The sequence below is a fragment of the Microbacterium sp. M28 genome (genome assembly GCF_025836995.1).
Taxonomy (GTDB): Bacteria; Actinomycetota; Actinomycetes; order Actinomycetales; family Microbacteriaceae; genus Microbacterium.
In genome coordinates this window covers 2488890-2602597 of record NZ_CP107546.1, presented here as the reverse complement: position 1 = coordinate 2602597, position 113708 = coordinate 2488890, and the positions used below count along the sequence as shown (strand labels likewise).

Genomic DNA, 113708 nt, shown 5'->3' with positions numbered 1-113708 from the left:
CGCGCAGTCGGGGGCGCAGGGTCGGGGCGGCGGTGGCCGCAGGTGCGGCGGTCAGGCTGGTCATGCGGACTCCTTCGGGGATGCGGCGCCGACCAGTGCGTCGGAGCCGGAGCGGGAGGTGGTTCCCGTGAGGGCGAGGAAGACGTCGTCGAGCGTCGGACGGCGCAGGGTCACGGTGCCCTCGGCGCCCTGCTCGTCGAGCTGATCGAGGGCGCGGCGCAGGCCGGGCAGCGTGCCGTCCGTGGCGATCTCGCGGAGGAGTTCGCCGTGCGCGTCGTGCACTTCGACCGTGTCGCCGCCGACTCGCGACTTCAGTTGATCGGCGGTGCCGAGGGCGGCGATGCGGCCGTCGTGCAGCACCGCGATCCGGTCGGCCAGCTGATCGGCCTCCTCGAGGTACTGCGTGGTGAGGAACACGGTGGTCCCGGCATCCGCCATCGCGCGGATGATGTCCCACAGATCGCGACGGCTGCGGGTGTCGAGTCCCGTGGTCGGCTCGTCGAGGAAGAGGATCTCCGGCGTGACGACGAAGCTCAGCGCGAGGTCGAGCCGGCGGCGCATGCCGCCGGAGTAGGTCCGCACAGCGCGCGACGCGGCATCGGCCAGGCCGAACCGTTCGAGGAGTTCGACGCACCGGCGACGGGCCGCCGCGCGGCCCAGGCCCGAAAGCCTGGCGAACATGACGACGTTCTCGGTGGCCGTGAGCGCGTCGTCGACGGCCGCGGATTGCCCGGTGAGGCTGATCCGCTGCTGGACGGCCACCGGATGGGCGCGGACGTCGAACCCGCCGACGGCCACGCGACCGGAGTCCGGCTTCGTCAGGGTCGTGAGGATGTTGATCGCGGTGGTCTTGCCGGCGCCGTTGGGTCCCAGCAGGGCGAACACCTCGCCGCGCGTGACGGACAAGTCGATGCCGTCGAGGACGACGTGATCGCCGAAGCGCTTGTGCAGCCCTTCGACCTCGATCGCGAGTGCGGTCATGATCGTGATTCCTTTCTGTGCAGTACGTAAACTGTGTATGCCCGATACAACTGTGTATGACCATAACACACGGTTTAGCGAATAAACAGAAGTAGGATGGCGGGATGACGGACGAGGAACTGCCAGAGCTCCCTCGCGGCATCGCGCTCGCCTGGGGCGTCGCAGCGAATCCGCAGCGCGGACCGAAGCGCGAGATGAGCGTCGAGCGGATCGTGGAGACCGCGGTCGAGCTCGCGGACGCCGAGGGGATCGGAGCCGTCTCGATGGCAGCCGTGGCCGCGAAGCTCGGGTTCACGCCGATGTCGCTCTATCGCTACGTGAGCGCGAAGGACGACCTTCTGCTGCTCATGCAGGAGGAGGCGACCGGTGTCCCGCCGGAGGATGTCCGAGAACATGAGGGTTGGCGTGACAGGCTCCGCGCCCTGTTCGAGGCGCAGGTGCTCATCTATCTGCGCCACCCCTGGATCCTGTCGCTGCCGATCACCGGATCCCCGATCACGCCGAACAGCTCCGCATGGATCGAGGCGGGGCTCGAGGCGCTCGCCGACACGCCCCTCAGCGAGACGGAGCGGCTGGCGGTCGCTCTCGCCATGACCGGCCAGGCTCGGTGGTACGGCATGGTCATCGCCGGATACTCGGAGCAGGCGCGCAGCACGGGTCTCACGCCGGACGAGGTCACGGCCCGCGAGGCGGCGCTGTTCGACCGGGTGATCGCGGCCGAGGAGTACCCGCATCTGCGCCGTGCGATCGATGCCGGCGTGTTCATGGACGAGCGCGATCCGTTCCGGTTCGCGACCGAACGCCTGCTGGACGGCATCGGGATGTACATCGACGGACTCGCGGGCGGGCGAGAGGCGGCGCCGGCACAGGAGTGGCTCGGCATCGACCCCGCCGAGATCGCGGGCGACAAGCGGTATCGCGAGGCGCAGAAGGCGGTGCGGGAAGCGGAGAAGGCGCTTCGGGCCGCGCGCAAGCAGGAGCGTCAGGCGCTGAAGGATGCCCACGAGCGCATGACCAGGAACTGACCGCCACAGCAGTCCCACCGGTCACAACTGCCACGCGGGTTTACACGCGTGACACCTTCGCCCTAGAGTGTGCTTCAGCAGAAAGGGGTACAGGGGATGCCCGAAGTTCCAGACGTTCGCTTCCTGACGGTCGCCGAGGTCGCCGAGATCATGCGCGTGTCGAAGATGACCGTGTACCGGCTCGTGCACGCCGGCGAGCTGCCGGCGATCCGATTCGGCCGCAGTTATCGCGTACCCGAGTCAGCCGTCGCCGACGCTCTGCGCCGTCCGATCGCCGACGCGGGCTGATCCACCGCCTTGTGATCAGCGCGGGCCCAACCGTTTGCTAGACTGATCCGAGGCATTTTTCCGTGCCCGTACCCGGGTGTCCCGAATTGTGCGACATCCAGCCCCTGACGTAGTGAGGTTTCCGTGGGTTCTGTCATCAAGAAGCGCCGCAAGCGCATGGCGAAGAAGAAGCACCGCAAGCTGCTTCGCAAGACTCGCCACCAGCGCCGCAACAAGAAGTAAGCGGCCCAGACACGAGCGCCCCCGACTGCTCCTCGAGCGAGTCGACAGGGGGCGCTTTGTGTCTCTCCCGTGAGCCGTGAGCCCTGATCTCCGCGATCCCGCCAGTGAGGATGCAATGAAGTCGATCACAGTCGCCGAACTCGCCGCGCGTGCGAACACGCCGCTCATCGACGTCCGCGAACGCGATGAGTTCGCCCGCGGTCATGTCCCCGGTGCCGTGAACATCCCGATGTCCGAGATCGGGAGCCGTCTCGACGAGCTGCCCGGCGAGGCGTTCGACGTCATCTGCCAGGTCGGCGGGCGTTCGGCACGCGTGGTCGAGGCGCTCGAGGCGCGCGGATACGACGTCACCAACATCGACGGCGGCACGGGGGAGTGGATCGCGCAGGGCCGCGAGATCGAGACGCCGGCCGCGTGACCGCGCTCACCCTCATCGGCAAGCCCGACTGTCACCTGTGCGACGTCGCACGCGAGGTCGTCGATGCCGTCATCGCGGAGCTCCCCGAGGAGACGGCGGAGCGCATCGAGATCACCGAAGCCTCGATCAACGACGACCCCGCTCTGTACGAGTTGTGGTGGGAGAAGATCCCGGTGATCCTCATCGACGGAGAACTGCACGCGCACTGGCGGGTATCGCCGGACCGGCTGCGCGAGAGACTGGAGAACGCATGACCATCCGCCACGTCGTCGCCTGGAAGCTCGCGAGCGAGGATGCCGAGGAGCGCGCAGCGCAGGCCGCGGAGGTCGCGCGCCGGTTGAACGCCCTCGACGGCGCCGTGCCGGAGCTCCTGTCGATCTCGGCCGGGGCGAACAGCCTCTACCCCGATGCGAACTGGGACGTCACGCTGGTCGCGGACTTCGCGGATGCCGCAGCCCTCGAGGCGTATCAGGTCCACCCTGCCCACGAAGAGGCCGCCGGTTACATCCGCTCGGTCGTCTCCGGTCGTGTCGCGGTCGACTTCGAGGTCTGATCGTGGCACCCGGTGCCGCATTCGCTGAAACCGAAACGTAACCTCGGCCCGGCGATTGACCGAGGTCTTCGCGGCCACGACGTGTTTAGATGTGTTCACCCACCCGTCAGCGGGCGTCATCGCCCCGTCACTCAGGAGCGATCATGATCCGTCGTCGCACCATCTTCGCTGGAGCCGCTTTCGCGGCTTCCGTCCTCGTCCTCACCGGTTGCTCCGGAGGCGGCGAGCCCGAACAGCCCGCGTCCGAGGGCGGCGCGGATTACGGCCTGGTCGCCCCCGGCACGCTCACGGTGTGCTCGGACGTGCCCTACCCGCCGTTCGAGGTTGAGGATGCGGACGCCGAGAGCGGCTACTCCGGCTTCGACATCGACCTGCTCGGAGCGATCGCCGAGAAGCTCGACCTGTCGCTCGCCGTGCAGGACGTGAACTTCGACGCTCTGCAGTCCGGCACGACGCTGGTCGCCGGACAGTGCGACATCGGCGCATCCGCGATGACGATCACCGAAGAGCGCAAGGCCAACATCGACTTCTCCGACCCGTACTACGACTCGCTGCAGTCGCTGCTGGTCCGCGCCGATTCCGGCATCGAGTCGATCGACGACCTCGCGGGCAAGAATGTCGGTGTTCAGCAGGGCACCACGGGCGAGAGCTACGCGACCGAGAACGCACCTGAGGCCCAGCTGGTGCAGTTCCCGTCGGACGGCGAACTGTGGCCCGCGATCCAGGCCGGCCAGATCGACGCGATCCTCCAGGACCTGCCCGTGAACGTCGAGCACGAGCGCGCCGACGACGCTTACACGATCGTCGAGGAGTACGAGACCGACGAGTCCTACGGCTTCGCCTTCGCCAAGGGTGAGAAGGACGAGCTGCGTGAGGCGGTCAACACCGCGCTCCAGGAGATGCGCGACGACGGCACCTACCAGGAGATCTACGACTCGTACTTCTCCGCGAACTGAGCGTCGCGAAGCGCATACACGAACAGGCGAGGACTCAGGCGATGGCGTTGAGGCGCACCACCCGAAGCAGGCTCTACCGCATCTCGATGTACGTGATCTTCATCGCGCTGGTGGTGTGGGTCGCGCTCGCGACGGACTGGGCGACGTTCAGCCGGCAGTTCCTCAACCCGGCCGTCGCGGCCGAGATGTTCCCCGAGATCATCACGATCGCGCTGAAGAACACGATTTTGTTCACGCTGATCTCCTTCGCGGGCGGACTGATCCTCGGCGTCGTGCTGGCGCTGCTGAAACTGTCGAGCATCGGTCCGTTCCGCTGGTTCGCCACAGCATGGATCGAACTGTTCCGAGGCCTTCCCGCACTGCTGACGATCTTCGCGTTCGCCTTCATGATCCCGATCGCGCTCAAGGTGCAGTTCCCCGGCGGTGCCGTCGGCGCGGGCCTCATGGGACTCATCTTCGTCGCCTCCGCGTACATGGCCGAAGTCATCCGCGCGGGCATCCAGGCCGTGCCCAAGGGGCAGACCGAAGCGGCGAGGTCGCTCGGCATGTCGCCGTTGAAGACCACGTTCTGGGTCGTGCTTCCGCAAGGTTTCCGCATCATCATCCCGCCGCTCACCAACGAGTTCGTGCTGCTTCTGAAGGACACCTCGCTCATGTTCATCGCGGGGTCGACGATCTTCACCAAGGAGCTGACCTCGTTCTCCCGGGACGCACTGTCCTCCACGGCGAACGGCACGCCGTTGGTCATGGCGGCGATGCTCTACCTGCTCGTGACGATCCCGTTGACCCGGGTGGTCGCGTGGCTCGAACGACGAATGGCGAAACAGCGATGAGCACTGACCTGATCGACATCCACGCTCCGGCGATCGAGATCCGGGGCCTCGTGAAGACCTTCGGGGACAACGAGGTGCTCAAGGGCATCGACCTGACCGTGACCGCCGGCGAGGTCGTCTGCGTGATCGGCCCGTCCGGTTCGGGCAAGTCGACCCTGCTGCGGTCGGTGAACGTGCTCGAGGAACCGACCGACGGCAGCATCCTCATCGAGGGCATCGACATCACCGACCCTGAGACCGACATCGATCGGGTCCGCACGCGCATCGGCATGGTGTTCCAGAGCTTCAACCTCTTCCCCCACCTGAGCGTGCTCGGCAACCTCACGCTGGCTCAGCGTCGCGTGCTCAAGCGCCCGAAGGCAGATGCCGAGAAGATCGGCCGCGAGATGCTCGATCGTGTCGGGCTGGCGGAGAAGGCCGACGCGTACCCTGGGCATCTCTCCGGCGGCCAGCAGCAGCGCGTCGCGATCGCGCGGGCGCTGTGCATGAACCCGGACATGATGCTGTTCGACGAGCCGACGTCGGCGCTGGATCCCGAGCTCGTCGGCGAGGTGCTGCAGGTCATGCGGTCGCTCGCCGACGACGGCATGACGATGCTCGTCGTGACCCACGAGATGGGCTTCGCGCGCGAGGTCGGATCGCGATTGATCTTCATGGACGGCGGGGTCATCGTCGAAGAGGGCGACCCCCGCGCCGTGCTCTCGGATCCGCACCATCAGCGCACGAAGGACTTCCTCTCGCGCGTTCTGTAGGGCCGCCCCGCGGACGGCCGCGGTCCTACGCGGACTCGCGCAGGACCAGGCGGTGGGTCGCGACGCGGTGACGACCGACCGCGGCGTCGCCGTCACGCAGCGCCACGGACAGTTCGAGGGTGTGGCGGGCGACCTCATCGAAGTCGACCGCCAGCGTCGTGAGCGTCGGCGCGACGAGGGTTCCGATCGCCAGCCCGTCGACTCCGGCGACGCGGATGTCGTTCGGCACGTCGAGGCCGGCGTGACGGCACGCGGATAGGACGCCGAACGCCATGAGGTCGTTGAACGCCACGATCGCGTCGGGTGGGGTGGCCCTGCGGATGATCTGTGCGGCGACGGCCGACGCATGCTCCGGGGTGGAGGCTTCGGCATGGACCAGTTCGGGGGTCAGGTCGCGTCGCTCGAGGGCCGCCATCATCGAGCGCCCCCGCGCGCTGGTCGCGTGCGGTGGCGAGGCATCCAGCACGACCGGTCGATGCGTGCCGACGGCGACGAGGTGGGCTGCGAGCTCCTCGATCGCCAGCGACGGATCCAGATGCACGCCGGCGTGCGCTGTGTCGTCATTCGCATCGAGGAGGATGAGCGGAGTCGCGCCGAACCGGCTCTCCCATTCGAGCGCCCACTCGCCGAGATAGCCGACCACGACATCCACCTGCGCGTGGAGCGAGTGCAGGAGCCGATCCGCGGCGCCCGCCAGTCGGATGTCGACGAGGGAGACGCTCCACCCGTCGATCGCCGCGCGGCGGACGATGGCCGCCGCCAGTTCGGGGGAATACGGGTTGCGCAGGTCGTCCACGACGAGGCCGAGCTGCGGGTCGCCGCCGGTGACGAGCCCGCGGCCGAAGCGGGAAGGTCGGTAGGAGAGGGCGCCGGCGGCATCGAGGACCCTGCGTCGGGTCTCGACGCTGATCCCCGGCATGTCGTTGATCGCACGCGTCACGGTCTGGCGCGAGACTCCGGCGGCGGCGGCGACGTCGAGGATGGTCGCGCGACGTCGACCGGCGGGTGGCCCCGATGCGTCGGGGCCACCCGTGCCGCTCAGCTTCGCAGGTTCAGCCATGCCACCTCTTCGGGCGTCAGATCGACGGTGAGCCCCCGCATCGACGAGCGGGTCTCCTCGATCGTACGGGGTCCGAAGAGTGGGAACGTGGGGAACGGTTGGGCCAGGACGTACGCGAGAGCGATCGCCGTTGTCGGCACGCCGCGGTCCTTGCCGAGATGCTCCGCGCGACGCAGACGCTCGAAGTTGTCGTCGCTGTAGTAGCAGCGCACGAGCTCCGCATCGCTGAGGTCGTCAGGGCGGGCGCGACCGGTGAAGAACCCGCGCGCCTGCGATGACCAGGGCAGCAAGGGGATCTGCCGCTCCTCGAGCCAGCGACGCGACGCCTCGTCCGTCACGTGCACGCAGCCCTCCCACGGTACGTCGTAGGCCTCGGCCAGTCCGAAGTGGTCGCTCACGACGCCGAAGCCCTGCCGCCCGTTCGCCGCGGCGTAGGCGTTGGCCTCGTCGATGCGCTCGGGGGTCCAGTTCGATCCGCCGAAGACCCGGATGCGACCGGCCCGCGCGTGCTCGTCGAGCACGTCCACGAACTCGCCGACGGGGACGTCCGGGTTGTCGCGGTGGAGCATGTAGATGTCGGCGTAGTCGGTGCCCTGCCGCTCGAGGCTCTCCAGGAGCTGGCGCGAGACGGATTCCGGATCGCAGTGCGGGGTGTGCCCACCCTTGGTGATGACCACGACGTCTTCGCGGATGCCGCGGTTCGCGATCCACCGCCCGAGGCGCTTCTCGAGTTCGCCGTCGCCGTAGATGTACGCCGTGTCGAAGACGTTCCCGCCCTGCTCGGCATACACGTCGAACACCGCCGAGGCGTGCGCGAGGTCCGGCTGGTTGTCCACACCCATCACGAGGCGCGAGACGCGCTTGCCGACCCCGGCGATCTCGCCGTAGCGCATCGGGGAGCCCTCGCCCGACGACGATGCGATCCGCACGGGCGCGATGTCAGCGTCCTCGGCCTCGAAGGCGTAGCGCAGACCGACGGCGGCACGCCAGCGGTCGAGCGTCCGCGCCGTGGCGAGTGTCTCCGCGGACGTCATCTCCGGAGCGTCCGCGCGCCCATCGCGCAGCGCGGCGATGGTCGCGTCGGCCTCCAGCCCGTAGGCGTCGGTGGCCTCGATCGCGATGGTCTGCACGCCTTCGGTCGTGGTGACTTCGATTGTCGTGTCGCCGGCAGGGATCCACGGATCGGCGATCCGGATGCTGCCCTTCTCTCCGAGGATCGTCACGGTGTTCGCGGCCGGCGCCATGACGCCGGTCGTCAGCGTGGCGGTGATACCGCTGCGGTAGGTCGCTCTGGCGACCGTCCACTCGTCCACGCCGGTGGGGCCGAGCACACCGCTCGCCGTCAGCTCGACGGGCTCGGAGGCGTGTGCGCCCTCGGCGGCGTCGACGATCGCCGCCGTCATCGTCACGGGGTAGCCGCCGACGTCGAGGATGCCTCCGCCGGCCAGGGCGGGGTCGAAGAGTCGTCCGCGGCGCTCGCCGACGCGGAAGGCGAACGAGGCGTCGACGTGCACGACGCGGCCGATGGCTCCGTCGCGGACGAGGCCGAGCACCGTGCGGGTCTGCGGGTGGAACCGGTACATGTACGCCTCGACGAGCGGCACACCCGCCTGGCGAGCCGCATCGACCAGCGCCATGGCAGTGCCGTGGTTCACGGCGAGCGGCTTCTCGCACAGCACGGCCTTGCCGGCGGCGATCGCCGCGAGCACGAGGTCGGCGTGGGCGGTGTGCACGCTCGAGACGTAGACCGCGTCGACACGAGGGTCGGCGAGGGCATCGGCGTAGGCGCCGGCCGTGACGTCGGTCGCTCCCTGCTCCTTGGCGTCGTCGGCGAAGGCGCGGGCGCGGTCGGCTGCTGAACTGCCGACCGCGACGAGCTCACCGGCGCTCGAAGCGAGCCCCGTGAGGAATCTGCGCGCGATGTTCCCCGGGCCGAGAACGGCCCAGCCGCCGGTGCGAGTGTGTGTCTCTTCGACTGCGAGCTGAGGGGTCACCATCGTCCTTTCGAGCAGATTTCGTGAACGTTCACGAGCTTGTCACCATAGTCCTGTGATCATCTGCGGTCAAGGGCTTCGTGAACGCTCACGGTCCGGGTTCGGTCTCCGCAGCCGACGACCTGCTTGACTGGGCGCATGACACGGCTGCCGCAGACGATCGACGTGAACGGTGTCGCCCTCCAGCGACTCGACGCCCCGGAGGACATCGCGTGCTGGAGCGGTGCGTTCGACGGCGGCGAGATCACGCTGCTCATCGAGCCGGCCGGGGAGCCCTCGGCCCAGGCGCTGGATGCCGCTGAGGGCGCCATCACGGAGTTCGACGATCTCCGTGCCGCGGCCGCAACGTTCCTGCTCACCGAACTCGCCAGCGACTCCTGGGGCCTCGCCGCCGACCAGCGGGCGCTGCTCGCGCAGCGACCGGCGCCGTTCGACGCACCAGAGGTCGTCGTGTGGCAGGACGGGACGTGGATGATCCGCTTCGCCGAGAGCCCTCTCGAGATCGCCGAGGACTACGGAATCGGGGTGCTGTTCGCCGGTCGCGTGCCGGTGTCGATCGAGGACCTGTCCGACACCGACGAGGTGTGATCCTCCACCGGCGAAACCTCTCGTCAATTGCGAAACCCCGTCGTATTCACGTGAACACGACGGGGTTTCGCAAGCAGGACGGGGCCTCGCCAGGACGGGGCCTCGCCAGGGCGGGGCGGGTCAGGCCTCGGCATCCTCCGGGACGAAGTCGACGCCGGCCTCGGCGCGCTGCTGGTCGGTGATGGGCGCCGGAGCAGAGGTCAGCGGGTCGAAGCCGTTGCCGGTCTTCGGGAACGCGATGACCTCGCGGATCGATTCGGTCTTGGTCAGGTGCTGCAGCACGCGGTCCATGCCGAGCGCGATCCCGCCGTGCGGGGGAGCGCCGAACTTGAACGCGTCCAGCAGGAAGCCGAACTGCTCGTCGGCGACCTCGTCGCTGATGCCCATGACCTCGAACACCCGCTTCTGGACGTCCTCGCGGTGGATGCGGATCGAGCCGCCGCCCAGCTCGGAGCCGTTGCAGACGATGTCGTACGCGTAGGCGAGGGCGGAGCCGGGGTCGGTGTCGAAGGTGTCCGCGAACTCGGGCTTCGGGCCGGTGAACGCGTGGTGGACGGCCGTCCAGGCTCCGGCTCCGACGGCGACGTCACCGGATGCCACGGCATCGGCTGCCGGCTCGAACATCGGAGCGTCGACGACCCAGGTGAAGGCGAACGTGTCGGGGTCGAGCAGACCGAGACGGCGGCCGATCTCGACGCGCGCGGCACCGAGCAGAGCGCGGCCGTCCTTCGCCGATCCGGCGGCGAAGAACGCGCAGTCTCCGGGGGCAGCTCCCACGAGCTCGGCGAGCCCGGCCTGCTCCGCCTCGGACAGGTTCTTGGCCACGGGGCCGCCCAGCGTGCCGTCCTCGTTGAACAGGACGTACGCGAGGCCGCGCGCGCCGCGCTGCTTCGCCCATTCCTGCCAGGCATCCAGCACCTTGCGCGGCTGCGACGCGCCACCGGGCATGACCACGGCACCGACGTAGTCCGACTGGAACACGCGGAACGGGGTGTCCGCGAAGTACTCCGTCGCCTCGACGAGCTCCAGGCCGAAGCGCAGGTCGGGCTTGTCCGAACCGTACTTCGCCATGGCGTCGGCGTACGTGATGCGCGGAAGCGGGGTCTGCACCTCGACGCCGATGGTCGCCCACATCGCGGGGATGAGCTCCTCCATCAAGGCGATGACGTCTTCCTGGTCGACGAACGCCATCTCGATGTCCAGCTGCGTGAACTCGGGCTGACGGTCGGCGCGGAAGTCCTCATCGCGGTAGCAGCGGGCCATCTGGTAGTACTTCTCGACGCCGCCGACCATGAGCAGCTGCTTGAACAGCTGCGGGGACTGCGGCAGCGCGTACCAGCTGCCGGGGTGCAGGCGGGCGGGCACGACGAAGTCGCGGGCACCCTCCGGGGTCGACTTCGTGAGCGTCGGGGTCTCGACCTCGAGGAAGTCGCGCGCGTGCAGCACGTCGCGGATCGCCTTGTTCACGTCGGAGCGCAGGCGAAGAGCGGATGCCGACGACGGGCGACGCAGGTCCAGGTAGCGATGCTTGAACCGCACGTCCTCGCCGATCGGGTCGCCGCCCTCGAGGCCGGTGGACACCTGGAACGGGAGGGGAGCGGACTCGTTGAGCACGACGACTTCGGACGCGATGACCTCGATCTCGCCTGTGGGCAGGTTCGGGTTCTCGTTGCCGGCCGGTCGCGCCGACACGGTGCCGGTGACCTTCAGGACGAACTCGCTGCGCAGCGGGTGCGCGATCGCCTCGTCGCGGATGACCACCTGGGCGATGCCTGACGCATCGCGGAGATCGATGAACGCGACTCCTCCGTGATCACGACGACGATCGACCCAACCCGTGAGGGTGACGGTCTGACCGATGTGCTCGGCTCGCAGGGAGCCGGTCGTGTGAGTGCGAAGCACGGAAGATTCCTCCAGTTCGGAAAAGGGAACCTGGCCATTCTACGGGCGCGCGCGGGAAGCGCCGGCGGACGGGTTGCGGACGCTTGGCATCTGGCAGATACTTTCCAGATGGAAAGTGATTCGGAGACTGGTGCGTTGGACCGCATCGCCGATCTGCGGGCACGAGCAGTGCGGATGCCGCGGGCGCACGCCGTGCTGCAGCTGGCGTACGCCGTGTTCTTCGCCGGCTATATCGGCGTGTTCGCGTTCGCAGGCTCCGCGGAGGGCGGCGCGCAGGCCTTCGGCGGGATGACGGCGACTCTCATCCTGCCGCCGGTGATCATCTCGTCCGCTCTCGTGAGCGGTGCGAACGAGCGGTTCGGTAGACGCGTTCTTCTGGCCCGGGCAGACTGGATCGCGGTTATTCTCTTCGCCCTGAGCTTCGTCGGCACCGTCGCCTGGGGCATCGTCTCCGAGAGCTCCGCTGGCACGGTCGGCGGCTACCCGTGGTGGGTCGCTCTCGTGCTCGCGCTCATGGCACTGGTGGCGTTCGGTGTCCGCCCGCTCATCGTCATTCTGCGCACCGCTGCGGAATCGGATGGGCGCACGAAGGGCCGAGCGATCGCTCTGTCCCTTCCTGTCCGCCTGACTACGGCATTCCTCGGAGTCTTCTTCGGGCTGGTCTGCGCGGTCGTGTTCGTACCGGCGATCGGCTGGCTCGTGATCTTGCTCGGCATGATTATCGTCGTGATCGCCCTGGCTGTCAGACATGAGCCGTGGGGCTTCGCCAACGTCGGCTACGAGTGGAGGTTCCCCCAGTGGATCGCCTTCGGCATAGCGTCGACGATCATGTTCCTGCTCTCCGTGCTCATCGTCGCGACCGATGCCATCACCCCCGGCATCGCCGCCGGCGCCGGCGCCCTCGTCGCGGCATCCCTTATCCTCTCCGCCTTCCTCCCCGGACCCCGCCGTGGCGCATCCGCGGCATGATCTCGACGAGGCGCTGCTCACACCGGTGCGCCTCTCGGTCATGGCTGCGCTCGGCGGCGATGTCGAGCTCGATTTCGCGAGCCTGCGGGACCTGATCGAGTCCGACGACTCGGCGCTGAGCAAGGGCATCTCGCACCTGGAGAGGCTCGGCTACGTGAAGGTCACCAAGGGCTATGTCGGCGCCCGCCCTCGGACCTGGGTGCGCTCGACGCTCAAGGGCCGGCGCGCGCTCGACCGTCACGTCGCAGCCCTGCGGGCGATCACCGGCCAGGCGTGACGGACACGGCTCTCGCTAGACTCGCGGCCATGGACTCGAATCTGATCACCGAGCAGCTCTTCTCGACCGGTTCGGTGCTGACGGGCATCATCCTCTACGTGCTGTACGCGGTGACGATGTGGAAGGTGTTCGCCAAGGCCGGCTACCCCGGCATCCTCGCGCTGATCCCGATCGTCAACTGGGTCTTCCTGGTGAAGATCGCCGGCATGTCCGGGTGGCTCGCGCTGCTGTACCTGATCCCGGTCGTGAACTTCGTCTTCGCGATCGTGGTGGCGATCAAGGAGGGTGCGAACTTCGGCAAGGGCGGGGTCTTCTCGTTCTTCCTGCTCTGGCTTTTCCCCTTCATCGGACACCTCATCATCGGGTTCGGATCCGCCGAGTACCGGAAGGTCTGACCGGGTGCCGGCCGAACGCCTGCACCTCGTCCGTCACGGCGAGGTGCACAATCCCGACCGCGTGCTCTACGGGCGACTGCCGAACTTCCGCCTGAGCGAGGCGGGACGCGCCATGGCCCGCGCCGCGGCGGAGTACGTCGTCGGCCTCGACCACCCCGTGGCCGCCCTGCGCTGCTCGCCGCTGCAGCGCGCCCGCGAGTCGGCCGAGCCGTTCGCCGAGATGACCGGCATCCCGGCCGAACAGGACGAGCGGATCATCGAACCCACCAACGTCTTCGAAGGAACCCGGATGCGCCGGGCGCTGCGCGACCCCCGCAACTGGTGGCACCTGCGTCGCCCCTCGACGCCCAGCTGGGGCGAGGCGTATCTCTCCATTGCCGAGCGGATGCGTCAGGCGATGGACGACGCCTGGCACGCCACGGATGCCGGGGACATCGTCTTCGTCTCGCACCAGGCGCCGATCTGGATCACCCACCTGTCGGTCGCGGGGCTCCCGCTCCGACACGATCCGCGCACGCGTCGCTGCGCCCTCTCGAGTGTGACCTCGTTCGAGCGCGTCGGAGACGTCTGGCGTGAGGTTGGCTACGCGGAACCGGCCGCCGGCGGCGTCGACCTCGGCGCCGTCTGAGAACCGGCGGACGCCGAGGTCCACGCACCTGCCCTCACTGCGCCGGCATGAGCTCTCTGACGACGCCGACGGCTGCCAGCTGACCGGCCGCGGCCGCCATGACGACGGACGCCATGATCCCCGGCAGCGCGGCCCGGTGGGCGAGGTCTCCGGCGGCGCTGATGCCGGGGAGCGAAGTGCAGCCGAACTCGTCGACCTCGATCGCACCGGACGGCAGCATCCGAAGGCCGAGCTGTTCGGCGAACGGCGCGCGCTGGTGGACGGAGCCTGCGGCGACGAAGAGTCCGCCGACGGTGATCTCGCCGTCGGCGGTGCGGACGGCGATCCCCGCATCCGTCTGCCCGACGCCGTCGACCTTCGCGGAGTGCACTGACGCTCCGGCGCCCGCCAGCCGGGAAGCGACGTCCTGGTCGGCCGCGCCATCGAGCGGGAAGACGACGATCTCACTCGCGATGCGTCCCAGCAGGCCGATGAGGTGCTCTGTGCGCTCCGCGGCGCCGAGGATGCCGATGCGGGCACCGCTGAACTCGTGCCCGTCGCAGAAGGGGCAGTTGTATGCGCCACGGCCCCAGAGCTCGTCGAGACCGGGGACCGGGGGCAGGTCATCCGCGACACCGGTCGCCAGCACGACCCGGCGTGCGCGCTCCGACGCGCCGCCGGCGAGCTCGACCGTGAAGTCGTCGCGCTCGCCGGTGATGCGCGTCGCCGCGGCATTCCTCAGCTCGACGTCGCCGTAGGCCGCCAACTGCTCCCTGGCGGTCGCGCGGAACTCGGCGGGCGGCGTCCCGTCGTTCGCGACGACGTTGTGCATATGCGACACCGGTCCGTTGCGGTACTCGCCCGAGTCCAGCACGAGCGTGGAGCGATGCATCCGACCCAGGGTCAGAGCCGCCTGCAGGCCCGCGGGACCTGCGCCGATCACGATGACGTCGTACATGAGAGATCCTCCTGAGGTTGCGTTCGGGATCAGTCTGTGACTTCATGTCAACATGAAGTCAAGTCCTTCCCGTCCCTGGTCCGTCGGCGAGGTCGCGGAGCGCTTCGATCTGCCCACGAACGTCCTTCGTCACTGGGAGAGCGTCGGGCTCCTCCGACCGGATCGCGACGACGCCGACCGGCGCCGCTACGGCGAGGACGACATCGTGCGCATCGCGGTGATCCAGCGCAGCAAGGCGGCGGGCATGACCCTCGAGCAGATCGGGGTGCTGCTGGACGACGGACGCTCCGGCCGGCACGAGGTCCTGCACGCCCATCTGGACGACCTGGATCGACGCATGGAGGAGATGCGCCGGTCGCGGGAGATGACCGAGCACGCGCTGCGCTGCAGCGCCCACGACATCACCACCTGTCCGCGGTTCCGCGCGGGAGTCGAGGACGTCCTGGCGCGGTTCTGACACTGGCAGAAGGCTCAGAGTACCCATAGAATCCGCCACGTAGACTGGGGCCGTGCCCGATCACACGGTTCTCTCCGACCGCGCCGGCCAGACCTCCCGTTCCCGTTCGCGGGGAATGCTCGGAGCCGCGCTCGCCGCGGTGCTCGCCGTCGGTCTCACGGCCTGCGCCCCCGACCCCGTCGCCGAGCAGTACCTGAACGGCGAGGACAAGGGCTACATCGCCGCCGACGGGTTCACCGTCGTCGAGATCGCTCCGGACGACCGCGGCGAACCGGTCGAGTACGGCGGAGTGACCGAGGACGGCGCGACGTTCGACAGCGCGGACATCGCCGGCGACGTGGCCGTCGTCAACTTCTGGTACGCGGGGTGCGCGCCCTGCCGCGTGGAAGCGCCTGAGCTCGAATCCGTCTGGCAGGAGTACCAGGAGGAGGGCGTCTCGTTCGTCGGCGTCAACACGTTCGACGAGGCCGACACGGCCAAGGCGTTCGCCGAGACGTACGGCGTCACGTACCCCAGCCTGATGGATGCGAAGACCGGCCAGGCGAAGCTGGCGTTCGCCGGTGCGACGCCGATCCAGGCGACTCCGACGACGCTCGTGCTCGACAAGCAGGGCCGTGTCGCCGCCCGCATCATCGGTCAGCTCGAGAGCGCATCGATCCTGGAGACCCTGGTCAAGGACGCGCTCGCGGAGAGCGCGTGAACATCCAGGCGCTGATCGGCGACGGCAGCCTGCTGCTCGCCATCCCGGTGGCGATGCTCGCCGGGCTCGTCTCCTTCCTCTCGCCGTGCGTGCTGCCGCTCGTGCCCGGCTACCTCGGGTTCCTCGGCGCCGCGGTTCCCGCGCGGGGTTCCTCACCATCCGCGACGGGTACGACCGCGACGGCCACGGCCACTCGCGGACGGCTCGTGCTGGGCGTGCTGCTGTTCATCCTCGGCTTCACTGTCGTCTTCGTCGCGTTCACCGTGCTCGGCGGCGCCGCGGGCATCTTCTTCCTCCAGTGGGGCGACCTGATCACCCGCATCCTCGGCGTGGTGATCATCCTGATGGGACTGGTTTTCCTCGGTCTGTTCGGGTTCGCGCAGCGCGAGTGGCGCCTCCACGTCGACTCCAAGGCCGGCGTGATCGGCGCCCCTTTGCTGGGTATCGCGTTGGGCATCGGCTGGGCACCCTGCATGGGCCCGACGCTCGCCGCCATCGTTGCGCTGTCGATCAACGTCGGCGACCCGGTGCGCGCCGGGTTCCTCGGCATCGCGTACTCGATCGGCCTCGGCATCCCGTTCCTGCTCGCGGCACTCGGATTCGGATGGGCGACCCGCACGATCGGCTTCCTCCGCCGACACATCCGCACCCTCAACATCATCGGCGGCGCGATGCTCATCGGCCTCGGCATCCTCATGGTGACGGGCGTCTGGACGACCATCATGGCGCGGCTGCAGGCGGTGATGGGCAGTGTCTACCTCCCGCTCTAGTTCGACCAAGAAGGATGCCGTGAGCTCCGAGTCCGCAGATCCGTTGCGCCCCTCCGACCACATCGACGGCGACGACTCCGCCGTCAACCAGCCCAAGCTCGGCCTGGTCGGCTGGCTGCGGTGGGGCTGGCGTCAGCTGACCTCGATGCGCACGGCGCTCGTGCTCCTGTTGATCCTCGCGATCGCCGCGATCCCCGGGTCCGTGTTCCCGCAGCGCATGGCCGACCCCAACGGTGTGACGCAGTGGGAGGCAGACAACCCCGATCTGTTCCCCGTGCTCGACGCGATGAGCATGTTCGACGTGTACCTGTCGCCGTGGTTCTCGGCGATCTACCTGCTGCTGTTCACCTCCCTCGTCGGCTGCGTCATTCCGCGCATCAAGCACCACGCGAAGGCGTTGGGCACCCGGCCGCCGCGCACGCCCGCGCGGCTGAAGCGCCTGGCCGACCATACCGAGGTGGACCGTGACGTCGCCGAGGGGGCCGATGCGGAAGCCGAGGCATCCCGTGCAGCCGACGTCGCCCAGAAGCAGCTCAAGGCGCTCGGATACCGCGTCGAGCGGTACGACTCCGGAAAGACCTTCTCCGTCTCCGCCGAGCGCGGCTACTGGCGCGAGACCGGCAACCTGCTGTTCCACCTGGCGCTGGTCGGCGTTCTCATCACGGTCGGCGTCGGCGGCGGGTTCGCCTACACCGGGCAGAAGGTCGTCGTCGAGGGGGAGACGTTCGTCAACTCGCTCGTCGACTACAACTCGATGAACCGTGGTCGCTTCGTCGGCGACGAGGCCCTGACGCCGTACGCGATGACTCTGGATTCCTTCGACGTCACCTACCAGGAGTTCGGCTCCAACGCCTCGGGGCAGGCGGGCGACTTCTCCGCCAACGTGTCCGTGCGCGACGCCGACGGCTCCGAATGGGACGGCTCCGTGCGGGTGAACCATCCGCTGGAGGTCTCCGGCGACAAGATCTACCTGCTCGGCAACGGGTACGCGCCGACGATCACGGTCCGCGACCAGGACGGCACCGTCGTGTTCCGCGACTCAGTCGAGTTCCTGCCGCAGGACACCAACATGACCTCGCTCGGCGTGGTGAAGGTGACGGATGGGATGCCGGAGCAGCTGGGCATGCTCGGATTCTTCTACCCGACGCAGGGGGAACTCGATTCCGGCGCCCTGACCTCGATCTACGGCGACACCTACGCGCCGCTGCTGACGCTGCGGGTCTATCAGGGCGACCTCGGCATCGATGACGGGACGCCGCGATCGGTGTACACGCTCGACACGACGGACCTCACCGAGATCGCCGGCGGCGACTCGGGCGTCGCATCGCTCGAGCTCATGCCGGGAGAGACCGCCGATCTGCCGAACGGGCTCGGCACAGTGACTTTCGAGGACGAGTCACCGGAGGGAACGGCCGAAGGCGACTTCACGCAGTCGGTCAAGCGGTTCGCGTCGCTGCAGATCCACCACGACGCCTCCGCCGTGTGGGTGCTCGTGTTCGCGCTGCTCGCGCTCGGCGGACTCGGACTCGCGCTGTTCGTGCCCCGGCGACGCATGTGGGTCAAGGCGACCGCCGCAGACGGCGCGGTCCACTTGGAGTACGCAGGACTCGCCCGCGGTGAGGACCCGACGATCGCGAAGGCCGTCGCAGATCTCGCCGCCGGGCACGAACGACTGCTCGACGATTCCCGTAACGACACCCGAAAGTAGACTGACACCATGGAAGCGCTGGCGCTCGACGACTACTCGCTGCTGTGCATCTGGACAGCCATCGCGATCTACGCTGCGGCGTTCGTCGCGTACGCCTTCGACCTCGCCGCCCGGTCGTCGGCCGGTGCGGCCGCGGTGCAGGAGCGGGAGCTCGTGCACGCGGGAGGCGGCGGATCCGCAGGCGCTGCGGCCGCAGCATCCGGCTCCGGGGCGCCCAAGAAGCCGCGCAACGTCATGGCGCGCATCGGGACGGCACTGACCGTCCTCGCGTTCCTGTTCCACGTCGCGGCCCTGGTCATGCGCGGCATCGCGGCGTCGCGCGTGCCGTGGGCGAACCTGTACGAGTTCGCGATGATCGGCACGGCACTGATCGTCCTGGTGTATCTCATCGTGCTCACGCGGATCGATCTCCGTTATCTCGGCACGTTCATCATCGGACTCGTCGTCGTGCTGCTGGGCCTGGCGGCAACGAATTTCTACGTCGAGGTCGTGCCGCTGATGGACCCGCTCAAGAGCGTGTGGCTCGTCATCCACGTGTTCGTCGCCTCGCTCGCCACCGCCTTCCTGGCGCTGGCCTGCTCGCTCTCGGTGCTGCAGCTGCTGCAGGCTCGGCGCGAGCGCAGGATCGTGGAGCAGGCGGAGAAGACCGGTCCGCGCTTCCTCTCGACCCTGCCCACGGCGGAGCGCCTGGAGGCGCTGGCCTACCGGTTCGCGATCATCGGCTTCATCCTCTGGACGTTCACCCTCATCGCCGGTGCCATCTGGGCCCAGGATGCCTGGGGCCGCTACTGGGGCTTCGACGTCAAGGAGACCTGGACGTTCATCATCTGGGTGCTCTACGCCGGCTACATCCACGCCCGCGCGACCCGCGGATGGCGCGGAAGCCCGTCGGCCTGGCTGTCGATCGTCGGCTTCGCCGCGGTGATCTTCAACTTCACGATCGTGAACGTCTTCTTCAAGGGCCTGCACGCGTACTCCGGCCTGAGCTGAGGAACGCTCCCGCTCACCGAGCGGGGATCGCTCGACGCCAAAGGACCTAGAACGGCCAGATCAGCGGCACGTAGAACACCGCGACGACGAAGTACAGCGCCATCAGCGGCAGGCCGAGGCGTGCGTAATCGCCGAAGCGATAGCCCCCGGGCTCCATGACCATGAGGTTCGCGGGCGTCGCCACGGGCGTCAGGAGCGCCGCGGCGCCGGCGACCGTGAGCGCCATCATGAAGGGCATCACGGAGACCTCCATCGCACCGGCCATGGCGATCGCGACGGGAGCGACGATGAGGACGGTCGCGGTGTTGCTGATGAGCTGACCGAGGATCAGCGTGATCAGCACGACCACCGCGACGGCGACCTGCGGCCCCGAGTCGCCGAGCACGTTCTGCAGAGCATCCGCGATGAGCTGCGCCGTACCGGTCTCCTGGAACGCGGTCGACATCGGGATCATGCCGGCGACGAGGATCACGGTCGTCCACGAGATCGCGTGATACGCGCGGGTCATCGACACGACGCGGGTGAGGATCAGTGCGCCGGCGGCGAGCAGCCCGGCGATGGCCGCGGGAACGATGCCCGTCGCGAGCAGGACGATCATCGCCGCGAGGATCACGATCGTGCGCTTGGCGCCGACTCCGAGCGGCACCGAGCGCCGCAAGGTCAGCGGAGCCTCGACCACGAGCACCTCGTCGCGTTGCGCGGTGTGCCGCTGCAGGTCGTCCCAGGAACCGTCGAGCAGCAGGGCGTCACCGGCTCGCAGGTCCGTTCCCGATTCGTCCAGGGCCTCGGTGCCGCGGCGGACGCCCAGCACCACGAGGTCTCCGCTCGGCGTCGTCATGCCGGGGAAGACATGCAGCCCGATCAGCGAGGAGCGCGGCGGAACCACCACTTCGGCCACCCCCCGTGAGCGCGACATCAGCTCACGGTCGGGCGAGATCGCGTAGTCCGCGCGAAGCGCCGACGCCAGCTGCTCCAGGTCGACGGGCGCGGACGCCGGGGTGCGATCGGGGAGCAGTCGTGAACCGAACAGCAGGATGATCGCCAGCGTGCCGACGACGAGCGGGAGTCCGGCGAGGGCGAACTCGAAGAAACCGAACTCGCGACCGCCGTTGTCGTCCGCCAGTCCGGAGACGATGATGTTCAGCGGAGTTCCGGTGAGGGCGAGCAGGGAGCCGGCGTGGGCGGAGAACGCGAGCGGCATCAGCATCTGCGACGGTCGGATGCCGGCGCGCGCGGCGACGACGACCACGAGCGGCAGGAGGGCAGCGACGGAGCCGTTGACGCTGATGACGGCCGTGAGCGCCGCGGTGAGCAGACCGATCGTCAGCAGCAGCGGTCGCCGACTCGTCCCGGTGCGGGCGATCACCTCCTGACCGGCCCACGCGACGATCCCGGTCGACTCCAGCGCCTCGCTCACCACGAACAGGGCGGCGATGAACAGCACGGTCGGATCCCCGAACCCGGCCAGGGCGCTGTTCAGGTCCAATACACCGGTCAGGTAGAGCGCGATCGAGACTCCGACCGCCACCACTCCGAGCGGAATCCGGTTCGACACGAACGCGATCACTGCGCACAGCAGGATCACGAGGGTGGCGATGATCGGGTCCATTGCGTCAAACATAGGACCGCGCGCCGCGCGGCCGCACCTGTTTCGTCGAAAGGCTTGCACGAGGCGTCGCCGGATCGACAGGATGAGTGCCATGTCTGAAGCGACGGCGGCGAATGCCCCGGATACGGCGAACAAGGGATTCCTGAACTGGATCGAGAAGGTCGGCAACAAGGTGCCGAATCCGACGATCATGTTCGTCTATCTGATCGGCCTCATCGCCGTCCTCTCGGCGATCCTCGCGTGGGTCGGCGTCTCGGTCACCGACGAGGTCGTCATCCCGGGGCCGCAGGACAAGCTCACGCAGCTGAACGAGCAGTTCGGCGGTGGCTGGACGGTGTACGACACCACGACGGGGCAGCCGGCGGTGATTCCGGACTACACGATCGAGGAGCGCACCTTCGAGGTGCGCAACCTCATCTCCGTCGAGGGCATCAGGTTCTTCTTCTCCTCCTTCGTCGACAACTTCGCGAGCTTCGGCGTCGTCGCCGTCGTGCTCATCGCGATGGCGGGCGTCGGCGTCGCCGAGCACGCGGGGCTCATGGGAGCGCTCATCCGCCGTGTCGTCAAGGTGGCGCCGCGGCGTCTGATCGCGGCGATCCTCATCTTCGTCGGCGTTCTCTCATCGGTCGCGACGGATGCCGGCTACCTGATCCTCGTCCCGCTCGCCGCCGCCGCGTTCCTGACCGTCGGACGGCATCCGCTGGCCGGACTGGCCGCGGCGTTCGCCGGAGTCGGCGCGGCGTTCGGCGCGAACCTGCTCATCACGCCGAGCGACAGCATGCTCACCGAGGTCACGAACGAAGTCCTCGTCTCGGCCGGTATGGAGCCGATCGAGGTGACCCAGAACTTCTACTTCGGGATCGTTTCGACCTTCCTGCTCACCGCCGTCGCGCTGCTGGTGACGATGTTCGTCACCGAGAAGCGGCTGGGCGGCTACGATCGCACCGAGATGACCATCGCCGATGACGCGGAGGACATCGATCACGACGCCGAGGCGAGGGGCCTGAAATTCTCCTTCTGGGCGCTGCTCGGATTCGTCGTCGTGATCCTCGCGCTCACGCTTCCCCCTGGGGCGCCGCTGCGCGATCCCGAGACCGGCGACATCATCGGGACGACGCCGTTCATGGCGAGCCTCGTCTTCATCATCTCGCTCGCGTTCCTGGTGTGCGGCGTCGCATACGGGGCAGGCGCGAAGACGCTGCGCGGAGGCGATGCCGCGGTCGGTGCGATCGCGAAGACCTTCGGCACGCTGGGTGGACTGCTGGTGATGTTCCTGATGATCGCGCAGTTCATCGCCCTGTTCAACTGGACGAACCTGCCGACCGTGGCTGCCATCTCGGCAGCCGAGCTGCTCGAGCAGGCGAGCGTTCCTGCGATCGTGCTCCTGCTCGCGTTCATCGTCGTGATCGTGATCCTCGACTTCATCCTTCCCGGCCTTGTACCCAAGTGGGTGATCTTCGCGCCGGTGTTCATCCCGATCTTCGCCTCGCTCGACGTCGCACCGCAGACGCTGCTGGCCGCCTACCGCGTCGGCGACTCCCCGGTGAACGTACTGACGCCGCTCATGGTCTATCTGCCGTTCATGGTCACGGTCGCCCAGCGCTACAAGAAGGATGCGGGCATCGGCACGATCATCGCGTTGATGATCCCGTACGCGGTGTGGATGCTGCTGGCCTGGACCGCCCTCTACGTGGTCTGGTTCCTGCTCGGCATCCCCTGGGGGCCCGGCTCGCCGGTGGACATCGCCGGCTGACGCTTTCCGATCCGACCGAAGGAGCACCACCATGACCCGTAGCCCGAACAAACTGATCCCGGCTGACTTCCGCACCGTCCCAGGCCTCGATGCGCTCGCCGCGACGCGCGTCGAGCTCGGATCGTCATCGGATGCCGAGGCGATCGGCATCGGCGTCCACAGCGATGGCGATGTGCCGGAGAGCCTCGGTCTCGGGCGTGACGACCTGACGGATGCAGGATTCACGGGAGATACGGGAACGTCCCTGCTGCTGCCGCGGCACGGCTCACCCGACCTCGTCGTCGTGGGGCTCGGCCCCCGCGACGACGTCTCCTCGTCGGTGCTGCGCGACGCCGCTGCCGGCGTCGTCCGGACCGCGACCCGGCGGGCGCGGATCGCGATCCGGATGGAGGCGCCGAACGCGATCGCACCGGAGGAGGCGGTCCGCGCTCTCGTCGAAGGCGCGCTGCTCGCGAGGTACCGCTACACGGTGCTGTCGAACGTCAGCACGCACGTCGACCTCGCAGAGCTCACGATCGACGTCCCGGGTGCCGCCGATGCCACGGATGCGGTGGAGCAGGGCGTCGTGTCCGCTCGCGCGACGATCGTCGCCCGCGACCTGGCCAACACCCCGCCGGGGCATCTGACCGCGACCGATATGGGTGAGATCGCGGTCGAGCTCGGCGGACGGTTCGGCTTCGAGGTCGAGTTGTTCGACAGGCAGGCGCTCATCGATCTCGGCTGCGGCGGGCTGCTCGGGGTCAATCAGGGCTCGACCGAGGAACCCCGCATGATCAAGCTCGTCTACACGCCGTCGGGCGACCCGTCCGGCCATCTCGGCCTCGTCGGCAAGGGCATCATGTACGACTCGGGCGGCATCAGCCTCAAGCCGAGCGACCCGATGCACCTGCTGATGAAGATGGACATGGGCGGCGCCGCGGCCGTGCTCGGCGCCTTCACGGCGCTTCGCGACGCGGGTGGCGACGCGAAGGTGACGGGGTGGCTGATGTGCACGGACAACATGCCGTCCGGCACCGCGTACAAGCTCGGCGATGTGCTCACCGCGCGCGGCGGCACCACGATCGAGGTCAAGAACACCGACGCCGAGGGGCGGCTCGTGATGAGCGACGCCCTCGTGCTCGCGAACGAGGAGGGGGTCGACGCGATCATCGACATCGCGACCCTGACCGGAGCGGCACTCGTGTCGCTCGGGGCGGCGACAGCACCGGTCTTCGGCAACGATCAGTCGATGGTCGACCTCGTCCGCGCGGCCTCGGCGGCGACAGACGAGCCCGTCTGGCAGCTGCCTCTGGAGAAGAAGTACCGCAAGCAGCTCGACTCGGACATCGCCGACATCGCGAACCTCGGGGGACCCTTCGCCGGCGCCACGACGGCGGCACTGTTCCTCGCGCACTTCGTGGGGACGACACCGTGGGCGCACCTCGATATCGCCGGAACCATGCAGACCGAGAAGGACGACTCCTGGCGGTCGGCCGGTGCCACCGGATTCGGTGCTCGGCTGCTGCTGGAATCGGCGCGATCGTTCGCTGCGAACCGGTGATCGGGTGAGGTCGTCCCGCCGGTTCACCCCAGCGGGATGACCTCGGAGTGCTCGGCACCGTTCTCGTACCAGACGAACTCGACTTCGGACACCGTCTCGGTCACGCCTGCGGGCAGGTCGCGCAGTGATGCGCGTTCGAGCTCAGACCAGGCGCCGTCGTCGAGATGGCGGCCGTAGACGACTGACAGGTGGAAGGTCCATTCCTCGAGGGAGAGCTCGCCGAGACGGCGGAAGTCCGTGGCGTCGAGCGCAGTCGTCAGACTCGCGTACGCGTTCACGAGTGCGGGCGTGCGGGCGAGCCGGAGGATGACGATCTGCCACGGCGCGGGAAAGACGTCGACCGCCTCTGCGGTCAGTTCGATCGGATGCTGGTCGGCGGCCCACTCGCGGATCAGATCGCGCAGGAGGTGACGCCGTTCCGGCTCGTAGAGGCCCCGCAGGGTGACGTGGCCGGTGTGCGGATGGGTCACGGTGTCGTGGACGTCGTCGAGCGCCTGCGCCTGCACGGCGCGGTAGGTGTCCGCGACGATCCCGCCGGGGCGCAGCACGAGGTACTGCTGCCCCTCCAGCGAAGCGAGCTGGGCGGGTGTGCTCATGAACGGACGGCGCATCGATCGAGCTTATCGGCCTTCACCCCGTCACCGGGATGGAAGACAGATGCCGGTTCTCAGAGCCTGGAGCCGACATCTGTCTTCCCTCCCGCGCGCGGGAGGTCAGACGGCGAGGACCGCCTTCGCGGACGTCGTCCGTCGCAGCGCGACGGCGAGCGTCGTGACGCCGAGCGCCAGCACGCCCCACACGATCAGCGAGGCGACGGCGGCTCCGTTCGCGCTGATCAGCCCGGTGAACGCGGCCTGTGTCGGGAGGCTGGCCCCGAGCGATGCGAGCCACGCGGGCACCGTCGAGATGAGTCCGGTCGCGATGGCGAGGACGCCGACGAGAGCACTGATCCAACGGCCTGCGCCGCCCAGCACCGCCACCAGCGCCTGGTTCACCGCGGCGAACGAGACACCCGCCAGCACGGCGGTGCCGGCGAACGCCCACCAGTCGGCGGCATCGTACTGCGCCACGATCTGGACGATGATCGACACCAGCACACCCTGGCCGGCGCCGATGAGCGCTGCCGGCGCGAAGGCGCGGAGCGCGAGCGCGATCGACGGGCGGCGAGACGTGAGCGTCCGCGCGGTGTGTGGACGCAGCACGAGGAAGGTCGCCAGTCCGCCGAACCACAGCACCACGGCGGCGAGCAATGGGATCGCCGTCGGACCGAAGATCGTCGAGGCGCCGGTGTCGGACGAGACAGGGTCGGCGATGACAGACGCCAGCGAGGACGACTCGTCCTCCGTGAACGACGGGAGCGACTCGACGGCCGTGCCCAGTCCTCCGGCGAGCTCGTCCGTACCCGTCGCGAGTTCTCCGAGCCCATCGGCGAGCTCGGTCGCTCCGTCGGCGAGCTGGGATGCGCCCGTTCCGAGTTGGCCGGCACCCGAGCTCAGCTCGTCCGCGCCGCTGGCCAGCTGCCCGGCGCCCTCTCCGAGACCCGCTGCTCCGGAGCCGAGTCCGAGCGCACCCGACGCGAGATCGCGGGCACCGTCTGCGGACTGGTCCACGCCGCCCGCGAGCTGGTTCAACCCGTTGCCGAGAGCGACGGCTGCGTTGCCCGCGTCGGTGAGCTGAGTGGAGATCTCCTGCGGCAGCGCCTCCACTCCCGTCTTGAGAGAGGTTGCGTACCCGGACGCCGTCTGAGCGGCCGTCTGAGCTTCGTCAGCCTTCGCAGCAGCCGACTCCGCCTGCGTTGCGGCCGTGGTGAGCTGCGTGCAGAACGCAGGGTCGGACGGGGCCGCGATCGCGCACTGCGCGACGAGGTCGTCCAGTGCCGTCGAGACGTCGCCGATCTCGGTCGCGGCCGTTTCGATCGATGTCGCCGTTGTCGCGGTCTCGGAGGAGACCAAACCGGCCAGACCGACCAGCTGGTTCAGCTTTCCGTCCGGCGCAGTCGCCGCGTTCGCTCCGGCGATCAGACCCTGACCCAGCGTCCCTGCGCCCGCTCCGGCTTCCCGCGTCTTGGTCGCGATCGTGTCCAGGCCGTTCGCGAGCGACCCCGCGCCGCCGCCCAGCTGGGTCGCGCCGTCCGCGAGCTGGCTGGCACCGTCCGAGATCTCACTCGCGCCGTCGCCGAGCTGCGATGCGCCATCACCCAACTGGGTCACGCCGTCCGCGAGCTGGGTCGCGCCGTCCGGCAGCGCCGAAGCGCCGTCCGCGGCCTGGCTCGCGCCGTCGGCGAGCTGCGTCGCGCCGTCGGCGGCCTCGCCGATCTGCTCACCCAGGGTGGTGAAACCGACCAGCACGTTCTCCATGGTGGCTTCGCTGAGCATCGTGCCCATCGTCGATGTGGCGGCCGCCGCGATCTGCGAGGTGATGAGGTCGTCCGCCACGCGTCCGTCCTCAGGCGTGGCGACGGTGATCGTCGCCTGCTCCGCTTCGCCGCCGCCCGCGGCGATGGCCTGTCCGGACGAGGTCGCCGCCTCGGAGAAGTTCTCCGGGATCGTGATGACGGCCTGGTAGCTGCCGTCGGCCAGCCCCTCGGCGGCGTCGTCCTCGTTGGAGAGGACCCAGGTGAGGTTGGAATCCAGCTCGTCCGATCCCTCGACCAGCCCGGCGGTGAGCTGACGGCCCAGCGGCGTGTACTGGCCGTCGATGGTCACCGGCTCGTCGAGGTTCACGACCGCGGCGGTCATCGTGTCGAGGCGCTCGGTCGGGTTCTGCAGCGCGGCCACCAGCACACCGCCGATGATCGCGGGCAGCAGCAGTACGCCCAGCACCGTCAGCCAGGTGCGCGACCTGCGGGAGGATCCGGTCCGTTCGATGGAGAGGGTCATGCGGTCACCTCGGTGGTCTCGGTGCGGCGGGGGAGGCGTGTGTCGAGGACGTCGGCATCCGGCCATCCGGCATCCGCCAGGATCGCTCGGGCGACGTACGCGTCGGATGCGGTGGCGAACACGGCCAGGGATCGGGATGCCGCGGCATCCCGCAGCATCGCCGTCGCCTGATCGCGCTGCGCGCCGCCCAGCAGGTCGATGCCGTCGATCACGACGAGCTCGGAGCGACCGCGCAATGCCTCGCGCAGATCGGTGAGTGCTGCGTCCGCGTCGTCGACGAGGACGCAGCCGACATGCGCGCGCACCCAGGCTGCACGGCCGGGCAGCAGGTGCCCGGCGACCCGCAGGCGCCCGCCGTCGGGGGCGATGCGTCCCGCGACGGCGAGAGCGAGGGCGCGGCGCACCCGGGCATCCGGGGCCGTCGCGACCAGCGCTTCGCCGGGACCGACACGCAGCGTGACGTCTTCGACGACGGGCGCATCGGCCACGAGCGAGAGATCGTCGGCGGCGACGATGGAGTCATCGCCCGGCCACGAGGCCAGGTGCCGTTCGCGTTCCACGGCTTCGCCCTCGATGTCGACGCTGGGCAGGATCCGCTCCAACCAGCGCGGCAGCTCCCACGCGCGCTGGCCGAGGATGGCCATGAGCGCCGGGATCAGCGTCATCCGCACGAGGAAGGCGTCGATCGCGATGCCCGCGGCGAGGCCGAGAGCGATCGGCTTGAGCGAAGAATCCCCTTCGGGGACGAACGCGACGAACACGGCGAACATGATGAGCCCCGCAGCGGTGACGACCTTGGCCGAACCGCTGAAGCCGGTGCGCACGGCGCGGATCGCGGCATCCCTGCGCTCTGCGCGGTCCGCGCTCTTCGATGCCTTGTCGTGCACGAAGTCCTCGCGCATGCGGGAGACCAGGAAGACCTGATAGTCCATCGCGAGGCCGAACAGCACGCCCATCAGCACGATCGGCATGAAGCTGATGATCGGGCCCACCTTGGCCACATGCAGCGCATCGGCGAACCAGCCCCATTCGAACACCGCACCCACGACGCCGAACGCGGCGATGATCGACAGCAAGTATCCGAGCGCGGCCGTGATCGGCACCCACAGCGAGCGGAACACGATCGTCAACAGGATCAGCGACAACCCGATCACGAAGATCCCGAAGGGAAGAAGCGCGGCGCCGAGCTGGTCGGAGATGTCGATCGCGACGGCGGTGAAGCCGGTGACCTTCACATCGATGCCGAACTCGTCCAGCCACTCGTCGTGATGCGAGCGCAGCTCGCGCACCAGCTCGCTGGTGGCTGGGTCGTCGGGGGCCGTCTCCGGGATCACCTGCACGATGCCGGTGTCCGCCGTCTCGTTCGGCGTCGCGAGGGCGACCTCCTTCACGCCGTCGATCTCCGCGACGGCATCGCCCAGGTCCTCCATGAGCGTGAGCGGGTCGTTCGAGGTGACGATCGTGCCGGTGACGATGAGCGGGCCGTTGAAGCCGGGGCCGAATTCCTCCGCGACGAGGTCATAGCTCTGCCGCGCCTCGGAGTCCTTCGGCAGCACGCCCGCGTTGGGCAGCGCGAGGTTCAGGCTCAGGGCGGGGATCGCGATGACGCCGAGGCCGACGATCACGGCGAGGGAGGTGAGGATCGGACGCTTCGTGATGCCGCCGACCCAGCGCTGGCTGAAGGAGCGGCGCAGTTCTCCTGTCGTCTTCGCCGGGCGGGGCTTGCGCTTCCAGCCGATCACACGGCCCTTCATGAAGCCGAGCAGAGCGGGCGTCAGGGTCACGGCGATGGCCACGGCGATCGCGACGGCGACGGATGCCGCGATACCCATCGTGGTCAGGAACGGGATGCCCGCGAAGCCGAGCCCGATCAGCGCGATGAGCACCGTGATGCCGGCGAACACGACGGCGGAGCCGGCGGTGCCGACCGCGCGCGCCGCGGATTCCTCGGGGCCAACGCCCTCCCGCACCTGGTCCTGGTGTCTGGCCATGATGAACAGCGCGTAGTCGATGCCCACGGCGAGGCCGAGCATGAGTGCGAGCAGCGGCGTGGTCGAGGACACCGGCGCGAAAGCGGTGGCCGCGAAGATGCCGGCCATCGAGATCCCGACGCCCAGGATCGCCGTGGCGAGCGGCAGGCCGGCGAGGGCGAAGGAGCGGAAGGTGACGATGAGCACGATCAGGGCGATGAGCAGTCCGATCGCCTCGGTGATCGTGACGCCGGGGATCGACGTCGCGAACAGGTCGCCGCCGAGTGCGGACTCGCTGCCGTCCGGCAGGGCGGAGGACAGGTCGTCGACGACCGAGGAGAGCTCGTCCTTGGTCTCGGCCGACACATCGGTGGACTGGCCGTCGAACTGCAGCTGGACGATCGCGGCGGTCTCGTCCTCGTTGATCATCCCGTCGACCATCTCGTCGTACGGGGAGGTCGCCGCGAGCACGCCGTCGAGATCCTCGAGCTCGGCGACGGCATCCTCGATCTCGGTCCGGTAGGCGTCGTCGGTGATGCTGTCGCCGTCGGCCGCCACGACGATGAACTGCGCGTTCGTGCCGCTCACCTGGGGGAACGAGCGCGAGAGCTGCTCGAGTCCGGCCTGGGATTCGGTGCCGGGGATCGAGAACGTGTTATCGGTTCCGGTGCCCAGTACGAGCGCGCCGCCGCCGGCGATGCCCAGGACCAGAAGCCAGGAGACGAGCACCCGCCAGGGGTGGCGGAACGACCAGCGTCCGAGGGACGACAGGAGTGTGGACACGAGGATCCTCCGTGGGGCCGGCGCGGATTGGATACACGAATGTATCCGATACAACTCTGTATCCTACGGTGAGTCGACGGTGCGAAACTGTGCGCGTGATGTGAGAGTGGGAGCAAGGAGGGTTCGATGACGATTCCGGTGACCAGGCGCCGCGAGAACACCAGGGCGCGCCTGCTCGAAGCAGCGGCGCAGGTGTTCGCGGAGGTCGGCCTCGAGGGGGCCAGTGTCGAGGCGATCTGCGAGCGCGCCGGCTTCACCCGTGGAGCCTTCTACTCGAACTTCGAGTCCAAGGATCAGCTGTTCCTCGCGCTCGCCTCATCCGTCGCCGAGCAGCGGCTGGCCTCGGTACGCGGCCGCATCGACGAGTTCGTCGCATCCGGCGTCCTCGCCGGCGACGCCGACCCGACCGCACTCGTGCAGCGCATCATGGACTCCGGCCTCGACGACCGGCTCGGCGTGCTCATGATGAGCGAGATCCGCATCCGCGCGCTGCGCGATGAGGCGTTCGGACGGGCCTACCTCGAGCAGGACCGCGCCATGGTCGCGAGCATCGAGAGCATCATCCAGGGGCTCATCGACACCGGGCTCTTCGCGCTGCGGATCGACGTGCCCGCAGCCGCGCGGATGCTGATGATCCAGTGGGAGGGATGCATGGCTCGCGCCGCGCTCGACGGGCTGGACGGCGAACGCCTGCACCGCGTCGGAGCCGAGGCGCTGGGGCAGCTCGTCGACCTCATCATCGCCCCCGCGCAGTGACGGTCCCCGCGCTCAGCCGGAGGCGACCAGAAGCGCGTGGCACCGAGTCAGGCGTTCGATCCACCACTGCGTGCGCTCCGGCGAGGCGGCGAGCCGCTCGAGACGTTCGACATCCGGGCTGAGCCGGCCCACCGGGATCTCGCCGCGCTGCGGGCGCAGATCGGCGACGTCCTCCGCGAACAGCGCGCCGGTGCCGAGCCCGCAGTCGTACTCCAGTTCGGGGAGGGATGCCGCCAGCATGGCGCCCTGCGCCAGGCCGATCGCGGTGTCCAGCGCGCTGGAGACGATCGCGGGCAGCCCGGCTTCGGCCACGATGTCGAGCGCGCGGGGGATGCCGCCCAGCGGTTGCGCCTTGATCACGAGCAGATCCGCCGCGCCGGCGCGTGCGACCGCCAGGGGATCGGATGCCTTGCGCACGCTCTCGTCCGCGGCGATCGGGATGCCCATGTAGTTCACGCGCGTGCGCAGCTCGGCGAGTTCGTCGACACTCGCGCACGGCTGCTCGACGTACTCGAGGTCGAATTCGGCCAGTGCGTGGATCGCGTGCTCCGCCTCGTCGACGTTCCACGCGCCGTTCGCGTCGATCCGGATCCGACCCTCCGGCCCCATCGCCTCGCGCACGGCGCGGACCCGCGCGACGTCGTCGGCGAGGAGCTGCCCCGGCTCGGCGACCTTCACCTTGGCGGTGCGGCATCCAGGAAAACGCGCCAGAACGGCGTCGACCTGCCCGGGCGGCACCGCGGGCACCGTCGCGTTCACGCCGATGCGGGAACGGAGCGGCGCCGGTTGCGGCGTCCAACCGAAGTCGATCGCTCCGGCGAGCCAGACGGATGCCTCGGCATCGGAGTACTCGACGAAGGGGGAGAACTCCGCCCAGCCTTCCGGGCCTTCGAACAGCAGCGCCTCCCGCACGTCGACGCCGCGGAATCGGGTCGTCATGGGGAGCGCGACCACGCGGGCGGTGGCGAGGATGTCGGCGAGCGGCGGCGTCATCACCCCATCATGCCCGCGAGGAACCACTTCCGGCGTGAGAAATCACCGCGGTCGTGGTTTCCCGCGCGCGAACGGGTTTCTCGGGATCGTCGCTCAGCTCAGCCGCTTCTGCAGCTCGGCCATGCGGGCCGTCGTGCGGAAGCCGAGTCGCGCGTTCACGGCGAGCATGTGCGTGTTCGAGTCCGCGTTGAACGTGTAGATGCGGGTGGTGGCGGGGGAGTGCCGCTGCAGCATCCGCAGGTTCTCCAGCTTGACCCGCAGCCCGAGCCGTCGGCCCCGATCCTCGCGGCGCACGAGCGTCCCCCATTGGTACGCGTTGCCGTCGTCGCGAGACACGACGATCTGCGTGTACGCGGCGACGCGTCCGTCCGCCGCGATCGCGACGGCGCCGAACGACGTGCGCCCCTGCCGCGAAACCAGCTCCTCGTCGGCGCGGAAGTCCGCGACGTCGGCGGAGGCGGCTTCGATGTCCAGGTCGCCGGTGGGCGCCTCGGTGTCGAGCGAGGCATCCAAGGCCGCCCACTGCGCCACGAGGTCCTCGGGGGCGGGGCCGATCCAGCTGCGGATCTCATACCCGGTGGCCGGCGCTTCGGACAGCAGCTCGTCGATCACGGCATCCGCGATCGGCAGATCCAGGCGCCCCTGGAGGTCGCCGAGTGCGACGGCGAATCCATGCCGTCTGGCGAACTCGCGGCCCGGCTCGCCGGCGCCGTCGGCAGGAGCGGATGCCGGCCAGAAGATGTCCGCCCGCAGTGTCGTGCGCCCCGCGGCCGCGGCCTCCGCCTCCACGTGCGCGAGCAGGGCCGACCCGACGCCCTGTCGGCGATGCTCCGGCGGCACGTTCACGCCGATCCCCGCCACGTGCAGGTTGTCCTTCAGGGAGAGCCCGAGCGACGCGGAACCGACCACGACGCCGTTCTCGAGGGCGACGAAGGCGCGTCGCTCGGTCGTCGCGGAGGGCTGCTGCAGCTCGGCGCGGCTCTCGTCGCGCGACCAGATCACGGCGTTCTCGCCCATGTCGACGCGGCGCGCGGCGGCGTACGCCTCCCACCAGGCGTCATAGGCGGAGTCGTCGAACGGGTCGATCCCGGAGATCGTCAGCGGTCCTGGCATCCCCCCACCGTACTTCTCGCACCGGAACATCGATGTGTGATTGACAATGGTGTGTGACGCACAGTAATGTGATCGACATGGACGAGACGTTCGACACACATCTGCAGGAGCTGCGGCGCGGCACGATCGTGCTCGCCTGCCTGCAGCTGCTTCGAGGCGCCGGGTACGGCTACAGCCTGCTCGAGCAGCTCGACGGGCACGGCTTCAGCACCGATGCCAACACCCTGTACCCGCTGCTGCGGAGGCTGGAGAAGCAGGGGTACCTCACCAGCGAGTGGAACACCGAGGAGGCGAGGCCGCGCAAGTTCTACCGGACCTCCGACGCCGGCATCCGTCTCGCCGACACTTTGACCACGGAATGGCGCTCGCTCACCGAGTCGATCGCCTCGCTCACCGAAGAGGAGCACTGACATGACCGCCACACTGACCGAACGCTACATCTCGGCCACGATCCGCAGCCTCGCACCAGAGACGCAGAACGACGTCCGCGCCGAGCTGGAGGCCTCCATCGCCGATGCCGTCGAGGCACGCGTCGAGCAGGGCGAGACGCCGGCGGATGCCGAGCGGGCCGTTCTCACCGAACTCGGCGACCCCGGCATCCTCGCCGCGGGCTACGCGGACCGTCCGCTGCATCTGATCGGCCCGAAGTACTACCTCACCTGGTGGCGCCTGCTCAAACTGCTGCTGTGGATCGTGCCGGTCTGCGCCGTCGGCGGCGTCACGCTCGGACTGCTCCTCTCGGGGGCTGGCGTCGGTGAGACGATCGGCCAGGCCGTCTCGGTCGGGATGCAGGTCATCGTGCACCTGACCTTCTGGACCACACTGGTCTTCGTCGTGCTGGAGCGCACCGGAGCCGACACCGGGATGAAGTGGGACGTCGATCAGCTCCCAGAGGTCCAGCAGGACGGGGCAGGGCGCAGTGAGCTGATCGCCTCGCTGGTGTTCCTCGGCATCGCGGCCATCGCCGTGGTGTGGGACAGCCTCCGCGGGTTCTTCCCGACGGGCGGCGCCCCGATCCCGATCCTCAATCCGCAGCTGTGGCCGTGGTGGATCGGCGCTCTGTTCGCGCTCATCGTCCTGGAGGCGGTCTTCGCGATCGTGCTGTTCCGTCGGCGCCGCTGGACGACGACGCTCGCCGTGCTGAACACGGTCCTCGCGCTGGCGTTCGCGGCCTGGGTCCTGGTGCTGCTGCTTCGGGGCGAACTCGTGAACCCGGAGTTCCTGGCCTTCGTCGCGGATGCCGGTGGCGACGGCTTCGCAGCGGGTGACGCCGGAGCGGCCGAGAACGGCGGGATCTTCCGCATCCTCGCCGTGCTGCTCGGATTCGGCGTCGGTGCCGGTGTCGTGTGGGACATCGTCGACGGCTGGCGCAGGGCCGGGCGGGCGAACCGCGCCGTCCGCGTCTGATCACCGCACTTCCCCGGTGGCCGAGTGGCCCTCGGGGAAGTGCGCGCGGCGGAATATGCTCTTATACGTGGCCAACGCATTCGTCTCCGACCTCTTCGACCCTGCCGAGTGGACGCTCGCCCCGGGGGCCGAGGCGTACACCGACATCACCGCGCACGTCTCGGTGGACGGCGGGGTCGCGCGCATCGCGTTCAACCGGCCGGAGGTGCGCAACGCCTTCCGGCCGCACACGGTCGATGAGTTGTACCGGGCGCTGGACATCGCACGGCAGGACCCGAAGGTCGGCGCAGTGCTGCTCACCGGGAACGGACCCAGCCCGAAGGACGGCGGCTGGGCGTTCTGCTCCGGCGGCGACCAGCGCATCCGCGGCCGCGACGGGTACAAGTACTCCGACGACGAGGCCGTCGTGGCGGACCCGGCCCGTGCCGGCCGCCTGCACATCCTCGAGGTCCAGCGCCTGATCCGGTTCATGCCGAAGGTCGTCATCGCCGTGGTCCCCGGGTGGGCTGCCGGAGGAGGGCACTCGCTGCACGTGGTGTGCGACCTGACGATCGCATCGGCCGAGCAGGCGAAGTTCAAGCAGACGGATGCGGATGTCGGCTCGTTCGACGCCGGCTACGGCTCCGCGTACATGGCCCGTCAGACCGGGCAGAAGTTCGCCCGCGAGGTGTTCTTCCTCGCCGAGGAGTACTCGGCGCAGCGCGCCTACGAGATGGGCGCCGTCAACCGTGTCGTGCCGCATGCCGAACTCGAACGCGAGGCGCTGACCATGGCGCGGACCGTCCTCACCAAGTCGCCCACGGCGATCCGGATGCTGAAGTTCGCGTTCAACGCGGTCGATGACGGGCTCGTCGGCCAGCAGGTGTTCGCCGGTGAGGCCACCCGCCTCGCGTACGGGACCGATGAGGCCGTCGAGGGGCGCGACTCGTTCCTCGAGAAGCGCGACCCGGACTGGAGCTCGTTCCCATGGCACTTCTGAGCTCCGGCTCCCACAGGCACTGCTGAGCGCCGACGCATGACACGCCTGGTGCCCACCTCCGCGGACGATCCCGCCGTCCTGACCGAGCAGCTGCGCCGCGCGCTCGACGGCGGCCCGGCGCTCGGGCTCGGGATGCTGGGCGACCAGCCGGAGGCGGCCCCGGACGGCACAGCGGTCGTCATCGGGACATCCGGGTCGACCGGCATTCCGAAGCGGGTCGTGCTCAGCGGGGAGGCGCTGCGCGCCGGTGCCGAGGCGACAGCCGCACGCGTCGGCGAGGGCAGGTGGCTGCTGGCGTTGCCGGGCGGGTACGTCGCGGGTCTGCAGGTGCTCGTCCGCTCGATCCTCGCCGGTACGGAGCCGGTCGTGCTCTCCGGCGCGTTCTCGCCGACGGCGTTCGCCGAGGCGACGCTGACCAACCTGCGCGCGGATGCTGCCGATCAGCTGTACACCTCCCTGGTCCCCGCTCAGGTCGCCGCACTGCTCGCCGCGATCGACGAGCCGGGGGTGCGCGCGGCGCTGCAGGTGTACCGCGCGATCCTGGTGGGTGGCCAGGCGCTGCCCGAGGTCCTGCGCGAACAGGCCGCGGATGCCGGGGTCCACCTCGTGCGCACGTACGGCTCGACCGAGACGAGCGGCGGGTGCGTGTACGACGGCATCCCGCTCGACACCGTCAACGTCCGAGCGGTCGACGGGGAGCTGCGCATCGCCGGTCCCATGCTCGCCGACGGCTATCTCGGCGATCCGACGCTCACGGATCTGACATTCGAGCGGGACGAGCGGGGCATCCGCTGGTATCGCACGGGCGATCTCGGCTTCGTCGAGGACGGGATCGTCCGTGTGCACGGCCGCGCGGACAACGTGATCGTCTCCGGGGGGATCAACGTGTCACTCGACCGCGTCGAGCAGATCGTGCGCCGCGTTCCTGGGCTGACGTCGGCCGTCGTCGTCGGCGTCGAGGACGATCGCTGGGGCGAGGCGTCCGTCATCGTCGCCGTGCGGGGAGAGGCGCTGCGGCGCAGCGAAGCGGAGCAGCTCGAGCACGCGCGGGACGCCGTCGCGGCGGAGATCGGCAAGCACGCGCGTCCGGCGAGGCTGGTGCTGGTGGACGAGCTGACGACGCTTCCGAGCGGCAAACCCGACCGCGATGCGATCGGTCATCTGGCGGCGCAGCTGCGCTGACCAGTGCCACACTGGGGCGATGGCGACCTACACCCACGGGCATCACGAGTCGGTGCTGCGCTCCCACAACAACCGGACCATCGCGAACTCTGCCGAGTACCTTCGGCCGCACCTCGCGCCCGACGCCGCGCTGCTGGACGTGGGTGCCGGTCCAGGCACGATCACGGTCGAATTCGCCGAGCGGGTCGCGCACGTCACGGCGACCGAGATCGGCGAGCCCGAGCTCGCGCTGTCGCGGAGCGCCGCGGCGGAGCGCGGGCTGACGAACCTCGAGTTCGCGGTCGCGGACGTGCACGCGCTGAGCTTCGCCGACGACAGCTTCGACATCGTGCACGCGCATCAGGTGCTGCAACACGTCGCGGACCCCGTGCAGGCGCTGCGCGAGATGCGCCGGGTCGCGAAGCCCGGCGGGATCGTCGCCGCTCGCGACGCCGACTACGCCGGGTTCCTCTGGTTCCCGCTGATCGACGAGCTCGATCAGTGGCTGCGCCTGTATCAGGACGCGGCACGGGCGAACGGCGGCGAGCCCGACGCGGGACGCCGGCTGCTGTCGTGGGCGAAGGCCGCCGGCTTCGAGGACGTCACGGCGACCGCGTCGACCTGGTGCTACGCGAACGCGGAGGACCGTGCCTGGTGGGGCGGTATGTGGGCGGACCGCATCCTGGAATCCGCGCTCGCCAGGCAGGCCGTCGACTCGGGCCTCGCCACGCGCGCCGATCTCGAGCGCATGAGCGCCGGCTGGCGGCAGTGGGCGGATGCCGAGGACGGCTGGTACCTGGTGCCGCACGGCGAGATCATCGCCCGCGCCTGACGCGCCGCATCGTGATACATCTTGCGGCGGATGCCGCGGATCGCGCCCTCGCGTAGCGTGAGAGGGTGATCCGTCCGCTGTCCCGCACCGCGCTCGTCCTCGACATCCTCGGGGCCGTGCTGCTGTTCGCCACGCTGACGCCGATGTCGCTGGTCTTCTACGGGCAGGGGAGTCTGAGCTTCATCGGCATCTCGGAGTCCGCCGGCATCGCCGCGATGGCGGTCGCCGGTGCGCTCCAGTGCGGCGCCGTCGCCGTCGGGCGACTCGCGCCGGGTATTGCGCTCGCCGTCGCGTGGGTCGGCGCGGTCGTGCAGATGGCGGCCGGTCTGTCGCCCCTGCCCTTCAACGTCGCGATCCTGCTCGTTCTGTATGCCACGGCGGCATGGGGCTCACGGCGGGTCATGTGGGCCGGGCTCATCTCCGCCGGCGTCGGCGCCGTGGTCGCAGGGCTCTACATCTCGGTCTTCAACAGCGCTTCGTACGGCGGCTTCGGCATCACGTTCGCCGCGGCGACGCTGCTCGTGCTGGCCTCCGTGCTCGCGCTCGGGTTCGCCTGGGTCGGCGGGTTCGGCTGGCGCATGGTGCTGCGCGCCCGACGCATCCGTGCGGCGCAGATGCGGGCCGAGGCGGCCACGGCGGAGGAGCAGGAGCGCGTGCGCATCGCCCGCGACATGCACGACATCGTGGCGCACTCGCTCGCGGTCGTGATCGCGCAGGCCGACGGGGCCCGGTACGCGTCGGCGGTCGATCCGGACGCCGCACCGGCGGCGCTCACGACGATCGCGCAGACCGCCCGCGGCGCGCTCTCGGATGTGCGGATGCTGCTGACCCAGCTGCGCCACCGGCAGGGCGATGGTCCGCAGCCCACGCTCGCCGACCTGGAGACGCTGTTCGCGCAGGTGCGTCAGGCGGGGATCGAGCCGCGCGTGACCGTCGACCCGATGCCGCCCGGCGAGCCGCCAGGGGGCATCCAGCTCGCGGTGTACCGGATCCTCCAGGAGGCCCTCACCAACGCGCTGCGCTACGGCGACGGGCAGTCGGTCGAGATCCACCTGGCCTGGCATCCCGCGTTCGTCGACATCACGGTCGCGAACGTGATCGGCGAGTCCGCCTCGACGAGCCTCGGCGGCGGACACGGCATCATCGGCATGCGCGAGCGCGCGCAGCTGGTCGGCGGTGTCCTTCGTGCCGAACGGGACGGCGGTCAGTTCGTCGTCCGGGCGCGCTTGCCGATCGGGTCGTCCGAAGGCGGGCAGGATGGGACGGGCGCATCCGTCGCCGGGGGAGGGGACTCATGATCCGCGTCGTGCTCGTCGACGACCAGTCGCTGTTCCGAGCGGGGATCCGCATGCTCGTGGATTCGCAGCCGGACCTGGAGATCGTCGGTGAGGCCGGTGATGGGCGAGAGGCCCTCGCCGTCATCGCCGTCAGTCGGCCGGACGTGGTCCTTATGGACATCCGGATGCCGGTGATGGACGGCCTCACGGCTACCGGTGCGCTGCTCGCGCAGCCCGATCCGCCGAAGGTCGTCATGCTCACCACCTTCGATCTCGACGAGGCGGCCGCGCGCGCCATCCGTCAGGGGGCGAGCGGTTTCCTGCTCAAGGACGCCGACCCGGAGTTCCTGCTCGCCGCCATCCGGACCGTCCACGCCGGTTCGAGCGTGATCGCGGCATCCGCGACGCGCGATCTGTTCGCGCATTTCGCGGAGGAGGCCAAGCCGGTCCCCGCCTCCTACGGCGAGCTGACCGACCGCGAGCGGGAGATCTTCGCGCTCGCCGCCCGTGGCCTCTCGAACGCCGAGATCGCGGCACGCGAATTCCTCAGCGAGGCGACCGTCAAGACGCACATCAGCCGGATCCTCACCAAGCTCGGACTGCGCGACCGGGTGCAGCTGGTCGTGTTCGCCTTCGAACACGGGCTGACCTGACGCGAGATCATCCTCTCGATGTACGGCGGATGAGCCTGCCGGGCGATGTGCCGTACCCGGGCGCGGAAATAGCGTCGAAGGCATGGAGATCACGACCACCGACCTCGGGCTCGCCGCCCGCGTCCAGCATCTGAAGAAGTCCTACGGATCCGGCGATGCCGCGGTTCACGCGCTCGACGACGTGAGCGTCGGCATCCGGCGCGGACAGTTCACCGCCATCATGGGTCCCTCCGGTTCGGGCAAGTCCACGCTCATGCACATCATGGCCGGCCTCGACGCGCCGACCGAGGGGCGTGCATGGATCGGAGACACCGAGATCACCGGCCTCGGCGATCTCGAGCTCACGATCCTGCGCCGCCGTCGCGTCGGCTTCATCTTCCAGGCCTTCAACCTCGTGCCGACGCTCGACGCGATCGGCAACATCATGCTGCCGTTCGAGCTCGACGGCCGCCGGCCGAGTGCGATCGAGCGCGCGCGCATCGACGGGCTGGTCCAGACGCTCGGTCTCGGCTCCCGTCTGCGGCACCGTCCGCACCAGCTCTCCGGGGGTCAGCAGCAGCGCGTCGCGATCGCGCGGGCGCTCGCCACGGCCCCGGATCTCGTGTTCGCCGACGAGCCGACCGGGAACCTCGACTCGAAGACCGGGCGCGAGGTGCTGCAGCTGCTCTCGGACGCGAGCCGCGAGCACGGACAGTCCATCGCGATGGTCACGCATGACGCGATCGCCGCCAGCCATGCCGACCGCGTGCTGTACCTCGGCGACGGACGCATCGTCGCCGACCACCCCCGTCAGAGCGCCGAGCAGATCGCGGCCTACATGCTGGCCGCCGAGGTGGCCGCATGAGCGCCGCGATGGCGATCGCCGACACCGCGCGGACAGGCCCCCGTCTCGCGTGGCTGCGCGATCGGGGGATGGGGGCCAGCATCCTGGTCGCCGGCCTCGCCTCGGCGTTCGGAGTCGTGCTGGTCGAAGCGACCGCCTACATCGGCACGATGCTGAAGGCCGACCCGTACATCGGCGACAGCGGGACGCTCGCCGTCGTCGTCGCGATCCTCACGGTCCTGCTGATCGGCGTCGCGCTGTACGTCGCCGCGATCGTGACCGCGAACACCTTCTCGACCATCATCGCCGGCCGCACACGGCGGATCGCGCTCATGCGGCTGATCGGGGCCACGGCGCGCTCGCAGCGCGCGGAGGTCGCCAGGCAGGGCCTCGTGGTCGGACTCATCGGCGCCGTGCTCGGCCTCGCCGCGGGAATGCTCGTCTCCGTGCTCGGCCTCGTCCTCGCCGACCGTCTGCTCGGGGCTCTGCCTGAGTTCTCGCTCGCCCAGTACGCGATCGTCGTGCCGGCCGTCGGCGTCGCGCTCACGACCTGGGTCGCGGCCTGGGCCGGATCCCGTCGCGTGCTCTCCGTGACGCCGCTGCAGGCGATCGGCGGCGCGGTCGAGCGGACCCATGAGGATGCCGCAGGGCGTCCGGCCCGGCACGTCGGCGCCCTGATCCTCCTCATCGTCGGAGCCGCACTGCTGGTCTTCGGCATCATGGTGGGCCTGGTGACCCCGCTCGGCGTGGTCATCGCGTTCTTCGGCGGACTGCTCTCGTTCACCGGGCTTTCGCTCGGGGCCGTGCTCTTCATGCCGCCGGTGCTGCGGGCGGTCGGTCGGTTGTTCGGCACGTCGGCGACCGCCCGGCTCGCGGCCGAGAACGCGCTGCGATACCCGGAGCGTTCCAGCCGCATGGCGATCGGCGTCGTGATGGGCGTGACGCTCGTGACGATGTTCGCGGTGGCGTTGGAATCGGTGAAGGCGCTGCTGATCAAGGCCGCCGGGGGAGAGCTGGACGAGCAGTTCTCGATCATCATGGACAGCTTCGCCGCCGTCATGATGGTGCTGGTCGGCATCTCGGCGGTGATCGCCGCCGTCGGACTGGTGAACCTGCTGACCATCGGCGTCGTGCAGCGCCGACGCGAACTCGGGCTGCTGCGGGCGATCGGGCTGTCCAACAAACAGGTGCGACGCATGATCCTGCTGGAGGCGGCGCACATCACCATCACCGCAACGCTGACCGGGCTCGTGCTCGGTGTGCTGTACGGCTGGATCGCCGCGCAGTCGCTGCTCGCCTCGGTGCGGATGCCCCCGGACTTCGGAACCGCCGGTCTGGTCGCCCCCGCTGTGCCGTGGATCCCTCTGGTCGTGATCGTCGTCGCCACCGCCGTGCTCACGCTGGTCGCCGCGGCGACGCCCACCCGCCTCGCCACGAGAGTCGCGCCGGTCGAGGCTCTGGCCGTCGACTGACCGCCCACCCCGTCCGTTCCCCTTCGCGAGCTTGCTCTGCGGGGTGAGGCTTGGCCTGCCCAGGTCTGTCTCGCCTCGCAAGGCAAGTCTCGCGGCATGAATAGGCTGGAGGGATGCCGCAGCCGTTCGATCAGTCCGTGTATCAGGTCCGCTTCGAGTGGGGCATCGCTGGGCTGCAACGCCTGGCAGCGGCGGACGTCGTGGTCGTGGTCGACGTGCTGCGCTTCTCCTCGACGCTCCCGGATGTCGTGGCGGCGGGAGTCGACGTCGAGCTCGCTGACGCCGTCGAGTGGTCGTCGAACGGCGCCGCCGTGGCCGCAGCCGCATCGGAAGCCGCGACGGTGCTGATCGGAGGTCTGCGCAACGCCTCGGCCGTCGCGCGAGCGGTCATGGCGATCCAGGAGCAGCGTCAGCAGCGGACCTCCGTCGCTGTGATCGCAGCCGGAGAGCTGACGCCGGACGGCGGCCTGCGGTTCGCGATCGAGGACCAGCTCGGCGCCGGAGCCATCATCGCGGCGCTCGGTGACCTCGGCATCGATCACACATCCCCCGAAGCGGCCGTCGCCGCCGAATCGGCACGCGGACTCCGCGGCGCACTGCGCCACCTGCTCTCGGCATCCGGCTCCGGACGCGAGCTCGTGGACGGCGTCGCCTCGACCGCGCGCATGGCGGCATCCGGGATCTCCCCGGCGACGACGGCCGCCGCCGCCGAGCTGGATGCCGTCGACGTCGTCCCGGTGCTGCGTGGCGACCGGTTCGTCGCGTTCGACTGAACCGGGTCAGCGCGGCGTCTGCGCGGCCAGCTTCGTCGCGGCGGTGATCTCGCGGCGCGTCCACTCGAACTGGAATCGCGCGTCGTAACTGCGGGAGCACTTCGCGCAGCTGGTGGCGCGCGACGGGCGCCGGTGCCGGTAGGTCACGTGCCCTGCGGGACAGCGCCCGACCCACGGCGCCAGTTCGGTCGCCGTCTCGCCGTGGTGCGTCGTGCCGCCGACGTAGCCCAGTTCTCGGGCGACGCGCTGCCAGGCCGCGCCGTGGCCGGCCTGATGACCCGCGAGGGCGTGCGCGACCTCGTGCAGCAGCACCTGGTGGACCTCGTCATCGTCGAATCGGGCCGCGAGGTACCGCGACACGGAGATGCGCTTGGTGCGGTAGTCGCACTGTCCGGCTCGACGCTTGGCGTTGTCGAATCCGAACGTCCAGCTCTCGTCGAGATGCATTCGGATGAGCGCCTCGCCCCAGATGCGCACACGGTCCAATTCGGCCATACGATCAGGCTAGATCACCGCGCCGACATCCGCGCCGACATCGGCGCCGTCGCAACGCGTCAGATCGCGACCGGAGACTCCACGCGGCGTCGCTCGACGGTCTCGATCGCCAGCAGGACGGTCTCGAGGTCCTTGTCCTGCGCGCCGGTCTCGCGACGGAGGAACAGCGACTGTTTGAAGCTCTCCTTGGCCTGTTCGAAATCGCCGGAGTCGAGAGCGTTTTTGCCTCGATGCTGATGCGCGAACGCCGCGATCGACGCCCACCGCTGGCCCTCGGCCTCATCGGCGCAGGTCGCGAGCTCCTGATCGGCGGCGGCGTGGGCTCCGCGGTACTGCAGGATCGTGGCGTGCAGCACTCGGGCTCGAAGCACGTCCTTGCGGGTGCCGGCCATCCGTGCCTGTCGGACGGCCTCGTCCGCCAGCGTCAGCGCCTCGTCCAACCGATCGAGGACCTTCAGCAGCCAGACCCGCTCCAGCATCGCCGGCAGACTCCGCTGCGATTCGATCTCCGCGAGCCGCCGTGCGCACTCGGTCTCATCGACCAGTTCCCGAAGGGTGTCGGAGTCATAACCCCGGATGTAACTCATGTGCTCTCCCTTCCGCAGCGCCACCATCCAGTCTGCCCGCCGGTGCGCGCGCTCGCAGGGCGGCACGCCCCGGATGCCCAGATCGGTGTCGGATCGAGCGGCGTCAGCGCAGGAAGATCGATGCGTCCGGCTTCGGGGATGCCGTCGCATCGGCATCCGTGACGATCCGCGCTCCCTGGGCGAAGGCGGTCACCTCTGCGCCCTGCGCGATCTTGGCCGGGTGCGGACCGGCGGCCAGCATCCGGGGCAGCCATTCGGTCGGAAGAGGCGAGGCGGATGCCGCGATCACCAGATTGCCGAACCGGCGCCCCTTGAGCACTTGCGTGTCGGCGAGGACGGCCACCTCCGGGAGGACGGCCGAGATGGTCGCGACCTGCCTCCGGGCGAAGGCGAGTCCCGGTCCGTCCGCCACGTTCACGAGGAGGACCCCGGTCGGGGCCAGCAGGGTCGACAGCTCCCGATAGAACTCCACGCTCGTCAGGTGCGCGGGGGTCTGCGCGCCGGAGTACACGTCGGAGACGACGAGATCGCAGGATCCCGTCATGGCGGGCGGCAGGCGCGTCGCACCGTCGCGCGCGTCGCCGATGCGGATCCGGATCGACGCGCCTCGGGGAAGGGGGAGATGTTCGCGCACCAGAGCCGCGAGCGGAGCCTCGAGTTCGATCACCTGCTGGCGGGAACCCGGCCGTGTCGCCTCGATATAGCGCGGGATCGTCAGGGCCCCCGCGCCCAGATGCACCGCCGTCAGAGCCGAACCGGGCAGCTGGTCGATCACCGCGCCCATCCGGACGACGTACTCGAAATGCAGGTGGGTCGGGTCGTCCAGATCCACGTGCGACTGCGGCGTCCCGTCGACCACCAGTTCGAAACCGCTGGTGAACTCGCTGGGCTCGATGGTCGCGATTCCGCCGTGATCGAGGGTCGCCCTCGGATGCTCGACATCCCGTGCGCGCGACCGTCCCATGGTCCCCAGCGTACGTGTTACGGCTCGATGACGATCGTGTTCAGAAGTTGCAGGTAGTTTGTTAGTCGTGAATACTTTTTCCTGATCGACATGCATCCCAGCGTGGCGAGGCTGTTTTCAATGAGGAGATTTCACCGATGAAGAAGCGCATTCTTCCCCTCGTGGCGCTCGGCGTCACGGCGACGCTGGGCCTGGCGGCCTGCGCCGGCGACAGCGGCGGCAACGGCGGCGACAGCGCCAATGGCGAGGGCAAGACCCTCACCGTCTGGATCATGCAGGGCACCAACCCGGACTCCACCGCCTTCCTCGACGAGGTCGCCGCGGAGTTCAAGGAGGAGACCGGCGCGAAGGTCGAGTTCGAAGAGGTCCAGTGGGCTGACGCGCACGACCGTTTCGTGACCTCGATCGCCGGTGGCACGACCCCCGACATCGCGGAGACCGGCACCACCTGGACGGCCGAGTTCGCCGACGCCGGCGCCCTGCTGCCGATCGACGAGTACGTCGACGCCGAGGACGGCCTGCGCGACGACCTCGTCGAAGGCCTCGAGGTCGCGGGCACCTACGACGACGAGCTGTACGGCATGCCCTGGTACGCCGGCGTCCGCTCGATCATCTACCGCGCCGACATCTTCGAGGAGCTCGGACTCGAGGCTCCGAAGACCTGGGACGACATCATCGCCGCTGGCGAGGCCATCAAGGCCGCGCACCCCGAGATCATGCCGTTCCCGGTTCCCGGTGACGCCGAGTTCCAGGTCTACCCCTGGGTCTGGGGTGCAGGCGGCGAGATCGCCACGCTCGACGGCGACACCTGGACCAGCGAGATGGACAGCGCCGAGTCGCAGGAGGGCATCCAGTTCTACACGGATCTGGCCACCAAGCACGGCTTCTCGTCGGCCGGCGCCACGACGTGGAAGGAGACGGACCTGCGTGACGCGTTCGTCGCCGGCAACGTCGCCATGATGCTCTCGGGCTCCTGGACGCCGAACGCCATCCTCGAGGCCAACCCCGACCTCGAGGGCAAGCTCGGCGCAGCGGTCATCCCCGGAAAGGACGGCGGCATCGCCCCGTCCGTCCTCGGTGGATCGCACCTGTCGGTGTTCAACACCACCGAGAACGCCGACCTGGCGTGGAAGCTCGTCGAGCTCATGACCACCGGCGACTTCGCCGAGCAGTGGGCGAACGAGACGGGCTACTTCCCGGGCGTCCAGTCCGCGATGGAGGAGGCTCTCGCCTCGACCGACCCGCTCGTGGCTCCGTTCGCCGAGCAGATGGTGGAAGGCGGCGCATCCGTGCCCGTCACGCCGAACTTCGGCGCCGTCCAGGCGAAGAAGACGACGAACGCCATGATGCAGTCGATCCTCAGCGGACAGAAGGACGTCGAGACCGCGGCGAAGGATGCCGCGGCCGAGATGACCGAGCTGCTCAACCAGTAACAACAACTAAGGACGTATTCCTTCATGTCGATGGTGCAAGCACCAGTGCCGACCACCACGGAGGCGGGGAACACCCCCGCCTCCGTGGCCGGCGGCCGAAAGAGCCGGGTCCTCACATGGGCCAAGGCGCGACCGTGGGTGCTGCTGGCCCCAGGGCTGATCATCCTGGCGGGCCTCATGCTGTGGCCGCTGGTGCAGGTGTTCCTGTACTCGCTGCAGGACTACGGGCTTCGCGAGATCAACACCGGTGAGCCCAACTTCATCGGGTTCGAGAACTACATCGAGGCGCTGACGAACTCCACGCTGTGGAGCGTCGTGCTGCCGAACACCGTCGGCTTCGCCGCCGTCGCCGTGTTCACCACCGTCGCCCTCGGCACGCTCGTCGCGCTGCTGCTGGCCCGCCTCGGCACCCTCTGGCGCACCATCGTCTCCAGCTGCATCATGATCGCGTGGGCCATGCCCGCGGTCACGGGCACGTACGTCTGGACCTTCATCTTCGATGCCGACAAGGGCATCTTCAACGCCATGCTGCTGGAGCTGGGCCTCATCGACGGTCCGGTCAACTGGTTCACGAACCAGTGGTCGTTCTACGCCATCGTGCTGCTGAACGTCGTGCACCACGGCTTCCCGTTCGTCGCCGTCACGGTGCTGGCAGGGCTCCTCGGCGTCTCGAAGGAGATGCTCGAGGCCGCCGCTCTCGACGGCGCAGGCGCGTGGCGTCGCTTCTGGCAGATCATCTTCCCGACGCTGCGTCCGGTCTTCTCGGTCGTGATCATCCTGTCCACGATCTGGGACTTCAAGGTCTTCGCGCAGGTGTATCTGATGCCCGGCGGATCCGGATCGAACCGCACGGTGCTGAACCTCGGTGTGTGGTCGTACGTCGAGTCGTTCGGTCAGAACCGCTACGGCTTCGGTGCGGCGCTGGCCGTGCTGCTGACCCTCGTGCTGATCGGCATCACGATCGTGTACATCCGCTCGCTCATGAAGGAGGACGAACTGTGAGCACCCGTCCGTCCGTCCTCTCCCGCATCGGCATCGGCGTCGCCGTCGCCGCCATCCTGATCTTCACGCTGTTCCCCGTGTACTGGATGATCTCCAGCGCGTTCGACGCGAAGGCGTCCAGTGGTGGGCAGTCGTTCCTGCCGCAGGAGTTCACGTGGGACAACTTCGCCTACGTCCTCACCGACGGCGGTTTCGCCGTGTACCTGCGCAACTCGGCGATCGTCGCGATCGCGACCGTGCTCGTCAGCGCACTGGTCTGCCTGCTCGCGGCCGTCGCCGTGGCGCGGTTCCGCTTCAAGTTCCGCACCACGATCCTGATGATGATCCTCGTCGTGCAGATGGTGCCGCTCGAGGCACTCGTGATCCCGCTGTTCCTGCAGGTCAAGAGCTTCGGTCTGCTCAACACACTGCTGGGTCTGGTCATCGTCTACATCGCGCTTTCGCTCGCCTTCGGCATCTGGATGCTGCGCGGCTTCGTCGCCGCGGTGCCGATCGAGCTGGAGGAGGCCGCCTACATCGACGGTGCCAGCTGGTGGCGGATGTTCCGCTCCGTGCTGCTGCCGCTGGTGATGCCGGGCCTGGTCGCCACGAGCGTGTTCAGCTTCATCACGGCGTGGAACGAGTTCATCTTCGCCATGACGATGCTGGGCGGCGCGACCGACCAGTACACGGTCGCGATCGGTCTGAAGTCCTTCTTCGGCCTGCACTCGAATGACTGGGGCAGCATCATGGCCGCCTCGACGATCATCACGATCCCGGTCATGATCTTCTTCGTCATCGTCCAGCGCCGTCTGTCCGCCGGCCTCGTGTCGGGAGCCGTGAAGGGATGAGCGACGAGCTCACCCGCCTCGCGAACTCCGTCCTGTGGCCCGGCTTCCTCGGCACTGAGGCGCCGGAGTGGCTGCTCGCCGAACTCCGCGACGGCCTCGCCGGCGTGGTGTACTTCGGGCAGAACATGTCCGAGCGGCTCCCGGAGCTCAGCGCGGCGCTTCGTGCCGCGGCGCCTGATGCCCTCATCGGGATCGACGAGGAGGGCGGCAGCGTCACCCGCCTCGAGTCCGCGACGGGGTCGACCCTTCCCGGTGCCGCGCAGCTCGGTCGCGTCGACGACGTCACCGCGAGCCGGGCGACCGGCGCCGAGCTGGCCAGGCGTGCACGCGCCGCCGGCGTCGACGTCGTCCTCGGTCCGGTCGCGGACGTCAACACCGACCCGCGCAACCCGGTGATCGGTGTGCGTGCGTTCGGCGATGACGCGCAGCTCGTGGCCCGCCATGTCGCCGCGACGGTCGACGGCATCCAGTCCGGCGGTGCTGCGGCGTGCGTCAAGCACTTCCCGGGCCACGGCGACACGCACCTGGACTCGCACCACGCGTTGCCCGAGATCACGCTCGACACGTCCGTGATCGAGGACGTGCACCTCGAGCCCTTCCGTGCCGCGATCGCGGCCGGTGTGGACACGGTCATGACCGCGCACATCGTGGTTCCGGCCTGGGGCGAGAAGCCCGCGACGCTGAACCCCCTCGTGCTCGGAAAGCTCCGCGCGCTCGGCTTCGACGGCGTCATCATCACGGATGCCCTCGACATGGCAGCCGTGCGCGAGAGCGTCGGGCTCGGCGGGGGAGCGGTGCAGGCGCTCGCCGCCGGCGCCGACCTGCTCTGCATCGGCAATCCGACGAACCCCGGGGCTGCGGCTCTGCCTGACCAGGACGAACGCGACTTCTTCACGACGCGCGAGGCCATCGTCGCGGCGCTGCGCGACGGGTCGCTGCCGCGCGAGCGCGTCGAACAGGCCAGGGACCGCATCCTCGCGCTGTCCGCGAAGCTCAGGGCCGCGACGCCGGACACCGGCGACGCGTATGACGCGGCCGGAATCGTGCGCCGCGCGCTGCGAGTGGTCGGAGATCGGGGCGCCTCGGCATCCGCTCTCGCGGTCGTCGATGCGCGGCGGCGGTCGACCCTCGCCGTCGACAGCGCGGCCGGCTACGTGGCCGCGGCGCTCGCAGGAAACGGATTCCGGGTGCGGCTGGACGTCGAACGGGCGTCGGATGCCGAGCGGGATGCCGCACTCGAGGCCGCCACAGCCGATGCAGGGCGCCTCGTGCTGCTCGTGGACCGACCGGAGGTCGAGCCGGCCCAGCGCGCGCTCATCGAACGCGCAGCCGCGCTGGATGCCGAAGCGATCGTCGTCAACGTGGGACTGCCCGTTCGCGGCGATCTTGCGCTGCCGGTCATCGACGCGAGTGCCGCGAGTCGCATCTCCGCCGAGGTCGTGCGAGACCTCCTCACCCGCTGACCTGACCGGTTCTCCCCGGTTCGTCGAGCGCACCCCTCGCGTCCGCTGAGCGGGCGCCAGCTCCGTTCGCTGGGCGAGCGGAAAGCGGTCACCCCGCGACGGCAGCGGCGATCGCGTCATCCAGAGTCGCCCGACGGAACCGGAATCCGTCCTCGAGGAGCCGCCGCGGCACCGCGTGCTGGTCGGCCAGCAGCAGTTCTTCCGCCGCGAGGCCCATCCCGGCGCGCAGAGCGAACGCCGGCAACCGGAAGGCGTGCGGCCGGTGCAGAGCGCGGGCCAGCGCCGTGGTGACCTCCCGCGACGTCGCGGGACTCGGTGCGACCAGGTTGACCGGACCGGACAGATCCGATGCCGTGGCCAGATGCAGCAGTGCGCGGACTTCATCCTCGAGAGCGATCCACGGCCAGTGCTGGGTGCCGTTCCCGACCGTCGAACCCAGGCCGACGCGCGTGGCCAGCAGGAGCGGCGCGAGCGCGCCGCCGCGGGCCAGCACCAGGCCGGTGCGGGCGTGGACGATACGTGTCCGCGACGCAGCGGCGAGCGTGGCGGCCTCCCAGGCGAAGACGACATCGGCGAGAAATCCCTGTCCACGATCGGCATCCTCGGTGAGCTCCTCGCCGGGGCGATCGCCGTAGACCCCCACGGCGGACGCCGACACCCAGGCCGCCGGCGGACGTTCCGACTCCGCGATCGCGTGCGCGACGGCCGCGGTCACGTCGACCCTGCTGTCCAGGATCTCCGCACGGTAACGGCGGGACCAGGGCAGGTGGGACAGGCTCGCGCCGGAGAGGCTGACCACGGCATCCGCCCAGGCGATCGGCTCTGCCGGAGCCGAGCCGGATGCCGGATCCCAGCGGTACTCGGTCGCATCGACCGGATCGCGCCTCACGAGCGTGCGCACGTCATGTGCACCACGGGCGAGGTCGACCGTGGCCGAGCCGATCAGGCCTGATGCGCCGGTGAGGAGGATCCGCATGGCTCGAACATACCCGCGGGCGCGCCCCGGGGCGCGTGTTGCACCTGTTACACAGCCGATACCCGATCGCAACGCGTGTGGGATTGGATTCCTCGTGCGGGCTGGGTAGCGTCGAAGGATCACCGTATCCGGGAGCGACGACGCTCCCGGTGCGCGCAACGAAGCGCTATACAGGGAAGGCATCACCCATGCATCAGACACCTCTGCGACGGCGGGGAATCCTCGCCGTCACCGGCACGGCAGTCGCGGCACTGCTGCTCGCGGGCTGCGTGGCCAGCGAACGCGGCGACGACACCGGCGAAGGATCCGCCGAGGTCGACTCGACCTTCATCTTCGCGGCCTCCTCCGACCCGGCCAGCCTCGACCCCGCCTTCGCGCAGGACGGCGAGACGTTCCGCGTCTCCCGGCAGATCTTCGAGGGCCTCGTCGGCACCGAGCCGGGCACGGCCGACCCCGCCCCGCTGCTCGCGGAGTCGTGGGAATCCGCCGAGGACGGCATGTCGCACACCTTCACCCTCAAGGAGGGCGTCACCTTCCACGACGGCACTCCCTTCAACGCCGAGGCCGTGTGCGCGAACTTCGACCGCTGGTACAACTGGACCGGTCTCGCCGCCAGCGAGGCGTTCGGCTATTACTACAACAAGCTCTTCAAGGGTTATGCCTCGGACCCGGCGAACGCCGTGTACAAGTCCTGCTCGGCCGATGACGAGTCGACCGCCACGATCACGCTCAACAAGCCGTTCGCCGGCTTCATCCCCGCCCTGTCGCTGCCGGCGTTCGCCATGCAGAGCCCGACGGCGATGCAGGAGTTCGGCGCCGACGAGGTCGGCGGCTCCGCCGAGGCTCCGCAGATGTCGGAGTACGCGATGGGCCACCCGGCCGGCACCGGCCCGTTCCAGTTCGAGGAGTGGGCGCCCGGCGAGCAGGTCACACTGACCGCGTTCGAGGACTACTGGGGCGAGCCCGGTCAGATCGAGGAGATCATCTTCCGCACGATCGACGACCCGACGGCACGGCGCCAGTCGCTCGAGGCAGGCGACATCGACGGCTACGACCTGGTCGGCCCCGCCGACACCGCGGCCCTCGAGGAGGACGACTTCACCATGGTGTCCCGTCCGCCGTTCACGATCCTGTACCTGGCGTTCAACCAGGCGATTCCCGAGCTCCAGGACATCAAGGTGCGTCAGGCGCTGTCCCACGCGATCGACAAGGACGCCCTGATCACGCAGGTGCTGCCGGACGGCACCGAGAAGGCGACCCAGTTCATGCCGGACACGGTCAACGGCTACAACGACGGCGTCACGACGTACGACTACGACCCCGACATGGCCAAGCAGCTGCTCGAGGAGGCCGGCTACACCGAGGCGAACCCGCTGAAGCTGACCTTCAACTACCCGGTCAACGTCTCGCGTCCGTACATGCCGGACCCCGAGCAGATCTTCACCGTCCTGTCCTCGCAGCTCGCCGAGGTGGGCGTGGAGACCACCCCGGTCTCCGAGGAGTGGGTCGAATACCTCGACCGCACCACCGGCACCGCCGACCACGGCATCCACCTGCTGGGCTGGACCGGTGACTACAACGACACCGACAACTTCGTCGGCGTCTTCTTCGGCCAGCAGAGCTCGGAGTGGGGCTTCGACAACCCGGAGCTGTTCCAGAAGCTCGCCGAGGCCCGTGGCGTCTCCAACCTCGAGGAGCAGACGCCGCTGTACGAGGAGATCAACGAGGATGTGGCGCAGTTCATCCCCGGCGTTCCGCTCGCGCACCCGGCCCCGACCCTGGCGTTCGACCCGCGGGTCGAGAGCTATCCGGCCAGCCCGGTGAACGACGAGGTCTTCACGGACATCGTCCTGACCGAGTGATCACCTGCGTCCGGCCCCCGTCGCGCGACGCACGACGGGGACCGGACGCACCCGGAAACCGGAGACCTATCCGTGCTGCGCACCATCGGCAGGCGACTGCTGCTTCTCATTCCCACCCTGTTCGGGCTGAGCATTCTGCTCTTCGCCTGGGTCAGGGCCCTCCCCGGCGGCCCCGCGGTCGCCCTCCTCGGCGAAAAGGCGACGCCGGAGGCGATCGAACGCGTCAACGAGCTGTACGGCTTCAACGAACCGCTGATCCAGCAGTACTTCACGTGGATCGGACGGCTTCTGCAGGGCGACTTCGGAACGTCGATCCAGACGAATCGACCCGTCACGGAGGAGTTCATGCGCCGCTTCCCGGCGACCATCGAGCTCTCCGTCGCCGCGCTGATCATCGCGATCGGCATCGGCATCCCGCTCGGTTACTGGGCCGCCCGTCGTCATGGCAAGCTCACCGATCACGCCTCGGTCATCCTGAGCCTGGTCGGCATCACCATCCCGGTGTTCTTCCTCGCGTTCATCCTCAAATACGTCTTCGCCGTCCAGCTCGGCTGGCTGCCGGCCGACGGCAGGCAGAACCCGCGGATAGATGCCACGCATCCCACGGGCTTCTACGTGTGGGACGGCATCATCACGGGGGAGCTGGATGCCTCGTGGGACGCGATCCTGCACCTGATCCTGCCCGCGCTGGCGCTCGGCACCATCCCGCTGGCGATCATCGTCCGCATCACCAGGGCCAGCGTCCTGGAGGTGCAGAACGCCGACTACGTCCGAACCGGTCGCGCCAAGGGCGTGGCACCGGGGACGCTGCGCAACAGGTTCATCCTGCGTAACGCCATGCTGCCGGTCATCACCACTATCGGCTTGCAGGCGGGTCTGCTGATCTCCGGCGCCGTCCTGACGGAGACCGTGTTCGCCTTCCCGGGGATCGGCTCGTTCCTGGCGAGAGCGATCTTCACCCGTGACTTCCCGGTGCTGCAGGGGTTCATCATCTTCATCGCGATCGCCTATGCGCTGATCAACCTCGCCGTGGACGTCTCCTACAGCGTGATCGACCCGAGAGTGAGGGTCCAATGACCTCGCCCATCCTCCCGCCGGCGCAGGGCGCCGGACTGATCGACACCGTCGCCGTCGCCCAGGAAGGGCTGAAGAGCAGCGGCGGGTTCTGGCATGACGTCTTCCGGCGGCTCCGGCGCAACCCGACCGCGTGGATCGGCGCGGCCATCGTGCTGCTGTTCCTGCTCGTCGCCGCGCTGGCGCCGATCCTGGCGCCGTATCCCGAGACGGCGCTGCCCGGCGCGAAGTACATCACGCCGACGCAGATCCCGGGACCGGGGGAGCTGCCGCAGTTTCCGCTGGGACTGGACCGTTTCGGCGGCGACGTGCTGTCCAAACTGATCTGGGGCGCGCAGGCATCCCTCATGGTCGGTGTGGTGTCGACCGCGCTCGGTCTGGTCGGCGGCATGATCCTCGGCCTCGTCGCCGGGACGTTCGGCGGCTGGGTGGACACGTTCATCATGCGCATCGTCGACATCATCCTGTCGGTGCCCAACCTGCTGCTCGCGGTGTCCATCGCCGCGATCCTCGGGCAGACGCCGTACGCCGTGATGATCGCGATCGGGGCGTCGCAGGTGCCGATCTTCGCCCGCCTGCTGCGGGCGTCGATGCTGCAGCAGCGCTCGAGCGACTACGTGCTCTCGGCGCAGACGCTCGGGCTCGGACGCGGCACGATCACGATGTCGCACGTGCTGCCGAACGCGATCGGCCCCGTGATCGTGCAGGGGACGCTCACGCTCGCCACGGCCGTCATCGATGCCGCGGCGCTGTCCTTCCTGGGGCTCGGCGGCGGACGGCCCGAAACGGCCGAATGGGGCCGGATGCTGACCTACGCGCAGGCCGAGCTGGCGATCGCCCCCTGGCTGGCGTTCCTACCAGGCATCTGCATCGCTGTCACCGCGCTCGGCTTCACGCTGTTCGGCGAGGCGCTGCGAGAAGCGATGGACCCGAGGACGAGGGCACGGTGAGTGCCATGAAGGACACGAACATGAACGAGGAGCCGCTGCTGCAGGTCGAGGGCCTGACGGTCGACTTCACCACGATGGACGGCGTCGTGCACGCCGTCGAGGGAGTGGACCTGGAGATCGCCGCCGGACAGACCGTCGCGATCGTGGGGGAGTCCGGCTCCGGCAAGTCCACGACTGCCATGGCGATCATCGGACTGCTCGCCGGCGGAGGCCGGGTCACGGCGGGGAGCATCCGGATGGACGGACGGGAGATCGCCCACGCGCCGGAGCACGAGATGCGCAGGATCCGCGGACGTCACATCGGGCTCGTGCCGCAGGACCCGATGTCCAATCTCAACCCGGTCGCGAAGATCGGCACGCAGGTCGCCGAGACCCTGCTGGTGCATGGTCTGGCGAACAGGCAGAACGTGTCGGCGAAGGTCGTCGAGGCGCTGCAGGCGGCAGGGCTCCCCGAGGCCGAGCGGCGCGCGAAGCAGTACCCGCACGAGTTCTCGGGCGGGATGCGACAGCGCGCTCTGATCGCGATCGGGCTCGCCTGCAAGCCCAGGCTGCTCATCGCGGACGAGCCGACCAGCGCACTGGACGTCACCGTGCAGCAGACGATCCTCGACCAGATCGGTGAGATGACGCGCGAGCTGGGCACGGCGGTGCTGCTGATCACGCACGATCTGGGCCTGGCTGCCGAGCGCGCCGAGCGCGTGATCGTGATGCACAGGGGAAAGGTCGTCGAACAGGGACCTGCGAGGCAGATCCTCGAGGCGCCGCAGCATCCGTACACCCAGTCGCTCGTGCAGGCGGCACCGTCCGTCGCGGCCGTGCGGCTGATCCCGCAGGCGGCCGTCGTCGAACCGGCGGAGCCACCGGCGGCGGATGAGGCGGCCTCGGCCCCGGCGGCCGATCACATCGTCGAGATCGAGAATCTCACCAAGGTGTACCCGGTTCGGGGTCGCAAGGAGGACTTCGTCGCCGTGAACGACGTGTCGCTCGCGATCCCTCGCGGCGAGACCGTCGCGATCGTCGGAGAGTCGGGCTCCGGCAAGACCACCACCGCCAGGATGCTGCTGAAGGTGGTCGAGCCGACCAGCGGCACGATCCGCTTCGACGGCAAGGACATCGCGAGCATGGACAGGGCCGAGACGCGCTCGTTCCGGCAGCGCGTGCAGCCGATCTTCCAGGACCCGTACTCGAGCCTGAACCCGATGTTCACGATCGAGCGGCTGATCGGCGAGCCGCTGGAGTTCTACAGGCGCGGAGGCCGCTCCGACCGCCGTGCACGCGTGCGCAAGCTGCTCGACGACGTCGCCCTGCCGCAGTCGATGCTGCGCCGCTACCCGTCGGAACTGTCCGGCGGTCAGCGCCAGCGCGTCGCGATCGCCAGGGCTCTGGCGCTGTCGCCGGATCTCGTGGTGTGCGACGAGCCGGTGTCCGCCCTGGACGTGCTCGTGCAGGATCAGATCCTCACGCTGCTGGGCGACCTGCAGCGGGAGTACGGACTGAGCTACCTGTTCATCTCGCACGACCTGGCGGTCGTGCGGCTGATCAGCGACTACGTCTGCGTCATGAAGGACGGCTCCCTGGTCGAGGCGGCGAGCTCCGAGGAGATCTTCACCAATCCGCGCGACCCGTACACGCGGCGTCTGCTCGCGTCGATCCCCGGAAACGAACTGAACATCGCCTCCTGAGATGCCCTTGCGGGGCGGTGGTGCGAGGACTAGCGTCACAGGCGCACGACGACGATGCCGTGCCCGAGTCGCCGTCGGCGACGACCCGGTGTTCCTCTGGGGTTAGGAAGACCAATGAAGAAGATGATGCTGACGTGCGCCCTCGCGCTCGGACTCGTGCTCGGCAGCGGCGGCGCCGCGATGGCCGGGGAGTACGACGGGCAGGGCGGCGATGTCAGGGGCGGTGAGAAGGCGCACTCCGCGTGCCACTTCTCCGGACGCGACCTGCCGGACGACGTCGAGGACAACCCTCCCAGGTTCGACGACGACGAGGTGACGGGCGGACACGTGCAGAGCTACGGGATGATCGTGCGCGCCGACGGGAAGGGCACGGCTCCGAGTCCGGGCGTGGCCTGCCGCGGCAACGCCGTCTTCGAGGAGTGACGCGCGAGTGGTGGTGGATTCCGGAGGCTTTTACCGCAGCATCCGAAAATGGTCAAGGACCTGACTGGACATGTCGCGAAATTCGACGTATAGTTGATCTTTGCGTTCGTATCTCCCTGCCCTCATATGGTGGTCGGCAGATGTTGAGCTCTCGAACGCACTCCACCTGACGACAAAGGAATCGAGAAGCCCTGCGGGGCTCACGGAGGTTATTCCCTTGGCTGCTGCTCGCAACGCATCCACATCCACCACCACCAAGAACGGACGCGGAGCATCCCGCCTCTCGTTCGCCAAGATCTCCGACACGCTGACGGTCCCCGACCTTCTCGCGCTGCAGACCGAGTCGTTCGACTGGCTCGTCGGCAACGAGGCCTGGAAGGCCCGCGTCGCCGAGGCCCGCGAGGCCGGCCGCAAGGACGTCAACGAGGTTTCGGGACTCGAGGAGATCTTCGAGGAGATCTCCCCGATCGAAGACCTCAGCGAAACCATGCAGCTGAGCTTCACGAACCCGTACCTCGAGCCCGAGAAGTACTCGATCGACGAGTGCAAGGAGCGCGGCAAGACGTACGCCGCGCCGCTGTACGTCGAGGCCGAGTTCATGAACCACCAGACCGGTGAGATCAAGACGCAGACCGTCTTCATGGGCGACTTCCCGCTGCAGACCGGCAAGGGAACGTTCATCATCAACGGCACCGAGCGCGTCGTCGTCTCGCAGCTGGTCCGCTCGCCGGGTGTCTACTTCGACAAGACGCCGGACAAGACGTCCGACAAGGACATCGTCTCCGCGCGCGTCATCCCCAGCCGTGGTGCATGGCTCGAGTTCGAGATCGACAAGCGCGACCAGGTCGGCGTGCGCATCGACCGCAAGCGCAAGCAGTCCGTCACCGTGTTCCTCAAGGCCCTCGGCCTGTCGAGCGAGGACATCCTCGCCGAGTTCGCCGGCTTCCCCTCCATCGAGGAGACCCTGGCGAAGGACACCATCCTCACCAAGGAAGACGCGCTGCGCGACATCTACCGCAAGCTCCGTCCGGGCGAGCAGGTCGCCGCCGAGGCCGCCCGCGCGCTGCTGGACAACTTCTACTTCAACGCCAAGCGCTACGACCTGGCGAAGGTCGGTCGTTACAAGATCAACCAGAAGCTCGGCCTGGATGCCGCGCTGAACGAGTCGGTCCTGACCGTCGACGACATCGTCGCGACCATCAAGTACCTGGTGCGTCTGCACCGCGGCGACGAGTCCTTCGAGGGCATCCGCGGCGGCAAGAAGGCCGAGATCCGTCTGGCCGTCGACGACATCGACAACTTCGGCAACCGCCGCATCCGCGCGGTCGGCGAGCTGATCCAGAACCAGGTCCGCACGGGTCTGTCCCGCATGGAGCGCGTCGTCCGCGAGCGCATGACCACGCAGGACATCGAGGCCATCACGCCGCAGACCCTGATCAACGTGCGCCCCGTCGTCGCCGCGATCAAGGAGTTCTTCGGAACCTCGCAGCTGTCGCAGTTCATGGACCAGAACAACCCGCTCGCGGGTCTGACCCACAAGCGCCGCCTGTCCGCCCTGGGCCCCGGTGGTCTGTCGCGTGACCGCGCCGGTGTCGAGGTCCGTGACGTCCACCCGTCGCACTACGGCCGCATGTGCCCCATCGAGACGCCTGAAGGCCCGAACATCGGTCTGATCGGCTCGCTGGCCACCTTCGCGCGCATCAACTCGTTCGGCTTCATCGAGACCCCGTACCGCAAGGTCGTCGCCGGTCGCGTGACCGAGGAGATCGTGTACCTCACGGCATCCGAGGAAGCTGAGCACGTCGTCGCCCAGGCGAACGCCATCCTGAAGAAGGACGGCCACTTCGCCGACGAGCGCGTTCTCGCCCGTCGTGGCCGCGACGGCGAGGTGGACCTGTTCCACCCCGAGGAGATCGGCTTCATGGACGTCTCGCCGCGCCAGATGGTGTCGGTCGCGACCTCGCTCGTGCCGTTCCTCGAGCACGATGACGCTCAGCGCGCCCTCATGGGCGCCAACATGCAGCGTCAGGCCGTGCCGCTGCTTCGCAGCGACTCCCCGCTGGTCGGAACCGGTATGGAGGGCTTCGCGGCCATCGACGCCGGTGACGTCCTCACCGCCGAGAAGGCCGGTGTCGTCACGGAGGTCTCCGCGGACCGCGTCGTCGTCATGCTCGACGAGGGTGGGACGCAGGAGTACTACCTGCGCAAGTTCGACCGCTCCAACCAGGGCACGTCGTACAACCAGAAGGTCGTCGTCTCCGCCGGTGAGCGCGTGGAGAAGGGCGAGGTCATCGCCGATGGCCCCGCGACCGAGAACGGTGAGCTGGCCCTCGGGAAGAACCTCCTCGTCGCGTTCATGACGTGGGAGGGCTACAACTTCGAGGACGCCATCATCCTGAGCCAGGACCTGGTGAAGGACGACACCCTCTCGTCGATCCACATCGAGGAGTACGAGGTCGACGCCCGCGACACGAAGCTGGGCAAGGAGGAGATCACCCGTGACCTCCCCAATGTCAGCCCCGAGCTGCTGAAGGACCTGGACGAGCGCGGCATCATCCGCATCGGCGCCGAGGTCCGCCCCGGCGACATCCTGGTCGGCAAGGTCACGCCGAAGGGCGAGACCGAGCTGAGCGCCGAGGAGCGCCTGCTCCGCGCGATCTTCAACGAGAAGAGCCGCGAGGTCCGCGACACGTCCCTGAAGGTGCCCCACGGCGAGCAGGGAACGATCATCGCGGTCAAGGAGTTCAACGCCGAGGACGGCGACGACGAGCTCGGCAGCGGCGTCAACCGTCGCGTCGTGGTCTACATCGCCCAGAAGCGCAAGATCACCGAGGGCGACAAGCTCGCCGGCCGCCACGGCAACAAGGGTGTCATCGCGAAGATCCTCCCGATCGAGGACATGCCGTTCCTGTCGGACGGCACCCCGGTCGACATCGTGCTGAACCCGCTCGGCATCCCCGGTCGAATGAACTTCGGCCAGGTGCTGGAGACCCACCTCGGGTGGATCGCCAAGCAGGGCTGGAAGGTCGAGGGCACCCCGGAGTGGGCTGTGAACCTGCCGGAGGACGCCTTCGAGGCCGCCCCAGGCACCAAGGTCGCGACCCCGGTGTTCGACGGCGCTGCAGAGCAGGAGATCGCAGGTCTGCTCGACTCGACGCTGCCGACGCGCGACGGTGTCCGTCTGATCGACTCGAGCGGCAAGACGCAGCTGTTCGACGGTCGCTCGGGGGAGCCCTTCCCGATGCCGATCTCGGTGGGCTACATGTACATCCTGAAGCTGCACCACCTCGTCGACGACAAGATCCACGCGCGTTCGACCGGTCCGTACTCGATGATCACCCAGCAGCCGCTCGGTGGTAAGGCGCAGTTCGGTGGACAGCGCTTCGGTGAGATGGAGGTGTGGGCCCTCGAGGCCTACGGCGCCGCCTACGCACTGCAGGAGCTCCTCACGATCAAGTCCGACGACATCCTCGGCCGCGTCAAGGTCTACGAGGCGATCGTCAAGGGCGAGAACATCCAGGAGCCGGGCATTCCGGAATCGTTCAAGGTGCTCATGAAGGAGATGCAGTCGCTCTGCCTGAACGTCGAGGTCCTCTCGGCCGACGGCACGGCGGTCAACCTCCGCGACACCGACGACGAGGCCTTCCGCGCAGCTGAGGAGCTGGGAATCAACATCTCCAGCCGCTTCGAGTCCGCTTCGATCGACGAGATCTGATCTCGTCGGATCACCTGATTCCTTAAGAATTTCGACACAGGAGAACTAGTGCTCGACGCAACAACCTTCGATGAGCTTCGCATCGGCCTCGCCACCGCAGACGACATCCGCGGATGGTCGTACGGTGAGGTCAAGAAGCCCGAAACCATCAACTACCGCACGCTCAAGCCCGAGAAGGACGGCCTCTTCGGCGAGCAGATCTTCGGACCCAGCCGCGACTGGGAGTGCGCCTGCGGCAAGTACAAGCGTGTCCGCTTCAAGGGCATCGTCTGCGAGCGCTGCGGCGTGGAGGTCACCAAGAGCTCCGTCCGTCGTGAGCGCATGGGCCACATCGAGCTGGCGGCGCCCGTCACTCACATCTGGTACTTCAAGGGCGTCCCGTCGCGCCTCGGATACCTGCTGGACATGGCGCCCAAGGACCTCGAGAAGGTCATCTACTTCGCCGCGTACATGGTCATCTCGGTCGACGAGGAAGCTCGTCACCGCGACCTGGCCACGCAGGAGAACAACATCCGTCTCGAGCTGAAGACGCTCGCAGACCGTCGCGACTCGAAGATCGCCGCTCGCCTGGCCAAGCTGGAGGAGGAGCTCGCCGCACTCGAGGCGGAGGGCGCCAAGGCCGACGCCAAGAAGAAGGTCAAGGACGCCGCCGAGAAGGAGATGGGTCTCGTCCGCAAGGGCACCGACGAGCAGATCGCCAAGCTCGAGCGCGTGTGGGAGGACTTCCGCACCCTCGAGGTCGGAGCGCTCCGCCCCGAGGACGACGTCTTCCACGAGCTGCAGGACCGGTTCGGACAGTACTTCGAGGCCTACATGGGCGCCGAGTCGATCCAGCGCCGCCTGCGCGACTTCGACCTGGCCGCCGAGGCGGAGAACCTGCGTCTGCAGATCTCCGAGGGCAAGGGCCAGCGCAAGATCCGTGCGATCAAGCGCCTGAAGGTCGTCAGCTCGTTCCTCGAGACCGGCATGAGCCCGGCCGCGATGGTGCTGGACGTCGTCCCGGTGATCCCGCCGGAGCTGCGTCCGATGGTGCAGCTGGACGGTGGCCGCTTCGCGACCAGTGACCTGAACGACCTGTACCGCCGCGTGATCAACCGCAACAACCGTCTTCGTCGTCTGATCGACCTCGGTGCCCCCGAGATCATCGTCAACAACGAGAAGCGCATGCTGCAGGAGGCCGTCGACGCACTGTTCGACAACGGCCGCCGTGGTCGCCCCGTGACGGGTACCGGCAACCGTGCCCTGAAGTCCCTGAGCGACATGCTCAAGGGAAAGCAGGGTCGTTTCCGCCAGAACCTGCTCGGAAAGCGCGTCGACTACTCCGGCCGTTCGGTCATCGTCGTCGGCCCGCAGCTGAACCTGCACCAGTGCGGTCTGCCCAAGCAGATGGCTCTCGAGCTGTTCAAGCCGTTCGTGATCAAGCGTCTGATCGACCTCGGTCACTCGCAGAACATCAAGGCAGCCAAGCGCGCCGTCGAGCGCACGCGTCCCGAGGTCTGGGACGTGCTCGAGGAGATCATCCGCGAGCGCCCCGTGCTGCTGAACCGTGCACCCACCCTGCACCGTCTCGGCATCCAGGCGTTCGAGCCGCAGCTCGTCGAGGGCAAGGCCATCCAGCTGCACCCGCTCGTCTGCGCCGCCTTCAACGCGGACTTCGACGGTGACCAGATGGCTGTGCACCTGCCGCTGTCGGTCGAGGCTCAGGCCGAGGCCCGCGTGCTGATGCTCGCGTCGAACAACATCCTGAAGCCGTCGGACGGCCGTCCGGTCACCCTGCCCTCGCAGGACATGATCATCGGCCTCCACCACCTGACCACGGTCAAGGAGGGTGCTGCCGGTGAGGGTCGTGCGTTCGGTTCCGTCGCCGAGGCGCTGCTCGCCAAGGACGAGGGCTCCCTCGATCTGCAGGCGAAGGTCCGCATCCGCATCCCGGGTCTGACGTTCCTCGAGGGCGAAGCCCCCGAGGGCTACGAGCGCCACGGTCTCGTGGACGCCTCGCTCGGTCAGGCGATCTTCAACGACACGCTCCCCAAGGGCTACCCGTTCGTCCGCGAGCAGGCCGACAAGGGCAAGCTGTCGCAGATCGTCAACAAGCTGGCCGAGGAGTACCCCAAGGTCGAGACGGCTGCCACGCTGGACCGCATCAAGAACGCCGGTTTCTACTGGGCCACGCGCTCGGGTGTGACCGTCGCTCTGAGCGACATCCTCACGCCGCCGAACAAGGCCGAGATCGTCGCGGGCTACGAGAAGCAGGCCGCGAAGGTCCAGTCCCAGTTCGAGAAGGGTCTCACCACCGACGCCGAGCGTCGTCAGGAGCTCATCAAGATCTGGACCGAGGCCACCGACGAGGTCCAGGCCGCGATGCGCGCCAACTTCCCGGAGGACAACACCATCAACCGCATGGTGTCGTCGGGTGCTCGTGGTAACTGGCTGCAGATCCGTAACATCGCGGGTATGCGAGGCCTGGTGAACAACCCGAAGGGTGAGATCATCCCTCGTCCGATCATCTCCTCGTACCGCGAGGGGCTGTCGGTCGCCGAGTACTTCATCGCGACGCACGGTACCCGCAAGGGTCTCGCCGACACCGCTCTGCGTACCGCCGACTCGGGTTACCTGACCCGTCGTCTGGTGGATGTCTCGCAGGACGTCATCATCCGCGAAGAGGACTGCGGCACGTCGAAGGGCCTCGAGCTCCCGATCGCCGCTGCGAACTCGGCCGGCGAGCTGGTGCGCGACGCGAACGTGGAGAACTCCGTGTTCGCCCGTACGCTCGCCTCCGACGTCGTCGACGCGAAGGGCGAGGTCGTCGCGACCGCCGGTGAGGACGTCGGCGACGTCCTGATCGACAAGCTCGTCGGACTCGGTGTCGAGAACATCAAGGTCCGCTCGGTGCTGACCTGCGACTCGGCCGTCGGCGTCTGCGCGCAGTGCTACGGCCGTTCGCTCGCCACAGGCAAGACCGTCGACATCGGTGAGGCCGTCGGCATCATCGCCGCTCAGTCGATCGGTGAGCCCGGTACCCAGCTGACGATGCGTACGTTCCACACCGGTGGTTCGGCTTCGGCGGATGACATCACCCAGGGTCTGCCCCGTGTGCAGGAGCTGTTCGAGGCGCGCACCCCCAAGGGCGCGTCGCCGATCGCCGAGGCGGACGGTCGCATCACGATCGACGAGACGGACAAGGCCAAGAAGGTCATCCTCACGCCCGACAACGGCGACGAAGCAGTGATCTACCCGGTCCTGAAGCGTGCGACGCTTCTCGTCGAGGACGGCCAGCACGTCACGGTCGGTCAGCCCCTGCAGGTCGGCACGCTCGACCCGAAGGAGGTCATGCGTGTCCTCGGTGCTCGCGAGGTGCAGCGGTACCTCGTCGGCGGCGTCCAGGGCGTCTACCGTTCGCAGGGTGTGCCGATCCACGACAAGCACATCGAGGTCATCGTCCGACAGATGCTGCGCAAGGTCACCGTGGTCGACCACGGCGACACCACGCTGCTGCCGGGTGAGATGGTCGACCTCAAGCGCTACCAGGGGATCAACCGCGAGGCCGTCGGCGAGGGCAAGCGTCCCGCGTCCGGTCGCCCGGAGCTCATGGGTATCACCAAGGCGTCGCTCGCCACGGAGTCCTGGCTGTCGGCCGCTTCCTTCCAGGAGACGACCCGCGTTCTCACGCAGGCCGCCATGGAGGGCAAGCGCGATCCGCTGGTCGGTCTCAAGGAGAACGTCATCATCGGTAAGCTCATCCCCGCCGGTACCGGTCTGTCCAAGTATCGCAACATCACGGTGGAGGCCACCGAGGAGGCCAAGAGCGAGCGCTACCCGAACCGGATCTTCGCATCCGACGGTGCCTACGCCGACGGCGACTTCGGTTACGTCGACTTCGACGCGTTCTCGACCGACGACATCACGCCCGGTACCTACAACTGACGCGTGAGCTGAGTCACTGACGAAGGCCCCGGTCCCGCAAGGGATCGGGGCCTTCGTCGTCCGTCGGATCGGGCTCGGGATGCCGAGGCATCCGCCGCTCAGGCCGCTGGCGTCTCGGTGGGCGTCGGCGTCGGCGTGGGCGTGGATGCGCCGAACAGGTGCAGGACGATGTCACTGGTGTACCCGGGAGGCGCCAGATTGGAGTAACGCGTGTCGATCAGGACGTCATCCCGCCAGTAGAGCGTCCGTCCGTCGGTGACCGGATACTCCTCACTCTCCCAGGTCTTCTCGCAGCGGATGCCGGCGTCGGGCTGGTAACAGGTGAACCCGTCCTCCGCGGCGAGGTCGTTGAGCATGTCGAGCGCCGGCCCCCGGCGTTCCACCGAGATGATCGTCACCAGACGGGTCGTGTCGGCCCGAGGGTCGCCCCAGGTGCAGATGAGGGATCCGTCCTCCTGGACTCCGTTGGGCGCGAACGCCTTGTCGTTGAGGGGGACGTCCTCGAGGAGGTCAAGAAGCGGCTCCGACAGGATGGCGCGGCAGTCGGTCGGCATCGTGATCGTCGGAGGCGTGGGGGCTGGGCCGGGCGTCCCCGATTCCGACGGACTCGCGGACGGCTCCGGCGATGTCGAACCCGCGTCGCCCGCGTCGTCGGGTGCGGACGGACCGGACGGAGAGCATCCGACGAGCAGCGCCGCCAGGAGGATGCCCGCGGCGATCGGAGCGGTGCGCGCTTTCATGCCGTCACGGTATCGCGGTGCGCCGCCATGACCCGATCGGCGCGCGGTTGCCGGCGCGGTAGATTCGTCGGGTGACTGCACAGAACACCGGGCGCGTCGTCGTGATCGGCGATGCCCTGATCGATGAGATCCGTGACGATGCCGGCGTCCGGGAGTTGATCGGGGGAGCGGCTCTGAACGTCGCCGTCGGCCTCCGGCGACTGGGCATCGCGACGTCGCTCATCGCGATGGTCGGCGACGACGAGGCCGGAGCGCATATCCGCGAGTATCTCGACGACCACGACGTGAACCTGATCACGACCCCAGCCCCGCACGGCTCCTCGCGCGCGATCGTCACGCGCTCCGCCGGCGGTGAGCCGGAGTACGTCTTCAACCGTGCGGCGCGCGAGCGCACGATCCGCTACGGAGCCGACGCGCGCGAAGCGCTCGCACAGGCGTCTCTTGTGGCGATCAGCTGCTTCCCGTTCGACGTGCCGGCGGAGGTCGATGCGCTCCGTTCCGCGCTGGGCGACGCGCGCGTGGTGATCGATCCGAACCCACGGTCCGGGATGCTGAGCGACCGCGACGCGTTCGTCCGAGGATTCGAGGTTCTGGCGTCGGATGCCGAGGTCGTCAAGGTCGGTGCCGATGACGCGGCGCTGCTCTACGACGGTGATCTCGACGCGCTGCGCGCGCGACTGCGGGGGCTGGGGGCGCGCGCCGTGCTCGCGACGGCCGGCTTGGACGGCGCCGTGCTCGAATCGGACGCCGGGACGTTCCACGCCCCGATCGCCACGCTGCCCGGACCCGTCGTCGACACGGTCGGCGCCGGGGACGCGACGCTCGCAGCTGTCACGGCTGGTCTCGTCACCGGGGCGCCGGATGGCGATGACGAGTGGCAGGAACTGCTCGATCGGGCCATGGCGGTCGCCGCGGCGACGTGCCGTTCGGAGGGCGGTCTGCTGCGCACTCCGGAGTCGTCGGCCGCCCGCGACGGCGCCGGCCTGAGCACCTGATCGCTCGATTTCTCCCGCTCGCCTCGCGCAGGTATGATGGTTTTTCGCGCCCCCGATCGTCTGTACAAGTCGGACGGGTGTGCACTGGCGAGTTACCCAAGCGGCCAAAGGGATCTGACTGTAAATCAGACTGCATTGCATTCGGGGGTTCGAATCCCTCACTCGCCACCGAAGAGATCTGAAGGGCTCCGCACTGCGGGGCCCTTCGTCGTTCATCGACTCGCAACCTCGCGTGGATAGCGTGACCCCGGTGGAAGGGGGCCCCGTGGCCGAGGAGGGGGAAGCGCCGATCGGGCATGTCGTGCACCTGGTCAGGGCGTGGGATGAGACGGCGGCGCCGGCCCGGATCGGCTTCTCGACCCGACTGGGGACGGGCGCGGTTCTCGCGGTGTGGCTGCTCGTGCTGCTGGCGGCCGTCGCCACATCCGTCCTGCTCTTCCACCTGTGGACCAGCGATTCGCCGTGGTGGTTCAACGTCATCTTCACGTTCCTCCCCGGGTTCGCGGTGGTCGGCTTCAGCATCGGGCTGGTGGACTCGCGCCGTCGCGCACGCAGAGAGGCCGCGCTGGCACGCCGATGGGCCGCGACCAGGGAGCATGCCACCCCGAGCGAAGGGCGGGTCTCCGACCGGGAGGTGAGCCTCACCGAGCACGGGAGCGTGTCGGCGTTCACGCTGACCGTCACGAGCGAGGTGGGCTCGGCCATCCGCGCCCGCTGGTTCCGTACCAGCCCGGATGCCGGCCACGCGGCCGTGCTGCAGACGCAGGTGCCCGCGGTCGGGTCCCGTGTGCGCATCTGGCAGACGGGCGCGCGGACCGAAGATGCCCCGATCATCGTGGAGGCGTTGGATCCGAGCGTCGTGCTCTGATCGGCGCACGACCTCCGATGGCGTCAGTCGTCGTGCTCGTGATGCTCGTCATCCTCGAGCAGCATCCCGACCGAGGTGGCGCAGGCGTCGCCGCGCCATGCCTCGATGCCCTCGCGGAGCGCGAACCCGGCGATGACGAGCGCCGCCAGGGCGTCGGCCCACCACCATCCGAACCACAGGTTCAGCAGGAGCCCGACGAGCACGGCCGCGCTGAGATACGTGCAGATCAGGGTCTGCTTCGAATCGGCGATCGCGGACGCCGAACCGAGTTCGAGCCCCGTGCGACGCTCCCACAGCGACAGGAACGGCATGACGATCACGCTCACGATAGCGACGCCGATGCCGAGCGGGGAGTGCATCGGCTCCTCCCAGACCCCGGTGAGGGTCAGTGCCGCGCTGACCGTCACCCACGCGGCGAGGGCGAAGAAGGCGACGGCGATGACCCGCAGCGTCGGCTTCTCCCAGCGCTCCGGTTCGCGCCTGGTGAACTGCCAGGCGACGGCGGCCGCCGACAGCACCTCGATCGTGGAATCGAGTCCGAAGCCGATCAGCGCCGCCGAGGATGCGGTGGCTCCGGCCGTCAGAGCGATGACCGCCTCGATCAGGTTGTAGCCGATCGTGAGGCCGACGATCAGGCGGATGCGGCGGTGCAGGACCGCCCGACGGGAATCCGTGAGCGCGGTCATGCTGCGCTCTCGCAGCACCCGGGCACCGGGCAGGATCCGTCGCAGCACGGCTCGCTCTCGGAGACGGCGATGCTCACCCGCAGGAGTTCGCGGATCGCGGCGACCAGGTGCGGATCGAGCACTTCGTAGCGGGTGTTCCGACCGTGCGGTTCTGCACTCACGAGCCCGCAGCCGCGCAGACAGGCGAGGTGATTGGAGACGTTCTGCCTGCTGAGGTCGAGATCGAGCGCGAGCTCAGCAGGGTGCGCTGCGCCGTCCAGGAGTCGGAGGAGGATACGTGAACGCGTCCGATCGGACATGGCCCGTCCGAGTCGCGTCATCACGTCCGCGGCGGCGTCGAGGGTCGGCATGCCGTTAACGGTACAGCGAACGATGTACTGTCGTGTTCCGGTGTGCCGCGGTCCGGTCGCAGCGCTTCATAGACTGGGACGATGCGAGCGCTCACCGAAGCAGACGTCCGCGCCAGTTTCGTCAACGCCGATGCCGACGAACTGCGCGTCATGGAGATGCCGCACGATTTCGTGCTGACCGACTGGGACTATCTCGACTTCTTCGCCTGGCGCGACCCGTCCGTCGCGCGTCGCGGCTACGTCCTCGCCCAGATCGACGCACGTGTGGTGGGTGTCGTCCTGCGTGCGAGCGACCCGGGCAGGACCCGATCCGGCATGTGCAACATCTGCCATTCCCTGCAGCCGGGCAACCAGGTCGCCCTTTTCTCCGCGCGACGCGCGGGGGAGGCGGGGTGCCGCGGCGACAGCGTCGGCACGTACATCTGCGCCGACCTGTCCTGCCACGAGAACGTGCGCCTCGCGCATCCGCTCGCCCCGAACGAGATCCGCGCGTCCGGGCAGGTCGACATGCGCCTGGACGGCACGCGCCGACGCATGGAGTCTTTCGTCGCAGGCGTGGTCGCCGACGCCTGAGATCGGGCAGACCGCTCGCCCGATTACGCTGGACGAAACCGTCCTGTGCATCGAAGGAGACGCCATGAGCGACGCCATTCTGCTGTCCGTATCCGAGGGGATGGCGCGACTCACGCTCAACCGTCCGAGCCGGCTCAACGCCTTCAACGCCGCCCTCGCCCACGCGTGGCGCGACGCGACGATCGAGGCCACTACGCGCGACGACGTCCAGGCCGTCCTGATAGATGCGGCCGGACCTGCGTTCTGCGCGGGCGGCGACGTCCTCGACATGGCGACCACGATGGGCTCAGGTTCGGAGATCACGGCCCTCGCCGAGGTCATCAACACCGGCATCCGAGCGCTCGTCGAATCCGCCGTGCCGGTCGTGACCGCAGCCCACGGCACGACGGCCGGCGGTGGCCTGGGCATCCTGCTCAGCGGCGACTACGCCGTCGTCGGCAGCCGTTCGAAGCTCGGAAGCCTGTACGCGAACATCGGCCTCACCCCCGATCTGTCCGTCTCCGCCCAGCTCACCCGAGCCGTCGGTGAGCGGCGGGCTCTGCAGCTGGTCCTCCAGGACCGCCTGCTCTCGGCGCAGGAGGCGCTCGACTGGGGGCTCGTCGCCGAGGTCGTGGAAGGAACGGACGCCGCGGACGAGGCCGACCGCGTCAGAGCGCGTGCCGAGGAGATCGCCCGGTTCTGGCTCGCCGGAGCCGCCGGCGCATACGGGCAGGCCAAGCGGCTCGTGCGCTCGGAGCCGTCCCGGTCCTTCGCGGAGCAGCTCAGTGAAGAGGCCCGTTCGATCGGTGCGTCGTTCGAGACCGCGGATGCGAAGGCGCGCGTCGCGGGGTTCGCCGCCGCCTCGGCCAAGCGCGGCTGAACCGAGCCGTCTCCCCAGCTCAGCGCGTACGCCTCCCGCGCGTCGTACCGGCATGGCAGGATGAGAGCACGCAGGCGGACGAGAGGAATGCCATGTCGCAATCGGGGGAAGTCGCAGTCGCGAAGCCGAACGCATCGCTGCTGATCAGGGGGGCCATCTGGATCGCGATCGGCGCGTTGATCGCCGCCGCTCTGGTGTGCGTGATCTGGGTGCTGATCGGGGATCAGGACGGCCTGATCGGACGCGCATTCCTCACCATCCTCCTGCTCGCGGGCTTCGCGGGGATCGCGATCCTGGAAGCCGGGCTCGCCCCGAACCGGCCCGACTGGCTCGCGCTGACCAGCATGATCACGTGGATCATCGCCCTCCTCGTCGGAGCGGTGAAGATCTGGCTTCCCGAGGAGACCGGCTACTTCGGCACCGGAGCCGAGCGGTTCTTCCAGCTCCTGATCGTGGTCGGCATCCTGCAGCTCGCCATGCTGCACGTTCGCCTGTTCAAGCCGGCCGCCGAACGGTACGTCACCGTGTTCACGCGCGTCATCTACTACCTGACGCTGGTCTTCCTCGTCGCACTCGTCGCGATGCTGGTGTTCTACCTGACCTTCCCGCACACCTTCGTCTACAACGACCTGTACTGGCGGATCGTCGTCGCCCTCGCCATCCTCGCAGCTGTCGGCACGACGCTGATCCCGCTGCTGAACGCGCTCTTCGCGCCGAAGAAGCCGAAGCCGGTGGCGCCGGCGCCCAGCCAGCAGTGGCCGACCTACGCGGACGGAGCCACGCCGCTGCCGGTGCTCGCAGACGGCTCGCCCGACTGGAACGCCTACTACACCGGTCACCCCACGCCGCAGACTCCGGCGCTGCCCGCCGCCTACACCGCCCCCACCGGATACGGCGCGACTCCGACGGCCCAGGCATGGCCCGAGGCGCCGCAGTCGCCGGTCTGGCCGGCGCAGGAGGCTCCGGCGTGGCCGGCGCAGGAGCAGCAGCCTCAGGCTTGGCCGGCGCAGGAGGCTCCGGCGTGGCCGGCACAGGACCAGCCGCAGGATGCGGCTCCGGCGCCCGCGGAATGGCCGGCCGAGCCGGTGGCGCCGGCTCCGGTGGCCCCGCAGCCGCAGGACCAGCCGCAACCGGCGCAGCCCGTTGACCCGGCGCAGCCTGTGGAACCGGCCCAGCCTGCACAGCCCGCTGAACCGGCTGAGCCTGCCCAGCCCGCCGAGCCTGCCCAGCCCACTGAGCCGACCCGCCCGGCTGAGCCGGCGCAGCCCGCCGCGTTCGCGCCGCCGCCTCCGGCCCCGCCCGCGCCGCCGGTGCCTCCCACGGCTCCCCAGCAGTGAGTCACGGAGAGGTCGACGCGGGGCGGCTGCACGCCCTCGCGGTGGACATCGCCCGTGAGGCCGGCGAACTGGCGAAGCTGCGCCGCTCCGTCGGCGTCGCGCTCGCCGCGACGAAGTCGACGCTCGCCGACATCGTGACCGAGGCCGACCGGGAAGTCGAAGACCTCATCAGAACGCGCCTGGCGGCCGAGCGTCCCGGCGACGCGTTTCTGGGGGAGGAGTCCGGTGGCAGCGCCGGCGACACCGGTGTGACCTGGGTCGTCGATCCGATCGACGGCACCGTGAACTACGCGTACGGGATGCCCGCCTACAGCGTCAGCATCGCGGCCGTGCACGGTTCGGTCCACCCGGATGAGTGGGAGCCGCTGGCCGCGGCCGTGAGCGCCCCGGCGCTCGGTGAGCTGTTCTCCGCTGTGCGCGGCGGCGGCGCCTGGCAGGGCGCCCGGCCGCTGCGCGTCACGACGGACATCCGGGCCGGTGCGCTGCTGGCCACCGGATTCGGATACGACCCCTCCACGCACGACGGCGACCTGGCGACCGTCCGCACGGTCATGCCGATCGCGCGCGACCTGCGCCGCGGCGGCTCGGCCGCGCTCGACCTCGCCTACGTCGCCGCCGGCCGTCTCGACGGGTACTTCGAGCGGGGCCTCAACCCCTGGGACTTCGCGGCCGGGGCACTGCTCGTGCAGGAGGCCGGCGGTCGCGTCAGCCGTCTGGACACGGCATCTCCGAGGCCGATGCTCATCGCCGGCGGAGACGAAGTGCACGACCGCCTGCGAGCGATCCTCGCCTGACAGAAGGTGGTTTCGCTCATGGCATTCTCAGCGTCCACGTTGTAGTGTTTATCCATTCGTTACCTTCGTCACCCGAAGACGCAGGTGAGTAAGCGCCCCCGAGCTTGACCGAAAGATCCCCGTTTTGCCCTTCGACACAACCGAGGCTGAGAGTGCGCCCACGCGCCGCTCGAGCCGCCACCGCATCGCGGCTTCCGCGACTCCGGTGGATGAGGTGACCGCCGGTGAGGTCCGGGTCGCATCGGCCTCCGTCGACGCGGCCGCGCCCCTGTCGCGGCGCGCTGCTCGCCTGCGATCCACACAGCCCGTCGCGACGCAGTCGGCCGCCGAGAACGAGAACTCCACGATCGATCTCTCCCCGATGCCGGCCGCGAGCGGACGGATGTCGCGTGGCCAGGCCGCGGACGCCGCACCTTCGGACGTCGCCGTCGACGAGATCCTGGCGGACTCGGTCGTCGTCGTGACCTCGCAGACCGGCCCGGTCGATCTTCCGGAATCCGTCGAGCCCGCTCCGGATCCGGTCAGCGCCGAATCTCCGGCCGATCCGACTCCTTCGACCGCCGAGTCCGTGACGGACGAGGACCTCTTCACCGCGGCCTCGCAGACCTTCCGCGCCCAGCCCTCGGCATCCTTCGTCGCCACGCCCGCGGCCGAGACGGTCTCCGAGCCGGCAGACGCTGAAGCGCATGTCGCGCCCCGCCGCGTCCGCCGCCTGAAGGGGCGCAGGTTCGTCGCGGCCGGAGCGACGGTCGGCGTGATGGGACTCGCCGGATTGCTGGCGGTGTCGATGACGCTTCCGGCCGAGGCGGTCGCCGCGGCGCAGGGTGTTCAGGCGACGTCGGCGATGTCGCTGGTGGCGGCCGGGACCGATGTGCCGGGTGCTGCGGCATCCGACGAGGAGATCCAGGCGTTCGTCGCCTCCTCCGACGTCGTGGACCCGAACCTGCAGCGCAACGAGGTCTATTCGGCCGCGTCGCTGGTCGACCTCGCGGCGGAAGAGGGAATCCAGTACTCGGATTCGCTGTACACGAACGACCCCGAGGCGGCGATCCAGTGGCCGTTCGTGGTCGGTGTGGCGATGAGCTCGGGTTACGGCCCGCGTTACGGTCGTCTGCACGCAGGCATCGACCTGGTGCCGGGCAGCGGTGCGCCCATCCAATCGATCGCCGACGGCACCGTCCGCATCGCCACCGAGTCCGGCGGCGCGTACGGCGTGACCGCCTACGTCGATCACATCATCGACGGCGAAGTCGTGACGAGCCACTACGCGCACATGCAGTACGGCTCGCTGCGGGTGAAGACCGGCGACAAGGTGAAGGTGGGCGACATCATCGGACTGGTCGGCAACACGGGCCGTTCGTACGGCGCGCACCTGCATTTCGAGATCATCATCAACGGCTCGACGGTCAACCCGCTGCCGTGGATGCAGGAGAACGCCGGACGCTACGACGGGGTCAGCCCGGTTTCGTGAGAGGGCCGGGGATCTGGTATTCTCGTGTGGTTGCCTGAACAGGGCGACAACGCCCCGATAGCTCAGTGGCAGAGCACTTCCATGGTAAGGAAGGGGTCGTCAGTTCAATCCTGACTCGGGGCTCGCAGCATTCGCTTTCACGAGCGGAATGCCTTGCGGCAGGGTAGCTCAGTTGGTGAGAGCGCACGACTCATAATCGTGAGGTCGCGGGTTCAAGCCCCGCTCCTGCTACAAACCAGGACCCCCGGATTTCCGGGGGTTTTGTCGTATCCGGGTGGCTGGTTGGAGAGGCCGCGGTGGAGGTTGTGCCGGTTCTGTGCCGGTTTCGGCCTGACGCAGCCCGGATGTCGGAGGTTGAGGTCAGACTCTTCTCCATGGGCGACGAGTACCACGGGAGCCGCGCAGTCCCGATCCAAGACGCCACGGAGCTCGCCTCCGTGGATCATATTCGCGGGCGCATGGCGCTGGTGCCGGGCCTGATCGAGCGATGGAACCGTATCGCCGGAGTGACTGCGAACCCGAGAAGCGAGCTGGCGGTCGACGACGCCCTGACGCACTGGACTCGCATCAGCTCGCACGTCCATCACAATCTGAATCACGCTGTCGATTGCTTGCGCGCGCTGAGCGTCTTGATACCCGCGGAAGGCGAGCTCGCCATCCCTTTCGTGGCGCATTACCCCGTGGCTCGCTCGGGTCTGGAGGCCGCGTCGATCGCCTTGTGGATTCTGCACCCGGCTGATTCGCGCCAGCGGGCAGAGCGTTACATTCGGAATCTCTGGCGTGAAGTCAACGACGAGGCGTCGTTCGTGGGTGCGTCTGAGCGCCTGGCACCGGAAGAGCTAGTTCACCTGCTTGATCGGCAGCGTAAGCAACACAAGGCTTGGAAGAAGAAGTACGTGGACCAGATCCGCGCAATTGCCGCGAGGGCGGACGTAGCGGATCCGACGCAAGCGCGATTTAGTGTTGGGTTCGCCGAGATAGTTCGAGAAGCCACGGAGGCGACCGGGTTGCCGGGTGGACACGGTGAGATGGTGTGGCGGATGATCAGTGGTCTGAGTCATCCCTCGATGCTCCGAACGGTTCGATTCATGCAGCATACGGAGCACGCCGACTATGGGGATGGTGTTCTAGGCGTTCAGGTCACGAACGACACGGCAACGCTGCAATACACGGTGGACGCCGTGGTCTTGCAACTCAAAACGGCGATGGAGCTACTGGCGCGCCGAAAGATCCAAATCGGGCAATCGCGCTCAGCGTAGATAGTGGAAGCGATACAGCATTTGTCGCGTGTTACGGGTACAAAGGTTGTATGAATGGTCGAACGATCGCAAGACTTGGCGCAATCGCGAGCGAGCGGTGGGGGATGCTTACGGCAGCACAGGCCGCTGAAGCAGACATCTCTCGCAAAGTCCTCTCCCGCCTCGCGGCATCTGGAGCGATTGAGCGTCTCGCTCAGGGCGTCTACCGTATGGCCGGTGCGCCCGCAGCTGCGCAAGAGGTGGACGCCATCCGTGTTCACTGGCTGGCCCTCGGCGGGGCGACTGGTGCACTTGTCGTCGCGGGGGGAAAGACAGCAGCGACTCTGCATCGGCTCGGTGACTGGTTCCCCGGAGAGAGCGACTTCGTCACGCCGGTCCGACGAACGACACGTCTCTCGGATGTGAGGCTTCGCGTACGGCGGCTGGATGAAGAAGACGTCGTTTACGTCGACGGGCTTCCGGCTATGACGGTCGAGCGCACGATCGCTGACGTTGTCGAAGCTCGTGAAGATTCGTCGCTCGTCGCGGATGCGCTTTGGCAGGCGGTGCAGCGGGGAACGCTCCTTCGACCGCGACGACTTGCGCAGCTCCTCGAACCACTGGCACACCGCAATGGTGAGACATCCGGTGCCGCACTTGCGGAACGCCTGATGCTCGCCGGGGGAGTGGAGGAATCCTGGATTGACCGGCTTCACTGATCCGATGCGCGCATTCCGGTAGTGGCGTCCGCAACAACGACTGCGACGAGATACCCGCTGCGGAAGGCTCGGTGGCAGGTGCGAGCCCAACGAGCCGGATCGTCGCGAAGCCATAGCCGGCCGCCGGGTGCCTTCCGATCGAGGATGGAGATCCTCTCGATCTCCAAGCGACCTGTGATGGTGTACCCGCCCGTAGCTTCATCAACGACGACGGTTCCGATGACGCGGCGCTGACGCGAACCGACTACCCGCTCGCGAAACTCCGTGACGACCATGCGGGTCCCCTCCAGTCAGCGCTTCTTGGACTCTTCGGCGCCCAGCGGGCACAAGATCTCGTTGACCATCGCGATAAGGCGGATGAAGTACGCGTGCTCCGCGTCGGAGACCGCGGTCTCCTGGTTGTCACGCAGCAGAGAGCGATACTCGCCAAGCGCAGCGATGATCAGGACGAGTGACTCGTCCTCTGCGAGAAGGTGCTCGAGTGCGGTCTGGTCAGCCATCGTTGACCGCCGCCCCGGAGCGGGCGATTGAGGTATTCCAACTATCGCTGGCTTCCGGGTTGCATGTGCTCTCGAAGACGCTCTGCAGAGGCGGCAGCTCGAATCCGTCTCGCCAGAATTCCGTGGCACCCGCTACCTGCGCAAGCCACAGAGGAGGCTCGACTCGGAAGTCATCCGCGAGCGTCAGACACTCGCCTTCAAGCACCCTCGCCACCCAACGGTTCGGCACCTGGAAGGTGTCGACCAGTTCGCCACCGATCTGAGTCAGCATCCGGAGCCGCGATGAGTTGACGTTCGTGAGCCCGACTTTGGTGACGTTCGCCTCGCCATAGTGAATCACGTAGACGACATGGGGCTCCCACCACCCGTCGGTGATCTCGCGCATCCACTTGTCGAGCGACACCGAGTCACTGAGACGATCACGGGCATACTCGACGGCCATCCGCGTAATGCGGAGGCTCTTGAAAGCCCCGTTCCACGAGATGGTGCTCGCCGCGATGAATTCCACGCGGCCGTCTCCTATGGGGCGCGGATGCCGTGAGGCAGCCAGCCAGCTCCGAGCCTGCGTTGCCGTCGGATTGGTGGTCCACCATCCAAGGCCGTGCGTTCGCGCGCTCGGGTGCAGCGGCCTTCCAAGGATCGTCTCGATCTCCTCGAAGGTCAGCGCGATCGAGTCTTCGTCGTTGTGCTCCATCAGGTAATCGAACAGCGGCGAGTAGTGCCCCAGCCGAACCTCGTGATAATCCCGAACCATCGTTACTTCTCCATTCCCATCAGTTTGTCGAGCGCACCGTTTGCGCGCAGCGCAGCATCGGCCCGCGCCTTGGTGTACTTCTCGGTCACCTGCATCGATGAGTGCCCGAGGATCGCCTGGACGTCGTTCGCGGCGGCTCCAGCGTCGAACAGCAGCGTGGCCAGCGTGTGGCGGAGATCGTGGACACGAAGGTCCGGGCGATCCAACCGCGCTCGCAGGGCATCCCAGTCGACGGCTCGTCGTACGTTCGAAGTGTTCAGGCGTCCGCCATTCGGTCCGGTGAAGACCAGTTCGTTTCGACCGCGGCCCTGCACACGGCGAACGATGACGGGCCGCAGTGCAGAAGGCAGCGGAACGGTGCGCTCCTTGTGGCTCTTCGGGGTCTGCTCGCGTACTTTGCCGCCGCCTGCTGGCGAGAAGCTGCGCCGAACGTTGATCACCCCATGGGCGAGATCCACGTCGCTGACCCGCAGTGCGCTGGCCTCGCCTGCCCGCATGCCCGTGTAGACGAGAGCGGCGAGGTAGTCGCGGTGAGGCTCGCTCTCGACGAAGTCGAGCATGATCCCGACTTCGGCAACAGTCAGCGCTCGAGAGCGGACGTCCGTGGACCGCTCCTGCCGAGGCCGCCGTGCCAGCCGCACTGGATTCGCCGAGATGATCCCAGCACGCGCAGCGCCCTCGAGTAGACGACTGAGTACTGCGAGAGCGTCATTCCGCGTCGACGCCGTTCCGGTCCAGCCGGCTATTGCGTCATCGACGTCAGTGACTCCGATCGACTCGAGCTTCCGATGACCGAGCCACGGCTGCACACGGAGTCGCCAACCGCGCTCGTACGCTGCTTCTGTCGCGGGGCGGACACCTCCGATCAAGGTCGCCCAGTGGCGTACCTTCCAGGCATTGAGAGTCATCCCGCCCTCAGGTCGAACATTGAGCCGGGCCTCGCTGCGGAGCTTCTTGGCCTCCGCGAGAGTGTCGACGAGGAAGCTGCGTTCCCGCTGCTCTCCGTTGATCCCGAGCGCCCACACTCGCACCTGGTACTTGTTTCGGTCGGTGCGATACCGGATGCCCTCGGGGAGCGCCTTCCTCGTCTTCGGGTCGATCCGCTCGTTACCGGAGGCCATGAGTACCTCCCGAGTTCAGGAAGGCTTCGATCGTGGAGGTTCGCCAGAGCATGTGCTTGCCCACGTGCGCGTCAGGGAAGGGGACGCGTGCCTGTCGCCGCAGCGAATCGAACGTCGACAGCGGGACGCGGCAACGCTCGGCGACCTCCTTTCGGGTCATGTACTTGTCGACCTGAGTTGACTCGATGTCGGCTCGGTCTTCAACGAGCTCCGCGGTGTTACGCATCCTTCTCTCCTTTCTCTTCGAAACGCACACGTCGCGCGTCTCGCCATTCACGTGTTGCTCGTGCCGCTTCGACCGCAAGAGCGCGATCACCCTCGGTGCGCCATCCCATCCCGGCGAAACTCCAGCTGCCGATCACGAGGACTTCATCGACGTCATGTCCTTCGGCCTGAGCGCGCTCGATGACCCGATCAAGTCGCCAACGACGCCGAGCGCCGCGCAGCGCGCCGAGGGTGACGGAGTAGCGGCGCGACTTCGATGAGAAGTGCCCGCGGAAGCCGAGCATGTGCGCCCACTTGGCCAACAGGACGTACGGGCTTTCTGCTCCGCTTGCGTCCGCGATCAACTCTGCAGTCGCCTTGATGCGCCGGATGTGGAGCCGTCCACCCGTGTCGCCATCCAGATCTTCCGTCGCCTTCGTCGCGTACTTGGCGATGTACGCAGCGACTGCACGATCCGACAGCGCCCCGTCGAGCCCTTCGCGCCGGACGATCGGCTGCACGTCAAGCTGAGAACCCCATCGAAGGATCCGTGTGGTCAGATCGTTGCCGACGATCGGCGCTTCGAACGAAACTCGCTGCGCTGCCGCCTTGACCGCAGCCGTTAGATGCGCCTCGGTTACATCGGCTGGGGTCGGCGGGAACTCCTCGGTGGTGTTGACGCCATCGAGTCGAACGATCGCGTGGAAGTGCACGGAGCCGCGACGCTGGAACTCAGCAACCTTCGCAAACTGAACTCGAACCACTTCGGCGGCGGCACGCTGCGTGACGCCCATCTCGTGAGCGAGGCTTCGCCTGAGCTGAATCGTGAATCGACGCCACAGCTCGGGAGCGAAGAACTGCCACACGACGTGTCCCTCGTAGTCGTAACACTCGTCGCACATCGGATCGCCGAGCATCGGGTCCCCCTGCTCGTGGTCGCCGTTGCAGCCGCGCGGTCGACCATGGGAGCAGACACCGCGCAGCCGTGACCGCGAAGTCGAGTGGACCGAGCCGAAGGATGGCGCTGTCAGGGTTACGAACACCATCGGGTGATCAGCGACGGACTCAGGGACGCCCTTTATCCCGCCCGCGGCACCGGCCATGATCATGTGCCAGGTGTCGCCCTTGTACTCGTGGCTGCACGACTCGCATCGACGGGCACGTCGGTTGCCGCAACGCGTGTAGGAAAGACCGTCGGGTTGCGTCGACGTGGCGAACTCGCGGATCACCTCTCCGCTCTGCGGATCGAGCGTTGCCGAAGAGCCAGTCAGGCGAACCGGGTTCGAGCAGAATCCAACGCGAGCGGCAGCGGTCATTCACTGATCGAACTCCGCGCTCCGCAGGCGTGTGGCGACGGACTCAGCGAGGCTCACCGGTCACCACCATCGTCGGAAAGGCGCAGCCGATCGGAGATACCGTGCCGATGACGTCCGCTGCCAGCACGGGGCGGCAGACCGCAGCGTCGAGGTCATTCACGCGACGGTGCTGCTGCCACTCGAGGATGTCGGCGTCGGTACAAGACAGGTTCGCGATTCGGCCATAGGCGCCGGTATACGAGACCATCGCTGAGTCCTCGTAGACCGCGAGGTAGTCCTGTTCGACACGATCCCAGACAAGCCGCAGGTTGCAGGGCACGGGCTTTGCGGATGCCTCGTCAGCGGTGGGCGAGGTGTGCGCGGCGATCGCGTAGCCGCCGGTTGCACCTCCGATCAGCAGCACTGCGCCGGTGAGGATCGCGATTGCTGCGATCCCGATGCGATTCTTCATGATTCCTCCTGAGGTTCGGTTGTCTTGGTCCTGCGGGTGGCGCGGGTCCGTCTTGGTTTCGGCTCGTCCTCCGGAACCGGCAGAACCACCGGCCGCGGCTTTGGGGCGAAGTAGGCGAGTGAGGCCTCGCGTATCTGTTCGTCAGGTGCGTAGGCCGCGCGTACCCTCTGCGGCGGCGTTCCGTTCTCCGCAAGGACGTAGGCAACGCCCGGCATGGAAGCTGAGATCTCGTGGCACAACGCACCAGCGGCGACCGCGCCGTCCCCGAGCACCATGGCGGTCTCGATCCGGTCACGCAGACGGAGTCCGACCGTCTGGGTGAACAGCCCGCGAGCCGGAATCGTCTCCTTGCGCGGATCCTGAAGGCACGCGAAGACGATGAAGCCGACTGCCCGGCCCTGAGAGGCGAGCGTCGCGATGGCAGCGTTCGCGCGCCGCAGCATCTCGCGATCCGTCTCGTACGCCGTGAGGGCAGCCAGTTCATCGATCAGCACGATCACTGTGGGGCTGTCGACGGACGGGGTGTGCTGACGCGTGATCCCGGCGAGCTTCCGTGCGCGATCCTGCATCTGATCGACGGCATCCTCGAGCAACGCGACCGAGTGGGCAGCGTCGGACGCGAAGCGAGTCAGCAGGTCGCGTCCCATCGCCAGTTCCATGCCGCCCTTGCGGTCGATGCCCCATACTTCGATCAATCCGGAATGGATCGGCTGCACGAGGCCGAGGAGGAGTCCCCACACGAGCGAGGCCTTTCCGCTGCCCGAGGAGCCCGCCACGAGCGTGTGGGGCCCGAGAGACAGCCGCCATTCGTCACCGCCGTCCGAGATGCCCATGAGGACAGAAGTGCCGTCCCAGGTGCCTCCGAGCGGAAAGCCGAAGGGCTGTGCCAGTGCATCGACGTACTCGATCCGTAGGGCGAGCGAACTGATCTGCTCGCCCACGACGGTCACGCGTACGGCGTTGAACGCCTGAGCGATGCGAGTCGTCGCCGCGACGAGATCTTCTCGGGCGACGCCCGGAGGCATCGATACCTGAAGGACGCACGTCGAGCCATCCCAGCTTGGGTTTCCCGCGCCGGTGACGATCTTTCGCCCGGAGTAGTCCTTGACCTCAAGTCCCAGCTGAACTGCGAGAGACGGCCAGGCACTGACAATCCACCTCGCGGTCTGCTCGTGCCAACGGCGCTGCAGAAGCGAGTCGAAGTGCCGAGCGGCGCGAATCCGACGCAACACGATGATCGAAGCCGCCACGATGACGGTCCAGTTGATGATCTGGCCGACGAAGGGCGCTGCGCTAAAGAACATGAGGATGAGCAGGAGGGGGAGTAGCCACCAGCCGCGTCGCCACAGCAGCGGCCACTCGCCCGCCCAGTAGGCGCGTTCGACACGCCAGGACCAGGTCATCACTCACCGCCCCGCGGCTTGCCCGCAGGCTTCATCTCGCGTGCGCGGAGGGAGAAGGCGACGCGAGGGCGGCCACCCGTCTCTTTGACGTAGGGCGTCACGGTGAGCCCGTCGAAGAAGACCGGCCGGAATGGCAGGCCATTGGCCTCCGGCGGTGCCGTCGGTTCCGCGATGCTCGCAATCTTGACCGTGACCTCGTTCTGGCCCTTTCGTGCCTCGGGATCTGCGTCGATGACGCGCACCTGCCACAGCGGGTGCCCCGAGTTCTTGTCGAGATCCTGTCCCTGACGCTGGCCGTCATCGGACCACTTCACGACCGCTTCGATCTCGCCGACCATGAACGCTCCGCGGGGGAAGTACGCCTCGAAGCTGACCGGGATTCCTGACTGCAGTGCCATATCTGGCTCCTCAAATAGGGGTAGTTCGCTTAGGTTTGTCACAGTACTTTGCACCTTTACTTAACGCAAGTACTTTGCGACACGAGATCCCGTAGTCTCGTGTGGTGGGCAAGAATCTGAATCAGTTACAGATACCGGCGCCGGTCGTCGGGCTGCTCTCCAACCTGTCCAAGGTCCGCACCGATCCGATCTCGGACTTCAACCGCTCGCGTGCCCCGAGGTGGACGCCTGTAGCAACGGACCTGCCTGAGGACGACACGGAGGAGTGGCTCTACCGGATCGCGGGTGTGAGTACCGAGCTTGCAGATCGCTCCGCGGACATCCGTGCGCTGATTACCGCCTACAGCCAGGCCGTCGCCGACCCGCGTCCAGAGCTCTCTGCTCTTGCCAAGTGGCAGCGCGTATCGCCGAGTGCTCTGCGACACCGCTACAACGAGCAGCACGTCCAGGCGGTGCGGGAACTTCTCAAGCCGGAGCCTCTCATCGACATCGTGCTCGAGCCCTTCATCTCGGTGGTCGACAGCGACTTCCGCGGAATCACGCCCGCGCTCGATGAGCAATTGAAGATTCGCGAGCGGATGCGCACGATCGTCTCGGAGGAGTTCATCGCGCTCTTCGGTGTGAATGCTCCGAAGCAGCTTGGCTTCGTCCGTAACCCCGCCGACGAGCGCATCACCCGTCCTATCGATGACCTGTCATCCTTCATGTCGACAGCGTTGAAGCGTCGAGAGCCGAAGCTCCTCACCGTGTTTGACACGTGGCACAAGCGGTTCCAGGCCCGTGCGGTCAAGCCTGAGGATGTCAAGGCGACGGCTACGCGAGTCCGACGAGTGACGAAGTGAGCCGATCTGTGAAGACTTTCTTTACTCGTTCAAGGCCGTCCTCCGGCCGGCCGGGGGCCCGCGCCTGCGGTGCGTGCGGTCCTCGCTCCGCTCCGGTCCGCGCGCTCCTCGACACGGTCCCCGCGCAACCTAGTCGCTCACTTACGGCAAGGTAGTGCTGACCCATGACATCGGTTGCGACGGCATTGACCCCCTACAGCCCCATTCACACGGCGGCACTTGACGAGCTCCTGGATACCTATAGCGGTAACTCAATCGATGTGAGTTTTCGGGATCTAGTTGGGCCGCTCCCGGCGGACGAGCGCACCCACAGTGCCTTTCCTTATCCCGCGCGCCTTCTGCGACACATTCCGCGAATGCTACTTAGTTGCGATCAGATCATCGGAGACATTGATCACGTGATCGATCCCTTCTGCGGGGCAGGAACCGTGCTTGTCGAAGCGCAGCACTTAGGGATTAGCGCTAGTGGAATCGAGCAGAATCCACTGGGTGCGCTTGCTTCTCGCGTCAAGACAACACCGCTCGACACACAGTCTTTCTTGGCCGTTTGTAGCTCCATACTTGAGACGGCGAAGCGAACGCGCCGCCACCTTGAGCCGAGTATGTACGTAAAGAAGTGGTACTCAGCGGAGGCATACTCGGCCCTCTGTCGACTCTCGTCGGCGGCAGCTGGGAGCTCCGGCGCACAGGCTGACGCAATCGCGCTGGTCTTGGCTCTAACAGCAAAACGCGTCGCGAACACTGACCGGCGTATTCACGTGCCCGTAAAGCCTCGAGAGCCGGTGGCGCGATTGGCTCGAGATGTATGGGAGACGTGGACAAAAGAAGCGAGCAAACTCGCACACAAACTCGATCGGCTGGACCCGCAGGCACTACGGGTGCAAGTGACTCTTGGCGATTCTAGAGAAGCCGAGCCATGGTTGCGTTCTCAGCAAGGGGGGCGGGCGCTGGTGTTCACAAGCCCGCCGTACGGAGCGGCGCAGAAGTACATCCGTAGCTCCAGCCTTGAGCTCGGCTGGCTCGGGTTCGCTGCAGATCGCGGCACCGTTGCACTTGAGCACAACAGCATTGGGCGTGAGCACCTCGCGCCAACCGACGCGAAAGTTACCGGTCTCGAGCGCCATCCTCGGATCGCCAACGTAGTCGAGGCCGCGCGTTTGTCCTCTCCGTCGCGGGGGGCAATTTACGCCACATACTTTTCGGATATGGAGCGCGTGATCGGACAGATTGAGCAACGAGCAGCACGTGTGGTGTTCATCTCGGGAACGAACACGGTCGCCGGAGTTGAGATCGATACATACGACTTGCTTGGCGGCATGCTGGAGGAATCAGGTTTCAGACGGACACTTAGCCTTCGCGACGAGATTAAGGGCCGAATGCTATTGACAAAACGAAGGTCGAACGCGATGCCGTCTCATGCCGAGTACATCGAGATCTTTGAGCGAGAGGCCTAGCCGATGTCTTCCTCGGACTCTCAATTTGCCGATCCTACCGATGAGGAGCGGCTTCATAGTCGTATACGCACGCTGTCTCAGGAAGCCTGGGACGGACGAGTCGCGGGCGCGGATGTCAACCGCTGGCTCGAGAACTTTGACGGTCGAGCCTTCGAGATCGACAAAGAAAGATTACACGCGCTCCATCTGCTGGCGAATTTTGACTTCTTCAACGTCGAGACTGTTCGGGGCATGTTGAAGTCGCTCTACCGCGATCTGTATCGGTATCCGCTCATTCAACGAGCTCGCGAGTCTCTCGGAGGGACACGAGAGTTTGATGTGCTCAACAGTCACTACCTCGACGAGTTGTCCGGGACTCGATTTCTAGGAATGGGTAACCCATCCGAAAGTGGTGCCCATCTACTCTACTACTTTCGGCAAGTAAACGGCCTGAGTAAAACACTCTTCATTCATCAACATGAAATTCTGAGTGACGCAGTTGGTGTCGCAAATAATTCTATCGCGATTCCAGGCTTGAAGAGACTGGTATTCGTCGATGATCTCATGGGGTCAGGGCAACAAGCTACTGAATATAGCAAAAAGCTATTGTCCTATGTCCGGACAGCGACGGCCAGTTCTCCTGATCCATTGGAAATCTGGTACTTCACCCTGTTTGCGCGACCAGCGGCCCTCGATCTCGTCCGCGCGCTACCATTTGATCGCGTCGAGGCAGTGCATGAAATTGATGACGCTGAGAAGGCATTCAGTGCTCAATCCAGAGTGTATCGAGCGCCGCCAGCCGGTGTCACTCTGGACGGGGGAAGACAGCTCGCGACAACGTACGGTAGTCGGCTCTTTCCTTCGCACCCCCTCGGCTATCTGGATGGACAGCTTCTTCTCGGGTTCGAACACAACGTTCCCGATAACTCGCTGCCCGTATTTTGGCTAAATGAGACGTCCGTTCCATGGGAACCCGTCTTCCCTCGCTTTCATAAGGTGAACTAATGCCCGTTAATCCGTTCGAAGTAACTAAGGCCGTCGACTTCACGGACGGCGAAATTGCCACACGGTTTGTTAGCTTCTCTGCTGCCGAGTACCCTCTCGTTGACCCACGTAGTCCCATCACGCAGTATCTTGTGGGCGGCAAAGGTGGTGGCCGCACGCATCTCATGCGCTATTACTCTTATCCGCTCCAGAAGGCGAGGGCACAGGGGAAAGGTGCACTCCTGAGCCGCCTCGAGGACGAGGGGTATGTCGGAATCTATGCACCTGCGAGCGGACTGGATGGCAGTCGCTTCGAAGGGGCACGCATCGAAGGCGATGCGTGGAGCAGCGTCTTCGCGCAGTCTCTTGAAGTTCGCCTCACCCTTCTCTTTCTGGATGTTTTGGTGGACATCCAGCGCACCGAAGAACCCTGGTCGCCAGAGCATCTCGATTCATTCGTGGCACGGCTGTCTCAACTTGTCGATGGCCTGCGGGCAGAGGAAACGACCGACCGGCTGAAAGACGTGCGGGATGCTCTCGCGGATCTTCAACGGGTGGTTGATGCCGCAGTGAACAACGCCCCGCTTACTCGCAATCTTGACGTGACTATCCGGTTCAACGCCGGCTCGCTGTTGTTCGGTGTAGGAACGCTTGCGCAGTCGTGCCTCCCCGGACTCGAGAACATCAAGATCACTTACATGTTGGACGAGCTCGAAAACCTCACTGCAAGCCAGCAGATGTTTGTGAACACCCTTGTAAGAGAGAAGCAACTCCCCACGTCCTTCCTGATCGGCTCTCGCGAATGGGGGATCCGGACCCACATGACACTGAGCGCGGGCGAAGAGAACCGGGAAGGAAGTGAGTTTCGCAAAGTAGTCCCTGAAACGACTTACAGCCAGAGCGAAGACTCGTACAAGAAGTTCTGTCTAGACATGATCAAGAAGCGGCTACGAGAGGCAGGGCTGCCCGACGAGCGAGCCTCACGCTGGACGGATAAGTTGGAAGCTCCGCGGAGTTCACCGCTGCTTGATTCTCAGCTCTTGGAGGCAGTCGGCGAAGGTGAACGGTACTATCTTCGAAGCCTCCAAGATGCGGTCTTCAAGTCGACTTCGGATATAGCACTCGCGCGCGAGGCAGTCTCAGCAGTGATGTTCGACGAGCATCCGTTGCTCGAGAAGCTAACGATTCTTCGAGCGTTCCAGGCGTGGAGCAAGGCGAAGGTATTCAGCCCGCGTCATTTCACGGCCGCGCGCGCCTTCATTGAGCCGCTCGCGACGGGGGAGGGTGTATCGAAGCAACTCAACAACTTTCTAAACTTGTGGAAACATGATATGGCCGCGCAGATATTTGCCGACCACGCTACGGAGCAACCGTACTCGGGAGTCGACGCGTTGATTTCAATGTCAGGGCACCTTCCCCGTAGCCTTTTAGTTACGTTGAAGTACATAACGTCTCGAGCAGAGTGGCGAGGCGAGGGGCCTTTCTCGGGCAGTGATGTAATACCGGTGTCGACTCAGTCCGCTGGAGTAAGAGAGGCGTCCGCCTGGTATCTCAATGATGTTAGACCTCTTGGCGACGCGGGAACTTACTGTGACCGAGCGGTACGACGTTTAGGCTCTCTTTTGCGTGATATACGCTACTCTGATAAGCCAACCGAAGTTAGTGTTTCCACCTTCTCGTCGAACCTGGAGGGTATAAACGAGGCTACGCGCGACGTTATAAATGACTGTGTCAAGTATCGAATGCTGTTGGAAGTTCCGGGTGGAAGACAGGCGCGCAATCAAGGATCCGTTCATCGGAAGTACCAGCTCCATCCCATGCTCGCGCCATTCTTCGGTCTTGGTTTCGGGCGGCGTGGCGACCTCACGCTCTCGGGCGAGGAAGTTTCTGCCCTATTCTCGCCTGAGTCTGATGAGGCGGATTTCAGAACCGTTGCCAAGCGCAAGACTGCGCCGCTAAGGGCGCCGTTTACGACATCGAACGCGGAGCAGCTGTTCTAGTCATGTACGACTACAGTATTTTCAGTAAGAACCGACGCACTCCGGCCGAGCTCGCTGAAGCTTCTTTTGACGTCCTCGTGTCAGCTTTCAACGATTCGGAGCGCGTGCGCCGTGTGTTCGATCTGTTGCCTGCCGCTGAAAAATATTGGGTGGTTCACAGCGAGTACGGGTATGCCGACGGCGAGTTGCCAAGCGAAGCGTGTTGGACACCTGACCCGAGGGAGTCTGAGATTGAAGCCTGGGAGCGTTGTTTTAGCGACCTGGCGATTACTCCCGACGCCAAGATTGCGATCGACATCACCGGGATGATGCGGCCCCATCTGTTACTCCTGCCGCTAATGCTGCAACGCGCTGGGTTCAAGGAGGCCACGCTTCTCTACTCTGACCCGGTTTCCTACGTGTCTGGTCAGGCGACCACGTTTACGAAGGGGCCGGTTGAGCGGGTCGCGGTAGTACCTGGCTATGCCGGGGCTCACCGGACTTCGATTGATGCCCGCGATTGTCTCATTATCGGTGCCGGTTACGATCATGAGCTCGTTAAGGCAGTCGCCGAGAGTAAGAGAAATGCCGATCATTATGTCCTTGTGGGGATGCCCGGGCTCCAGCCGCATATGTATCAAGAGAGCGTCTACCGGATTTCTCAGGCGAAAGAGTCGATCAATGACTTCAGATCTCGAAGCCTGCTCTACGCCCCAGCCAATAATCCATTCATGACAGCACAAGTGCTCAGCGATCACCTAACGTCATTGCGACGAAAGGGCGAAGTCGACAACGTCTATCTCGCGCCTGTGGGGCCAAAGTCGCAAGTGTTGGGGTTCGCTTGGTACTTCCTATGTGAGGGTCTGGGTACGCCGACAAGCATTCTCTTTCCCTACGCGCAGCGTTACAGCCGCGAAACGTCGGCCGGACTGAGTGCGATCCACGAGTACAAACTGGAACTGGACGCTATCGTCCGACCTGGCGGTAACTGATCCAGCGCCGGTCTTGTCTCGAGCGCGTCGCTTCCTGGCCGGAGCCGAACAGGATCAGCCAACGCAATGCTCACGCACAGTGCAGTATTGGTAGCATGACGTCATCTAGTCGCCGTTTCAAGACAGTTCGCGCGAGCACGAAAGAGCTCTTGGCAGCAGGCGAGCAACCGCATATTGAGTTCAAGAGCATGGTTGCAGTCGGCAGCGTCGCGAAGCAGGCGGCAGCTGGGGCTAACTATGTCGCGCACCAGCCTGCAGCGAAGGTCTACACAATTGTCTTCGGCGTCGCTGAGAAGGATTCTGATGTTCCCGGGGTCAAGGTCGGTTCCGTCGTTGGACTCCTCGATGGCGCCGGCACTCCACTCGATCTCGATGCGCTGCAGTTGCAGATCGGTCAGACGATCCATGACAGTGTGCTTCCTCCTCCGGCAGTCATCATCTACCAAGAGAACGTTGCGACGAAGCCGATACTCGTTGTCGAAGTTCGTCCAACAACCGCGCCGCACATCGTGGGCGAGCGCTGGAATATACGTGGTGTCGGTGGGATCCAACCGATGAAGCAGGATCAGGCACTGCAGATCTTCAAGAATCAGCGTCTGTCGGCGTGGATCGACGAATTCGAGGGCAGCGATCCGCTCAAGCACGCTCTGCGCGCAATTCAACAGTCGATTGAGGACTTCCGATGGGCGCGTACGAGAGAGGACCAAGATCCGGGATTGCCGCCTGACCTCGCTCCGATTGAAGCCAGCATCCGCGACGTAGACGAATTGCTGCAATCGCTCGAAAGCCGAGTTGGTGAAGTCGCCGACGGAGTTGACCGTCTACGAATGCAGAGCGACGAGTTGCTGAGCAACTTCGGCCAGATGACTAGCGAGATCGCGTGGTGGGCAGTCATGCGAGGTAGGCAGAGTCGGATGATGACGATTCACGGGTTCGCGTCTGATATCGAGGCAGAGCACAGGAGGCTCGTCGATGATCTGTTCGACGAGTATCTGGGCGAGACGGCCGACGTGTCGTTGTACTCCGCGAACGTGGCGGAGGCAGCTGCGTACAGAACGCTTCGGCGCGCCGGCTCAGAGGTGAGTCGGCAGGCGTCGGCAGCTTCCGATCTGGTGAGCGCGGCGCTGTGGCGGATCAACGCCATGCCGCCGATATTCGGTATCAGCTGGGTCGACGACGTTCGGGAATCTACCGATGCAGAGTCAGAAGTGCGCGCACGCCACGAAAGGGTTCGAGACGTGGAGCGTGAGGTTGGGCTCCTGCGCCTTCCTGGCCTCACACGGGCGCGCCTGCATTCGCGACTTGGGGCGCGCGTGGACTCGCGCGTGCGCATTCTGAGCGTTCCCACGACCACAGGTGTGTATCGAATTGGGGTGCCCGAGACTGGAGACGTTTGGCCCATCGTGTTCTCCCCAGGGGTGTACGTTGATGAAAGCGCGCCCGGGGACCTGTTGACCGTCGTGGATAGTCTCGGAGCACTGGTAGCTGAGAGCGGCGGTTCCAGCTGGTGTATCGAAGGTCCGGCGGTTGCTATCCCTACAGCCTAGGAAGCTGGGATCACGCGGCATCAGGTGGAAAGTGTGCAGGCGTGCCGGTTTTGTGCCGGTAGCTCCGCTGAAACCATCCTCAACCAGCTGTCACCAACCGTGACGGCTGCCGCGGAATCACACGGCAAACCGAGGTGAACCACTACCCGCTGGACTGCAGGATCTAACTCATAATCGTGAGGTCGCGGGTTCAAGCCCCGCTCCTGCTACAGATGAAAACCCCCGGTGAAGCCGGGGGTTTTGTCGTTTCCGCTGAGACGAGGTCACGCGGCCGCCTTGGTCGTCGGCGGGTGCTCGCCGGCATCCTCGGGGTCGAATTCGGCACCTCCGAGCATGAAGATCCCGCGTTGCGGCATCCAGAAGTCGCCGAGGCGTGTCTGCTCGTCCAGCGGTGCGACCTCGCCGAGATCCTGGCCTCTCAGCGACGCCGAGGAATCCTCGACGATCCACATGCGCCGCACCCTCGCCCGGAAGCGCTGACGATTCGGCGTGCGACCCGTCATGCCGATCCGGCCTGCGCGCAACGATGGTCCTGCGACACCGCCGAGGGCGGACAGGAACATGCCGTTGCGCCAGAAACCGTCAGGCAGCGCGCTCGCCATGCCCGACATCATTCGGGTCATTCCCGTCTCGGCGAGGGCGACGGTCCAGTGCAGGTCGACGTCGTCCACGATGCGTACGGTGAACGCCGACGCGCCGGTCCAGTCCACCGCGATCTCGTGGACCGAGGTCGCATCCAACGCACTCCCGAAGTAGCGCGGGCAGGACAGGCTCGCAGCGATCGTCGTGTAGATGGTCCACGCGCCGTCCGGAGCACGCAGCCAGACGGAGGTGTAGCCGGGGCCGACCGAGGTCACGGGGAACCGCCGCAGACCGAGGACGTACTCGGACCGGAACGGCAGGCTCATCAGGGCGTAGCCGGCGAAGCGCTCCGACGCGCCGGGGGAGAGTCCGTCGTGGCTCTCGGCGGCGGTGGCGAGTTCGCGGGCGCTGGGCATGATGCCTCCGGTGCTGACGCTACTCCGGAACGAGGCACCCGGACAGGGGATGTCCGTGCCACTCGCCGGGCGGTGCCCGCCGCTCGATAGAGTGCTGACCATGTCTGCGACGAAGGTGTTGTTCATCGGTGGAACCGGAATCATCTCCTCGGCGGCGAGTGCGCTCGCGGCCGAGCGGGGAATGGAGGTGACGCTGCTGAACCGCGGGCAGTCCCGACGGGCGCCGACACGCGGCGTCGAGGTGCTCACGGCTGACATCTCGGATGCCGCGGCCGTCGACGCCGCTCTCGCCGGCCGCGAGTTCGACGTCGTCGCCGACATGATCGCGTTCACGCCGGACCAGGTGCAACGCGACATCGACCGCTTCGAGGGCCGCACAGGACAGTACGTGTTCATCAGCTCGGCCTCGGCCTATCAGAAGCCCGTCGCGCGCCTCCCGATCACCGAGTCGACGCCGCTGCGCAACCCGTACTGGCAGTACTCGCGCGACAAGATCGCGTGCGAGGACCTGCTCTCTGCGGCCTATCGCGATCGCGGATTCCCGGTCACGGTGCTGCGTCCCTCCCACACCTACGACAAGTGGACCATCCCCGCGTTCGGCGGCTGGACCGCGATCGACCGTATCCGCCGCGGCGACGAGATCATCGTCCACGGTGACGGCACGTCGCTGTGGACGCTCACCCATTCGCGCGATTTCGCGGCCGGGTTCGTCGGGCTGCTCGGCAATCCGCTCGCCTACGGCGACACCTTCCAGATCACGAGCGATTTCGTCTACACGTGGAATGAGATCTATTCGATCCTCGGACGCGCCGCGGGGGCCGAGCCGAGGATCCGCTACGCCACCAGCGCCGCGATCGAGCAGGCGGCACCTGACCGCGCCGGGCAGCTCACCGGCGACATGGCGCACTCCGTCGTCTTTGACAACGCGAAGATCCGCAGCCTGGTGCCCGACTTCGCTCCGACGACGCCGCTGCATCACGCGGCGCGGGAGATCATCGACTGGCACGACGCGCACCCAGAGCTCCAGCGCGTCGATCCGGCGATGAACGACCTGTTCGACCGGCTGCTCGCCTAGCGGAATCCCGCGCATACCGGGAGCGGACACCGTCCGCGACCGGACCTGACCCGAGACGTCATGACTTCTCGGGTGCTTCGGCGACCGCTCCGAGCTGGGATCGCATCGTGATCGTCATCATCCAATTGTGGGTATTGACAACTTATTCTCCCGCCGCCTACGCTTCAGAAAGTCTCGCCTAATATTCCGAAACTTTTAGTGGGCGAGCGACACAGCCACCATCTCGAAGAGGAGAACCATGGTTCGTTCAATGCGCAGGACAGCGTGGGTGCGCGCAGCAGCGGCGACGGGGGTGGTCGCAGCGCTCATCTCGACGAGCGCCTGCACCGCCGAAAGCGGCGATGCGTCGGAAGTCGACATCGAGGCGCAGTCCGTCGGCGCGATGGAGGACTTCGCCGCCGACGAGCAGTTCAAGGCGACCGAGCCCATCGACGTCTCGATGCTCTGGACCGACTGGCCGGAGGTCCCCGTGACGGATGACTGGGAGATCTTCGACGTGATCGAGGAGCGCACCGGCGTCACGATCGATCTGACCCACATCCCGTTCAGCGACGCGACCGAGAAGCGCAGTCTGCTGATCTCGGCCGGTGATTCGCCCACAGTGATCCCGCTCGTCTACACCGGCGAAGAGGCTCCGTTCGTGTCCTCCGGCGCCGTTCTGCCGATCAGTGACTACGTCGAGTACATGCCGAACTTCCAGAAGTACGTCGAGGAATGGGACCTCGGCGACATGATCGACCGTCTCAAGCAGGCCGACGGCAAGTACTACATGGTCCCGGGCCTCCAGGAGGTCTCGGTGCCGGTGTTCTCCCTCGTGATCCGCAAGGACGTCTTCGACGAGGTCGGTGCACCCGCACCCGAGACGTGGGAGGACCTGCGCACCGGCCTCGAGCTCATCAAGGCGAAGTACCCCGACTCCCAGCCGCTGGCGGACGGATTCGAAGGCCAGTCCATGCTCAACTACGCCGCGCACGCGTTCGGCACCCAGGCCGGCTGGGGCTTCGGCGACGGCACGATCTGGAACGAGGAGAAGGGCGAACTCGAATACGCGGGCGCCTCGGAGGGCTACCGCGACATGGTCGAGTTCTTCCACGGCCTCGTGGAGGACGGTCTGCTCGACACCGAGTCGTTCACGGCGTCCGATGCCGGTGGTGGAGCCGCGAACGTGGCCGAGAAGATGGCCAACAACCAGGTGTTCGCCGCATCGGGTTCCAACGGCACCGTGAACGAGTTCGCGACGGCGCTGGATGCGACCGCAGGCGCCGGCAACTACGAGCTGGTCCAGATCGCGCCCCCTGGTGGAGAAGCCGGCATGATCGTCGAGCCGCGCAACTTCTGGAACGGCTTCATGCTGAGCGCCGACATCGCCGAGTCGCCGAACTTCCTCGCGACGCTGCAGTTCCTCGACTGGCTGTACTACAACCCCGAGGCCCGCGAGATGCTTCGGTGGGGCGTCGAGGGGGAGACCTACGAGAAGGACGCCGACGGGACCATCACGCTGAAGCCCGAGTTCTCGCTCGACGACTTCAACATCAACCGCGGCGCGCCGACCGACATCAAGACGGACCTGGGATGGTCCAACGACGTGCTGGCCGGCTCGACCGAGTCCCGGTCGCTCAAGGAGTCCTACAACGCGCCGCAGTTCGTGGAGTACATCGACACGGTGCTGTCGACCCGTACGCCGCGTGACCCGAGCCCGCCCGCGCCGCTGGACGAGGCCGAGCTCGAGCAGGCATCGCTGATGTCGACGCCGCTGTCGGATGCCGTCCGCACCGCCACCCTGCAGTTCATCCTCGGCGACCGCGATCTCGCGGAGTGGGATGCCTATGTGGCGGAGCTCGAAGCCGCAGGCATGCAGAACTACGTCGAGCTCGTCGACGGCGCACGCGAGCGCTTCGCGGAGCAGAACGGCTGACGTGCTTCCGGGTCGCCGACATCGCGTCGGCGGCCCGGAAAGCGTCGAAGGACGACGAACATGACCTCAACGACGACGGATGCGGCCGTCCCGGTGACGCCGCTGAACGACTCTCCGCCCGGAGCGACCACGACGCGCGTGATCACCACGGCCGGTCGTGCGCCCCGTGGTTCGCGCCGCAAGGCGCGCACACCCTGGCGCAAGGCGCTGCGCCGCGACTGGCAGCTCTACGCGCTCGCGCTGCTGCCGGTGATCTTCCTGCTGATCTTCCGCTACATCCCGATGCTCGGCAACGTCATCGCGTTCCGCAGATTCCGTCCGGGCGGAAGCATCTTCGGCGAGGAATGGGTCGGGCTGCGCTACGTGCAGATGTTCATCAACGATCCGGCCTTCTGGCAGGTGTTCGCGAACACCGTCATCCTCGGCGGTCTGACCCTGCTGATCACCTTCCCGCTGCCGATCATCCTGGCTCTCCTGCTCAACGAGGTGCGCAAGCGCTCGTTCAAGCGGATCGTGCAGTCGATCTCCTACCTGCCGCACTTCCTCTCCGTCGTGATCGTCGTCGGCATGGTCATGCAGCTGCTGTCGCTGCAGGGAACCGTCAACCAGGTCATCACGGCCATGGGCGGCGAGGCGATCCCGTTCCTCCAGCGTCCGGAATGGTTCCGCACGATCTACGTCGGCTCCGAGGTGTGGCAGACCGTCGGATGGGGCACGATCCTCTACCTCGCGGCGCTCACGACGATCGACGAGTCCCTGTACGAGGCGGCGCGCATCGACGGTGCGAACCGTCTGCAGCAGGTCTGGCACGTGACCCTTCCCGGCATCCGGCCCACCATGATCACCCTGCTGATCCTCAACATCGGCGCGTTCCTCAACGTCGGGTTCGAGAAGGTGCTGCTGCTGTACAACCCGCTGACGTACTCGACGGCGGACGTCATATCGACATATCTCTACCGTGTCGGCCTCGTGTCGAACAATCTCAGCTATGCCGCGGCGATCGGACTCTTCCAGGCTCTCATCGGCCTGGTGATGGTCCTCGGCGCGAACTATCTGTCCCGACGAATGGTGGGAACGAGCCTGTGGTGACCATGACCCAGCGGACGCCGGTGCCGCGCAGAACCTCCGGCCCGAGAGACTCGATCGGCTACCGCGCGTTCACGATCATCAACACGACGCTGCTGGTGCTCGTGTGCCTCGCGATGCTCTATCCGTTCGTCACCGTGATCGCCCAGTCGTTCAGCTCGCCCGGCGCGATCAAGGCCGGACAGGTGAGCTTCTGGCCGGTCGGATTCAACGTCGACACCTACGCGGCCGTGATGGGCAACGGGATGTTCTGGCGCAACTACGGCAACACGGTGTTGTACACCGTCGTCGGCACCGCGATCGCGATGGCGCTCACGACGACCTACGCGTACGTGCTCTCCAAGCATCACCTGCGCGGTCGAGGCGTCCTCATCGGCATCGCCGTCTTCACCATGTTCTTCAACGGCGGCCTGGTGCCCAACTACGTGCTCATCTCGTCGCTCGGCATGAAGAACACGATGTGGGCGATCGTGCTCCCCGGGGCGATCTCAGTGTTCAACCTGCTCGTGATGAAGTCGTTCTTCGAGAACCTGCCGCACGAACTCGAGGAGGCCGCGCAGATCGACGGGCTCGGCTGGTTCGGGATCTTCACGCGTATCGTGCTGCCGCTGTCGAAGGCGGTGATCGCGACGATGATCCTGTTCTACTCGGTGGCGTTCTGGAACGACTGGTTCGGGGCGTTCCTGTACTTGGACAAGAACGAGCTGTTCCCCGTGACGCTGTTCCTGCGCAACATCATCGCAGGGGCCTCCACGACGGCGACCGAGAGCGCCGCGGCAGGCGGCAGCGCGGCGGATCTGAACCCGAACATCCAGTCGGTCACGATGATCCTGACGGTCATCCCGATCCTCTGCGTGTACCCGTTCGTGCAGCGGTTCTTCGTCTCGGGCGTCATGCTCGGCTCGGTGAAGGGCTGATCGTGGCGGATCGACTGGTCGATGAGGTGGGCAGCAGCCATCTGTCGAGGGCGGCGGCGGTCGTCTACCGGTGGATGGTCCTCGCCGCCTTCCTCGCGCTCTTGGGCGCACCGACCGTGCTCGCCTGGATGGCGCTGGGGCTGTCGGAGGGGGCATCCCCGATGCTCTACGTGATCGCACTGGCGCCGGTGGCTCCTGCACTCTCCGCAGCGCTGTACGCGCAGCGCGCGTGGGAGGAGAACCCGGATCTCCGTCCGGCGCTGCCGCTGTGGCGCGGGCTCGCGCGCAATCTGAAGGACGTCCTCGTCTGGTGGGCTCCCGTGCTCGTCGGCGCCGGCATCCTCGTCGTCAACGCGACGGCGGGGGATGCCGTGCCAGGCGCGGTCATCCTTCGACCCGTCGCCGTGGTCCTGCTCGTCCTCGTGCTGTTGTGGTCGGCGCACCTGCTCGTCGTGACGTCCTACTTCTCCTTCCGCGCCCGCGATGCGATGCGCATCGCGGCAGCCGAACTGTTCACGCAATGGCGCACGACGCTCGCGTTCGCGTGCCTGGCGTTCGTGGCCGCCGCCGTCGTGACGCTGACGTCCGAGGCCGTCCTCCTGCTGTGCGCCTGGGCGTTCGCGCTGCTGCTGCGCGTGCTCTCCCGACCTGTCGAAACCGATGTGAGAACGAGGTTCACCCGATGACCGCCATCCTGACGTCCTCGCGTTACCAGCACCGATCCGTCGATGCCCGTGTTCTCGTGCTCGACGCGCAGGGGCAGCCGCTGCGCGACCACGACGTGACGGTCGCGCAGGTGCGGCACGAGTTCGGCTTCGGCTGCACGGCGCCCGGCGCACCGGACTCCGCGCTGCTCACGCAGTGGCTCGACCTGTTCGACACCGCGACGCTTCCGTTCTACTGGGGGCGGTACGAGCCGGAGCCGGGGCGCACCGACGTCGTCGAGCTGACGCGACGCGCGCGTGAACTGGCGGCGCACGGCGTCCGGCTCAAGGGGCACCCTCTCGTCTGGCACACGGTCAAGGCCCCGTGGGTCGATCGGCTGCCGCTCGACGACGCCGAGCGCGTGCTGCGCGAGCGCATCCGACGTGAGGTGACCGATTTCGCAGGGCTCATCGACACCTGGGACATCGTCAACGAAGCCGTCATCATGCCCCGTTTCGAGAACGAGCCGGACGGCGTCCGCAACGCGATCACCCGGTTGTGCGAGAAGTACGGTCGTGTCGAGTTCATCCGAGCGGCCGTGGATGAGGCGCGTTCGGTGAGTCCCGACGCCGTGCTGGTCCTGAACGACTTCGATCTCGGTCCCGAGTACGAGCGGCTGATCGAGGAGGTGCTCGAGTCGGGCGTCCGCATCGACGCCATCGGGCTGCAGTCCCACATGCACAAGGGGTACCGCGGCGAGGAGCAGGTGCACGAGATCTGCGAACGCTTCTCGCGGTTCGGGCTGCCGCTGCACTGGACGGAGACATCACTGCTGTCCGGCGACCTCATGCCGCGGCACATCGAGGACCTCAACGACTACGTCGTGGACGAATGGCCGTCGACTCCGGAGGGAGAACAGCGCCAGGCCGACGAGATCGTGCGGCACTATCGGGCCCTCGTCGAGCATCCGGCCGTGTCGGCGGTCACGTACTGGGGCTTCGACGACGCGACCGCATGGCTGAACGCGCCGAGCGGGCTGATCCGCCGCGACGGCTCGGCCAAGCCGGCCTACGACGCCCTGCGCGGGCTCGTGCGCGGCGAGTGGTGGCTTGGATCCGCCGTGACCCGCACCGATGCCGACGGCCGGATCCCGCTGCGCGCATTCGCCGGCGAGTTCGAGGTCGTCGCGGGCGGGCGGCGCGGTTCCGTGTCCGTGGGGACGCGCGACGAGCAGGTGCGGGTCACCGTGGAGTGATGCGGACCGGAGGCGCGGACGCCTCGATCGACGGGGTCGTCCCGCCCGCCGATCCACGGCGTTTCGCGCGTAGGATGGGACGCACATTCCGCTGGGGGAGAGAGACAGAATGCCACGAGGTGGTGCGACGATCGCGACGATCGCGAAAGAAGTCGGCGTCTCGGTTCCCACCGTCTCCCGCGTGCTCAACGGCCGCAGCGATGTCGCGCCGGCCACTCGGCGGCTCGTCGAGGAGGCGCTGGCGCGTCACGAGTACCGCAAGCCCGTCGGGGCCGCCTCTCCCACGAAGACCGACGGTCTGCTCGACCTCGTCTTCCACGAGTTCGGCAGCGCGTGGGCGCAGGAGATCATCGTCGGCGTCGAGAAGGCGGCCGCCCCTCGGCGCGTCGGCGTCGTCCTGAGCGAGCTGGGTGGTTCGCACCGGCCGCCGCAGGAGTGGATCGACAGCATCACCTCCCGCGGCACGCGCGGTGTGCTGCTGGTCCTGTCGCGTCTGGACGACACCCAGCAGCGCCAGCTGACCGCGCGATCCATCCCGTTCGTCGTGCTCGACACCGACGGCGAGACGCCGGCCGGTGTGCCGACCGTCGGGTCGAACAACTGGAGCGGCGGCCTCTCCGCGACGCGTCACCTGCTCGAACTCGGGCATCGGCGCATCGCGGTCATCTCCGGCCCGGAAGAGGTGCTGTGCAGTCGCGCACGCGTGGACGGGTTCCGCAGCGCCCACGGCGAGTACGGCGTCGAGGTCGATCCGACGATGGTCAGATGGGGCAATTTCGAAGTCGCAGCCGGCTACGAGCACGGCCTCGAGCTGCTGCGGCGCCCTGACCGCCCCACGGCGGTGTTCGCCGGCTCGGATTCGCAGGCCCTCGGCCTCATCCGCGCCGCACATGAACTCGGTCTGCGGGTGCCCGCGGATCTCTCGGTGGTCGGGTACGACGATCTGCCGCTCGCCTCGTGGCTCGCACCGTCGCTTACGACGGTGCGTCAGCCGCTCGCCGAGATGGCCGCACTCGCCACGCAGATGCTGATGTCTCTGTCCGACGGCGAGCCGCTGGCATCGCAGAAGGTCGAGCTCGGCACGGAGCTGATTACCCGGGAGTCGACGGCGCCGCCGGCGTCGTGACCCCGACCGAGTCCGGATACCCAGTCGAGCGAAGGAGCCAGACATGACACGACCGATCACCCTGTTCACGGGACAGTGGGCCGACCTGCCGTTCGAGGAGGTGGCGCGGCTTGCCGGGGAGTGGGGCTACGACGGTCTCGAGATCGCCTGCTGGGGCGATCACCTCGACGTTTCCCGGTGGGATGACCAGGAGTACGTCCAGGGCCGCCTCGACATCCTGGCGCACAACGGTTTGAAGGTCTGGACGATCTCGAACCACCTCGCCGGTCAGGCCGTGTGCGACGACCCGATCGATCAGCGCCACCGCGATGTCCTCAGCGACCGCGTGTGGGGCGACGGCGATGCGGAGGGCGTGCGTCAGCGTGCGGCCGAGGAGATCAAGATGACCGCGCGGATGGCTGCCGCGCTCGGGGTGAAGACCGTGGTCGGGTTCAGCGGCTCGTCGATCTGGAAGGGCGTCGCCATGTTCCCGCCGGCATCCGACGAATGGATCGCCGCGGGCTACCAGGACTTCGCCGACCGCTTCCACCCGATCCTCGACGTGTTCGAGGAGGTCGGGGTGCGCTTCGCGCTCGAGGTGCATCCGTCCGAGATCGCCTACGACTACTGGACGGCCAAGGCCACGCTGGAAGCGATCGGGCACCGCGAGAGCTTCGGCATCAACTTCGATCCGTCGCACTTCATGTGGCAGCAGCTGGACCCGGTGGCGTTCGTCCTCGACTTCGCGCCGCACATCTTCCACGTGCACGTCAAGGAGTCGATCACCAACCTCGACGGACGCAACGGCGTCCTCGGGTCGCACCTGCCGTGGGCCAACCCGCGGCGCGGGTGGACGTTCGTATCGACCGCGCACGGCGAGGTGCCGTGGAACCCGCTTTTCCGCGCGCTCAACGCGATCGGCTACGACGGCCCGACGAGCGTCGAGTGGGAGGATGCCGGCATGGACCGTCTGCACGGTGCTCCGCAGGCGCTCGAGTTCGTGCGCGAGCTGAACGCGATCACGCCACCGGCTGCGGCCTTCGACGCCGCCTTCTCCAGCAAGGACTGACGCACAAGGGTGGGCCGGACGAATCCCGGCCCACCCGCCGCCGTCACCCGCGGAAGGCGTCGACGTTCTCGCGTGCCCACTGCGCGAACGTCCGCGCCGGCTGTCCGGTGAGGCGCGTGACCGCATCCTGGACGATCTGGCCGACTTGCGGCGGGTTCTTCGCCAGCTCCACGCCGAAGGCCACGTACTCCTCGCCGTAACCGAGCGACCGGAGGCGTTCGCGCTCCTCGTCCTCGGTGAGATGGATCCACTCGACAGGCTCATCCAGGGCAGCTCCGATGCGTGCCGCACGCTCGGCCGGCGTCAGCGCCTCCGGCCCCGTCAGATAGTAGACCTGCCCGTCGTGCCCGTCCTGCGTGAGCAGGACGATGGCGACCGCGGCGATGTCGTCGGCGTGGATCATCGCGCTCGGCCAATCGGCGAGCGTGCGGACCCGCCGATGCCCGGCGACCTCCGGGGCCCAGTCCAGCGCATTGGTCATGTACTCGACCGGCGCGAGCTGCGCCCACGGCACGTTTCCCGCACGCAGCGCCGGCTCGAGCGTGCTCTCGTTCCAGCCGCCGAGCACGCTGACGCGCCGGACCCCGGACGCCGCGGCCAGCGCCACGAGTTCCTCGCCGTTCTGCAGCGGCGCACCGGTCGCCCCGTCGAACGTGATGAAATGCACGGCTTCGCACCCTTCCATGGCAGCGCGCATGCTGTCGAGATCGGTCAGGTCGCCCTGCACGGCGACGACGCCGTCGGGGAACCGGGCACGATCCGGACGGCGTGTGAGGGCGCGGACGCTCTCGCCCCGTTCAGCCAGCTGCGCCACGATGCGTCGCCCCACGTTGCCCGTCGCTCCGGTCACCAGAATCGTCATGGTCGGTCCTCTCGTTGGTTGAGGACTTCAGTCTCTCGAGGGTTCAGGACAGATAATGTCCGCAATCGAAAACGGTCTCTCGCGATTCCGATCACTCTCCCGTGACCGGTCACATCCATGGCAGGATCGGACCCATGCCTCTCGTGCCTGCCCGTCTCGAAGACGTGACCGTTCAGGATCCTTATCTGCGCAACGCCGCCGCCAGGACGCTCGAATACGTTCTGAGCCTCGACCCGGAACGGCTGCTGTTCTCCTTCTACCGGCTCGCCGGACTTCCCCCGACGACGCCCGAGGGCTACGGCGGATGGGAACGCGAAGAGGGCACGCGCTTCCAGGGCCACTTCTTCGGGCATGTGATCTCCGCGCTGTCGCAGGCGTACGCGTCGACAGAGGATCCCGAGACCCGCGGTGCGATCCTCGAACGCCTCGGCACGGCGGTCCACGGTCTCGATCGGTGCCAGGCCGCGTACGCGGTCGCGCATCCGGATGCCGCCGGCTACGTGTCCCCGTTCCCGATCGACCTGCTGCCCGGCGGAGGAGACGGCCTGCTGGTTCCGTTCTACAACCTGCACAAGGTGCTCGCCGGCCTGCTCGATGCCCATCGATACGCGCCCGCCGAGATCGGCGCGGTGGCGTTGCGCGTCGCGAGCGGATTCGGCGCCTGGGTCGAGGACTACGCCGCGTCCCTGGACGACCCGGCTGTCATTCTCGACACCGAGTACGGCGGGATGAACGAGGCGCTGTACCGGTTGCATGCGATCACCGGGGAGGCGGTGCATCGCCGTGCGGCCGAACGGTTCGACGAGACCGAGCTGTTCCGTCGCCTCGCGGCCGGTGATGATGTGCTCGCCGGGCGGCACGCCAACACGACCATCCCGAAGCTGGTGGGTGCGCTGATGCGGTACACGGTGCTGACCGAGGCAGCGAGCGACGCCGACCGACCCGATCTCGAGATGCACCGAGCGGCGGCCGAGAACTTCTGGCGGATCGTCGTCGCCGAGCACACCTACGCGAACGGCGGCAACAGTCAGTCCGAGCACTTCCACGCCGCAGGGACCCTGTTCGCGCGCGCGAACAACGGTGCCGTCACGGGGTACGGCGAGAACTCCACAGCCGAGGGCTGCAACGAGTACAACATGCTCAAGCTCAGCCGAGCCCTGTTCGCCCTGACCGGCGAGGTCCGGTACGCGGATTACGACGAAGGAACGTTCCTCAACAGCGTCCTGGCGTCCCAGAACCCGGAGACGGGAATGGTGACGTACTTCCAGCCGCAGCGAGCCGGGTACGCGAAGGTGTTCGGCGAACCGTACGACCAGTTCTGGTGCGACCACGGCACCGGTATCGAGAGCTTCACCAAGCTCGGAGACGGCATCTTCGCGTTCGATGGGGATGCCGTCGTCGTGAACCAGTTCCGCTCGAGCGAACTGCGCCTGCCGGAGCGGAACCTGCGGCTCACGCAGACGGCCGACGTGCCTCGGGAGGAGTCGGTGCGCATCCGCGTCGACAGGCTCGACGACGGTCGGCCGGCGGGGGAGCGCATCCTGCGCCTGCGGGTACCGTCGTGGATCGCGGGTGCGCCGGTCCTGACCGTCAACGGTCGGCCCGCCCCGGCCGAGGCGGAGAGCGGGTACCTCGCCGTCGCCGTGTCCGCAGGAGACGAGGTCCTGTACACGCTGCCCGCCGAAGTCCGCATCGACGGCGGGACCGAGAACGAGAACTGGGTCGCGTTCACATACGGCCCGGTGCTGCTGGCGACGGAACTCAGCCGGGAGAACGTCGACGCCACGTACACGGCGGGCGTCCTGGTGCAGATGGGGGTCGCGGATCCGTCGCTTGCGGGCGAGGTGGTCGTCGACGACCCCGCCGAGTGGAAGACGTCCATCGCCGACAACCTGGTGCGCCTGCCGGACGGGCCGGGCGCTGGCGGGTTCTCGACGATGCGGTTCGCGCTGCGCGGCGTCGACGAGGAGTCGGCCTCCCTGATCTGGGAGCCCTACTTCAGTCTGTACGGCGTCCGCTACGCGACGTACGTCACGCTCGTCGAACGCGGGACGGTGCCGGAAGCCGCGTCGATCGGGCCCCGCGTGATCGACGCGCTGACGTCGTTCGACAACAACAACTCGGAGGCGGACAAGAACCATCGCTTCCACCGGTCGAGCGTCGGTGTGCGCGACGGCGAGCAGTACCGCGAGGCCGATGCCGAGGAGGGCGCGTTCTTCGAGTACGACCTCATCGTCGATCCGGACGCGGCGAGCACCCTGCTCGGCATCCGATACAGCGGCCGGGATGCCGGCCGCACCTTCGACGTGCTCGTGAACGGCAGGCGGTGGCGGAACGAGACCATCCAGGATCCGCACGGCGACGGCGCGCTCTACGAGCGGGTAGAGGAGATCCCACGCGAGATCCTCGCGGCAGGCGGATTCAAGAACGACCAGCGCGGCGGCTTCGCGCAGGATGCCGCCGGTCGGCGCATCCCGATCCTCACCGTCCGATTCCAGAGCGACGGCACCTCACCGGTCGGCGGCGTCTTCGGCGTCTGGACGGCGGTCGGATAGGGCCGATGACGGTCCGTCCCGACTCGCTACGCTGATCGCATGACGCGCGTCACCCACCGCTTCGCAGCCGGCCTTCGAGTCGTGTTGACCCGATTCCCGGTGACGCTCGCGCTCGTGCTCGCCATCCTGGTGTGCGGCGTGGTCTGGCGGGGGCTCTGGATGCCGTTCGAGCAGAGCGACGCGTTCGACGCCGTGGCTTACGGCCTGCCGGCGCTCGAAGCCGGACGCTGGTGGACGCCGATCACGGGGACGTTCTTCGTCGTCCAGCCGTGGGTGTATCTGCCGACGCTGATCGGGCTGTGGGGGCTTGCCGTTCTCGAGTACCTGCGCGGGTGGAAGATCGCGCTGCTGTACTTCTGGATCGGTCAGCTGTTCGCGGTGTTCGCCTCCGCGCTCGTGCTCTGGCTGTGCGCGCTGGCACCCCAATGGCACTGGGCCCAGGAGCAGGCGGGGTCGCTCGACGTCGGCGCCAGCGCCGGCGCCTTCGCGTGCATGGGCGCGGCCGCAGGGCTGCTTCGGTCTCCCTGGCGCGTCCGTGTCTGGCTCGTCCTCATCGCGACGGCGACGGTGGCCCTGCTGTTCCTGGGAACGGTGGCGGACCTCGAACACATGACCGCGCTGCTGCTCGTGCTCTTCGTCGATCGCTCGCTGCGCGTGCAGCGGACGACCGTGCGGGAGCAGCGGCTGATCGCCTTCATCGGGATGCTGGCCTTCGCCGCGATCGACATCATCTTCGCCCTCGTCCCCACCGACGGGCCGTTCGGCACCTCCGAGCCGCTGTCCGGGTCGCCCTGGACGACTGTGCTGGATGTCGTCATCATCCTCGTGATCGCGAACGGACTGCGCCGGGCTCGTCGCTGGGCCTGGGTCATCGCGCTCATCCTGCTGGCGGTGAACGTGCTGCTCGCCGCACTGCTCGCCGCTCTGATCGCCCTCGAACGCGCCGTCGGAATCGAAGACGCCATCAGCGGCGACGTGTCGATCGACATCGCCACCGGCGCCGTCGCGCTCGTGCTGATGATCTACCTCATCTGGGTGCGACGCGCCTTCCACGCGAGGCGACGCGGCACGCTGGGAGCCGGCGACCCGGCCCCTGTCGATGAGGTGAAGGAGACCCTTCGGGCGCACGGCGGCGGCACGCTGTCCTGGATGACGACGTGGGAGGGCATGCAGTACTCGCGCACGTCAGCGGGGCTCGTCGCGTATCAGCGTCACGCCGGGGTCGCGATCGCGCTCGCCGACCCGCTCGGCCCCGAAGCGGGACGGGCCGAATCCGTCGGGGAGTTCATCGCGTTCGCCGAACGCGCGGGGCTCACGCCCTGCTTCTTCAGCGCCGGCGAGCCGACCTGCCGAGCGGTACCGGCATCCTGGCGCAGCCTCGTCGTCGCTGACGACACGATCGTCGACCTGGTGGGTCTCGAGTTCACGGGGAAGAGGTGGGGCGCGGTTCGGACCTCGATGAATCGGGCCGGACGGGAGGACATGACCTTCCGGATGAGCCGGCTTCAGGACGAGCCCTGGGGAGTGCGGGCGCAGCTGCAGGCGATCTCTGCATCCTGGGTGGGGGACAAGGGCCTGCCGGAGATGGGCTTCACGCTGGGGACGCTCGATGAGGCCGAGGATCCGGAGGTGCGCGTCGCGCTCGCCGTCTCCCCGAGCGGTGACGTGGACGGGTTCCTGTCCTGGCTGCCGGTCTACGGCGAGGGCGCGGTCCGCGGGTGGACGCTCGACCTCATGCGACGGCGGGACGGCGGGTTCCCGCCGGTCATGGAATACCTGATCGGGATGTCGGCTGCCGCGTTCCGCGATGAGGGGGCGCAGATCATGTCGTTGTCCGGCGCGCCGCTCGCCCACGACTACCCGCCGGACGCGCGCATGATCGCCGAGTTGAGCACACGTCTCGCCGATGCGCTCGAGCCGCTGTACGGGTTCCGCTCCCTCCACCGTTTCAAGGAGAAGTTCCACCCCCGCTACGAGACGCTGCATCTGCTGTACCGGGACGAGGCGGATCTGCCGCGCATCGGCGCGGCGCTCACACGTGCGTTCCTGCCGGACGCGACGCTCCGGCAGTTCGCGGGTGCGGGCCTCGACCTCGTCCAGCGGTGATCGCCGGCGCGGCGTCTCGTGGGCACCGCACCGGCGATCCGCGGTCGACGCGGCTGTCAGGCGATGGCGCGGAGGCCGTCGACGAGGGGCGTCGTCGGGCGCCCGATCAGGCGGGCGAGCGTGCCGTCCGTGTCGGCCAGGGCGCCGGTGCGGATGCCGGCATCCAGCGCCGTGACGAACCCGATCGTGCCGGCATCCAGCCCCGCGTTCCGCAGTGCGGCAGCGTGCTCCTGGGTCGACAGCGGGGTGTATTCGACAGGGCGACCCGTGACCTCCGAGATGGCGGCCGCCAGGTCGGTGAAGGTCCACGCCACGTCACCGCCGAGCTCGTACACCTGACCGAGATGTCCGTCTTCGAGCAGCACGACGGCGGCGGCGTCCGCGAAGTCCGCTCGACTCGCGGATGCCACTCGGCCGTCGCCGACGCTCGCGGCGAGGACTCCGGTCGCGGAGGCCTGCGCGAGGTCGCCGGCGTAGTTCTCGGTGTACCAGTTGTTGCGCAGGATCACCGCGCGGACGCCGGACGCTTCGATGATCTCTTCGGTCGCCTTGTGCTCGGGAGCGAGGACGAGGTCGCTCGTGGTCGCCTTCGGGGCACTGGTGTAGACGAGCTTGGCGACTCCGGCATCCTTCGCGGCGTCGACGACCGCCTTGTGCTGGTCGACGCGCCGGCCGACCTCGGAGCCGGAGATCAGCAGCACCGCGTCGACGCCGTCGATCGCCGCCGTCACCGTCTCCGGGCGGTCGTAGTCGAGCTCGGCGACGCGGACGCCGAGATCCGCGAGCGGCGCGGCCTTCGTGGTGTCGCGTGCCCCGGCGACGATCGATGCGGGGTCGGTGCCGCGGGAGAGGAGGCTGTCGATGACGAGGCGGCCGAGGTTGCCGGTGGCTGCGGTGACGAGGATGGTCATGGAGTGTCCTTTCGTGGTGACCTCCTGCGCAACTCGCGAGCCGGGTGCAACCTTCCCGATCATGGGTACCCACTTTGATGTAAGGTACCCACATGACGGTGAGTTTTGCGCAGATAAAGGAGACCGCGCCGGGTGTCTTCGAAGAAGGCTGCAGCACGCGGGTCGTCCTCGACCACGTCATGAGCAAGTGGGGCGTGCTGGTGCTCTCGGCGCTCTCCGATGGCACGCTGCGGTGGGGCGAGTTGCGTCGCACCGTCGTCGGCATCAGCGAGAAGATGCTCGGCTCGACCCTGCGCACTCTCACCGAAGACGGTCTCGTTCATCGCGAGTCGCTTCCCACGGTCCCTCCGCACGTCGAGTACAGCCTCACCCCGCTGGGCGAGGACCTCATGGAACGCATGCTCCCGCTGGTCGGCTGGGTCGCCGAGAACTCCGATCGGATGCTGGGGCGCGATTAGGCTGGGCGGGTGAGAATCCGCCTCGACATCGCCTACGACGGCACCCATTTCCGGGGCTGGGCCAAGCAGCCGGGGTTGCGCACGGTTCAGGGGACACTTGAGGCGGCGCTGGCGCGCATCGTCGGTTCCGATGTGCAGTTCGTCGTCGCCGGCCGCACGGATGCCGGAGTGCACGCGAGCGGACAGGTCGCGCACGTCGATCTGGACGACGCCCAATGGTCGCGCATCGAGGCGCGGCACGGCCGGGCCGCGCACGATCCGGCTGGGTCCATCGCCGGTCGCATGCGAGGTGTGCTCGGCGCGTACCCGGACGTCACGGTCACGCGCTCCGCTCTCGCGCCCGACGGCTTCGACGCGCGGTTCTCGGCGGTCTGGCGTCGCTATCGCTACCGTCTCGCGGACGACGCGGCCGGGTTCGATCCGATGCGCAGGAACGACACCACCAGCATCCGCGGGTCCCTGGACGTCGAGGCGATGGATGCCGCGGCCCGCACGCTCATCGGGCTGCACGACTTCGCGGCGTACTGCAAGGCGCGCGAAGAGGCGACCACCATCCGGACCCTCCTGGACTACCGCTGGCGCCGCGATGACGACGGCGTCCTCATCGCCGAAGTGAAGGCGGACGCGTTCTGCCACAGCATGGTGCGTGCGCTCGTCGGAGCGTGCGCTGCCGTGGGGGAGGGACGCCTGGATGTCGCCGACGTCGTGGTCCTGCGCGACGCGCTGGTTCGGACGAGCGAGTTCAAGGTGCTGGCCGCCCGCGGGCTCACGCTCACCGAGGTCGGCTATCCCGCGGAGGGGCTGCTTTCGGCGCGCGCGGAGCAGACCAGGGCGCGGCGCGACACCGACGGATCGATGCTGGGGGAGCCCGTCGACGACGAGTGACGTCGTTCGATCTCCGTACGCCGAGGCGCTACCCCGTGCTCAGCCTCAGGGTCTAGCGTGAGAGACGATGAAGGTGATCTCCTACAACCTGCGCAAGCATCGGGCCGCCGGCGAACTCGATGCCCTCGTCGACGAGCACGGTGCGGACATCCTCTGCCTGCAGGAGTGCGACGTGGCTGCGCTTCCCGATCGCGTCGGCGACCTCGTCCTCGCCCAGGCGACCCAGGGCAATCGCCTCGGGCTCGCCGTCTTCTACCGCGAGAACACGTTCCGGCTTCATTCGCTGCGAGCCATCGAGCTGAAGAAGTCGCTGCACGATCGGATGCTCAAGCCGGCGCACGAGCGTGTGATGGGCGTGCGGCTCTACGACATCGACGACGGCCGCGAGATGATCGTGGCGTCGTTCCACGCCGCACCGCTGACGGCACTCAACTCGTTGCGCCGCAACCAGATCCGCAGCGCGCTCACCGAGCTCGAGCGCCTGGGCCCCGGCATCCCGATCCTCATGGTCGGCGACTACAACTACCCGGTGTTCAAGGAGAACCTCGGCCAGACCGTGCGCGACCACGGGTACACGCTGACGCTGTCGGACGAACGCACCTACACGCGCTACCGCGTGTTCAAGGGGCACTACGACTTCGCCACCTCCGAGGGCTTCGATATCGAGAGCATCCGCACGCTGCCGCAGCGGGCGAGCGATCACCGCCCGATCCTGATCACGGCGCGGCTGGAGTAGGCGACACTCCCGGGTTTGGGCATTCGCCTCCGGATGCCGTAAGCTAGCCCTTTGGTGCCATACTGCGGCACCGCGAACGTGAGCCCTCCACTGGCGTGTTCCCCCGAGTTTCGGTGAGAACCACCCCGGAGTGGGATTCACGAACTCCTCCGTTCGAACAAGAAAGCAGCACTATCGTGACGCGCACTTACACCCCGAAGGCCGGGCAGATCCAGCGTGACTGGGTCGTCATCGACGCCACCGACGTCGTTCTCGGTCGCCTCGCCTCGCACGCTGCAGCGCTCCTGCGCGGCAAGCACAAGCCCACCTTCGCCAACCACCTCGACTCGGGTGACTTCGTCATCATCGTGAACGCCGACAAGGTCGCGCTCACCGGTCAGAAGCTTCAGAAGAAGATGGCCTACCGCCACTCCGGCTACCCGGGCGGCCTGAAGAAGGTCTCCTACGAAGAGCTGCTGGAGAAGAACCCCGTCCGCGCCGTCGAGAAGGCCATCCGAGGGATGCTCCCGAAGAACAGCCTCGGCCGCCAGCAGCTGGGCAAGCTCAAGGTCTACGTGGGTGCCGAGCACCCGCACGCCGCCCAGCAGCCCCAGACGTACACCCTCGACCAGGTCGCCCAGTAAGCGCCGCAACGACTAAGGACATACTCGTGGCTGACATCCAGGACTCCACCGAATTCCCGCAGAACTTCTCGACCGCTACGCCTGAGACCGAAGCAGCGGCGGAGGCGACTCCTCGCCCCGTGCTGAGCGTCCCCGGTGCTGCCGTCGGCCGTCGCAAGCAGGCCATCGCCCGCGTGCGCCTCGTCCCCGGCTCGGGCACGATCACGGTCAACGGCCGTACGCTCGAGGACTACTTCCCGAACAAGCTGCACCAGCAGCTGATCAACGACCCGTTCACCGTGCTGAACCTGCAGGGTGCATACGACGTCATCGCCCGCATCTCGGGTGGCGGCGACTCGGGCCAGGCCGGCGCCCTGCGCCTCGGCATCGCCCGTGCCCTGAACGGCATCGACGTCGAGAACAACCGTCCGACCCTGAAGAAGGCCGGCTTCCTCTCGCGCGACGCTCGCGTCATCGAGCGCAAGAAGGCCGGTCTCAAGAAGGCCCGCAAGGCGCCTCAGTACTCGAAGCGTTAAGCCAGACAGCCCTTATGGCACTGTTCGGCACGGACGGCGTGCGAGGTCTTGCCAACGGCATCCTCACCGCCGACCTGGCGCTCTCCCTGGCCCAGGCGACTGCAGTCGTCCTGGGCCAGGGTCGTACTGCGGAGGCACGCAAGGCGGAAGGCAAGCGGCTCACCGCCGTCGTCGCCCGTGATCCTCGTGTCTCCGGAGAGTTCCTGGCCGCCGCGGTCTCCGCCGGCCTCGCCTCCTCCGGCGTCGATGTCCTCGACGCCGGGGTGATCCCGACTCCGGCTCTGGCGTTCCTCGTCGCCGACCGCGACGCCGATTTCGGTGTCATGGTGTCGGCGTCGCACAACCCCGCGCCCGACAACGGCATCAAGATCTTCGCCCGCGGCGGCGTGAAGCTGCCCGACGTCGTCGAGCAGCGCATCGAAGCGGCGATGACGGGCGAGAAGCTGCTGCCCACCGGCGCTTCGGTCGGCCGCATCCAGCGGTTCTCCGACGCCGAGGACCGCTACGTCGTGCACCTGCTCGGCTCGCTGCCGAACCGCCTCGAGGGCCTCCACGTCGTCCTCGACTGCGCGAACGGGGCGGCGGCCGGCGTGTCGCCGGAGACCTTCCGGGATGCCGGGGCCGAGGTCACCGTGATCGGCGCCGACCCCGACGGCATGAACATCAACGACGGTGTCGGATCGACGCATCTCGACCAGCTGGCCGAGGCCGTCGTCCGTCTCGGTGCGGATGTCGGCATCGCCCACGACGGCGACGCGGACCGCTGCCTCGCGGTGGACGCCGACGGCAATGCGATCGACGGCGACCAGATCATGGCCATCCTCGCGATCGCCATGAAGGCCCGTGGGCACCTCACCGACGACACGCTCGTCGCGACGGTCATGAGCAACCTCGGTCTGCACGTCGCCATGCGCGAGCACGGCATCACGGTGCGTCAGACCGCGGTCGGCGACCGGTACGTCCTCGAGGACATGAACGCGAACGGCTACGCCCTCGGCGGCGAGCAGTCCGGCCACGTCATCATGAGCGAGTTCGCCACGACCGGCGACGGCCTTCTCACTGGTCTGCACCTGGTCGCCGAGATGGCGCGCCAGAAGAAGACTCTCGCCGAGCTGGCGAGCGTCATGACGGTGTATCCGCAGGTGCTCATCAACGTCCGAGACGTCGACAAGGATCGCGTCGCAGACGACGAGGGCGTGCAGGACGCGGTCCGAGCCGTCGAGCAGGCGCTCGGTGACACCGGGCGCGTGCTGCTGCGGAAGTCGGGTACCGAGGCGCTCGTGCGCGTCATGGTCGAGGCGCCGGATGCCGAGTCGGCGCAGCGTCACGCAGAGCACCTGGCGGACGTCGTCCGCGAACGTCTGTCGATCTGATCCCTTTCGAAACGAGAACGGGATGCGTCCCACGAGGCGCATCCCGTTCGTCGTTTCAGCGCGGCGCGCCGACGGCTTCCCGGTGGTCGCCGCCTGCGCGCTCCGGAACGGGCGTTCGTCGCGCGCGCTCCCGCGACGTCGTCAGTACCGTCCGCACCACCAAGCATCCGACGATCGTCCCCAACGTGTTCGCCACGACATCCGAGATCGTCGGGACTCGGCTGGGCAGCAGCGTCTGCGTGAGCTCGATCGTCGCGCTCGCCGAATAGCCCACAAGGATGATCACCCAGGGCCGCAGGCGCGGCCAGCCGGCCGCCAGCAGGACTCCGAGCGGCACGAACAGGGCGATGTTCGCCAGGAACTCGAAGATCGTGTCGCTGGTCGAGAGCGAGATGCCCGTGAGGTCCGAGACGAACCGTGCGATGCGGAACGCGATACCCGTCGCGCGGGACGCGACGGACGCAGGCAGGAACACGATCAGGGCCAGCCCGATCACATAGGGGACGATCAGCACGCGTGCGGTGACGGTGATGATCGAGGGACGGGATGCCGGCATGAGGAGAGCCTAGGCCGGATGCCTGGGCGTTCCATCCCGTCGCCGCGGAATCATGTTCAGATGCCGGCGCCGTTCCAGCTCATCGATTCGATGTACCGCAGCAGCACGCCCTCGCGCAGCGCCCACGGCGACACCTCGAGCTCCTTCACGTTCAGCATCCGCATCGCGGTGTGCAGAGAAACGGCGGCGCCGACGATCTGGAAGGTGCGATCCGGCGTGATGCCCGGCAGCTCCTGCCGTGCGGACGCGGGCAGGCGCGCGAGGCGCGGGATCCACGACCCCAGCTCCTCGCGGGGCAGCAGCATCCGATCGATGCCGGACCATCCGGGCACGGGATAGCCGACAAGTCGGGCGAGGGAGCGGATGGCCTTCGACGAGCCGACGACGTGATCGGGGCGGGGGAGCGCGGCGAATGTGGGAGTGACCTCGGACAGCACCGCGACGGCGTGCGTGCGCAGCCGCTCGACGGCATCCTCGCCCGGCGGATCCTCCGGCAGGAACTCGATCGTCGTTCGGCCTGCGCCGAGCGGGACGGATGCCGCGGCATCCGGGATCTCGTCCGACCCGGCCGCGATCTCCAGCGACCCGCCCCCGATGTCGAGCAGCAGCAGCTGCCCGGCCGACCAGCCGAACCACCGGCGGACGGCGAGGAACGTCAGCTCCGCCTCGGTCTCGCCGTCCAGTACCTGCAGGGGCTGGCCGAGTGCCGTCTCGATGCGGGCGATGACCTCGTCGCCGTTCGTCGCCTCGCGGACCGCGCTGGTCGCCGTCGCGAGCAGGGCATCGACGTTCTCGGAAGCCGCGACGGTCCGCGCCCGCCTGACCGCATCCTCGAGGGCGCGCACGCCCTCCTCCGAGATCGAGCCGTCCGTGGTCAGGTAGCGCATCAGGCGCACGACCGTGCGATCGCTCGTGGTCGCCAGAGGCCGACCACCCGGGCGGACATCGGCGGCCAGCAGATGGACGGTGTTCGACCCGATGTCGATGACTCCCAAGCGCACGGAGAAAGCGTACCGGCGCGAAAGCGCAGCCGTGAGCGCGATTACACGCGCTCTGCGAGCCAGCGAGCCTGCCGGACCCACTGCGCGGCCTGACCGCCCTCGTGGCCGTTGAACAGGTACGCCTCGATCTCCGTATCCGTCGACGCGAGGTGGTTGTACGCGGCATAGACGCTGGACGGCAGCACGATGCCGTCCATCAGCGCCGCCGAGAACAGGGCCGGCTGGTGGATACGGCGCGCGAAGTTCACGCCGTCGAAGTACGACAGCGTCTCGAAGACCTGCTGGATCCTGCCGCGATGCACCGCGAGGTACCGCTCGATCTCGACGTACGGCGGCTCGGGCGTCCGCTCGACGGACCTGCGGAAATGGCACAGGAACGGGACATCGGGCATCACGGCGAAGACGTCCGGATGCAGAGCCGCCGCGGCGATCGAGATGCCGCCGCCCTGGCTGCCACCGGTCACACTGACCCGGTCGGCACGCACGAACGGCAGCTCGCGGACGGTGTCGATCGCCCGCACCGCATCGGTGAACACCCGGCGGTAGTAGTACGTCTCCGGGTCCTCGATCCCGCGCGTCATGAAGCCGGTCGACGCCGATCCCGACCCGTGCGGATCCGGAGTGTCGCCGCCGCTGCCCCAGTTCGACCCCTGGCCGCGCGTGTCCATGAGCACGTGGACGTATCCGGATGCCGCCCATTGCAGGCGCTCGCCCGGGATGCCGCGGCCGCCGCCGTATCCGATGTACTCGACGACCGCGGGCAACGGCTCCTCGGAGTCGGGGCGGGTGACCCAGGCGCGGATCGGGTCGCCGCCGAAGCCGCTGAAGGTCAGATCCTCCACGATCAGACGGTTCACCGGCGTCTCGGCTGCGACGAGGGTCGGGGGTGTCGCGGACGCACGCGCCTCGGTGATCGTGCGCTGCCAGAACGCATCGAAATCGGCGGGTTCCGCCACGTCGGGGCGGTAGGTCTCGAGCTCCTCGAGGGAGAGATCTGTCAGTGCCACCGCATCACCGTAGCGGACTCGGGGCGGATGTGTCGAAGCGTTTTCCGGGCCCGCTTGCGAAGCGCTCCGGAAACGCTTATGGTTTGTGTCGAAGCGTTTCGATGGAGATTCGACACTCGAATTCGATCGCACGCGAAACGAGATTCGACGGCGAGTGGAGACATCGATGACGACGCGACGTGAGAGCGCTCTCAATCGTTACGCGGGTGTGACGCCCGCGGCGTTGACGGATGCCGGAGCGTCGTGGTTTATTCAGTCGAAGCGATTCGACATTCCGGCGGGCGACGACGCCCCTGACGCGCAAGGCATGGCACGATGACGACCACGACCCTGACCGAGACGATGGTCACGCAGCTCGACGACGTCGAGAACCCGTCGCGCAGGCGACGCCGTCGCCGCGACCGGCAGCAGGCAGGCGGGCGCAAGTCCTACGGGATGTTCCTCGTCATCCTGCCGTTCATCATCCTGGCCTTCCTGTTCTCGTACTTCCCGTTGTACGGCTGGATCTACTCGCTGTACGACTACAAGCCGGCGCTCGGCCTGTCCGGATCCGAGTTCGTCGGACTCCAGTGGTTCCAGATGCTGGTGAGCTCGCCGACGCAGGTCGCGCAGATCTCCCAGGTCATGGCGAACACGCTGGCCATCAGCTTCCTCGGCATCGCCACCAGCGTGCTGCCGCTGGCCTTCGCGATCTTCCTCAACGAGATCCGGGCGCCCTGGTTCCGCAACGCCGTGCAGACCCTGACGACACTGCCGAACTTCATCTCCTGGGTGCTGGTCTACATGATCGCGTTCTCGCTGTTCTCCAGCTCCGGCCTGGTGAACAACGTCCTGGGGGACTGGGGTCTGATCACCGCCCCGATCAAGTTCCTCGACACCGACCAGAACGTCTGGCTCACCATGACGCTCTGGAGCATCTGGAAGGGCCTCGGCTGGGGCGCGATCATCTACCTCGCCGCGATCGCCGGCATCGACCAGTCGCTGTATGAGTCCGCCGAGATCGACGGAGCCGGCCGCTTCCAGAAGATGTGGTACATCACGATCCCGCAGCTCATGCCGACCTACCTCGTGCTGCTGCTGCTGTCGATCGCGAACCTCCTGAACAACGGGATGGAGCAGTACTACGTGTTCCAGAACGCGTTCAACAAGGAGTGGATCCAGGTCCTCGATCTGTACGTCTACAACATCGGCATGACGGGCAACAGTCTGTCGATGGCGACCGCGATCGGGATGCTGAAGAGCATCGTCTCGGTCATCCTCCTGTTCACCGTCAACGCCATCGCCAAGCGCGTGCGCGGCGAATCGATCGTCTGAGAGGCGCGCCATGACCACTCTGACCGCACCCCCCAAGCGCCCTGTCCGGCCGACCGGGCCGCGCAGCCGCAAGCCCGACGCCGAACGCCACGGCGGCGACGTGATGTTCGCGATCGTGAACTACACGGTGTTCGCCCTGCTCGTCGTGCTGTGCGCGTACCCGTTCTACTACCTGATCATCAACTCGATCAGCGCGAACGACGTCTCCGCGCTCGGCGACGTCCGGCTGTGGCCCATCGACGTGCACCTGGACAACTACAAAGAGGTCTTCCAGCTCAACGGCCTGCCGCTCGCGGCCGCGGTCAGCATCGCCCGCACGGTGATCGGAACGGTCTTCACCGTCCTGGCATCCGCTTTCCTCGGTTTCATGTTCACGCAGAAGAAGATGTGGGCCCGCCAGTTCTGGTACCGCTTCATCATCATCACGATGTACTTCTCGGCCGGCCTGATCCCGGTGTTCATCATCATGAAGAACCTCGGCCTGACCAACAACTTCTGGGTGTACGTGCTGCCCTTCATCGTGCAGCCGTTCTTCATCATCCTCGTGAAGACCTTCGTCGAGTCGATGCCCGAATCGTTGCAGGAGGCCGCAGAGCTGGACGGCGCGAACATCGTGCAGATCTTCTTCAAG

At 67.5% G+C, this 113708-nt stretch carries 109 protein-coding genes and 3 tRNA genes (2 of these 112 cut by a window edge); 79 read left to right on the top strand and 33 right to left on the bottom strand.

Annotated features, from left to right (window positions below; translation table 11 throughout):
• Window positions 1-64, bottom strand: partial view of an ABC transporter permease gene (locus OED01_RS12705; RefSeq protein WP_264155647.1) — the start only. The gene continues 752 nt to the left of window position 1, outside the view; only the first 64 of its 816 coding nucleotides appear in the window; the start codon lies at window positions 62-64; its stop codon lies off the left edge, out of view.
• Window positions 61-981 carry an ATP-binding cassette domain-containing protein gene (locus tag OED01_RS12700; protein WP_264155646.1) on the bottom strand — a complete coding sequence of 307 codons (921 nt, stop codon included), beginning with the start codon at window positions 979-981 and terminating at the stop codon, window positions 61-63. The genes OED01_RS12705 and OED01_RS12700 overlap by 4 nt, the downstream gene beginning before the upstream one ends.
• A gap of 104 nt (window positions 982-1085) precedes the next feature.
• Here OED01_RS12700 and OED01_RS12695 point away from each other — a divergent pair, with 104 nt between their 5' ends.
• From OED01_RS12695 to OED01_RS12655, 9 genes are all read left to right on the top strand, one after another.
• Window positions 1086-2006, top strand: coding sequence for a TetR/AcrR family transcriptional regulator (locus tag OED01_RS12695; RefSeq protein WP_264155645.1), 921 nt, complete (start codon window positions 1086-1088; stop codon window positions 2004-2006).
• Between the two features lie 96 nt (window positions 2007-2102).
• Window positions 2103-2294 carry a helix-turn-helix domain-containing protein gene (locus OED01_RS12690; protein WP_264155644.1) on the top strand — a complete coding sequence of 64 codons (192 nt, stop codon included), beginning with the start codon at window positions 2103-2105 and terminating at the stop codon, window positions 2292-2294.
• A gap of 123 nt (window positions 2295-2417) precedes the next feature.
• Complete coding sequence (locus tag OED01_RS12685) at window positions 2418-2516, top strand: 30S ribosomal protein bS22 (RefSeq protein ID WP_003792170.1); 99 nt, start codon at window positions 2418-2420, stop codon at window positions 2514-2516.
• A 115-nt stretch (window positions 2517-2631) separates the two neighbouring features.
• Window positions 2632-2934, top strand: a complete 303-nt coding sequence (locus OED01_RS12680; RefSeq protein WP_264155643.1) for a rhodanese-like domain-containing protein — start codon at window positions 2632-2634, stop codon at window positions 2932-2934.
• Entirely contained in the window at window positions 2931-3188 is a 258-nt protein-coding gene (locus OED01_RS12675; RefSeq protein ID WP_264155642.1) for a glutaredoxin family protein, read from the top strand. The genes OED01_RS12680 and OED01_RS12675 overlap by 4 nt, the downstream gene beginning before the upstream one ends.
• Window positions 3185-3487: a Dabb family protein gene (locus OED01_RS12670; RefSeq protein WP_264155641.1), complete on the top strand. Its 303-nt coding sequence runs from the start codon at window positions 3185-3187 to the stop codon at window positions 3485-3487. Before OED01_RS12675 ends, OED01_RS12670 begins: the two co-directional genes overlap by 4 nt.
• A 143-nt stretch (window positions 3488-3630) precedes the next feature.
• Complete coding sequence (locus OED01_RS12665) at window positions 3631-4443, top strand: transporter substrate-binding domain-containing protein (RefSeq protein ID WP_264155640.1); 813 nt, start codon at window positions 3631-3633, stop codon at window positions 4441-4443.
• A 41-nt stretch (window positions 4444-4484) separates the two neighbouring features.
• On the top strand, window positions 4485-5276 hold the full coding sequence (locus tag OED01_RS12660; RefSeq protein WP_264155639.1) for an amino acid ABC transporter permease: 792 nt from the start codon (window positions 4485-4487) through the stop codon (window positions 5274-5276).
• Window positions 5273-6028 carry an amino acid ABC transporter ATP-binding protein gene (locus tag OED01_RS12655; RefSeq protein WP_264155638.1) on the top strand — a complete coding sequence of 252 codons (756 nt, stop codon included), beginning with the start codon at window positions 5273-5275 and terminating at the stop codon, window positions 6026-6028. Before OED01_RS12660 ends, OED01_RS12655 begins: the two co-directional genes overlap by 4 nt.
• 25 nt (window positions 6029-6053) lie before the next feature.
• Here the strand turns inward: OED01_RS12655 and OED01_RS12650 are convergent, their stop codons facing one another.
• Together OED01_RS12650 and OED01_RS12645 are read right to left on the bottom strand one after the other, a co-directional pair.
• Complete coding sequence (locus tag OED01_RS12650; protein WP_264155637.1) at window positions 6054-7088, bottom strand: LacI family DNA-binding transcriptional regulator; 1035 nt, start codon at window positions 7086-7088, stop codon at window positions 6054-6056.
• Window positions 7067-9082 carry an aldo/keto reductase gene (locus OED01_RS12645; RefSeq protein WP_264155636.1) on the bottom strand — a complete coding sequence of 672 codons (2016 nt, stop codon included), beginning with the start codon at window positions 9080-9082 and terminating at the stop codon, window positions 7067-7069. Before OED01_RS12645 ends, OED01_RS12650 begins: the two co-directional genes overlap by 22 nt.
• Window positions 9083-9220: 138 nt before the next feature.
• On the opposite strand from OED01_RS12645, the gene OED01_RS12640 reads away from it, so the two are divergent.
• Complete coding sequence (locus OED01_RS12640; RefSeq protein WP_264155635.1) at window positions 9221-9670, top strand: hypothetical protein; 450 nt, start codon at window positions 9221-9223, stop codon at window positions 9668-9670.
• Window positions 9671-9790: 120 nt separating this feature from the next.
• Here OED01_RS12640 and aspS read toward each other — a convergent pair whose 3' ends face one another.
• The gene (gene aspS / locus OED01_RS12635) at window positions 9791-11572 is read right to left on the bottom strand and encodes an aspartate--tRNA ligase (protein WP_264155634.1); all 1782 of its coding nucleotides are present in this window, start codon (window positions 11570-11572) and stop codon (window positions 9791-9793) included.
• A gap of 135 nt (window positions 11573-11707) precedes the next feature.
• Here aspS and OED01_RS12630 point away from each other — a divergent pair, with 135 nt between their 5' ends.
• Genes OED01_RS12630 through OED01_RS12615 form a run of 4 tightly spaced genes read left to right on the top strand, consistent with a single transcriptional unit; the run spans window position 11708 to window position 13841 of the window.
• Window positions 11708-12541, top strand: coding sequence for a hypothetical protein (locus OED01_RS12630; protein WP_264155633.1), 834 nt, complete (start codon window positions 11708-11710; stop codon window positions 12539-12541).
• Window positions 12522-12818: a winged helix-turn-helix domain-containing protein gene (locus tag OED01_RS12625; RefSeq protein ID WP_264155632.1), complete on the top strand. Its 297-nt coding sequence runs from the start codon at window positions 12522-12524 to the stop codon at window positions 12816-12818. Before OED01_RS12630 ends, OED01_RS12625 begins: the two co-directional genes overlap by 20 nt.
• 29 nt (window positions 12819-12847) lie before the next feature.
• Entirely contained in the window at window positions 12848-13213 is a 366-nt protein-coding gene (locus OED01_RS12620) for a DUF5684 domain-containing protein (RefSeq protein WP_264155631.1), read from the top strand.
• 4 nt (window positions 13214-13217) lie between these two features.
• The gene (locus OED01_RS12615; RefSeq protein ID WP_264155630.1) at window positions 13218-13841 is read left to right on the top strand and encodes a histidine phosphatase family protein; all 624 of its coding nucleotides are present in this window, start codon (window positions 13218-13220) and stop codon (window positions 13839-13841) included.
• A gap of 34 nt (window positions 13842-13875) precedes the next feature.
• Here the strand turns inward: OED01_RS12615 and OED01_RS12610 are convergent, their stop codons facing one another.
• The gene (locus OED01_RS12610) at window positions 13876-14778 is read right to left on the bottom strand and encodes an NAD(P)/FAD-dependent oxidoreductase (protein WP_264155629.1); all 903 of its coding nucleotides are present in this window, start codon (window positions 14776-14778) and stop codon (window positions 13876-13878) included.
• A gap of 52 nt (window positions 14779-14830) precedes the next feature.
• On the opposite strand from OED01_RS12610, the gene OED01_RS12605 reads away from it, so the two are divergent.
• From OED01_RS12605 to ccsB, 5 genes are read left to right on the top strand one after another with little or no spacing between them, the layout of a single operon-like run.
• Window positions 14831-15235, top strand: coding sequence for a MerR family transcriptional regulator (locus OED01_RS12605; protein WP_264155628.1), 405 nt, complete (start codon window positions 14831-14833; stop codon window positions 15233-15235).
• A gap of 52 nt (window positions 15236-15287) precedes the next feature.
• Complete coding sequence (locus tag OED01_RS12600; protein WP_264155627.1) at window positions 15288-15935, top strand: TlpA family protein disulfide reductase; 648 nt, start codon at window positions 15288-15290, stop codon at window positions 15933-15935.
• Window positions 15932-16705 carry a cytochrome c biogenesis CcdA family protein gene (locus tag OED01_RS12595; protein WP_264155626.1) on the top strand — a complete coding sequence of 258 codons (774 nt, stop codon included), beginning with the start codon at window positions 15932-15934 and terminating at the stop codon, window positions 16703-16705. Before OED01_RS12600 ends, OED01_RS12595 begins: the two co-directional genes overlap by 4 nt.
• Before the next feature lie 19 nt (window positions 16706-16724).
• Window positions 16725-18413, top strand: a complete 1689-nt coding sequence (gene resB / locus OED01_RS12590) for a cytochrome c biogenesis protein ResB (RefSeq protein ID WP_264155625.1) — start codon at window positions 16725-16727, stop codon at window positions 18411-18413.
• 9 nt (window positions 18414-18422) lie between these two features.
• A complete protein-coding gene (gene ccsB / locus OED01_RS12585) occupies window positions 18423-19403 on the top strand; it encodes a c-type cytochrome biogenesis protein CcsB (protein WP_264155624.1) in 981 nt (326 codons plus the stop codon).
• Window positions 19404-19449: 46 nt separating this feature from the next.
• Here ccsB and OED01_RS12580 read toward each other — a convergent pair whose 3' ends face one another.
• Entirely contained in the window at window positions 19450-21012 is a 1563-nt protein-coding gene (locus OED01_RS12580) for an SLC13 family permease (protein WP_413231585.1), read from the bottom strand.
• Window positions 21013-21103: 91 nt separating this feature from the next.
• Here OED01_RS12580 and OED01_RS12575 point away from each other — a divergent pair, with 91 nt between their 5' ends.
• A complete protein-coding gene (locus tag OED01_RS12575; RefSeq protein ID WP_264155622.1) occupies window positions 21104-22765 on the top strand; it encodes an AbgT family transporter in 1662 nt (553 codons plus the stop codon).
• A gap of 31 nt (window positions 22766-22796) precedes the next feature.
• On the top strand, window positions 22797-24305 hold the full coding sequence (locus tag OED01_RS12570) for a leucyl aminopeptidase (RefSeq protein WP_264155621.1): 1509 nt from the start codon (window positions 22797-22799) through the stop codon (window positions 24303-24305).
• Window positions 24306-24328: 23 nt separating this feature from the next.
• Here the strand turns inward: OED01_RS12570 and OED01_RS12565 are convergent, their stop codons facing one another.
• The 3 genes from OED01_RS12565 to OED01_RS12555 form a co-directional block, all read right to left on the bottom strand.
• Window positions 24329-24901 carry a 2'-5' RNA ligase family protein gene (locus OED01_RS12565; protein ID WP_264155620.1) on the bottom strand — a complete coding sequence of 191 codons (573 nt, stop codon included), beginning with the start codon at window positions 24899-24901 and terminating at the stop codon, window positions 24329-24331.
• Between the two features lie 117 nt (window positions 24902-25018).
• Window positions 25019-27184 carry a YhgE/Pip domain-containing protein gene (locus OED01_RS12560; RefSeq protein WP_264155619.1) on the bottom strand — a complete coding sequence of 722 codons (2166 nt, stop codon included), beginning with the start codon at window positions 27182-27184 and terminating at the stop codon, window positions 25019-25021.
• Complete coding sequence (locus tag OED01_RS12555) at window positions 27181-29937, bottom strand: efflux RND transporter permease subunit (RefSeq protein ID WP_264155618.1); 2757 nt, start codon at window positions 29935-29937, stop codon at window positions 27181-27183. The genes OED01_RS12560 and OED01_RS12555 overlap by 4 nt, the downstream gene beginning before the upstream one ends.
• A 126-nt stretch (window positions 29938-30063) precedes the next feature.
• On the opposite strand from OED01_RS12555, the gene OED01_RS12550 reads away from it, so the two are divergent.
• On the top strand, window positions 30064-30693 hold the full coding sequence (locus tag OED01_RS12550) for a TetR/AcrR family transcriptional regulator (RefSeq protein WP_264155617.1): 630 nt from the start codon (window positions 30064-30066) through the stop codon (window positions 30691-30693).
• 12 nt (window positions 30694-30705) lie between these two features.
• Here OED01_RS12550 and OED01_RS12545 read toward each other — a convergent pair whose 3' ends face one another.
• Window positions 30706-31686, bottom strand: coding sequence for an o-succinylbenzoate synthase (locus OED01_RS12545; protein ID WP_264155616.1), 981 nt, complete (start codon window positions 31684-31686; stop codon window positions 30706-30708).
• 93 nt (window positions 31687-31779) lie between these two features.
• Window positions 31780-32799 (bottom strand): GNAT family N-acetyltransferase, encoded by a 1020-nt coding sequence (locus OED01_RS12540; protein WP_264155615.1) that lies wholly within the window; start codon window positions 32797-32799, stop codon window positions 31780-31782.
• A 77-nt stretch (window positions 32800-32876) separates the two neighbouring features.
• On the opposite strand from OED01_RS12540, the gene OED01_RS12535 reads away from it, so the two are divergent.
• The 10 genes from OED01_RS12535 to OED01_RS12490 all read left to right on the top strand — a co-directional run bounded on the left by OED01_RS12535 (window position 32877) and on the right by OED01_RS12490 (window position 42176).
• Window positions 32877-33209, top strand: a complete 333-nt coding sequence (locus OED01_RS12535; RefSeq protein WP_264157970.1) for a PadR family transcriptional regulator — start codon at window positions 32877-32879, stop codon at window positions 33207-33209.
• 1 nt (window position 33210) lies between these two features.
• The gene (locus OED01_RS12530) at window positions 33211-34206 is read left to right on the top strand and encodes a permease prefix domain 1-containing protein (protein WP_264155614.1); all 996 of its coding nucleotides are present in this window, start codon (window positions 33211-33213) and stop codon (window positions 34204-34206) included.
• Between the two features lie 67 nt (window positions 34207-34273).
• On the top strand, window positions 34274-35185 hold the full coding sequence (locus OED01_RS12525; protein ID WP_413231584.1) for a 1,4-dihydroxy-2-naphthoyl-CoA synthase: 912 nt from the start codon (window positions 34274-34276) through the stop codon (window positions 35183-35185).
• Between the two features lie 36 nt (window positions 35186-35221).
• Window positions 35222-36367, top strand: coding sequence for an AMP-binding protein (locus OED01_RS12520; RefSeq protein ID WP_264155612.1), 1146 nt, complete (start codon window positions 35222-35224; stop codon window positions 36365-36367).
• 19 nt (window positions 36368-36386) lie between these two features.
• The gene (locus OED01_RS12515) at window positions 36387-37178 is read left to right on the top strand and encodes a class I SAM-dependent methyltransferase (RefSeq protein WP_264155611.1); all 792 of its coding nucleotides are present in this window, start codon (window positions 36387-36389) and stop codon (window positions 37176-37178) included.
• 65 nt (window positions 37179-37243) lie between these two features.
• Entirely contained in the window at window positions 37244-38476 is a 1233-nt protein-coding gene (locus tag OED01_RS12510; protein ID WP_264155610.1) for a sensor histidine kinase, read from the top strand.
• The gene (locus OED01_RS12505; RefSeq protein ID WP_264155609.1) at window positions 38473-39108 is read left to right on the top strand and encodes a response regulator; all 636 of its coding nucleotides are present in this window, start codon (window positions 38473-38475) and stop codon (window positions 39106-39108) included. The genes OED01_RS12510 and OED01_RS12505 overlap by 4 nt, the downstream gene beginning before the upstream one ends.
• 82 nt (window positions 39109-39190) lie before the next feature.
• The gene (locus OED01_RS12500) at window positions 39191-39952 is read left to right on the top strand and encodes an ABC transporter ATP-binding protein (RefSeq protein WP_264155608.1); all 762 of its coding nucleotides are present in this window, start codon (window positions 39191-39193) and stop codon (window positions 39950-39952) included.
• Window positions 39949-41403 carry an ABC transporter permease gene (locus OED01_RS12495; protein ID WP_264155607.1) on the top strand — a complete coding sequence of 485 codons (1455 nt, stop codon included), beginning with the start codon at window positions 39949-39951 and terminating at the stop codon, window positions 41401-41403. Before OED01_RS12500 ends, OED01_RS12495 begins: the two co-directional genes overlap by 4 nt.
• Before the next feature lie 113 nt (window positions 41404-41516).
• Window positions 41517-42176, top strand: coding sequence for a 2-phosphosulfolactate phosphatase (locus OED01_RS12490; RefSeq protein WP_264155606.1), 660 nt, complete (start codon window positions 41517-41519; stop codon window positions 42174-42176).
• A gap of 6 nt (window positions 42177-42182) precedes the next feature.
• On the opposite strand, the gene OED01_RS12485 is transcribed toward OED01_RS12490, so the two are convergent.
• From OED01_RS12485 to OED01_RS12475, 3 genes are all read right to left on the bottom strand, one after another.
• Window positions 42183-42671: a SprT-like domain-containing protein gene (locus OED01_RS12485; protein WP_264155605.1), complete on the bottom strand. Its 489-nt coding sequence runs from the start codon at window positions 42669-42671 to the stop codon at window positions 42183-42185.
• A 59-nt stretch (window positions 42672-42730) separates the two neighbouring features.
• A complete protein-coding gene (locus OED01_RS12480; RefSeq protein ID WP_264155604.1) occupies window positions 42731-43258 on the bottom strand; it encodes a hypothetical protein in 528 nt (175 codons plus the stop codon).
• Between the two features lie 103 nt (window positions 43259-43361).
• Window positions 43362-44222, bottom strand: a complete 861-nt coding sequence (locus OED01_RS12475; protein WP_264155603.1) for a spermidine synthase — start codon at window positions 44220-44222, stop codon at window positions 43362-43364.
• A gap of 137 nt (window positions 44223-44359) precedes the next feature.
• Here OED01_RS12475 and OED01_RS12470 point away from each other — a divergent pair, with 137 nt between their 5' ends.
• Genes OED01_RS12470 through OED01_RS12455 form a run of 4 tightly spaced genes read left to right on the top strand, consistent with a single transcriptional unit; the run spans window position 44360 to window position 48950 of the window.
• The gene (locus OED01_RS12470) at window positions 44360-45655 is read left to right on the top strand and encodes a sugar ABC transporter substrate-binding protein (RefSeq protein WP_264155602.1); all 1296 of its coding nucleotides are present in this window, start codon (window positions 44360-44362) and stop codon (window positions 45653-45655) included.
• Between the two features lie 24 nt (window positions 45656-45679).
• A complete protein-coding gene (locus tag OED01_RS12465) occupies window positions 45680-46657 on the top strand; it encodes a carbohydrate ABC transporter permease (protein WP_264155601.1) in 978 nt (325 codons plus the stop codon).
• The gene (locus tag OED01_RS12460; protein WP_264155600.1) at window positions 46654-47487 is read left to right on the top strand and encodes a carbohydrate ABC transporter permease; all 834 of its coding nucleotides are present in this window, start codon (window positions 46654-46656) and stop codon (window positions 47485-47487) included. The genes OED01_RS12465 and OED01_RS12460 overlap by 4 nt, the downstream gene beginning before the upstream one ends.
• Complete coding sequence (locus OED01_RS12455; protein WP_264155599.1) at window positions 47484-48950, top strand: glycoside hydrolase family 3 protein; 1467 nt, start codon at window positions 47484-47486, stop codon at window positions 48948-48950. The genes OED01_RS12460 and OED01_RS12455 overlap by 4 nt, the downstream gene beginning before the upstream one ends.
• Before the next feature lie 88 nt (window positions 48951-49038).
• Here OED01_RS12455 and OED01_RS12450 read toward each other — a convergent pair whose 3' ends face one another.
• Window positions 49039-49926, bottom strand: a complete 888-nt coding sequence (locus OED01_RS12450; protein WP_264155598.1) for a TIGR01777 family oxidoreductase — start codon at window positions 49924-49926, stop codon at window positions 49039-49041.
• A 188-nt stretch (window positions 49927-50114) separates the two neighbouring features.
• On the opposite strand from OED01_RS12450, the gene OED01_RS12445 reads away from it, so the two are divergent.
• The 7 genes from OED01_RS12445 to rpoC all read left to right on the top strand — a co-directional run bounded on the left by OED01_RS12445 (window position 50115) and on the right by rpoC (window position 63556).
• Complete coding sequence (locus tag OED01_RS12445; protein ID WP_264155597.1) at window positions 50115-51788, top strand: ABC transporter substrate-binding protein; 1674 nt, start codon at window positions 50115-50117, stop codon at window positions 51786-51788.
• Window positions 51789-51860: 72 nt separating this feature from the next.
• The gene (locus OED01_RS12440) at window positions 51861-52865 is read left to right on the top strand and encodes an ABC transporter permease (RefSeq protein ID WP_264155596.1); all 1005 of its coding nucleotides are present in this window, start codon (window positions 51861-51863) and stop codon (window positions 52863-52865) included.
• Window positions 52862-53812 carry an ABC transporter permease gene (locus OED01_RS12435; protein ID WP_264155595.1) on the top strand — a complete coding sequence of 317 codons (951 nt, stop codon included), beginning with the start codon at window positions 52862-52864 and terminating at the stop codon, window positions 53810-53812. The genes OED01_RS12440 and OED01_RS12435 overlap by 4 nt, the downstream gene beginning before the upstream one ends.
• A gap of 5 nt (window positions 53813-53817) precedes the next feature.
• On the top strand, window positions 53818-55494 hold the full coding sequence (locus OED01_RS12430) for an ABC transporter ATP-binding protein (protein WP_264155594.1): 1677 nt from the start codon (window positions 53818-53820) through the stop codon (window positions 55492-55494).
• 114 nt (window positions 55495-55608) lie between these two features.
• Window positions 55609-55917: a hypothetical protein gene (locus OED01_RS12425; protein ID WP_264155593.1), complete on the top strand. Its 309-nt coding sequence runs from the start codon at window positions 55609-55611 to the stop codon at window positions 55915-55917.
• 217 nt (window positions 55918-56134) lie between these two features.
• The gene (gene rpoB, locus OED01_RS12420) at window positions 56135-59632 is read left to right on the top strand and encodes a DNA-directed RNA polymerase subunit beta (RefSeq protein WP_264155592.1); all 3498 of its coding nucleotides are present in this window, start codon (window positions 56135-56137) and stop codon (window positions 59630-59632) included.
• 48 nt (window positions 59633-59680) lie between these two features.
• Window positions 59681-63556, top strand: coding sequence for a DNA-directed RNA polymerase subunit beta' (rpoC, locus tag OED01_RS12415; RefSeq protein ID WP_264155591.1), 3876 nt, complete (start codon window positions 59681-59683; stop codon window positions 63554-63556).
• A gap of 98 nt (window positions 63557-63654) precedes the next feature.
• Here rpoC and OED01_RS12410 read toward each other — a convergent pair whose 3' ends face one another.
• Window positions 63655-64296, bottom strand: a complete 642-nt coding sequence (locus OED01_RS12410) for a hypothetical protein (protein ID WP_264155590.1) — start codon at window positions 64294-64296, stop codon at window positions 63655-63657.
• A gap of 71 nt (window positions 64297-64367) precedes the next feature.
• Here OED01_RS12410 and OED01_RS12405 point away from each other — a divergent pair, with 71 nt between their 5' ends.
• The 3 genes from OED01_RS12405 to OED01_RS12395 all read left to right on the top strand — a co-directional run bounded on the left by OED01_RS12405 (window position 64368) and on the right by OED01_RS12395 (window position 66159).
• Window positions 64368-65291, top strand: coding sequence for a PfkB family carbohydrate kinase (locus OED01_RS12405; protein ID WP_264155589.1), 924 nt, complete (start codon window positions 64368-64370; stop codon window positions 65289-65291).
• Between the two features lie 86 nt (window positions 65292-65377).
• Window positions 65378-65459 (top strand) — tRNA-Tyr (locus OED01_RS12400).
• 97 nt (window positions 65460-65556) lie between these two features.
• Window positions 65557-66159 (top strand): hypothetical protein, encoded by a 603-nt coding sequence (locus tag OED01_RS12395; RefSeq protein ID WP_264155588.1) that lies wholly within the window; start codon window positions 65557-65559, stop codon window positions 66157-66159.
• Between the two features lie 23 nt (window positions 66160-66182).
• Here the strand turns inward: OED01_RS12395 and OED01_RS12390 are convergent, their stop codons facing one another.
• Both OED01_RS12390 and OED01_RS12385 read right to left on the bottom strand, forming a co-directional pair.
• The gene (locus OED01_RS12390) at window positions 66183-66845 is read right to left on the bottom strand and encodes a cation efflux transmembrane domain-containing protein (RefSeq protein WP_264155587.1); all 663 of its coding nucleotides are present in this window, start codon (window positions 66843-66845) and stop codon (window positions 66183-66185) included.
• Complete coding sequence (locus OED01_RS12385) at window positions 66842-67195, bottom strand: ArsR/SmtB family transcription factor (RefSeq protein ID WP_264155586.1); 354 nt, start codon at window positions 67193-67195, stop codon at window positions 66842-66844. The genes OED01_RS12390 and OED01_RS12385 overlap by 4 nt, the downstream gene beginning before the upstream one ends.
• Window positions 67196-67276: 81 nt before the next feature.
• Between OED01_RS12385 and OED01_RS12380 the strand changes: the two genes are divergently transcribed.
• The 9 genes from OED01_RS12380 to OED01_RS12340 all read left to right on the top strand — a co-directional run bounded on the left by OED01_RS12380 (window position 67277) and on the right by OED01_RS12340 (window position 74186).
• Complete coding sequence (locus tag OED01_RS12380; RefSeq protein ID WP_264155585.1) at window positions 67277-67768, top strand: FBP domain-containing protein; 492 nt, start codon at window positions 67277-67279, stop codon at window positions 67766-67768.
• Between the two features lie 64 nt (window positions 67769-67832).
• Window positions 67833-68627 carry an enoyl-CoA hydratase/isomerase family protein gene (locus tag OED01_RS12375; protein ID WP_264155584.1) on the top strand — a complete coding sequence of 265 codons (795 nt, stop codon included), beginning with the start codon at window positions 67833-67835 and terminating at the stop codon, window positions 68625-68627.
• Between the two features lie 92 nt (window positions 68628-68719).
• Window positions 68720-69964 carry a DUF4153 domain-containing protein gene (locus OED01_RS12370; protein WP_264155583.1) on the top strand — a complete coding sequence of 415 codons (1245 nt, stop codon included), beginning with the start codon at window positions 68720-68722 and terminating at the stop codon, window positions 69962-69964.
• Window positions 69961-70758, top strand: coding sequence for an inositol monophosphatase family protein (locus tag OED01_RS12365; RefSeq protein ID WP_264155582.1), 798 nt, complete (start codon window positions 69961-69963; stop codon window positions 70756-70758). Before OED01_RS12370 ends, OED01_RS12365 begins: the two co-directional genes overlap by 4 nt.
• Window positions 70759-70963: 205 nt before the next feature.
• Window positions 70964-72229, top strand: coding sequence for a M23 family metallopeptidase (locus OED01_RS12360; RefSeq protein ID WP_264155581.1), 1266 nt, complete (start codon window positions 70964-70966; stop codon window positions 72227-72229).
• 51 nt (window positions 72230-72280) lie between these two features.
• Window positions 72281-72352, top strand: a tRNA-Thr gene (locus OED01_RS12355).
• 34 nt (window positions 72353-72386) lie between these two features.
• A tRNA-Met gene (locus OED01_RS12350) sits at window positions 72387-72460 on the top strand.
• Between the two features lie 143 nt (window positions 72461-72603).
• A complete protein-coding gene (locus OED01_RS12345; RefSeq protein ID WP_264155580.1) occupies window positions 72604-73488 on the top strand; it encodes a hypothetical protein in 885 nt (294 codons plus the stop codon).
• A 50-nt stretch (window positions 73489-73538) separates the two neighbouring features.
• On the top strand, window positions 73539-74186 hold the full coding sequence (locus OED01_RS12340) for a type IV toxin-antitoxin system AbiEi family antitoxin domain-containing protein (protein ID WP_264155579.1): 648 nt from the start codon (window positions 73539-73541) through the stop codon (window positions 74184-74186).
• Here the strand turns inward: OED01_RS12340 and OED01_RS12335 are convergent.
• The 8 genes from OED01_RS12335 to OED01_RS12300 all read right to left on the bottom strand — a co-directional run bounded on the left by OED01_RS12335 (window position 74180) and on the right by OED01_RS12300 (window position 80333).
• On the bottom strand, window positions 74180-74461 hold the full coding sequence (locus OED01_RS12335; protein WP_264155578.1) for a hypothetical protein: 282 nt from the start codon (window positions 74459-74461) through the stop codon (window positions 74180-74182). The genes OED01_RS12340 and OED01_RS12335 overlap by 7 nt on opposite strands.
• 15 nt (window positions 74462-74476) lie before the next feature.
• Window positions 74477-74686 (bottom strand): hypothetical protein, encoded by a 210-nt coding sequence (locus OED01_RS12330; RefSeq protein WP_264155577.1) that lies wholly within the window; start codon window positions 74684-74686, stop codon window positions 74477-74479.
• Window positions 74679-75440, bottom strand: coding sequence for a DUF7662 domain-containing protein (locus OED01_RS12325; protein WP_264155576.1), 762 nt, complete (start codon window positions 75438-75440; stop codon window positions 74679-74681). Before OED01_RS12325 ends, OED01_RS12330 begins: the two co-directional genes overlap by 8 nt.
• A 2-nt stretch (window positions 75441-75442) precedes the next feature.
• Complete coding sequence (locus OED01_RS12320) at window positions 75443-76561, bottom strand: tyrosine-type recombinase/integrase (protein ID WP_264155575.1); 1119 nt, start codon at window positions 76559-76561, stop codon at window positions 75443-75445.
• A gap of 218 nt (window positions 76562-76779) precedes the next feature.
• Window positions 76780-78081, bottom strand: a complete 1302-nt coding sequence (locus OED01_RS12315) for a replication initiator (protein WP_264155574.1) — start codon at window positions 78079-78081, stop codon at window positions 76780-76782.
• A gap of 43 nt (window positions 78082-78124) precedes the next feature.
• Window positions 78125-78532 (bottom strand): hypothetical protein, encoded by a 408-nt coding sequence (locus tag OED01_RS12310; protein WP_264155573.1) that lies wholly within the window; start codon window positions 78530-78532, stop codon window positions 78125-78127.
• Complete coding sequence (locus tag OED01_RS12305) at window positions 78529-79935, bottom strand: FtsK/SpoIIIE domain-containing protein (protein WP_264155572.1); 1407 nt, start codon at window positions 79933-79935, stop codon at window positions 78529-78531. Before OED01_RS12305 ends, OED01_RS12310 begins: the two co-directional genes overlap by 4 nt.
• The gene (locus tag OED01_RS12300; RefSeq protein WP_264155571.1) at window positions 79935-80333 is read right to left on the bottom strand and encodes a plasmid replication, integration and excision activator; all 399 of its coding nucleotides are present in this window, start codon (window positions 80331-80333) and stop codon (window positions 79935-79937) included. The genes OED01_RS12305 and OED01_RS12300 overlap by 1 nt, the downstream gene beginning before the upstream one ends.
• A 104-nt stretch (window positions 80334-80437) precedes the next feature.
• Here OED01_RS12300 and OED01_RS12295 point away from each other — a divergent pair, with 104 nt between their 5' ends.
• The 6 genes from OED01_RS12295 (at window position 80438) to OED01_RS12270 (ending at window position 88110) form a co-directional block, all read left to right on the top strand.
• On the top strand, window positions 80438-81175 hold the full coding sequence (locus tag OED01_RS12295; protein ID WP_264155570.1) for a hypothetical protein: 738 nt from the start codon (window positions 80438-80440) through the stop codon (window positions 81173-81175).
• A gap of 398 nt (window positions 81176-81573) precedes the next feature.
• On the top strand, window positions 81574-82629 hold the full coding sequence (locus tag OED01_RS12290; protein ID WP_264155569.1) for a hypothetical protein: 1056 nt from the start codon (window positions 81574-81576) through the stop codon (window positions 82627-82629).
• 3 nt (window positions 82630-82632) lie between these two features.
• Window positions 82633-83613: a phosphoribosyltransferase-like protein gene (locus tag OED01_RS12285; protein WP_264155568.1), complete on the top strand. Its 981-nt coding sequence runs from the start codon at window positions 82633-82635 to the stop codon at window positions 83611-83613.
• Complete coding sequence (locus tag OED01_RS12280; protein WP_264155567.1) at window positions 83613-85592, top strand: ORC-CDC6 family AAA ATPase; 1980 nt, start codon at window positions 83613-83615, stop codon at window positions 85590-85592. Before OED01_RS12285 ends, OED01_RS12280 begins: the two co-directional genes overlap by 1 nt.
• A 2-nt stretch (window positions 85593-85594) precedes the next feature.
• The gene (locus OED01_RS12275) at window positions 85595-86563 is read left to right on the top strand and encodes a hypothetical protein (RefSeq protein WP_264155566.1); all 969 of its coding nucleotides are present in this window, start codon (window positions 85595-85597) and stop codon (window positions 86561-86563) included.
• A gap of 149 nt (window positions 86564-86712) precedes the next feature.
• Window positions 86713-88110 (top strand): AlbA family DNA-binding domain-containing protein, encoded by a 1398-nt coding sequence (locus tag OED01_RS12270; protein WP_264155565.1) that lies wholly within the window; start codon window positions 86713-86715, stop codon window positions 88108-88110.
• A 263-nt stretch (window positions 88111-88373) separates the two neighbouring features.
• Here OED01_RS12270 and OED01_RS12265 read toward each other — a convergent pair whose 3' ends face one another.
• Window positions 88374-89108 (bottom strand): hypothetical protein, encoded by a 735-nt coding sequence (locus OED01_RS12265; protein ID WP_264155564.1) that lies wholly within the window; start codon window positions 89106-89108, stop codon window positions 88374-88376.
• 100 nt (window positions 89109-89208) lie between these two features.
• Here OED01_RS12265 and OED01_RS12260 point away from each other — a divergent pair, with 100 nt between their 5' ends.
• From OED01_RS12260 to OED01_RS12225, 8 genes are all read left to right on the top strand, one after another.
• Complete coding sequence (locus tag OED01_RS12260) at window positions 89209-90183, top strand: NAD-dependent epimerase/dehydratase family protein (protein WP_264155563.1); 975 nt, start codon at window positions 89209-89211, stop codon at window positions 90181-90183.
• Window positions 90184-90433: 250 nt separating this feature from the next.
• Complete coding sequence (locus tag OED01_RS12255; protein WP_264155562.1) at window positions 90434-92098, top strand: ABC transporter substrate-binding protein; 1665 nt, start codon at window positions 90434-90436, stop codon at window positions 92096-92098.
• Between the two features lie 60 nt (window positions 92099-92158).
• The gene (locus OED01_RS12250) at window positions 92159-93187 is read left to right on the top strand and encodes an ABC transporter permease (protein WP_264155561.1); all 1029 of its coding nucleotides are present in this window, start codon (window positions 92159-92161) and stop codon (window positions 93185-93187) included.
• A gap of 2 nt (window positions 93188-93189) precedes the next feature.
• Entirely contained in the window at window positions 93190-94101 is a 912-nt protein-coding gene (locus tag OED01_RS12245; RefSeq protein WP_264157969.1) for a carbohydrate ABC transporter permease, read from the top strand.
• A 2-nt stretch (window positions 94102-94103) separates the two neighbouring features.
• Complete coding sequence (locus OED01_RS12240) at window positions 94104-94787, top strand: hypothetical protein (protein ID WP_264155560.1); 684 nt, start codon at window positions 94104-94106, stop codon at window positions 94785-94787.
• Complete coding sequence (locus tag OED01_RS12235; RefSeq protein WP_264155559.1) at window positions 94784-96001, top strand: endo-1,4-beta-xylanase; 1218 nt, start codon at window positions 94784-94786, stop codon at window positions 95999-96001. The genes OED01_RS12240 and OED01_RS12235 overlap by 4 nt, the downstream gene beginning before the upstream one ends.
• 109 nt (window positions 96002-96110) lie before the next feature.
• Window positions 96111-97127, top strand: coding sequence for a LacI family DNA-binding transcriptional regulator (locus tag OED01_RS12230; protein WP_264155558.1), 1017 nt, complete (start codon window positions 96111-96113; stop codon window positions 97125-97127).
• Between the two features lie 43 nt (window positions 97128-97170).
• A complete protein-coding gene (locus tag OED01_RS12225) occupies window positions 97171-98175 on the top strand; it encodes a sugar phosphate isomerase/epimerase family protein (RefSeq protein WP_264155557.1) in 1005 nt (334 codons plus the stop codon).
• A gap of 43 nt (window positions 98176-98218) precedes the next feature.
• Here the strand turns inward: OED01_RS12225 and OED01_RS12220 are convergent, their stop codons facing one another.
• A complete protein-coding gene (locus OED01_RS12220; RefSeq protein ID WP_264155556.1) occupies window positions 98219-99037 on the bottom strand; it encodes an SDR family oxidoreductase in 819 nt (272 codons plus the stop codon).
• Between the two features lie 134 nt (window positions 99038-99171).
• Here OED01_RS12220 and OED01_RS12215 point away from each other — a divergent pair, with 134 nt between their 5' ends.
• Together OED01_RS12215 and OED01_RS12210 are read left to right on the top strand one after the other, a co-directional pair.
• Window positions 99172-101592, top strand: a complete 2421-nt coding sequence (locus tag OED01_RS12215) for a glycoside hydrolase family 127 protein (protein ID WP_264155555.1) — start codon at window positions 99172-99174, stop codon at window positions 101590-101592.
• Between the two features lie 39 nt (window positions 101593-101631).
• The gene (locus OED01_RS12210) at window positions 101632-103698 is read left to right on the top strand and encodes a bifunctional lysylphosphatidylglycerol flippase/synthetase MprF (protein ID WP_264155554.1); all 2067 of its coding nucleotides are present in this window, start codon (window positions 101632-101634) and stop codon (window positions 103696-103698) included.
• Window positions 103699-103754: 56 nt separating this feature from the next.
• Here the strand turns inward: OED01_RS12210 and OED01_RS12205 are convergent, their stop codons facing one another.
• A complete protein-coding gene (locus OED01_RS12205) occupies window positions 103755-104609 on the bottom strand; it encodes an SDR family oxidoreductase (protein ID WP_264155553.1) in 855 nt (284 codons plus the stop codon).
• A gap of 92 nt (window positions 104610-104701) precedes the next feature.
• Here OED01_RS12205 and OED01_RS12200 point away from each other — a divergent pair, with 92 nt between their 5' ends.
• The 6 genes from OED01_RS12200 (at window position 104702) to glmM (ending at window position 109199) form a co-directional block, all read left to right on the top strand.
• Entirely contained in the window at window positions 104702-105067 is a 366-nt protein-coding gene (locus tag OED01_RS12200; protein ID WP_264155552.1) for a winged helix-turn-helix transcriptional regulator, read from the top strand.
• 9 nt (window positions 105068-105076) lie between these two features.
• Window positions 105077-105952 (top strand): tRNA pseudouridine(38-40) synthase TruA, encoded by an 876-nt coding sequence (truA, locus tag OED01_RS12195; RefSeq protein ID WP_264155551.1) that lies wholly within the window; start codon window positions 105077-105079, stop codon window positions 105950-105952.
• Between the two features lie 67 nt (window positions 105953-106019).
• The gene (locus tag OED01_RS12190) at window positions 106020-106688 is read left to right on the top strand and encodes an endonuclease/exonuclease/phosphatase family protein (protein ID WP_264155550.1); all 669 of its coding nucleotides are present in this window, start codon (window positions 106020-106022) and stop codon (window positions 106686-106688) included.
• A 176-nt stretch (window positions 106689-106864) separates the two neighbouring features.
• A complete protein-coding gene (gene rplM / locus OED01_RS12185) occupies window positions 106865-107311 on the top strand; it encodes a 50S ribosomal protein L13 (protein WP_264155549.1) in 447 nt (148 codons plus the stop codon).
• Window positions 107312-107337: 26 nt separating this feature from the next.
• The gene (gene rpsI, locus OED01_RS12180) at window positions 107338-107826 is read left to right on the top strand and encodes a 30S ribosomal protein S9 (protein ID WP_264155548.1); all 489 of its coding nucleotides are present in this window, start codon (window positions 107338-107340) and stop codon (window positions 107824-107826) included.
• 14 nt (window positions 107827-107840) lie between these two features.
• The gene (gene glmM, locus OED01_RS12175; RefSeq protein WP_264155547.1) at window positions 107841-109199 is read left to right on the top strand and encodes a phosphoglucosamine mutase; all 1359 of its coding nucleotides are present in this window, start codon (window positions 107841-107843) and stop codon (window positions 109197-109199) included.
• A 55-nt stretch (window positions 109200-109254) separates the two neighbouring features.
• Here glmM and OED01_RS12170 read toward each other — a convergent pair whose 3' ends face one another.
• From OED01_RS12170 to OED01_RS12160, 3 genes are read right to left on the bottom strand one after another with little or no spacing between them, the layout of a single operon-like run.
• On the bottom strand, window positions 109255-109755 hold the full coding sequence (locus tag OED01_RS12170; RefSeq protein WP_264155546.1) for a VanZ family protein: 501 nt from the start codon (window positions 109753-109755) through the stop codon (window positions 109255-109257).
• A gap of 56 nt (window positions 109756-109811) precedes the next feature.
• A complete protein-coding gene (locus OED01_RS12165) occupies window positions 109812-110756 on the bottom strand; it encodes a Ppx/GppA phosphatase family protein (protein WP_264155545.1) in 945 nt (314 codons plus the stop codon).
• 41 nt (window positions 110757-110797) lie between these two features.
• Window positions 110798-111763, bottom strand: a complete 966-nt coding sequence (locus tag OED01_RS12160) for an acetylxylan esterase (protein WP_264155544.1) — start codon at window positions 111761-111763, stop codon at window positions 110798-110800.
• A 315-nt stretch (window positions 111764-112078) separates the two neighbouring features.
• On the opposite strand from OED01_RS12160, the gene OED01_RS12155 reads away from it, so the two are divergent.
• Together OED01_RS12155 and OED01_RS12150 are read left to right on the top strand one after the other, a co-directional pair.
• On the top strand, window positions 112079-113077 hold the full coding sequence (locus OED01_RS12155) for an ABC transporter permease (RefSeq protein ID WP_264155543.1): 999 nt from the start codon (window positions 112079-112081) through the stop codon (window positions 113075-113077).
• Window positions 113078-113087: 10 nt separating this feature from the next.
• Window positions 113088-113708: the 5' portion of a carbohydrate ABC transporter permease gene (locus OED01_RS12150; RefSeq protein WP_264155542.1), read on the top strand. The gene runs 345 nt beyond the window's last position; only the first 621 of its 966 coding nucleotides appear in the window; its start codon is at window positions 113088-113090; its stop codon lies beyond the right edge, outside the window.

Excerpts from the sequence above, each read along its gene's own strand:
- OED01_RS12660 (WP_264155639.1), top strand. The coding sequence starts at position 4,485 with ATGGCGTTGAGGCGCACCACCCGAAGCAGGCTCTACCGCATCTCGATG.
- OED01_RS12495 (WP_264155607.1), top strand. The coding sequence starts at position 39,949 with ATGAGCGCCGCGATGGCGATCGCCGACACCGCGCGGACAGGCCCCCGT.
- OED01_RS12620 (WP_264155631.1), top strand. The coding sequence starts at position 12,848 with ATGGACTCGAATCTGATCACCGAGCAGCTCTTCTCGACCGGTTCGGTG.
- OED01_RS12205 (WP_264155553.1), bottom strand. The coding sequence starts at position 104,609 with ATGACCATCCTCGTCACCGCAGCCACCGGCAACCTCGGCCGCCTCGTC.
- OED01_RS12340 (WP_264155579.1), top strand. The coding sequence starts at position 73,539 with ATGAATGGTCGAACGATCGCAAGACTTGGCGCAATCGCGAGCGAGCGG.
- OED01_RS12230 (WP_264155558.1), top strand. The coding sequence starts at position 96,111 with ATGCCACGAGGTGGTGCGACGATCGCGACGATCGCGAAAGAAGTCGGC.
- OED01_RS12655 (WP_264155638.1), top strand. The coding sequence starts at position 5,273 with ATGAGCACTGACCTGATCGACATCCACGCTCCGGCGATCGAGATCCGG.
- OED01_RS12560 (WP_264155619.1), bottom strand. The coding sequence starts at position 27,184 with ATGACCCTCTCCATCGAACGGACCGGATCCTCCCGCAGGTCGCGCACC.
- OED01_RS12315 (WP_264155574.1), bottom strand. The coding sequence starts at position 78,081 with ATGACCGCTGCCGCTCGCGTTGGATTCTGCTCGAACCCGGTTCGCCTG.
- OED01_RS12330 (WP_264155577.1), bottom strand. The coding sequence starts at position 74,686 with ATGGCTGACCAGACCGCACTCGAGCACCTTCTCGCAGAGGACGAGTCA.
- OED01_RS12480 (WP_264155604.1), bottom strand. The coding sequence starts at position 43,258 with ATGAGTTACATCCGGGGTTATGACTCCGACACCCTTCGGGAACTGGTC.
- OED01_RS12580 (WP_413231585.1), bottom strand. The coding sequence starts at position 21,012 with ATGGACCCGATCATCGCCACCCTCGTGATCCTGCTGTGCGCAGTGATC.
- OED01_RS12345 (WP_264155580.1), top strand. The coding sequence starts at position 72,604 with ATGGGCGACGAGTACCACGGGAGCCGCGCAGTCCCGATCCAAGACGCC.
- OED01_RS12335 (WP_264155578.1), bottom strand. The coding sequence starts at position 74,461 with ATGGTCGTCACGGAGTTTCGCGAGCGGGTAGTCGGTTCGCGTCAGCGC.
- OED01_RS12665 (WP_264155640.1), top strand. The coding sequence starts at position 3,631 with ATGATCCGTCGTCGCACCATCTTCGCTGGAGCCGCTTTCGCGGCTTCC.
- OED01_RS12700 (WP_264155646.1), bottom strand. The coding sequence starts at position 981 with ATGACCGCACTCGCGATCGAGGTCGAAGGGCTGCACAAGCGCTTCGGC.
- OED01_RS12565 (WP_264155620.1), bottom strand. The coding sequence starts at position 24,901 with ATGAGCACACCCGCCCAGCTCGCTTCGCTGGAGGGGCAGCAGTACCTC.
- OED01_RS12545 (WP_264155616.1), bottom strand. The coding sequence starts at position 31,686 with ATGACGCCGCCGCTCGCCGACATCCTCGCCACCGCCCGCGTGGTCGCG.
- OED01_RS12465 (WP_264155601.1), top strand. The coding sequence starts at position 45,680 with ATGTCGATGGTGCAAGCACCAGTGCCGACCACCACGGAGGCGGGGAAC.
- OED01_RS12285 (WP_264155568.1), top strand. The coding sequence starts at position 82,633 with ATGTCTTCCTCGGACTCTCAATTTGCCGATCCTACCGATGAGGAGCGG.
- OED01_RS12250 (WP_264155561.1), top strand. The coding sequence starts at position 92,159 with ATGACCTCAACGACGACGGATGCGGCCGTCCCGGTGACGCCGCTGAAC.
- glmM (WP_264155547.1), top strand. The coding sequence starts at position 107,841 with ATGGCACTGTTCGGCACGGACGGCGTGCGAGGTCTTGCCAACGGCATC.
- OED01_RS12305 (WP_264155572.1), bottom strand. The coding sequence starts at position 79,935 with ATGACCTGGTCCTGGCGTGTCGAACGCGCCTACTGGGCGGGCGAGTGG.
- OED01_RS12380 (WP_264155585.1), top strand. The coding sequence starts at position 67,277 with ATGCGAGCGCTCACCGAAGCAGACGTCCGCGCCAGTTTCGTCAACGCC.
- OED01_RS12500 (WP_264155608.1), top strand. The coding sequence starts at position 39,191 with ATGGAGATCACGACCACCGACCTCGGGCTCGCCGCCCGCGTCCAGCAT.
- OED01_RS12310 (WP_264155573.1), bottom strand. The coding sequence starts at position 78,532 with ATGAAGAATCGCATCGGGATCGCAGCAATCGCGATCCTCACCGGCGCA.
- OED01_RS12570 (WP_264155621.1), top strand. The coding sequence starts at position 22,797 with ATGACCCGTAGCCCGAACAAACTGATCCCGGCTGACTTCCGCACCGTC.
- OED01_RS12450 (WP_264155598.1), bottom strand. The coding sequence starts at position 49,926 with ATGCGGATCCTCCTCACCGGCGCATCAGGCCTGATCGGCTCGGCCACG.
- OED01_RS12235 (WP_264155559.1), top strand. The coding sequence starts at position 94,784 with ATGACCGCCATCCTGACGTCCTCGCGTTACCAGCACCGATCCGTCGAT.
- OED01_RS12610 (WP_264155629.1), bottom strand. The coding sequence starts at position 14,778 with ATGTACGACGTCATCGTGATCGGCGCAGGTCCCGCGGGCCTGCAGGCG.
- OED01_RS12370 (WP_264155583.1), top strand. The coding sequence starts at position 68,720 with ATGTCGCAATCGGGGGAAGTCGCAGTCGCGAAGCCGAACGCATCGCTG.
- OED01_RS12215 (WP_264155555.1), top strand. The coding sequence starts at position 99,172 with ATGCCTCTCGTGCCTGCCCGTCTCGAAGACGTGACCGTTCAGGATCCT.
- OED01_RS12410 (WP_264155590.1), bottom strand. The coding sequence starts at position 64,296 with ATGAAAGCGCGCACCGCTCCGATCGCCGCGGGCATCCTCCTGGCGGCG.
- OED01_RS12385 (WP_264155586.1), bottom strand. The coding sequence starts at position 67,195 with ATGCCGACCCTCGACGCCGCCGCGGACGTGATGACGCGACTCGGACGG.
- OED01_RS12540 (WP_264155615.1), bottom strand. The coding sequence starts at position 32,799 with ATGCCAGGACCGCTGACGATCTCCGGGATCGACCCGTTCGACGACTCC.
- OED01_RS12320 (WP_264155575.1), bottom strand. The coding sequence starts at position 76,561 with ATGGCCTCCGGTAACGAGCGGATCGACCCGAAGACGAGGAAGGCGCTC.
- OED01_RS12200 (WP_264155552.1), top strand. The coding sequence starts at position 104,702 with ATGACGGTGAGTTTTGCGCAGATAAAGGAGACCGCGCCGGGTGTCTTC.
- OED01_RS12455 (WP_264155599.1), top strand. The coding sequence starts at position 47,484 with ATGAGCGACGAGCTCACCCGCCTCGCGAACTCCGTCCTGTGGCCCGGC.
- OED01_RS12375 (WP_264155584.1), top strand. The coding sequence starts at position 67,833 with ATGAGCGACGCCATTCTGCTGTCCGTATCCGAGGGGATGGCGCGACTC.
- OED01_RS12435 (WP_264155595.1), top strand. The coding sequence starts at position 52,862 with ATGACCTCGCCCATCCTCCCGCCGGCGCAGGGCGCCGGACTGATCGAC.
- OED01_RS12535 (WP_264157970.1), top strand. The coding sequence starts at position 32,877 with ATGGACGAGACGTTCGACACACATCTGCAGGAGCTGCGGCGCGGCACG.
- OED01_RS12275 (WP_264155566.1), top strand. The coding sequence starts at position 85,595 with ATGTACGACTACAGTATTTTCAGTAAGAACCGACGCACTCCGGCCGAG.
- OED01_RS12430 (WP_264155594.1), top strand. The coding sequence starts at position 53,818 with ATGAAGGACACGAACATGAACGAGGAGCCGCTGCTGCAGGTCGAGGGC.
- OED01_RS12530 (WP_264155614.1), top strand. The coding sequence starts at position 33,211 with ATGACCGCCACACTGACCGAACGCTACATCTCGGCCACGATCCGCAGC.
- OED01_RS12690 (WP_264155644.1), top strand. The coding sequence starts at position 2,103 with ATGCCCGAAGTTCCAGACGTTCGCTTCCTGACGGTCGCCGAGGTCGCC.
- OED01_RS12260 (WP_264155563.1), top strand. The coding sequence starts at position 89,209 with ATGTCTGCGACGAAGGTGTTGTTCATCGGTGGAACCGGAATCATCTCC.
- OED01_RS12445 (WP_264155597.1), top strand. The coding sequence starts at position 50,115 with ATGCATCAGACACCTCTGCGACGGCGGGGAATCCTCGCCGTCACCGGC.
- OED01_RS12255 (WP_264155562.1), top strand. The coding sequence starts at position 90,434 with ATGCGCAGGACAGCGTGGGTGCGCGCAGCAGCGGCGACGGGGGTGGTC.
- OED01_RS12520 (WP_264155612.1), top strand. The coding sequence starts at position 35,222 with ATGACACGCCTGGTGCCCACCTCCGCGGACGATCCCGCCGTCCTGACC.
- OED01_RS12515 (WP_264155611.1), top strand. The coding sequence starts at position 36,387 with ATGGCGACCTACACCCACGGGCATCACGAGTCGGTGCTGCGCTCCCAC.
- OED01_RS12265 (WP_264155564.1), bottom strand. The coding sequence starts at position 89,108 with ATGCCCAGCGCCCGCGAACTCGCCACCGCCGCCGAGAGCCACGACGGA.
- OED01_RS12695 (WP_264155645.1), top strand. The coding sequence starts at position 1,086 with ATGACGGACGAGGAACTGCCAGAGCTCCCTCGCGGCATCGCGCTCGCC.
- OED01_RS12300 (WP_264155571.1), bottom strand. The coding sequence starts at position 80,333 with ATGGCACTGCAGTCAGGAATCCCGGTCAGCTTCGAGGCGTACTTCCCC.
- ccsB (WP_264155624.1), top strand. The coding sequence starts at position 18,423 with ATGGAAGCGCTGGCGCTCGACGACTACTCGCTGCTGTGCATCTGGACA.
- OED01_RS12485 (WP_264155605.1), bottom strand. The coding sequence starts at position 42,671 with ATGGCCGAATTGGACCGTGTGCGCATCTGGGGCGAGGCGCTCATCCGA.
- OED01_RS12550 (WP_264155617.1), top strand. The coding sequence starts at position 30,064 with ATGACGATTCCGGTGACCAGGCGCCGCGAGAACACCAGGGCGCGCCTG.
- OED01_RS12245 (WP_264157969.1), top strand. The coding sequence starts at position 93,190 with ATGACCCAGCGGACGCCGGTGCCGCGCAGAACCTCCGGCCCGAGAGAC.
- OED01_RS12680 (WP_264155643.1), top strand. The coding sequence starts at position 2,632 with ATGAAGTCGATCACAGTCGCCGAACTCGCCGCGCGTGCGAACACGCCG.
- OED01_RS12650 (WP_264155637.1), bottom strand. The coding sequence starts at position 7,088 with ATGGCTGAACCTGCGAAGCTGAGCGGCACGGGTGGCCCCGACGCATCG.
- OED01_RS12190 (WP_264155550.1), top strand. The coding sequence starts at position 106,020 with ATGAAGGTGATCTCCTACAACCTGCGCAAGCATCGGGCCGCCGGCGAA.
- OED01_RS12155 (WP_264155543.1), top strand. The coding sequence starts at position 112,079 with ATGACGACCACGACCCTGACCGAGACGATGGTCACGCAGCTCGACGAC.
- OED01_RS12475 (WP_264155603.1), bottom strand. The coding sequence starts at position 44,222 with ATGGGACGGTCGCGCGCACGGGATGTCGAGCATCCGAGGGCGACCCTC.
- OED01_RS12605 (WP_264155628.1), top strand. The coding sequence starts at position 14,831 with ATGAAGTCAAGTCCTTCCCGTCCCTGGTCCGTCGGCGAGGTCGCGGAG.
- OED01_RS12390 (WP_264155587.1), bottom strand. The coding sequence starts at position 66,845 with ATGACCGCGCTCACGGATTCCCGTCGGGCGGTCCTGCACCGCCGCATC.
- OED01_RS12505 (WP_264155609.1), top strand. The coding sequence starts at position 38,473 with ATGATCCGCGTCGTGCTCGTCGACGACCAGTCGCTGTTCCGAGCGGGG.
- OED01_RS12575 (WP_264155622.1), top strand. The coding sequence starts at position 21,104 with ATGTCTGAAGCGACGGCGGCGAATGCCCCGGATACGGCGAACAAGGGA.
- OED01_RS12670 (WP_264155641.1), top strand. The coding sequence starts at position 3,185 with ATGACCATCCGCCACGTCGTCGCCTGGAAGCTCGCGAGCGAGGATGCC.
- OED01_RS12490 (WP_264155606.1), top strand. The coding sequence starts at position 41,517 with ATGCCGCAGCCGTTCGATCAGTCCGTGTATCAGGTCCGCTTCGAGTGG.
- OED01_RS12325 (WP_264155576.1), bottom strand. The coding sequence starts at position 75,440 with ATGGTTCGGGATTATCACGAGGTTCGGCTGGGGCACTACTCGCCGCTG.
- OED01_RS12170 (WP_264155546.1), bottom strand. The coding sequence starts at position 109,755 with ATGCCGGCATCCCGTCCCTCGATCATCACCGTCACCGCACGCGTGCTG.
- OED01_RS12280 (WP_264155567.1), top strand. The coding sequence starts at position 83,613 with ATGCCCGTTAATCCGTTCGAAGTAACTAAGGCCGTCGACTTCACGGAC.
- OED01_RS12470 (WP_264155602.1), top strand. The coding sequence starts at position 44,360 with ATGAAGAAGCGCATTCTTCCCCTCGTGGCGCTCGGCGTCACGGCGACG.
- OED01_RS12220 (WP_264155556.1), bottom strand. The coding sequence starts at position 99,037 with ATGACGATTCTGGTGACCGGAGCGACGGGCAACGTGGGGCGACGCATC.
- OED01_RS12425 (WP_264155593.1), top strand. The coding sequence starts at position 55,609 with ATGAAGAAGATGATGCTGACGTGCGCCCTCGCGCTCGGACTCGTGCTC.
- OED01_RS12640 (WP_264155635.1), top strand. The coding sequence starts at position 9,221 with ATGACACGGCTGCCGCAGACGATCGACGTGAACGGTGTCGCCCTCCAG.
- OED01_RS12210 (WP_264155554.1), top strand. The coding sequence starts at position 101,632 with ATGACGCGCGTCACCCACCGCTTCGCAGCCGGCCTTCGAGTCGTGTTG.
- OED01_RS12225 (WP_264155557.1), top strand. The coding sequence starts at position 97,171 with ATGACACGACCGATCACCCTGTTCACGGGACAGTGGGCCGACCTGCCG.